Origin of the sequence: Cerasicoccus arenae, from assembly GCF_014651635.1 — a bacterium.
GTDB classification, from domain to species: domain Bacteria; phylum Verrucomicrobiota; class Verrucomicrobiia; order Opitutales; family Cerasicoccaceae; genus Cerasicoccus; species Cerasicoccus arenae.
Window position 1 is genome coordinate 230,517 of sequence record NZ_BMXG01000001.1, and the last position, 115,343, is coordinate 345,859.

The 115,343-nt window shown below is 51.9% G+C and carries 87 protein-coding genes and 4 tRNA genes (1 of these 91 only partly in view); 31 read left to right on the forward strand and 60 right to left on the reverse strand.

The genetic code is table 11. The annotated features are described in order from the left end of the window. Positions 1 to 497, reverse strand: a 497-nt coding sequence (locus IE065_RS01040; protein ID WP_189510953.1) for a 5-formyltetrahydrofolate cyclo-ligase, incomplete at its 3' end; no start/stop codon positions are given. Between the two features lie 51 nt (positions 498 to 548). Between IE065_RS01040 and IE065_RS01045 the strand changes: the two genes are divergently transcribed. Both IE065_RS01045 and orn read left to right on the forward strand, forming a co-directional pair. Then, on the forward strand, positions 549 to 1,088 hold the full coding sequence (locus IE065_RS01045) for an adenine phosphoribosyltransferase (RefSeq protein WP_189510955.1): 540 nt from the start codon (positions 549 to 551) through the stop codon (positions 1,086 to 1,088). 51 nt (positions 1,089 to 1,139) lie between these two features. Further along, on the forward strand, positions 1,140 to 1,685 hold the full coding sequence (gene orn / locus IE065_RS01050; RefSeq protein ID WP_189510957.1) for an oligoribonuclease: 546 nt from the start codon (positions 1,140 to 1,142) through the stop codon (positions 1,683 to 1,685). Between the two features lie 23 nt (positions 1,686 to 1,708). Here the strand turns inward: orn and IE065_RS01055 are convergent, their stop codons facing one another. After that, positions 1,709 to 2,578: an SMP-30/gluconolactonase/LRE family protein gene (locus IE065_RS01055; RefSeq protein ID WP_189510959.1), complete on the reverse strand. Its 870-nt coding sequence runs from the start codon at positions 2,576 to 2,578 to the stop codon at positions 1,709 to 1,711. Between the two features lie 65 nt (positions 2,579 to 2,643). On the opposite strand from IE065_RS01055, the gene IE065_RS01060 reads away from it, so the two are divergent. Next, the gene (locus IE065_RS01060; RefSeq protein ID WP_189510961.1) at positions 2,644 to 3,117 is read left to right on the forward strand and encodes a hypothetical protein; all 474 of its coding nucleotides are present in this window, start codon (positions 2,644 to 2,646) and stop codon (positions 3,115 to 3,117) included. An 11-nt stretch (positions 3,118 to 3,128) separates the two neighbouring features. Here IE065_RS01060 and IE065_RS01065 read toward each other — a convergent pair whose 3' ends face one another. Together IE065_RS01065 and IE065_RS01070 are read right to left on the reverse strand one after the other, a co-directional pair. Beyond that, complete coding sequence (locus IE065_RS01065; protein WP_189510963.1) at positions 3,129 to 3,383, reverse strand: hypothetical protein; 255 nt, start codon at positions 3,381 to 3,383, stop codon at positions 3,129 to 3,131. Positions 3,384 to 3,539: 156 nt separating this feature from the next. Next, a complete protein-coding gene (locus tag IE065_RS01070; RefSeq protein ID WP_189510965.1) occupies positions 3,540 to 5,507 on the reverse strand; it encodes a phospho-sugar mutase in 1,968 nt (655 codons plus the stop codon). Positions 5,508 to 5,631: 124 nt separating this feature from the next. Between IE065_RS01070 and IE065_RS01075 the strand changes: the two genes are divergently transcribed. Beyond that, positions 5,632 to 8,826, forward strand: a complete 3,195-nt coding sequence (locus IE065_RS01075; RefSeq protein WP_189510967.1) for a PAS domain S-box protein — start codon at positions 5,632 to 5,634, stop codon at positions 8,824 to 8,826. On the opposite strand, the gene surE is transcribed toward IE065_RS01075, so the two are convergent. The 5 genes from surE to ribB form a co-directional block, all read right to left on the reverse strand. Continuing rightward, a complete protein-coding gene (surE, locus tag IE065_RS01080; protein ID WP_189510969.1) occupies positions 8,823 to 9,599 on the reverse strand; it encodes a 5'/3'-nucleotidase SurE in 777 nt (258 codons plus the stop codon). The genes IE065_RS01075 and surE overlap by 4 nt on opposite strands. 109 nt (positions 9,600 to 9,708) lie before the next feature. Then, complete coding sequence (gene ftsY / locus IE065_RS01085) at positions 9,709 to 10,647, reverse strand: signal recognition particle-docking protein FtsY (protein ID WP_229792032.1); 939 nt, start codon at positions 10,645 to 10,647, stop codon at positions 9,709 to 9,711. 18 nt (positions 10,648 to 10,665) lie between these two features. Further along, complete coding sequence (gene nusB / locus IE065_RS01090; protein ID WP_189510970.1) at positions 10,666 to 11,127, reverse strand: transcription antitermination factor NusB; 462 nt, start codon at positions 11,125 to 11,127, stop codon at positions 10,666 to 10,668. 4 nt (positions 11,128 to 11,131) lie between these two features. Continuing rightward, complete coding sequence (ribH, locus tag IE065_RS01095) at positions 11,132 to 11,704, reverse strand: 6,7-dimethyl-8-ribityllumazine synthase (RefSeq protein WP_189510972.1); 573 nt, start codon at positions 11,702 to 11,704, stop codon at positions 11,132 to 11,134. Between the two features lie 68 nt (positions 11,705 to 11,772). Continuing rightward, positions 11,773 to 12,879 (reverse strand): 3,4-dihydroxy-2-butanone-4-phosphate synthase, encoded by a 1,107-nt coding sequence (gene ribB / locus IE065_RS01100; RefSeq protein WP_200163286.1) that lies wholly within the window; start codon positions 12,877 to 12,879, stop codon positions 11,773 to 11,775. Between the two features lie 106 nt (positions 12,880 to 12,985). On the opposite strand from ribB, the gene IE065_RS01105 reads away from it, so the two are divergent. Then, positions 12,986 to 13,825 carry a class I SAM-dependent methyltransferase gene (locus tag IE065_RS01105; RefSeq protein ID WP_189510974.1) on the forward strand — a complete coding sequence of 280 codons (840 nt, stop codon included), beginning with the start codon at positions 12,986 to 12,988 and terminating at the stop codon, positions 13,823 to 13,825. A gap of 206 nt (positions 13,826 to 14,031) precedes the next feature. Further along, positions 14,032 to 14,766 (forward strand): hypothetical protein, encoded by a 735-nt coding sequence (locus tag IE065_RS01110; RefSeq protein ID WP_189510976.1) that lies wholly within the window; start codon positions 14,032 to 14,034, stop codon positions 14,764 to 14,766. Between the two features lie 59 nt (positions 14,767 to 14,825). Here the strand turns inward: IE065_RS01110 and pyrC are convergent, their stop codons facing one another. After that, complete coding sequence (pyrC, locus tag IE065_RS01115; RefSeq protein ID WP_189510978.1) at positions 14,826 to 15,818, reverse strand: dihydroorotase; 993 nt, start codon at positions 15,816 to 15,818, stop codon at positions 14,826 to 14,828. Between the two features lie 87 nt (positions 15,819 to 15,905). Here pyrC and IE065_RS01120 point away from each other — a divergent pair, with 87 nt between their 5' ends. Then, the gene (locus IE065_RS01120) at positions 15,906 to 17,216 is read left to right on the forward strand and encodes a serine hydrolase (RefSeq protein WP_189510980.1); all 1,311 of its coding nucleotides are present in this window, start codon (positions 15,906 to 15,908) and stop codon (positions 17,214 to 17,216) included. Between the two features lies 1 nt (position 17,217). Here IE065_RS01120 and IE065_RS01125 read toward each other — a convergent pair whose 3' ends face one another. Further along, entirely contained in the window at positions 17,218 to 17,586 is a 369-nt protein-coding gene (locus IE065_RS01125) for a DUF2237 family protein (protein WP_189510982.1), read from the reverse strand. Positions 17,587 to 17,708: 122 nt separating this feature from the next. On the opposite strand from IE065_RS01125, the gene IE065_RS01130 reads away from it, so the two are divergent. After that, a complete protein-coding gene (locus IE065_RS01130; protein ID WP_189510984.1) occupies positions 17,709 to 18,191 on the forward strand; it encodes a hypothetical protein in 483 nt (160 codons plus the stop codon). A 155-nt stretch (positions 18,192 to 18,346) separates the two neighbouring features. Here IE065_RS01130 and IE065_RS01135 read toward each other — a convergent pair whose 3' ends face one another. The 7 genes from IE065_RS01135 to IE065_RS01165 all read right to left on the reverse strand — a co-directional run bounded on the left by IE065_RS01135 (position 18,347) and on the right by IE065_RS01165 (position 25,778). Beyond that, positions 18,347 to 19,546 carry an AIR synthase-related protein gene (locus IE065_RS01135; protein ID WP_189510986.1) on the reverse strand — a complete coding sequence of 400 codons (1,200 nt, stop codon included), beginning with the start codon at positions 19,544 to 19,546 and terminating at the stop codon, positions 18,347 to 18,349. A gap of 177 nt (positions 19,547 to 19,723) precedes the next feature. Beyond that, on the reverse strand, positions 19,724 to 20,377 hold the full coding sequence (gene thrH / locus IE065_RS01140) for a bifunctional phosphoserine phosphatase/homoserine phosphotransferase ThrH (protein WP_229792033.1): 654 nt from the start codon (positions 20,375 to 20,377) through the stop codon (positions 19,724 to 19,726). Positions 20,378 to 20,492: 115 nt separating this feature from the next. Next, a complete protein-coding gene (locus IE065_RS01145) occupies positions 20,493 to 21,017 on the reverse strand; it encodes a J domain-containing protein (protein WP_189510988.1) in 525 nt (174 codons plus the stop codon). 37 nt (positions 21,018 to 21,054) lie between these two features. Continuing rightward, a complete protein-coding gene (locus IE065_RS01150; RefSeq protein ID WP_189510989.1) occupies positions 21,055 to 22,062 on the reverse strand; it encodes an SGNH/GDSL hydrolase family protein in 1,008 nt (335 codons plus the stop codon). A 9-nt stretch (positions 22,063 to 22,071) separates the two neighbouring features. After that, positions 22,072 to 24,495 (reverse strand): alpha-L-rhamnosidase-related protein, encoded by a 2,424-nt coding sequence (locus IE065_RS01155; RefSeq protein WP_189510991.1) that lies wholly within the window; start codon positions 24,493 to 24,495, stop codon positions 22,072 to 22,074. Between the two features lie 212 nt (positions 24,496 to 24,707). Then, complete coding sequence (locus IE065_RS01160) at positions 24,708 to 25,166, reverse strand: heme-binding domain-containing protein (protein ID WP_189510993.1); 459 nt, start codon at positions 25,164 to 25,166, stop codon at positions 24,708 to 24,710. Positions 25,167 to 25,205: 39 nt separating this feature from the next. Then, the gene (locus tag IE065_RS01165; RefSeq protein ID WP_189510995.1) at positions 25,206 to 25,778 is read right to left on the reverse strand and encodes a shikimate kinase; all 573 of its coding nucleotides are present in this window, start codon (positions 25,776 to 25,778) and stop codon (positions 25,206 to 25,208) included. Positions 25,779 to 26,000: 222 nt separating this feature from the next. Between IE065_RS01165 and IE065_RS01170 the strand changes: the two genes are divergently transcribed. From IE065_RS01170 to IE065_RS01200, 7 genes are all read left to right on the forward strand, one after another. Beyond that, the gene (locus IE065_RS01170; RefSeq protein ID WP_189510997.1) at positions 26,001 to 27,161 is read left to right on the forward strand and encodes a polyprenyl synthetase family protein; all 1,161 of its coding nucleotides are present in this window, start codon (positions 26,001 to 26,003) and stop codon (positions 27,159 to 27,161) included. Between the two features lie 82 nt (positions 27,162 to 27,243). Next, on the forward strand, positions 27,244 to 27,687 hold the full coding sequence (locus IE065_RS01175; protein WP_189510999.1) for a bifunctional nuclease family protein: 444 nt from the start codon (positions 27,244 to 27,246) through the stop codon (positions 27,685 to 27,687). Positions 27,688 to 27,838: 151 nt separating this feature from the next. Continuing rightward, entirely contained in the window at positions 27,839 to 28,372 is a 534-nt protein-coding gene (locus tag IE065_RS01180) for a hypothetical protein (protein ID WP_189511001.1), read from the forward strand. Beyond that, positions 28,369 to 29,475: a tRNA dihydrouridine synthase gene (locus tag IE065_RS01185; protein WP_200163425.1), complete on the forward strand. Its 1,107-nt coding sequence runs from the start codon at positions 28,369 to 28,371 to the stop codon at positions 29,473 to 29,475. The genes IE065_RS01180 and IE065_RS01185 overlap by 4 nt, the downstream gene beginning before the upstream one ends. A gap of 36 nt (positions 29,476 to 29,511) precedes the next feature. Next, positions 29,512 to 30,312 (forward strand): alpha/beta hydrolase, encoded by an 801-nt coding sequence (locus tag IE065_RS01190; RefSeq protein WP_189511003.1) that lies wholly within the window; start codon positions 29,512 to 29,514, stop codon positions 30,310 to 30,312. Beyond that, complete coding sequence (locus IE065_RS01195; protein ID WP_189511005.1) at positions 30,305 to 30,862, forward strand: DJ-1 family glyoxalase III; 558 nt, start codon at positions 30,305 to 30,307, stop codon at positions 30,860 to 30,862. Before IE065_RS01190 ends, IE065_RS01195 begins: the two co-directional genes overlap by 8 nt. Positions 30,863 to 30,878: 16 nt before the next feature. Next, a complete protein-coding gene (locus IE065_RS01200; protein ID WP_189511006.1) occupies positions 30,879 to 32,387 on the forward strand; it encodes an O-antigen ligase family protein in 1,509 nt (502 codons plus the stop codon). A gap of 219 nt (positions 32,388 to 32,606) precedes the next feature. Here the strand turns inward: IE065_RS01200 and IE065_RS01205 are convergent, their stop codons facing one another. The 5 genes from IE065_RS01205 to IE065_RS01220 form a co-directional block, all read right to left on the reverse strand. Continuing rightward, on the reverse strand, positions 32,607 to 35,897 hold the full coding sequence (locus IE065_RS01205) for a CBM96 family carbohydrate-binding protein (protein WP_189511008.1): 3,291 nt from the start codon (positions 35,895 to 35,897) through the stop codon (positions 32,607 to 32,609). A 241-nt stretch (positions 35,898 to 36,138) separates the two neighbouring features. Beyond that, on the reverse strand, positions 36,139 to 41,112 hold the full coding sequence (locus tag IE065_RS01210; protein WP_189511010.1) for a PKD domain-containing protein: 4,974 nt from the start codon (positions 41,110 to 41,112) through the stop codon (positions 36,139 to 36,141). 528 nt (positions 41,113 to 41,640) lie between these two features. Beyond that, on the reverse strand, positions 41,641 to 43,095 hold the full coding sequence (priA, locus tag IE065_RS01215) for a replication restart helicase PriA (protein ID WP_229792034.1): 1,455 nt from the start codon (positions 43,093 to 43,095) through the stop codon (positions 41,641 to 41,643). 8 nt (positions 43,096 to 43,103) lie between these two features. Continuing rightward, complete coding sequence (locus IE065_RS17930; protein ID WP_229792035.1) at positions 43,104 to 43,871, reverse strand: primosomal protein N' family DNA-binding protein; 768 nt, start codon at positions 43,869 to 43,871, stop codon at positions 43,104 to 43,106. 190 nt (positions 43,872 to 44,061) lie between these two features. Beyond that, on the reverse strand, positions 44,062 to 45,681 hold the full coding sequence (locus IE065_RS01220; RefSeq protein ID WP_189511012.1) for a DUF7507 domain-containing protein: 1,620 nt from the start codon (positions 45,679 to 45,681) through the stop codon (positions 44,062 to 44,064). A 194-nt stretch (positions 45,682 to 45,875) separates the two neighbouring features. Between IE065_RS01220 and IE065_RS01225 the strand changes: the two genes are divergently transcribed. Together IE065_RS01225 and IE065_RS01230 are read left to right on the forward strand one after the other, a co-directional pair. Beyond that, positions 45,876 to 46,346, forward strand: a complete 471-nt coding sequence (locus IE065_RS01225; RefSeq protein ID WP_189511014.1) for a Fur family transcriptional regulator — start codon at positions 45,876 to 45,878, stop codon at positions 46,344 to 46,346. 13 nt (positions 46,347 to 46,359) lie between these two features. Beyond that, positions 46,360 to 46,731, forward strand: coding sequence for a tetratricopeptide repeat protein (locus IE065_RS01230; protein ID WP_189511016.1), 372 nt, complete (start codon positions 46,360 to 46,362; stop codon positions 46,729 to 46,731). 13 nt (positions 46,732 to 46,744) lie between these two features. Here IE065_RS01230 and der read toward each other — a convergent pair whose 3' ends face one another. The 4 genes from der to IE065_RS01250 form a co-directional block, all read right to left on the reverse strand. Further along, entirely contained in the window at positions 46,745 to 48,229 is a 1,485-nt protein-coding gene (gene der, locus IE065_RS01235; RefSeq protein ID WP_189511018.1) for a ribosome biogenesis GTPase Der, read from the reverse strand. 94 nt (positions 48,230 to 48,323) lie between these two features. Beyond that, positions 48,324 to 48,707, reverse strand: coding sequence for a GxxExxY protein (locus IE065_RS01240; RefSeq protein WP_189511020.1), 384 nt, complete (start codon positions 48,705 to 48,707; stop codon positions 48,324 to 48,326). 95 nt (positions 48,708 to 48,802) lie between these two features. After that, a complete protein-coding gene (locus IE065_RS01245; RefSeq protein ID WP_189511022.1) occupies positions 48,803 to 49,990 on the reverse strand; it encodes an aminotransferase class I/II-fold pyridoxal phosphate-dependent enzyme in 1,188 nt (395 codons plus the stop codon). A 130-nt stretch (positions 49,991 to 50,120) separates the two neighbouring features. Further along, on the reverse strand, positions 50,121 to 50,603 hold the full coding sequence (locus IE065_RS01250; RefSeq protein WP_189511024.1) for an Lrp/AsnC family transcriptional regulator: 483 nt from the start codon (positions 50,601 to 50,603) through the stop codon (positions 50,121 to 50,123). Positions 50,604 to 50,727: 124 nt separating this feature from the next. Here IE065_RS01250 and IE065_RS01255 point away from each other — a divergent pair, with 124 nt between their 5' ends. After that, positions 50,728 to 51,318, forward strand: a complete 591-nt coding sequence (locus tag IE065_RS01255; RefSeq protein WP_189511026.1) for a hypothetical protein — start codon at positions 50,728 to 50,730, stop codon at positions 51,316 to 51,318. A 45-nt stretch (positions 51,319 to 51,363) separates the two neighbouring features. Here IE065_RS01255 and IE065_RS01260 read toward each other — a convergent pair whose 3' ends face one another. The 3 genes from IE065_RS01260 to IE065_RS01270 form a co-directional block, all read right to left on the reverse strand. Then, positions 51,364 to 52,269, reverse strand: coding sequence for a TerB family tellurite resistance protein (locus IE065_RS01260; RefSeq protein ID WP_189511027.1), 906 nt, complete (start codon positions 52,267 to 52,269; stop codon positions 51,364 to 51,366). Between the two features lie 308 nt (positions 52,270 to 52,577). Then, positions 52,578 to 52,653, reverse strand: a tRNA-Lys gene (locus IE065_RS01265). Between the two features lie 240 nt (positions 52,654 to 52,893). Further along, positions 52,894 to 53,940, reverse strand: a complete 1,047-nt coding sequence (locus IE065_RS01270) for a bifunctional UDP-4-keto-pentose/UDP-xylose synthase (protein ID WP_189511030.1) — start codon at positions 53,938 to 53,940, stop codon at positions 52,894 to 52,896. 177 nt (positions 53,941 to 54,117) lie between these two features. On the opposite strand from IE065_RS01270, the gene IE065_RS01275 reads away from it, so the two are divergent. Further along, positions 54,118 to 54,840, forward strand: coding sequence for an NAD(P)-dependent oxidoreductase (locus IE065_RS01275; protein WP_189511031.1), 723 nt, complete (start codon positions 54,118 to 54,120; stop codon positions 54,838 to 54,840). 34 nt (positions 54,841 to 54,874) lie between these two features. Continuing rightward, positions 54,875 to 55,327, forward strand: a complete 453-nt coding sequence (locus IE065_RS01280) for a carbohydrate binding domain-containing protein (protein WP_189511033.1) — start codon at positions 54,875 to 54,877, stop codon at positions 55,325 to 55,327. Between the two features lie 109 nt (positions 55,328 to 55,436). Here the strand turns inward: IE065_RS01280 and IE065_RS01285 are convergent, their stop codons facing one another. After that, the gene (locus IE065_RS01285) at positions 55,437 to 55,955 is read right to left on the reverse strand and encodes a hypothetical protein (protein ID WP_189511195.1); all 519 of its coding nucleotides are present in this window, start codon (positions 55,953 to 55,955) and stop codon (positions 55,437 to 55,439) included. 157 nt (positions 55,956 to 56,112) lie between these two features. Between IE065_RS01285 and leuC the strand changes: the two genes are divergently transcribed. Then, positions 56,113 to 57,540: a 3-isopropylmalate dehydratase large subunit gene (gene leuC, locus IE065_RS01290; protein ID WP_189511035.1), complete on the forward strand. Its 1,428-nt coding sequence runs from the start codon at positions 56,113 to 56,115 to the stop codon at positions 57,538 to 57,540. Between the two features lie 154 nt (positions 57,541 to 57,694). Here leuC and IE065_RS01295 read toward each other — a convergent pair whose 3' ends face one another. The 3 genes from IE065_RS01295 to IE065_RS01305 form a co-directional block, all read right to left on the reverse strand. Further along, positions 57,695 to 58,447 carry a PEP-CTERM sorting domain-containing protein gene (locus IE065_RS01295; RefSeq protein WP_189511037.1) on the reverse strand — a complete coding sequence of 251 codons (753 nt, stop codon included), beginning with the start codon at positions 58,445 to 58,447 and terminating at the stop codon, positions 57,695 to 57,697. A gap of 92 nt (positions 58,448 to 58,539) precedes the next feature. Continuing rightward, positions 58,540 to 58,995, reverse strand: a complete 456-nt coding sequence (dtd, locus tag IE065_RS01300) for a D-aminoacyl-tRNA deacylase (protein WP_189511039.1) — start codon at positions 58,993 to 58,995, stop codon at positions 58,540 to 58,542. Positions 58,996 to 58,997: 2 nt separating this feature from the next. Then, positions 58,998 to 59,546, reverse strand: coding sequence for a flavoprotein (locus tag IE065_RS01305; RefSeq protein ID WP_189511041.1), 549 nt, complete (start codon positions 59,544 to 59,546; stop codon positions 58,998 to 59,000). Positions 59,547 to 59,774: 228 nt separating this feature from the next. Here IE065_RS01305 and IE065_RS01310 point away from each other — a divergent pair, with 228 nt between their 5' ends. Further along, positions 59,775 to 61,310 (forward strand): ATP-binding protein, encoded by a 1,536-nt coding sequence (locus tag IE065_RS01310; protein WP_189511043.1) that lies wholly within the window; start codon positions 59,775 to 59,777, stop codon positions 61,308 to 61,310. Between the two features lie 121 nt (positions 61,311 to 61,431). On the opposite strand, the gene IE065_RS01315 is transcribed toward IE065_RS01310, so the two are convergent. Both IE065_RS01315 and IE065_RS01320 read right to left on the reverse strand, forming a co-directional pair. After that, complete coding sequence (locus IE065_RS01315; protein ID WP_189511045.1) at positions 61,432 to 62,328, reverse strand: LamG-like jellyroll fold domain-containing protein; 897 nt, start codon at positions 62,326 to 62,328, stop codon at positions 61,432 to 61,434. Between the two features lie 5 nt (positions 62,329 to 62,333). Continuing rightward, a complete protein-coding gene (locus IE065_RS01320) occupies positions 62,334 to 64,229 on the reverse strand; it encodes a DUF1565 domain-containing protein (protein WP_194499994.1) in 1,896 nt (631 codons plus the stop codon). A gap of 513 nt (positions 64,230 to 64,742) precedes the next feature. On the opposite strand from IE065_RS01320, the gene IE065_RS01325 reads away from it, so the two are divergent. Beyond that, on the forward strand, positions 64,743 to 65,981 hold the full coding sequence (locus tag IE065_RS01325; RefSeq protein WP_189511049.1) for a Gfo/Idh/MocA family protein: 1,239 nt from the start codon (positions 64,743 to 64,745) through the stop codon (positions 65,979 to 65,981). Between the two features lie 52 nt (positions 65,982 to 66,033). On the opposite strand, the gene IE065_RS01330 is transcribed toward IE065_RS01325, so the two are convergent. The 6 genes from IE065_RS01330 to IE065_RS01355 form a co-directional block, all read right to left on the reverse strand. After that, positions 66,034 to 67,056 carry a LacI family DNA-binding transcriptional regulator gene (locus tag IE065_RS01330; RefSeq protein ID WP_189511051.1) on the reverse strand — a complete coding sequence of 341 codons (1,023 nt, stop codon included), beginning with the start codon at positions 67,054 to 67,056 and terminating at the stop codon, positions 66,034 to 66,036. Between the two features lie 728 nt (positions 67,057 to 67,784). Continuing rightward, a complete protein-coding gene (locus tag IE065_RS01335; RefSeq protein ID WP_189511053.1) occupies positions 67,785 to 68,624 on the reverse strand; it encodes a LamG domain-containing protein in 840 nt (279 codons plus the stop codon). Further along, the gene (locus IE065_RS01340; protein ID WP_189511055.1) at positions 68,621 to 71,155 is read right to left on the reverse strand and encodes a right-handed parallel beta-helix repeat-containing protein; all 2,535 of its coding nucleotides are present in this window, start codon (positions 71,153 to 71,155) and stop codon (positions 68,621 to 68,623) included. The genes IE065_RS01335 and IE065_RS01340 overlap by 4 nt, the downstream gene beginning before the upstream one ends. Before the next feature lie 112 nt (positions 71,156 to 71,267). After that, positions 71,268 to 72,101 (reverse strand): sialate O-acetylesterase, encoded by an 834-nt coding sequence (locus tag IE065_RS01345; RefSeq protein WP_189511056.1) that lies wholly within the window; start codon positions 72,099 to 72,101, stop codon positions 71,268 to 71,270. A gap of 111 nt (positions 72,102 to 72,212) precedes the next feature. After that, positions 72,213 to 72,959 (reverse strand): hypothetical protein, encoded by a 747-nt coding sequence (locus IE065_RS01350; RefSeq protein ID WP_189511059.1) that lies wholly within the window; start codon positions 72,957 to 72,959, stop codon positions 72,213 to 72,215. A 6-nt stretch (positions 72,960 to 72,965) separates the two neighbouring features. Then, on the reverse strand, positions 72,966 to 76,463 hold the full coding sequence (locus tag IE065_RS01355) for a hypothetical protein (protein WP_189511061.1): 3,498 nt from the start codon (positions 76,461 to 76,463) through the stop codon (positions 72,966 to 72,968). 742 nt (positions 76,464 to 77,205) lie between these two features. Between IE065_RS01355 and IE065_RS01360 the strand changes: the two genes are divergently transcribed. Together IE065_RS01360 and IE065_RS01365 are read left to right on the forward strand one after the other, a co-directional pair. Then, positions 77,206 to 78,453, forward strand: a complete 1,248-nt coding sequence (locus IE065_RS01360; RefSeq protein WP_189511063.1) for a hypothetical protein — start codon at positions 77,206 to 77,208, stop codon at positions 78,451 to 78,453. Between the two features lie 33 nt (positions 78,454 to 78,486). After that, on the forward strand, positions 78,487 to 79,455 hold the full coding sequence (locus IE065_RS01365; RefSeq protein ID WP_189511065.1) for a hypothetical protein: 969 nt from the start codon (positions 78,487 to 78,489) through the stop codon (positions 79,453 to 79,455). A 792-nt stretch (positions 79,456 to 80,247) separates the two neighbouring features. Here IE065_RS01365 and IE065_RS01370 read toward each other — a convergent pair. From IE065_RS01370 to IE065_RS01445, 16 genes are all read right to left on the reverse strand, one after another. Beyond that, positions 80,248 to 80,324: transfer RNA gene (locus IE065_RS01370), tRNA-Ile, on the reverse strand. A 43-nt stretch (positions 80,325 to 80,367) separates the two neighbouring features. Then, the gene (locus IE065_RS01375) at positions 80,368 to 81,375 is read right to left on the reverse strand and encodes a tRNA dihydrouridine synthase (protein ID WP_189511067.1); all 1,008 of its coding nucleotides are present in this window, start codon (positions 81,373 to 81,375) and stop codon (positions 80,368 to 80,370) included. 14 nt (positions 81,376 to 81,389) lie between these two features. After that, positions 81,390 to 82,073: a phosphate signaling complex protein PhoU gene (phoU, locus tag IE065_RS01380; protein WP_189511069.1), complete on the reverse strand. Its 684-nt coding sequence runs from the start codon at positions 82,071 to 82,073 to the stop codon at positions 81,390 to 81,392. Between the two features lie 94 nt (positions 82,074 to 82,167). Then, a complete protein-coding gene (pstB, locus tag IE065_RS01385; protein WP_189511071.1) occupies positions 82,168 to 82,974 on the reverse strand; it encodes a phosphate ABC transporter ATP-binding protein PstB in 807 nt (268 codons plus the stop codon). A gap of 12 nt (positions 82,975 to 82,986) precedes the next feature. Then, on the reverse strand, positions 82,987 to 84,972 hold the full coding sequence (locus IE065_RS01390; protein ID WP_200163229.1) for an ABC transporter permease subunit: 1,986 nt from the start codon (positions 84,970 to 84,972) through the stop codon (positions 82,987 to 82,989). Beyond that, positions 84,972 to 87,314: an ABC transporter permease subunit gene (locus IE065_RS01395; RefSeq protein ID WP_189511074.1), complete on the reverse strand. Its 2,343-nt coding sequence runs from the start codon at positions 87,312 to 87,314 to the stop codon at positions 84,972 to 84,974. The genes IE065_RS01390 and IE065_RS01395 overlap by 1 nt, the downstream gene beginning before the upstream one ends. 150 nt (positions 87,315 to 87,464) lie before the next feature. Beyond that, complete coding sequence (locus IE065_RS01400; protein ID WP_189511076.1) at positions 87,465 to 88,433, reverse strand: PstS family phosphate ABC transporter substrate-binding protein; 969 nt, start codon at positions 88,431 to 88,433, stop codon at positions 87,465 to 87,467. A 125-nt stretch (positions 88,434 to 88,558) separates the two neighbouring features. Beyond that, positions 88,559 to 89,833 (reverse strand): serine--tRNA ligase, encoded by a 1,275-nt coding sequence (gene serS, locus IE065_RS01405; RefSeq protein WP_189511078.1) that lies wholly within the window; start codon positions 89,831 to 89,833, stop codon positions 88,559 to 88,561. 126 nt (positions 89,834 to 89,959) lie between these two features. After that, the gene (locus IE065_RS01410) at positions 89,960 to 90,436 is read right to left on the reverse strand and encodes a hypothetical protein (protein ID WP_189511080.1); all 477 of its coding nucleotides are present in this window, start codon (positions 90,434 to 90,436) and stop codon (positions 89,960 to 89,962) included. A 10-nt stretch (positions 90,437 to 90,446) separates the two neighbouring features. Beyond that, positions 90,447 to 90,764, reverse strand: a complete 318-nt coding sequence (locus tag IE065_RS01415; protein WP_189511082.1) for an STAS domain-containing protein — start codon at positions 90,762 to 90,764, stop codon at positions 90,447 to 90,449. Positions 90,765 to 90,881: 117 nt separating this feature from the next. Next, entirely contained in the window at positions 90,882 to 93,248 is a 2,367-nt protein-coding gene (locus IE065_RS01420; RefSeq protein WP_189511084.1) for a carboxy terminal-processing peptidase, read from the reverse strand. 127 nt (positions 93,249 to 93,375) lie between these two features. Then, a complete protein-coding gene (locus tag IE065_RS01425; RefSeq protein WP_189511086.1) occupies positions 93,376 to 96,114 on the reverse strand; it encodes a [protein-PII] uridylyltransferase family protein in 2,739 nt (912 codons plus the stop codon). Positions 96,115 to 96,212: 98 nt separating this feature from the next. Beyond that, positions 96,213 to 97,034, reverse strand: coding sequence for an acetolactate decarboxylase (gene budA / locus IE065_RS01430; protein WP_189511088.1), 822 nt, complete (start codon positions 97,032 to 97,034; stop codon positions 96,213 to 96,215). A gap of 4 nt (positions 97,035 to 97,038) precedes the next feature. Continuing rightward, positions 97,039 to 98,145 carry a hypothetical protein gene (locus IE065_RS01435; protein WP_189511090.1) on the reverse strand — a complete coding sequence of 369 codons (1,107 nt, stop codon included), beginning with the start codon at positions 98,143 to 98,145 and terminating at the stop codon, positions 97,039 to 97,041. Between the two features lie 146 nt (positions 98,146 to 98,291). Beyond that, positions 98,292 to 98,813 carry a response regulator gene (locus IE065_RS01440; RefSeq protein ID WP_189511092.1) on the reverse strand — a complete coding sequence of 174 codons (522 nt, stop codon included), beginning with the start codon at positions 98,811 to 98,813 and terminating at the stop codon, positions 98,292 to 98,294. Between the two features lie 31 nt (positions 98,814 to 98,844). Next, positions 98,845 to 100,005: a type II secretion system F family protein gene (locus tag IE065_RS01445; RefSeq protein ID WP_189511094.1), complete on the reverse strand. Its 1,161-nt coding sequence runs from the start codon at positions 100,003 to 100,005 to the stop codon at positions 98,845 to 98,847. A gap of 118 nt (positions 100,006 to 100,123) precedes the next feature. Between IE065_RS01445 and IE065_RS01450 the strand changes: the two genes are divergently transcribed. After that, a tRNA-Gly gene (locus IE065_RS01450) sits at positions 100,124 to 100,198 on the forward strand. Between the two features lie 472 nt (positions 100,199 to 100,670). Here the strand turns inward: IE065_RS01450 and IE065_RS01455 are convergent. Both IE065_RS01455 and IE065_RS01460 read right to left on the reverse strand, forming a co-directional pair. Next, complete coding sequence (locus IE065_RS01455; protein WP_189511096.1) at positions 100,671 to 100,955, reverse strand: hypothetical protein; 285 nt, start codon at positions 100,953 to 100,955, stop codon at positions 100,671 to 100,673. 140 nt (positions 100,956 to 101,095) lie between these two features. After that, a tRNA-Arg gene (locus tag IE065_RS01460) sits at positions 101,096 to 101,170 on the reverse strand. Between the two features lie 1,309 nt (positions 101,171 to 102,479). Between IE065_RS01460 and IE065_RS01465 the strand changes: the two genes are divergently transcribed. The 5 genes in view from IE065_RS01465 to IE065_RS01485 are tightly spaced (at most 52 nt apart) and all read left to right on the forward strand, a layout consistent with a single transcriptional unit that may run on beyond the window. Continuing rightward, entirely contained in the window at positions 102,480 to 103,142 is a 663-nt protein-coding gene (locus tag IE065_RS01465; RefSeq protein WP_194499995.1) for a hypothetical protein, read from the forward strand. Positions 103,143 to 103,194: 52 nt separating this feature from the next. Further along, the gene (locus IE065_RS01470) at positions 103,195 to 104,190 is read left to right on the forward strand and encodes a hypothetical protein (RefSeq protein ID WP_189511099.1); all 996 of its coding nucleotides are present in this window, start codon (positions 103,195 to 103,197) and stop codon (positions 104,188 to 104,190) included. Between the two features lie 31 nt (positions 104,191 to 104,221). Continuing rightward, positions 104,222 to 108,022 (forward strand): Ig-like domain-containing protein, encoded by a 3,801-nt coding sequence (locus IE065_RS01475; RefSeq protein WP_189511101.1) that lies wholly within the window; start codon positions 104,222 to 104,224, stop codon positions 108,020 to 108,022. A gap of 16 nt (positions 108,023 to 108,038) precedes the next feature. Further along, on the forward strand, positions 108,039 to 115,190 hold the full coding sequence (locus IE065_RS01480) for an RHS repeat domain-containing protein (RefSeq protein WP_189511104.1): 7,152 nt from the start codon (positions 108,039 to 108,041) through the stop codon (positions 115,188 to 115,190). After that, positions 115,190 to 115,343: the beginning of a hypothetical protein gene (locus IE065_RS01485; protein ID WP_189511105.1), read on the forward strand. 503 nt of this gene lie beyond the right edge of the window; the window shows 154 of its 657 coding nt (coding positions 1–154); it begins with the start codon at positions 115,190 to 115,192; the stop codon falls past the right edge of the window. The genes IE065_RS01480 and IE065_RS01485 overlap by 1 nt, the downstream gene beginning before the upstream one ends.

Below are 115,343 nucleotides of genomic sequence, written 5' to 3' on the forward strand. Positions count from 1 at the left end.
GCCTCATCGGGAATGGCTTCGACCATTTGGCGGTCGTAAGCCAAGCCGATTTTAATCGCCGTGACGCCTTTTAACAGACGGTCGTAATAGCCCTTACCATAGCCAATACGGTGGCCGCGCAGATCGAAGGCAGCCCCCGGAACGATAACGACCTGAACGCTAACAGGATCGACCTCACGCAGGCCAGCGATGGGCTCCATTATCCCAAAAGCGCCGGGTTGCAATTCGTCGAGGGTCGTCAGCTCATGCACATGCAGCTCATCACCATTGACCCGCGGAGCCAGGACGGTCTTGCCGCCGAAGCTTCTGTTCATCAAAGCATGGGTATCGACTTCACTGCCATAGGACACATAGAAGAGCACGCGCTGCGCCTGCTGAAAATCAGGCAACGCAAAAAGGCGCTGCATAATCTGTTGGTCGCGCGCTTCGCGCTCCTCAGGATGTAGGGCGCTACGGCGAGCGAGCGCACGGTGGCGGAGAGCGGCTTTAGTCGACATCAGTGTAAAAGAACTTGAGCAGGTGGCAGAATTGAGCGTTGATCCCGTAGTATGAAAGCTGAACGCATCAAAGCAAGCATTCGCACTATCCGGGGTTGGCCTCATGAAGGCATTAATTTCCGCGACGTGACCACGCTCTTCGAAGACCCCGCGGCCTTCCGCTCGGTGCTTAACCGCATCGCTGGATGGGCAGAGGAAGAGGAGTTTGACATCGTCGTCGGCATTGACGCTCGGGGCTTCATTCTCGCTGGTGCCCTAGCCTATCAACAGCACCTCCCACTGGTTCTCGTTCGCAAAAAAGGCAAGCTGCCCTTCACCACGATCAGTGAAGACTACGAGCTGGAATACGGCTCGGCTACTGTTGAGACCCACGACTCCCCCATCATCGAAGGCAAACGTGTGCTGATCGTCGACGACCTTCTGGCCACTGGCGGCACCGCCCTAGCCGCGGCCCGCTTAATCCGTCGGCTCGGGGCCCGCGCTGTCTCATTTGCCGCAATCATTGATTTAGTCGAGCTACCCGGCCGCGAAGCCCTCACAAAAAGCGGCATCGACGTCTACACCGTGATTGATTTCACGGAAGCAGAATAGGCTCCCCCCCCCCCCGCTTGTGTATTAACAACGTTCTGAATTTTCTGACTCATGGCTGAATCCAAACAACCTGCCTGGTGCTGGCTTGACCTCGAAATGACCGGACTGGACTCATTGACGGATCGCATTATTGAGGCCGCGGTTATTGTCACATCGCCCGATTTCAGCGAAACACTGAACGAGTGGGAAACTGCGGTTTTTCAGCCGCCAGAAGTCCTCGCCAGCATGGATGAGTGGTGCCAGAAAACACATGGTGCCAGCGGTCTCACTGAACGCGTGCCACATGGCATCACAGAAGACGCCTTGGACGAAAAGCTCGCCGCGACGGTTGATCAATTCTGGAGTGAAAAGCCTGTCATCCTCTGCGGCAACTCAATTGGCCAGGACCGCAAATTCGTTGATCGCTATTTGCCGCGCTTTGCATCGAAGCTGCACTACCGGATGCTCGACGTGAGCAGCTTCAAGGTTGTCTTTCAGGAACGCTACGACCAAAGCTTTCCCAAACGCGGAACGCACCGTGCACTGGACGACATCCGCGAATCCATTGCCGAATTGCAGTTCTATTTGCAGGCAGTGGACGTGACTCGGCTTTCGTAAACCAGCTCCAGACGAAGCGTTGCCTAACCCCAGGTCGCCGTTGGGAAGCCTACTGCATCAACAGGGCAGACAAACACCTTGCCCGCATGGGGTTGCTCAGCACGTTGTTCGGAAGTCAAATTATAGCATCCCGTGGTAATATAAAGCTCGTTCATCCCCCCCCCTCCAAAGGCGCAACTCGTGACTTGGGCCGCTGGCACATGGATATGCTCCATTTTTTGACCCGTTGCTGGGTTGTAGCGTGCGACCTGCCATCCCCCCCAGTGGGCAATCCATAGATGGTCGTCTTGGTCGATGCACATGCCGTCTGGATGGCCGTCTTCCGCCGGAATTTCGATGCAGACCTTGCGATTGCTGATAGCGCCGGTTTCGGCCGCATAGTCAAAACGCACAATCTGCCTTGTGGGCGTGTCGATGTAGAAAAAATGTTTCTGGTCCTTGCTCCAAGCCAGACCATTTGAACAACCAACCGGAGCCAAAACCTGCTGACAGGACCCGTCCTTACCCAAGGAATATAGCGCCGCGCCCTCGTTATCATCCACCAGCGACATCGTGCCGGCCACAAAACGACCGAAAGGGTCGCATTTTCCATCATTGAAGCGATTATCCGTGCGGCCCGGCTCGGGATCGGTGAGGTAGGTCAGATCATCGCCATCGGCGGAAAGGTGGTAAAAACCCTCCTCGAGTGCACACACAAAGCCCCCCTCCTTCGCTGGAACCACGGCACCAACGCGGCGTGGAAACTCGTATACAACGACTACGTTTTCACCTTCGAGGCGAAGCAGTTGCTTGCCTTCGATGTCAACGTAATGAATTGCCCCATCGTGCCAGAAAGGGCCTTCGCCCAACACGGCGGCATGATCGGTGAGGAGCGTGGCGGTGTAGGTTTTCATATGATGATCACAGAGGGTCCGCTTTGGCTTGGCAAGGACAAGTCGAGTCGCTAAACGATTGTGATATGCTGCTAAAATCTGATGTCATCGCGGCGTTGATCGCCAATCTGGAGGAAGAGCTGGCGGCGGCGGAACATGCCTCACGCGATGCGGCGTCCTACGCTACTGATGAAGAGTCCCGCGCCGAAAGCAAGTGGGACACCCAAGGGCTAGAGGCCTCTTACCTCGCCGCTGGGCAAGCCACCCACGCCAAGGAAGTCTCCAAAGCACTCGGCAATATCATCGGCCAACGCATCGAGCTGGAGCGCGCCTGCACCTCCGTCCAACGTGGAGCCTTGATCCAATGTCAGCTCGGTAAATCCCGCGAATGGTTCTTCTTCGCCCCTAGCGGCGGCGGCGAAACGCTTGCCATTGACGGAACCGAAGTCACGGTCATCACGCCAGATTCACCCATTGCACACCTGCTAGTCGGCCACGGCACGGGCGACGACTTTACTCTGCCCAACGGAGCGCCGGGCAAGGTCTTGGCTGTCTTGTAGACGCAGACGGATTAATACCGCTCGTTTAGTCCAGCTCGACCCGGCTCTTCGCGCTGGAAGGGAGAAACGTATTGTTGCTCATTCTGGCGGGCCTTGTTGCCCTCTTCGACTTTTTCAAGGTAGGACTCGGGATCAGTCGTTTTACCGGTCAAGACCGAGCCTACCGGAGTAGCCTCCACGTCGTTTTCGGGCTGGTCGCCGCACCCCGTGAAGAGGGCGCAGTGAGCGGTGAGGAGCAATAGAGAAACAGTGAGTGACAATCGCATAGCGGAGATAATTCTTCTCCATTACTGCTGAGCGTCAAGCGCGTTGTTGGGGACAAACAAATCGCTTTCCACTGCTGAGTAGCCAGCGATGAGAAAAAGCAGACTGAGCCAGCTTAATCTCATCGCGCTTCCAATTTCGAGGTAACGGAACATTTCCTAGCCCACGGCCCGCTTGCGGGCCTCGGCTTCGATCGCCACTTCCAGAGCCTTAAGTTTTTCCTTGGTGGCGGACTGGACGCTAGCCAGCTCATCAGCGGAACCGACGGACTCGCACGCAAAGCAGTAGAACTTAATCTTGGGCTCGGTGCCGGAGCCGCGGGCTGCAACCTTGTAGCCGTTCTCCAAGGTGAGAAAATAGAAGTCTTCCTTGGGAATATTCTTCCCGTCGGCGTCCTTGAGCTTGTCCTTCCCGAAGTCGATCATCTCCTTGACCGCAATGCCACCGATTTCCTTGGGGGGATCGCTGCGTAGGCTCGCGATGATGTTCTTGATGGCCTGAGCACCGGTTGCACCTTCGAAGTAAAGGTTGACCAAAGACTCCAAGTGATAGCCATACTGTAAGTGAATCGCATCAAGGTATTCCTGGAACGTCTGGTCGGTTTTCTTAAGATAGGCCGCGAGCTCGCAGATCATCAGGCAGGCGGCGTTGGCATCTTTGTCGCGGACACGATCACTGGCGAGATAGCCATAGCTTTCCTCACCGCCGAAGACGTAGAATGTGCTGTATTCGAGCAACAGTTGAACGCGAGTGGAGAGGTCAGTGTGATCGTAATCAAGTGCAATGCCCTCTTCTTCAAACATCTTCTCTTCCAGCTCACTCTGATAGATGCCGAGTTTTTCGCCGATCCATTTAAAGCCGGTCAGCGTGTTGATGCACTTCAGACCGTTGCCCTTGGCAATGGCTTCTTGAAGCGGCGTGGTGACGAAGGTCTTGATCAAAGCCGCGCTTTGCGTGCCGCCTTCCGGCAAAATGCCGATTTCCTGTAGGGCTTTTACTCGGTATTCAGCCAGCATGGAGCCCGTCATATTGCCGGTAAAGAGAGTCCACTCGCCATTACGATCGGGCGCGGCGAGGGCCATTCGGTCGTCATCCGGGTCCGTGGCTAAGACGAGATCAGCACCAACTTCCTTAGCCTTTGCAACGGCCATGCTGAGGGCCTCGGCGTTTTCTGGATTCGGCGACTTGACTGTTGGGAAACGGGGGTCCATCTCCCATTGCTCCGGCACAGCGATCACTTCGACGCCAAACTCCTTGAGCAGTGGTACTGAAGCAACCCCGCCCGTACCGTGAATCGGCGTAAAGACAGCCTTCGGGTGAAATTCTTCTAGCAGGTCGGGGTCGAGGACGTTGTCTTCGAGAACGTCGAGGTAGGCCTCGTCTTGCGACTCTGGCAGCGTGACAACCTTGGAAATATCGACTTCGAGGAACTCGGGGAGTTCGGCCCAATCAACTGCACGAACAAGGTCAATGATACCTTCAGCATGCGGCGAAACGACTTGCGCACCGTCGTTAAAATAGCACTTGAAGCCGTTGTCGTGCGATGGGTTATGGCTAGCGGTGATGACGACGCCTGCCGTTGCACCCAAGTTCCTTACGGCAAAACTAAGTGACGGCGTGGAGCGGGGACCGTCGAAGATCATCGCTAGGCCACCCAGCTTTGTCCAAATGCTGGCCGAGAGCTCGCAGAAGTGTCGCGAGAAGTAGCGGACATCGTGCGCGATAACGAGCTTAGGCGTGTCGTAAATTTCTTCATCGGCCAAGTATTGCGCGCAGTAGCGGTAGAGGCCGATCGTGGCGCGAGCGACGTTGAAGTCATTCAAAACATTCGTGCCAATGGCTGCGTGCTCAGGACTATCCTTGGGCCCGAGAGTCCCGGTTTCTGCCTTAGCAGAAATTTTCCCGATAGTACGCCCACGCATGCCACCAGTGCCAAACTTCATGTGCTGGTAAAAGCGGTCATTGAGTTCTTCCCATTGCGCATCATCAACGAGTTCCTCAATCGAAGCCATCGCCCAGTTTGGTAGGAAGCCGCCGGAAACGAAGGCTTCTAAATTTTCAACGGAGGAGGCCAGCAGCTTGCCATCAGCGCCGGCTTGTTTGATTTTATCCAACACAGTAGCCATAAAAGAAAGACTAGGCAGGATTCGGGCGGACGATAAACAATAAATTTCGCAAGGTTTGCGTTACAAAATTGTCATTTTTCAGTGTGGTAATCTGCATACTTGTTCATTTGAATGCTATCCCCCTATGGACGACATCGTATCGTCTGCCTCACCGGAGGCCCCCAAACCAGAATCTTCGAGCGACGAAATCAAACGCTTGCGGGATGAGCTTTGTACCAGTCAGAAGCGAATCGCAGAGCTGGAACAAAAAAAGAACATACTTACTGAAGCTCATGAGATTGGTGGCATTGGCAGTTGGGAGTTAGATCCGCAAAGCGGTGAATTAATTTTATCCGATGAAATACGGAAGCTATTCAACATAGATCCTGATTATAACCCCAGTGTCGAGGACGTGCTCAATGGCATTGCTCCAGAGCACCAACCTCAGTTTAAGGCAGTGTTGTTTGGAAAGATCGAGGACGGCAAAACAGTGTCTGCTCGCTTGCGACTGCATCGGCAAAATGGTGAAATACGCTGGATTCGATTGATAGGACGCATTCGCCAGACAGAAAGCGAACCCATCCGTTACGGTATCGTGCAAGATATTGAAGAACTGGCGAAGGCCGAGCGCGTGCTGGCTGAGAGCGAGGAACGGTGGCAATTGGCCCTCGAGGGTAGCGAAGACGGCGTCTGGGATTGGGACTTACGCACGAATGACGTTGTCTTTTCTGATCGCTGGAAATCCATGCTCGGATACACCTCGGACGACATTGAGAATGACTACAGCGCGTGGGAGACTCTGCTGCGGCCGGATGACTTGCCATTTGCTGTGGCAGCGATCAACGATTATTTGGAGGGCAGGACTAAACAATACTCAGCAGAATTCCGCATGCTCACCAAAGAAGGTGAATGGTGTTGGATACATTCCCGCGGCAAAGCCGTGTTCGATCACAACGGTAAACCGACCCGAATGCTCGGCACTCACACCGACATCACTGATCGAAAGAAGCAGGAAGAGGCATTTAAGCGACTCTCCCTTGTCGCCAGCAAAACCACCACCGGCGTCGTCATTACCGATGAAAAAGGCCATCTGACTTGGGTAAACAAAGCCTTTGAGCGCATGACCGGGTTTTACATGGAGGATGTCTTGGGCAAATCCCCTGGCTCGCTGCTCCAAGGCCCTGCCACCGAAGCAGCCACCAACGAAACCATGAAGCAGGGCATTCGCATGGGCCAGGGTTTCCATGTCGAGATTCTTAATTACCGTAAATCTGGCGTCCCTTTCTGGGTCGAGGTCGAGGCCACGCCTGTACACGACGTAGATGGGCGACTGATCAATTTCATCGCCATCACAACGGACATCACAACGCGCAAGCTCGATCGTGAACGTATTGAGGAAAGCGAACGCCGTTTCCGGGATATCAGTAATGCGGCCGGAGAATTCATCTGGGAGCACGATATAAACGGGCACTTCACCTATGCATCAGAGCGCGTCAAAGAGGTGACAGGCTTCTCTCCTGGTGAATTCATTGGGCTACATCCAAAGGACATGATCCACCCGGATGCCATGGAGGAATTTAGGGCGAGATACACCGACATCGTTACGAACCAAAAGACCTTCAACAACATGGAGGTACTGACGAAGCACAAAAATGGCAGCCCAATTTGGTTAAACATCAGTGGGGTTCCCATGCATAATCGTGACGGAGTCTATGTTGGCTACCGAGGCGCTGGCATGGACATCAATCAGCGCAAACAGACCGAAGAAGAATTATCCACCCTTTACCAACGATTTCAGTTAGCAACGAACTCCGGGCGAATTGGCATTTGGGAATTCGATTTTTCTGAAAAACTTCTCGTTTGGGACGCCATCATGCACGAGATATTCAGGCTCCCAGCTGAGCGCTTCAGCGGCAGGCTCGACTCGTGGTCCAAAGTCATCGTGCAGGAGGACTACCACAACTTCGAGAGCACGCTGCAAACTGCCATCGAACGTGGCGGCAACTATCGTCTCAATTTTCGCATCATCTGGCCAGAAGGCGACATTCGCTACATCACCGGTAACGCACTGGTGCTGCTTGATTCCAATCGCCAACCCATGCGCATCATTGGCAGTAACTGGGACATTACCGAACAAAAGCACGCGGAGGAGGAAGCGATTCTAGCGAAGGAACAAGCCGAGGAGGCCAATCGAGCAAAAAGCGCCTTCCTCGCAATGATGAGTCACGAAATTCGCACTCCCATGAACGGCGTTCTCGGCATGGTCCAAGCTCTTAGTGAGACTAGGCTCGACGAAGAGCAGAAAGATTTCCTGAATACAATCGAATCCAGTAGTGGCTCATTGATGACCATCATTGACGACATCCTGGATTACTCAAAGGTAGAGGCAGGGCGCTTAGTCCTCGACCTGCGTCCCATTAGCATTGCATCCATCGTGCCCGGTGCGCTTTCCCTCTATTCGACTCACGCGGCCGAAAAGCATTTGGAGCTCGTCCAGCGCATCAATGACAGCGTGCCAAAGGCAATTATTGGGGACGAAACCCGCATCCGCCAAGTCCTCGTCAACCTCATTAATAACGCGATCAAGTTCACTCATCGAGGTCGGGTAACGGTTAAAGTCTCCGCAACCACGTCAATGAACGACAACAGTTGCCAACTTCATTTCTCAGTCGCGGACACTGGCATCGGCATCAAGAACGATCAATTGGAATCGCTCTTCGAGCCGTTTGTCCAAGCTGATGCTTCCATCTCTCGTCGATATGGCGGAACAGGACTTGGTTTGGCAATCAGTCGGCGACTGGTAGAGCTGATGGGCGGAGAAATTTGGTGTGAAAGCTCCCGCCTCCTCGGCACCATTTTTCACTTCACGATCAACGCGACTGTTACCGACCCCAACCAACTCAGTAGCCCGCCGGGCAGTGTTCATTTCGGTCGTCTTCGCAATCCAGGCAGGATTCTTCTGGCTGAAGATAATCCGATCAACCGCAAGGTCGTGCAATTCATCCTCAATCGAATGGGATGCGTTGTCGATAACGCGGCCAATGGGCGCGAAGCATTGGAACTATTTGATGAAGAGCCCTACGACGTCGTTTTGATGGATGTGCAAATGCCGGAAATTGATGGCATCACCGCGACCAAAGAGATCCGGAAGCGAACGGACGATGCGGAAACCCCTTGGATCATTGGCCTCTCAGCAGCTGCCACGAAGGAAGATGAAGAACGCGCCATCGAAGCTGGTATGAACGACTTCATAACCAAGCCACTTAAGCCCCAAGAGCTGGAAGCCGCGCTTCATCGCGCACCTATGCCACGCGAAAACACGCATTCGCCCGATGCCTAGTCCATCTGCCCTACCCGTCCGAAGTCGAGGCGTGTGTAGCTGATATTGCCGCGAACAAGGCAGGCCCAGTCATAGGTGCCGGTTTCCGGCGGTTCGCCGTCATTGTATTGGAAGTCAAAGGAGGATGGGCCGGATTTCTTAAACAGCGTCTTGATTTTAAAAGGCGACAGCGACGTCTGCTCGATCAGTGCCCCGGCGGTCGTCATCGACGGAAAATTGTAATTGTGCACAATGAGGCCATCCTGCCCCTCGGGCAACCGTTGCGATGCAAAATCACGTGCCCAGTCGCTCGCAGCTCTTAAGCTGTCTTCCAGAACGCCTTCTGCCTTGCCGTGGTTCTGCCGCAGCGTCTCGTAGACGGTATCCGGCACTTGATGCGAAAACGCCAACGCCGGTAGTCCCCACGCAGCCCCTTCCAACGCGCCTGCCACTGTGCCCGAAGAAAAAATCAACGGTGCCATGCAATTGAAGCCCAGATTGATGCCCGAGCAAACCGCATCCGGCATGTCGTCCACCAACAAGTGCCCCAACGCAATGTTCACGCAGTCACTCGGCGTGCCATCGAGCGCAAACGCACGACAAGGAAAATTCTCAGACTCAGCTAAATGAACTTCTCCATTGCGACTCATCGCACGCCCGATCCAGCTTTTCTCGCCCATCGGGGCCGCCACCGTCACCCGGAAATCTTTGACGAGCGCGTCCACCAGAACGCGCAGGAAATACGAATCGATGCCGTCATCATTGGTGACGAGAATGTGTTTTTGGTCTGCCATACAAAGTTAATATCTTAAACCACGAAGACCACCAAGCGTTCATACTGGAGTGCTCAATTTACTCCGGACTCAAAGAAGACTTCGTGGAGAATCACTTCCTCCACCCGGCTCACTCCCCCAACCCAAAGATCGCGTTCACGTAGTTGTCGACACTGAAGGGTTGCAGGTCTTCCTTCTGCTCACCGAGGCCGACGAAGTAGATCGGCAACTTGAGCTCGCGATAGATGCCGACCAGAGCGCCGCCACGGCTAGTGCCGTCAAGTTTCGTGATGATCAGGCCCGTCAGACCGAAAGACTCGTGGAATTTACGCGCCTGCTCGATAGAGTTGGAGCCGATAGAGCCGTCGACTACCAGCCAGCTATGATGTGGAGCAGTCGGGTCGTTCTTCTGAAGCACACGGCGAATTTTCTTTAGCTCCTCCATTAGGTTGCCCTTGGTGTGGAGGCGCCCAGCGGTATCGAGGATCAACACTTCGCGGTTGCGGGACTTCGCCGCCTGCCATGCATCAAACGCTACGGCGGCAGAGTCGGCACCATGATGACTGGAAATCAAATCGAGATCGAGACGCTCGGCCCAAGCCTTGATTTGCTCGTTGGCGGCGGCGCGGAAGGTGTCGCAGGCACCGATAGTCACGCCCTTACCGTCATCGGTAAAGCGCCAACCGAGCTTGGCCGTGGTGGTCGTCTTGCCCGAACCGTTGACCCCGATCAGGCAAATCACATCCGGATTAACGCCAGTGAGAAAATCTTCGGGCGGCTCCGCACCATCGAGCACACGGCGGAGAACGGCGGCACCGATCACGGCGGCATCCTGTCCGCGAAGGGACTTATCCTTTTTGTAGGCAGCCTGAATCTCATCCATGATCTCGGTCGCGGTTTCCACACCAAAGTCCGCGCCATAAAGCGCTTCCTCAAGATCGTCGAGACTGCCTTGATCAAGCTTCTTGCCGCTGAATACACCACCGACTTTGCCAAAGGCCTTGTAGAAGGTGGGCGTCGTGCGCTTCAGGCCTTCATTGAAGCGGCTGAGAAAAGATTTCATCGCCATGACTTTAACTCCCCCAATTTACTCTGTCGCCGCCGAGCGTAGTGGGCGGTGCAGGGTTTCCTTAAAACGGTCGAGGATACCATTGATGAAGCGGCGGGCGTCGGGGTCGGAGAAATCTTTGGCCAAATCAATGGCTTCGTTGATCGTAACGATCGGCGGAATATCCAAGCGGAAGTTCAGCTCATAAATAGCCAGACGCAGGATAGCCAAGTCGACCTTGGCAATGCGGTCGAAGCTCCAGTTACGTGCGTATTCACGGATAACCTCATCGACCTTCTCATGTTTTTCCCAAGCTCCGTGGGCGAGTTCTTCACCAAAGGAATAAAAGTCGCGATCCTTCTCCTGATTACCAAAGAACATACGCAGGGCGTCGCCAATGTCTTGCGGGTCGTTGGACTCGCACATGTAAAGGAACTGCATCGCGGCGATGCGGTTTTGTCGGCGCGCACTGGGCGGCTTGCTGGGTGGCGTGTCGTCCATGTTCTTAGTTTTTTCGGAAAAGTCGCTTAAGGTCGTTGTCATCATCATCATCGTCGTCGTCGTCGAAATCTTCCATGAACTCATCCTCTTCCATCTGGTCGAGCGTCTCGATAACTTCCACTTTGTGGCGGGCCATCTCAATGGCGGCGCGGGCAAACTCAGCCCCGCGATCGAGCTCGCCAAGCACACGCTCTTTGGCCTGCTCTTCTGTGTTAGCAGTAATAATGCCGTTAATAATAGGCGTCTCAGTGCTCATCGCCGCTGTGTGCAGGGCATTGGCCGTGGAGTGCGCAATGACTTCGTCATGCGCAGTGCCGCCCTTAATAATAATGCCTAGACCGATGATCGCCTCATACTGGCCCGTTAGGCCATGCATGGCGGCGAGGTAAGGAATTTCATTGGACCCAGGCACCCGGGTGATATCGATATTTTCAATGTTCGCACCATATTCCACCAAGGTGGTGACGGCTCGTTTGATCAGTACATCGATCAGCTCGCCATTATAGCGGGCTGCAATAATCGAAAAATACAGATCACTCGCGTCGAGATCGTCAAACTGTGCTTGGTGCTGGCTCATGGTTCGGATTGAGTCGGAGGGAAGAAAGTGGGAATCAAGGTCGCTCTTGGCGATAAGAAAATCGTTCTCTATATCGGCGCGACTTCCACAATCTCAAGGTCATAACCGTCCAGCGCCACCACGCGAGGTTTCCCACTGGAGGACAACAGGCGGATTTGCCGTAGCCCGAGTTCAGATAGTATCTGCGCCCCAATGCCGTAGTCTCGAAAATCCATACCACGCCGACGAACGGCCAATTTACCTGCGTCTGCCTCGATTTTGACCCCCCCCCCTGGCTGTTCCAGATAAACGACGACTCCATGCCCCTCCTTGGCAATACGCTCCAAGGAACAGCTCAATGCGCCGAAACCGCCCATACCTTTGCCCCGGAAAAGGTCACCCAAAAGGTTTTCACTGTGGACGCGTACCAACGTCGGCTTCGGGCCAAGCTCGCCAAGTGTCAGCGCGATATGCTGGCGATCATCAAGCAGACTACTGAACACATGCAGATCGAAGACGCCATATTCACTCTCGAATTTCGTCTGGGCCACACGCTCTACAAGTTTATCTCGCTGGTGTCGGTAATGGATCAGTTGGGCGATGGAAATCAGCTTGAGGCCGTGCTCTTGCTTGAACTTGATCAAGTCAGGGAGACGCGCCATAGCCCCATCCTCATTCAGAATTTCGCAGATCACACCGCTCGGGTGCAGACCGGCGAGCTGGGCCAAGTCAACCGCCGCCTCGGTATGCCCAGCGCGCTGCAAAACACCGCCCGGACGAGCCTGAAGCGGGAACACGTGCCCTGGCTGAACCAGCATGTCTGACGTCGCCTTGGGGTCCGCCAAAATGCGGATCGTCGCGCTACGGTCGTAGGCGCTGATACCCGTGGTAATGCCCTCGGCGGCGTCAACACTCACCGTAAAATCCGTGCCGTGAGACTCACGATTCTCCGCAACCATGCGCTGGATGCCCAAGCGCCGCAACTGCGGCGCAACAGTCGGCACGCAAATCAGACCGCGAGCATGGCGGATCATCATATTAATGGACTCCGGGGTGGCCTTAGAAGCCGCGAGAACAAGATCACCCTCATTTTCACGGGACTCGTCGTCGGTCACAATCACGGGCACGCCCGCCGCGACATCCGCCAGCGCGCTCTCAATTGAATCAAAATGTGCGTCCTCCACCATGTTTTCCATACCGCACCTTGGCACGGAGATTGGCGGCTGTAAAGTCGCGTCGTAAGCTTGGTTTTACTCAGAAAAACCCCTTGGCACCGGGCAAGGTTTCCACCTTCATAGGCTCATGGACGACTATTCCCTGCTCGACAGTGGCCACGGACGAAAGCTGGAGCGCTTTGGTAAAGTGACGCTCGACCGCCCTTGCGCGCAGGCCGTGTGGAACCCCGCGCACCCAACGCGCTGGAAGCAGGCCGACGCGTTCTTCACGCGGGAAAACGGCTTAGAGTGGCGCGGTCGTGACCGGCTGCCTGAAAGTTGGCTAGCCAGCATTAACGGGGTCCAGATGAAACTTTCGACCACTGACTTTGGCCACTTGGGCGTCTTCCCCGAAACCCGCGCAATGTGGGACTGGATTCGCGCTTCGCTGGAAAAAGAAACGTCCCGTCGCAAAGAACCGCTGAATTTCCTCAATCTCTTTGCCTACTCTGGTGGGGCGACTCTTGCCGCCGCGCAGGGGGGGGGGCATTGCTGCCATGTCGATGCTTCCAAGGGCATGGTTGAGTGGGCGCGGGAAAATGCACGGCTCAACGGCCTGCAAGACCACCCGGTCCGCTGGATCGTTGATGACTGCAACAAATTCCTTCAGCGAGAACAGAGACGTAACCGACGTTACGACGCCATTTTGCTCGATCCACCTTCTTTTGGACGAGGAAAAAGCGGCGAGCTTTACAAGATTGAGCATGCACTGATGGAGACACTAGATCTAGTGAAAAACGTCCTGAGTGATCGCCCCTGCTTTGTTTACCTCACTAGCCACACACCAGGCTTTACCCCTATTGTCCTACAGAATTTACTACGACAATTGCTTGCCAAGGGCAAGGTGGAGGCGGGCGAGATGCTCCTAAGTGGCGAACCAGACGCACTTTGCGTACCTAGTGGGGCCTGGGCAAGGTGGATTATGTAGTGCTATTCAGGGCCATTGGGCCTTGGATTTCGAGTTTTTGTTCCGGTATTTCATTCATACAAATGAAACATACACCCTATTGTTAAAAACCCGTCATAGGGCGATAATCACCCTAGCGAAAACCCCTATCCTCGATTCGCGTAATGTCTAATTATCTCTCCATTTGGCGCACTTTAGCGTCCTGCATATTTATCACCCAAACAGTCATGGCGGCTGATTGGATTGGTGTGGATGATTTTGATTCACACCAAGACGGATCCTCCACCTCCACTAAACGTGCGTGGATGGATATTCGCAATTTCGAACCAGCAACGGTTACCACATTGCCAGACGGCAACCAGGTCGCGCAGATCGCGCCAGGGCAAGCTTTGGCCAGCAGCACGCGAGCCCAGTCACTAATGATCCCTGAAGGGGCGTCGGGCGTAATCTTTCTTAAGTTCCGAACACTCAAGGACTCCCGTTATTGGGGAGGTGTTTTTGGAATGGCCAGCAAAACCATTGTTTCGGAGAGCGATATCGCCGCCGCTTGGACCCTCGGCAATCCCAAGCAAGGCTCTCGACCAAACGCCACTTTGGCAGTCCTTAGCCCCGATGATGACCAAGTGCTGGTCAACAACCGTGGCCGTATGAACAAGGCCTATGAAGTCATGCCCGAGATCAAACCTGATGTCTGGTACAGCCTGTGGGTCACAGTAGACAACTCTCACGACGAAGTCCGCATGTATATACAAGGCGGCGACTTCGAAAAACGCACCGAACTAACTGATTTTCGAGACGATAAAAAAAATGCGTTCCAATTCCAGACCGCCAGCGCGTCTGATCTGACACACTTCGTGGTAATCAACCCCACGGACCCAGAGGACCATAACCCCCGCACAATTCAGATTGACGAGATCAATTTTTACGTCGAAGCAATGCCCTCCGCAGTAGCCGGGCGGTAATTATTCGGGAACGCGACTGAATCGCCGTTGAACGGCGAAACAGCAACAAGCCAGCGACTCTAGCCAACCACGCTCCAGCCAAGCTGCTTCCCAGCCCACATGGGGATAACATCGCCATAAGACGCAGGGATCGTCATTGCGGTGTCGCGCAAAGTAACGATTTTCTCCGGCGGCGTAACGCCGTAAATTTGTTGCGCATTGCCCGAAACAAAAGCCTGGAGCTTGTCCAGCGCGTCGTGCTTCGCGAAAAGATCAGCCATAAGCGCCAACGTGATCGGTGCTGTGAAGACTCCTGCCGCGCAGCCGCAACATTCCTTTTTGTGCTGGGGATGCGGGGCACTGTCTGTGCCCAGACTAAGCTTGGGGTGCGCCCGAAGCGCGGCAGCGAGCAAGGCGTCGCGGTCAGTCGGGCGCTTGGCGATCGGCTTACAGAACAGATGCGGATTCAGCATGCCGCCCGCGACGTCGTCCAGAGTGATGATCAAATGATGCGCCGTGACGGTCGCGTGGAGATTTTCAAAGCGGTCCAGCAAATCAACCGCATGCGCCGTCGTAATGTGCTCCATGACGATTTTGAGGCGCGGAAACTTCGTCGCAATCTGCTCGTAGACAGAGAGAAATTCACGCTCGCGGTCCATGACAAATCCATTGGTTTCACCGTGGACGAGGAGCGGGATTCCCAGTTCTTCCATCAGCGCCAGAGTCGCCTCGGCATCAGCCAGTTCTTTCACACCGCCCTCGCTGTTCGTCGTGATGCCTGCAGGGTAAAGTTTGATCGCCGTAATGTGCTCGCGGGCGGCTTCCAACTCTTCCCGGGTGTAGTTACGGAAAAACAGCGTCATATACGGCTCGAAAACTTCTCCGGCGGTCGCGGCGAGGATTTCTTCCCGATAGGCCAACAGGCGTGGCAGATTATCCACTGGTGGGACGAGATTCGGCATGATAATCGCGCCGGCAAAGGTCTGAGCGGTCAGCGGAGCGACCAATTTCAGCATTTCTCCTTCGCGGAGGTGCAAGTGCATATCGAGTGGCGACTTGAGTTTGATTTTCATCGCCACACAAGCTACAACCTATCCGTGCTATACGAAAAGATAATTTCCATGAGGTCGGTTTTTTCCCTCCTGACTCCCCTGTTAGCCGTGTCCAGCCTATCGGCACAAACCTTCGATGCCAAGCGCGTGCAGGACTACATCGACGCCCGGGTCGACCGTGAGCTGAACCAGTCGATCATTGTCGGCGTCATATCGCTCTCCGGCGAAAAATACTTTACCGCGGGTGAAGTATCAGCGAAAGATCCGCGCCCGCCCAAGCCGGAAGATGTTTTTGAAATTGGCGCGGTGACGGATATTTTCACGGCCACGGCAGCCGCCAGCCTCGTCGTTGACCGGCAAATCACCTGGATGCAGCCCGTCAACGCCTACCTCCCAGAGTATGTCGGCACACCGCATTTCGGGCACTTGCCCTTGCAGTTGGTGCATTTGGTCACACACACCAGCGGCCTGCCCCACAACCCGCCAAACCTCCAGCCCAAGGACGTCAGCGACCCCTTTGCTGACTTCACCAACGACCACACCTACGTCGCGATCAGCGTGATCGGGCTGACAATCCCCCCCGGCTCGGAATACCGCTTTTCCATGCTCGGCTACGGCCTGCTCGGCCACGTGCTGACCCTCCGCACCGGCCAAACCTTTAATGAGCTGATCCAGACGCGCGTCAGCCAGCCTCTAACGCTACAAGACACCACTGCCGTTCTCGATCCTGCTAAAATGGTCCCCGGCCATCAGGGCTTGCAGGAAGTCCCCAACTGGCATTGGGACGGCCTCGCGGGCGGCGGCGGACTCTACTCGTCGGCCCGCGACCTCCTCCGCCTTACCGCCGCCAACATGAGCATGATCAAGCTCGATAAGGACGACGAACGTGCCGTGCGGACCACGCAAAATGTTTTCACCAAAACCTCGATGCCCAACACCATGATTGGCTACGGCTGGCACGTGACCCGTAAAGCCCTCCAAGCTGTCTATTGGCAAAATGGCAAGACCGGCGGCTACGCGGCCTTTGTCGGCTTCAATCCTTCAACCAAAACCGGTTGTGTTGTCCTGACTAACTCCGCACAGGGCTTGGACGATGTGGGCTTCTACATCCTCGACCCGGAACAATATCCGCTGCCCAAACCTCCGCCTAGCGGCCTCCGCCCAGCAAAGCAATTAATGAAATATGAGGGCACTTACCAAGTCGGGCCTGACGCAAAAATCGACATCACACGCGACGGTGAAAAACTCTATGCGCAAATCCCCGGCCAGCCGCGCTACCGTGTCTACCCTGTCGGTAAGAACGAATTCGCCTACGCCACCGGCGACGTGCGCATTATCTTCGACGACAGCAAACGCGGCGTAAACGGCATCACCATGCTCATCGGCCTGAAGAAAATCCAGGGCAAGCGCATCAAGTAGTTCAGCGAATCAGCGCGTGCGCCTGCAGATCTTTCAGATCCACAAACTCCAGCGCTGTATTGTGACAGGCCTCCAAAACAACCAGCGGGGCACAACCGGCTGCCAACGCTTCCGCCCAACGTGTCACGCACAAGCACCAGCGATCACCCGGCTGTAATCCGGGAAAGCCATACTCCAGCATCGGCGTGGACAAGTCATTGCCACTCCGACGTGAAAATTCTAAAAACTCCGCCGTCATCTCCGCGCAAACGGTGTGCAGCCCCTGGTCCCCCGCGCCCGTCCGGCAATAGCCATCGCGATAAAAGCCCGTCATCGGGTCCTGACAGCAGCATTCCAGCTCAGTCCCGAGCACATTGGTTCGTTTAGGCATGGGGCAAAGTTAACGCCTATTGATAGTGGGGCAATCCGGTTTTAACTCGTCCAAACAAATGTGTGATTGCCGCTTCGTTGATTCACGTATATACCCTGTAACCTCACTCATCCCACCTGCCTATGGACAACAATTCGGCCGATTTCCAAGTGAAACTTTCTCCCATCGCCTCCATCGCGGTGATTCTCATCCTCTTATTGGGGACAGGCGGCCTCTATCTGGCGAAGCCAGAGCTGTTTGCTAAAATCACGAAACAGGCCACCAATACCAGCATGAAGACTCTCAGCCAAGAGAGCTACTTGCCGCAGATTGAAAGCAGCCTAAAGACTTTTTTGAAAAGCGCCGTCATTCGTCAGCTAATCGAGAATAAAGCCACCCAAACAGAATTTGATGCGGTGAAAGATATCCAGATCGAGTCCATTAATGCTGATCCGCGTGGTTATTTTAAAAATGAATTGGCGTTCTGGCATTCGACCGACCTTCGAAACGTCGAATTGAAAATAGGGTTCAAAACTGGTGGCAAATCCTATCAGGCTGAAGGTGAATTCACCGTGTCCGGTGCCAGTGATCGCATCAGTATGGACTATGCCAATCTCGTCAAGTGACGGGAATGCCCATCGTTACCGCAACCTTGGCACCTATCGGCGATAACAAGTAAATCAGCAGTCGTGCAGATTCTCCGCACCCTTTTTAACGATGTGCAAATTGCCTCCACGCCATTTTCGCAATGCGAAAATCTATCGGTCCAGCGGGACGCTGGCTAGTGAGCGTATTTGAGTGGCTTTTTGCCGTGCATCAGGGTCAGGTGATTGGCGCTGTCGGACTTTTCGGATTTCACGGTGTGGCCGATTTGCTGGGCATCGAGGCCGAAGCTTTCGATGGCCGCGAGGACCTTCTTTACTTTGCTCTTCGGGACGAATACTTCGAGGCGGTGGCCCATGTTGTAGACCTGATACATTTCCTTCCATGTCGACTTGCTCGCCTTCTGGATCGCCTTGAAAACGGGCGGTAGCGGCATGAGGTTGTCCTTCACGAAATGAACCTTATTGCCGAAGCGCAGGCATTTCGTCTGACCACCTCCAGAGCAGTGGACGAGCCCTCGAATGTCGCCGGGGAAATCTTTTAAGAGCTTCGCCACAACCGGCGCATAGGTGCGTGTGGGCGAAAGCAGTGCCTGGCCGACGGTCATACCGTCGCCGCCGGGCAACGGATCATCGAGCTTATACGGGCCGCAGTAGACGAGCTCCTTGTCGGTCATCGAATCGTAGGTCTCGGGATATTTTTTGCGGTAATAGGGCGCGAGCAGGTCGTGGCGCGCACTGGTCAAGCCGTTGCTGCCGATGCCGCTGTTGGGCGCGGTTTCGTAATCGCATTGCCCCGCCGAGCTGATGCCGATGATCGCCAAACCGGGACGAATTTTGTCACCGGTGATGACCGCATCACGGTCGAGGATCGCCGTCGCGCAGGAGTCGACTGTGACCGTGCCAGTGAGGTCGCCGACGTCGGCCGTTTCGCCGCCGCCGCTCTGGATGCCAAAACCGAAATCCCGCAACGTGCCAAGAAATTCTTCCGTACCCTGAATGAGCTGCGCCAACGCCTCTGCCGGGAAGCGGCGGGCATTGCGGTTGACGGTGCTGGAGAGCAGCACGCCACCAGTCACACCCACGCACAGGAGGTCGTCGACGTTCATCACAATACTGTCCTGCGCAATGCCACGGAAAACGGACACGTCACCCGTTTCGCGATAATGCAGGTAGGCGACGATGGACTTCGTGCCGCTGCCATCGGCGTGGATGACGTTGCACTTCTTCTTGTTCCCAGTCAGGAAATCCTCGGTCATCTTACAGAAGGCACCGGGAAAGAGTCCGCGATCGAGCTTGTCCACGGTGTCGTGAACTTCTTGTTTGCTACTGGAAACGCCGCGTGCGGCGTAGCGACCTTGATCAGTTTTCTTGGGCATTAAATTTCGAGTTCAGACGAGGTTGTTTCTCACAAAGGCACGAAGGCACAAAGATGTCAGCGAATTAAAGCGCGACTGGGTTTTGGCATTCTGTCGATGGATTAAGATAGTTTAAAACAAAAACTTCGCGCCTCTGTGCCTTCGTGAGAAAATACCCACGTCGGGCGGGCAGCGGCCCTACACAGCCAAGTATTTCTCAAGCAGCGCCTTCAGCTCGGCGTGCTCGGTGCAAACGGGAAGGTCGCTATTTTCGGCGGCAAATTGCTCACTCGGGCAGTAGAGGATGCCCTTGTCGGCGGAGCGGAGCATCGTGAGGTCATTGTAGGAATCACCGGCGGCGATGATTTCAAAGTTGAGGCTTTGTAGGGCACGGACAGCTTTTTCTTTCTGGTTGTCCTGACGAAGCTGATAGCCCGTAACACGGCCTTCAGGGTCGATGATCAGCTCGTGACAGAACAGCGTCGGGAAACCGAGCTGGGCCATCAGCGGTTGGGCGAACTGCGCGAAGGTGTCCGAGAGGATGATCACCTGCGAAACGGACATCAGCCATTTCATGAATTCCTGTGCGCCTGGCATGGGCGTCAATCCGCCGATGACTTCTTGGATAAGCGGCAGGCGGATGTCGTGCTGGGCCAGCAGATCGATCCGGTAATTCATGAGCACGTCGTAGTCCGGCTCGTCACGTGTGGTGCGCAAGAGGCCTTCCACCTGCGTACGCTCGGCGACCGCTTTCCAAATTTCGGGAATGAGCACCCCCTCCAGATCCAAACACACCAACTGCATGGTGGGCATCTTCGCGCCCGCGCGCGTGGCGTCAAGGGCAACGTGCATCCAGTCGCCCGTTGAACATATTTATTTTGCCTTCGCGTAATATCGAATTCGAGCGTCTCTGTCCCCCCTATTTCAATTTCGCATTGCGAAAAATTACGATCCAGCGGGGCGCTGGTTACTGGTCGAAATGTTTACGGGCGGCCTGATAGGCGGCGTTGTATTCGCGAGTTTTGCGCTCGGCCAGAGCAACCAGTTCCTCCCCAAGATCTGCCACACGGTCCGGGTGGTAGCGTTTGAGGGCGTCACGGTAGGCTACTTTGATAGCAGTAAAATCCGCGTCTTCGCCCAAGCCAAACACCGCCCGAAAATCGTTCACGGCAGGTGATACGGGAGGTTTTTTTTCAGATTGTGGCGTGGACTGGCGTGTAGCAGGCCCGGCATTCGTCTGAAAGGCGTTATCCCGCTTGTAATGCCGCTTGAGTGTCAGCCGGGCTTGAGGGTAAATCCGTCGCATTTTTTCCATGGCTTCGCGGATAGTGTCCGCAGGCAAGGACTCCATAAACTCGCTGCCATCGGGCTGGACGAGATGAAATTCAAACCACGGCTGTTCGCGCTGAGGAACCATCGCCGCCAGACTGTAGCCAGACCGCAGCGCGTGGCAACTCCAAGGATTCACCAAAAACGCCTTAGTTCCGATCACCGGAAAATATTTGCTGGATCGATGCGGAGAGAACCAATTATGCACGCGCAGCCAGTAGGACAGGCAAAATCTTCTCTGCCGCGCGCTGGCCCATCAGTTGATAGCCTTTGCCATTCGGGTGCAAGTTGTCTGGCAGCAGATCCGCATCGGCCTCCCAAAGGAGGTCGCGCCCTTCAAAAAGGAACAGTTTTTCATCGTTAAATGAAGTCAGCACCTCGTGCACCGAACGCAGTTCTTCGCGATAGTCTTCAAGCGTCATGCCCGCAGCATTATTCGTGGTCTCACGCTCGGCCGCATAGATTGGTGTAATTAACCCAATTGGCGCATCGGGATGCTGGTCGCGAATCGTCTTCACGAAACCAATGATGTTGTGCCGGAAGGTGCGCTTGCCCAGCGTGGAGCCACCATAAATATTGATGCCCAGCTTCAGCGTAATAATGTCCATCGGCTGGTTGGCGATGACACGCGCCACCATCGGTTCCAAATGGCAATTACCGCTGTATCCCAAGCAGGTCAGGTTAAGGTTCAATGCGCGTGCTGCAGTCGCTGGCCAGCTACGAGCCGGGCTCTTACTTCCGCCGCAATGCGTGATTGAGCTGCCGTATGTCAGCCAGCGCACGCGCTCATCGGCAACGATTTCCAGAGACGCGTCATCAGCCACACGCAACGCTTTTACATATGAATAGGCCTGGACTGGCAGGTAAATTTCGTAGACATGCGAAGACGGTTCGAGACCTGCAAAACGGTAAATATCACTGTCGCCAGATGGGCCTTGCGAAACCAGGATTTCATTATCGCACACCAAGTCCATAATGGGGAGTGCGCCCATGTTATTAAGGTGCGCTTCCAACTCAATGACCGGGCTATTCGTTTGAAAGCGCAAACGCACGCCAGCAGAACGACCAGCCTTATCTGGCAGATCACCGTCCGGTGCATGGAGCGCTAATTCATCGAAGGGCAAACGCCATGGTCGAATGTAGTCTTCGCCACGTTCGAAGCTGATCGCGCCTTGAAAAAAAGTTTCGTCAGGAATTATAGTTTTCATGAAATTTGTTTAGCAAAGTGTTTCATCGATTTCGTATTTCACCCCCTCAGGCACGGATACTTTAATGGTCATTTGGCCATCAACGCGTTCCCCGCTAACTGTGATAACGCCCAGTGGATGCGGCATTTCGGCACGGAAGAAACCCAACGGGCCTGGCATCGGCTTGATCCGGATCTGGCGGAAACCGGGGGCCACAGGGCGGACGCCCGCGACCGAGGCATAAGTGTGAAACATTGGATGGGCACCCCAACCATGGCAATCGCTCCGAGCGGGCTCCGGTGCCTCTGGCAATGAAACAAATCCCTGCTCGGGTAATCCACGCCAAAATTTCAAATGCTCAAAGTAAGCCTCACTCTGACCATAACGCGCAAAGACCTCCAACAAGTAATGCGAAAAATAAATGGTGCAGCGCGCATCCAAGTCAGCATTGAGCAATGCATCCAGACAAGCAGCCTCATGTTCCTCGCTCAGCATACAAGTCAACAAGGCAAGCACCTGTGCATGCTCACTGGTGAGTGGCGACATCCGAGAATCAAGCAGCAAATTTCGCTCACTGTCCCAATATAATCGCAGCGTGGCCTCCATGAGATCCTCGGCAAAGGCCATGTAACGCTTCTGCATAATCGGTTCGCCAACCGCTGCTTCAATCTCTGCTGCGCAACGCAATGTTAGGACAAGGTGCAGGTTTAAAATCGACGAGTCGCCCTCGCGCGTACCCGGCCCACAACCTGATTTCCATCCCTTGACCCAGTCGACAAATTGCCAGCCAGCAATTTGCCCCAGCACGCCCTCATTCGTCATCTGCGGAATAAATTTCTCCAGCAAATTGCGGATGCCAGATATACGATCACGCACGAAATCGAGGTCGTCGCGCCACATCATAAAATCATGCACCATCCATACCCACATCATTGCATAGCTCGAGCTTTCTTGCCGGAGGTGACAGGGATAGCGCTCCGAAACCAATTCACCAAGTGATCCGATACGTGACCAGTCAAAGAGGTCAATCGCCCGACGGCTTATACGATCGTCACGATAGCAGGCATAGTTCGACAAACCATGCAGCCGCGTATCGCCCACGTACATCATTTGTTCGTAGTATGGGCAATCCGTCCAAGTTTCATGTGCGCAGTATTCCAGCCCTTTCGCCATGAGGGGCATAATGCTGTCCCACTCAGTGTCGCTTGACTCCCACTGCGCATCAAGGTTGAAGGGATAGCCCGTCGTCACCACACCCAAACGCCGAATCGAAACCGGTTCATTGCCGGATCGAATACGCAGGCGTGCATATCGCCCAGAACGCCACCAAATAATTGGAGCAGTGAGTATTTCAGACGATTTTGGCAGATTGAATGCATCACCAAATCCCAACCAAAACTTGCCGGTAATTTCACCCCGATGCCCCTTGGAGCGCGAAGCAGTGAGCAACTGATCGGCCGCACATTCATAAAGTGATTCCGCCCACTCAAACTCAATATGGCATTCGCCGCCCACGATTTCGATCAACGGATAACCGCAGCGGTATTCTTCAAAATCCCAAAGCACTTCCACGTTTGTATCTGCCGGAATTTCAACAAGCTTCGCATCGCAGAGTAAAGCCTGCCACCCAGCAATGGATTCCGCTTGCCCGCCTTCACGCCATGAATCTTCGGAAATAATCCGAACCGCCCTCACCTTTCCACCTGCCAAACGAACCCGTTTTTGCTCAGGCAAATAGGAACGATCAAGCGCCCAGCCCTGACGCACTACGCCGGTGTGCTGCTTATTCAAAGGTCCACGAAACACAACTGCTTGCTTGCGCTCATCGGAGCCAAACCACTGCGCAACATTTACGGTGAACGACGGCCCGATATCGTGGTATCTCAAGTTATCGACTCGTTTCATACTCACCGCATTGGTCAAATCACGGTATGTCCACGGAGCCAAGCCAGTGTTGAGCAATGCCTCATCGTCAGGCTTTACCGCGCACAATAAAAACCCTCCCCGGTAGGACATCTGTGCCATGGGGGCAATCGGCAGACGATTTCCCTCGGCGTCCATTTCCTCTGGTGATGGCTGGGGACCGCTCGCCAGCGGCAGCGTCCACACCAGCGCAGTCAAGGTATGGCGACCAGCCGACACTGGAATGGTGAGCGATGACACCGCCCAGTGCCCAAGGTCGCTGCGATCCGGGCCAAAAGCCACATCCTGCCCGTCAAGATACAGTTGAAAACGTTGATCTGCCGTTACATGGAGTTCAAGCGGACGATTTCCATCAGCCCAATCAAACTCCAGTGAAAATTCCAAAAAAGCTGTTTCTTGCCCACGCTTGTTTTGAGCCCAAATCCAAGATGCCAGCTCTGCGGGATGCCCCGGAATCAGATTGGCGTCTCCAGGCAGACGATCGATGGGCGCAAGAGTGAAGCGAAAGTCGGGGTGCGTTAGAATGCTCATTACAAAATCAGATCAGTGCTCTTAGTTAGATGGCCGAGCACACGCATGGAATCAACGTGCTGTTGTTCAACAAGAAAAACCAGGGCATTTAGGTCTTCGGGGTGGGTCATTGGTGTGATCTTTGGAGATGCTATAATCGACATCCATCCTAAAATCACAGAAACCGCCCGCTAAATGTTAAAAACCTCCTTCACCACACTAGGAGAAATGATCTAATGTGAATGGCCATGATGATCATCTGAGTGGTATTCACCATCAGCATTAAAGGTCAGTTTAAGACCAGCAGAGAACTCTTCCCGTTGCTCTAAAGTGAGGCGAGCCTTGGGGTGCATCCAAGTATAGCTGCCCAGCGGCATCCAGCCCTCATGAACGGCTTCATAGGCTTCGTGCGCATCGCCCATATCGGGTACGGAAATGTTGAAATGCTCGCGCCCTTCCTCCACGTGATGCGCCAGCCACCAGGACGCCGGAGCCACCTTCGCATACCACGGCCAGACAGTTTCGTTGCTGTGGCAATCGGCGCAAGCACCCATAAAGTATTCCTTGGTCTGGGCGTTAGCCCAATGAACCTCGTGGGTTACGGGGGGATTCACGTCATCAACCGGCACAAACTGGATGCCGATAAAAATGACAATGAGGACGACGAAGATTTGCAACAAGCGCTTTTTCATCTGCGCGAGCTTGGTGATAATTCAGCGAAACGCAATGCCTCAACGAGGCTTTTCTTTAGCTGTTAGACGACGAGATTCACGAAAGTAATATCGCTCGATATGGCGGGCAATTTCAACCATCGGCTGATGATCGGTGTAGAAGCACGCGCCGGCTTGCAGGTAGATCGGCTCACGTTCGGCAAGCAGATCAGCAATGCGCTGGGCAGGGTCGGCCACATTGAGCAGTGGGCGGTTGGCATTGCCCTTCGTCCGGCTCAGAATGGTCTCTGGACTGGCAAAAAGACACGCCACGAGACCGCGGCGCTTGAGTTCCTCAATCATGCCAGGAGCCGTCACCAGACCACCGCCACAGGAAACGACGCAGTTGCTTTCCGGATGCCCGGAGTGGACGAAATCATACTCCAGCTTGCGAAAATAGGCCTCTCCTTCTGCCGCAAAAATGTCTGGAATCGGGCGGCCTTGTGCCTCTTCAATCGCGCGATCAGAGTCTAGATGCTGCATGCCAAGACGACGCGCCAAGGCCCGGCCCACTGTGCTTTTCCCAGTGCCCATGAAACCAACCAAGTAAAGATTGGGGCGCGCTTTCGCCGCCGTCTGTTTCCTGTCTGCCATTGTGCTCAGCTCATTCCCGCTGGTCCTGAGCTCGATAACAATGTGTTCCGCGCATCCTTGGGCGCAAGTTCTAAGCGGAACCGTTTTTTGTACCTACCAACACCAACGTAGTTTTCCAGTAAAGACTGCACCCTCCCCCATCAACGGCCCAAGAGTTTACGTCATGGCACAAAATCCGCTTGTCGCTTGATATATTAGACATTAGCGTCAATCATACTATCTATGCCATTAAGTGCTACTACTGACGATTGGCCGGAGCCCCAACGGATGGACTCTCCCGTGACCCCAGTCGACCCGCTTGAGATGCTTCTTCCACTCGAAGAAGACCTACATGCGTGTATCACCATGGAGCTCAAGGAGTTAGAGGATCGCCTATCGCAGCACCCGTCTCTCGAACCCGCTTGGCGATCGCTCAAAGCCTTTCTCCGCCAACCCGGTAAACGCCTGCGCCCGCTCTTGTTCTTACTCAGCTATCAGCTCTTTGACCGCAAAGATACCCCCCCCCCACGCTCCGCCCTCCGTGTCGCTGGTGCCCTGGAGCTTTTTCACGCCTTTGCCCTCATCCACGATGACTTGATCGACTGCTCGGAGTCCCGCCGCGGCAAGCCCACGCTCCACCGCGCCCTGGACAACGATGTAACCAGCGATCGACGCAACGCACAGAGCCTTGCCCTCGTGTTGGGAGACATCCTCTTCGGCTTTGCGATGGAGTGCTTTCTCGACCCCGAACTCCCCCCCCCCCGCGCCCAGATGGCCATGCGTTACTTCCTCCGCATCGCCCAAGAAACTGGCATGGGACAGGCCGCGGAGATCGCCCATCTGGAAATTCCTCTGGCAGACATCAACGAGTCCGAAATCGAGCAAACCTACCATCTCAAGACCACCCGCTACACCATCGAATGCCCACTGGTCCTTGGCGCATTGCTCGCTGGCGCAGATCAAAATACCCATCTCGCCCTCAGCGCCTTTGCCCGCCCCCTCGGCTTGGCCTTCCAGATCGAGAATGACTTGCACGAAGTCGAACTTCTCCCTGACGCTGCACCAGACCTAGCCTACGACTTTCATTGCGGCGTCAAAACGCTGCTCCTCAAGCGCCTCCACGATTCCCTCCCCCCCACTGACCAGAAACTGCTCCACACCGCCTTGGCCCGTTCGGAAAGCCAGGAAGGACTTTCGCAGATCGCACTCTTATTAGCCAAGTCCGGCGTTCCCTTGCAATTGCGACGCGAAGTACGCCAGCATTTCAACGACGCCCGCCAAGCCCTTCGTGAATCCGCCTTACCGTCAAGCCAAGTTGCCTTTCTCGAAGCCGTGGTAGAGTTCATCCAAAGCAACCGCCGCCATTCAGAATCCACCGCGGCCACTCGCCCACGTACTGCGTAGCGAACCGAGTAACCAATCCACCCCTAGAACTCCCGCGGAATCCGCTTGCGGATACCCACATCATGGTGTTCCTTTTACTTATATGCTGAACGACGTGGTTGAAGTCGATATTAAGGGCGTCATGCCGACGTCCAACGGGTGTGCGGTTTTCCTTGGAAGCGAGGAAAAGACCTTTGTCATATATGTCGATCAGGGTATCGGTAACGCCATTTCGATGACGATTAACCACGTCAAAAAAGAGCGCCCGCTCACCCACGATCTCATCGACAGCATGTTCCAAGGCTTTGGCATCGGCGTAGAGCGCGTGGTGATCAACGATGTCGACGATGGCACTTTTTTTGCCCGTCTGATCCTGAATATGGACAACGAAATCGGCAAAAAAATCGTCGAAATTGACGCCCGGCCAAGCGATTCCATTGTCCTAGCCCTACAAGCTGAAAAGCCCATCTACGTCGCCCAAAAAGTCATCGATTCCGTCGAGGATATGACAGAAATTCTCGAACGCATTCTGAAACAGTCGGACTGATTCGGAGGTTAAAGATTAAAAGTGGAAAGGTTAAAGCAACGACCACTTTGGCCATGTATACTCACGATGAATAAACTCTTCTGGAAATATTCGTCCAAAGCCAATCGTCCGCTGAGCCAATAATCACACGGATTTCGCGTTCCTGAAAACCATGAAAACATACGTTAGCCTCTTCATTGCACTGCTGCTAGCCGGTTGCGTGACTGGACCGGAAATTTTGACGCCACTGCCCTATCAAGGTTACGTGCTCCAGTGCGTGGTATTCAAAACAAGCGAAGCTATAGAATCGCCTACATTCGAAGTGTTGAAACTCGACTCAAACGCCGAATTGATCGTACTTCCGGGCGTAATTCTGCAAGAAAATCAACCGCAAGACATAAACTTATTCATGCCCAACGGTGATGAATTGGCCATTTCGATCGCGGAATTTAACCCCAAATATATCAAGGATAGAGGCACCGCCCTGGTTAGCTTCACCTATGGCCAACGGCTTTTCTCCAATACGCACCCAGCAGAGGGCAATGCAGACGCCACATTCACACAACGCCGCCAAATTCAAAGTTCCTTGATGCTCCAGCCTGACCAATGGAAGTCGGTAGGCAGCGTGAGAAACAAGGATGGCGGGGAATATTACTTCGTGCGCCTGACCTCCCCCATCAAAACGTTGCCGGGAGGCGCAAAATGACCCCCCCCCTGCCCGACACACTGATCCCCAGCCAGCCGCCAACGGCCCTAGCGCCAATGCAGGACGTGACCACACGCGCATTCATGGCGATCGTCAATGAATACGGGCCGCCAGACCTATTCTTCACGGAGTATTTTCGCGTACATGAACATTCGCGACCGGAAGCGCACATCCTTGAGTCCATTGATGACAACCCGAGCGATCGGCCTGTTTTTGCGCAGTTGATCGGCGAGGATATCGAGCACATGCAGCGCACCGTGCGCCTGCTGCTCGAGCACCCAATCGCAGGCATCGATCTCAATATGGGTTGCCCCGCACCCAAGGTTTACAAGAAAAACGTCGGCGGCGGCCTGCTCCGTGATCCGGACAAGATTGACGCCCTGCTGGGCGCACTACGGGAAGTCTGCCCTGGGCGGTTCACCGTCAAGATGCGCATTGGCTTTGCCGATACCGAGCATTACGCCCCGATTCTGAAGCTCATCAACAAGCACGATGTCGACCTGCTCAGTGTACACGGACGCACCGTCAAGGGCATGTATCGGAGCGAAGTCGACTATGATTGTATCAAACAGGCCGTGGACAGCGTGGCCTGCCCGGTGCTCGCCAACGGCGATGTGTCGTCAGTCGCCAAAGGCCAATGGGTGCTCGCACACACCGGTGCCTCAGGTCTAATGATTGGCCGACATGCGATCCGCAACCCGTGGATTTTCCGCCAATTGAGAGAAACTTTCGACGGGCAACCAGTCTTTCAACCGACTCTGGGCGATGTACGCGGCTACGTGGATCTACTTTGGAAGGAAACCCGCAAGGGCCGCCACGAAGACGAGCGCCATGTTGCCTATCTGAAGAAATTCCTGAACTTCGTCGGCCAAAGCGTCGACCCCGAAGGCCATTTTTTACGGACGATGCGCCGAGCGCGTGCGCCAGAGGACTTTTTTGCAATTTGCGACGAATGCCTAGTTAATGGCGGGCGCGACCAAATTCCCTTCGCTGCTGAGCCCTATCCTGGCCTAATCGCCCGTCCTAGCCGTGAGGCACCCACCGGGCCGTCAGCTAGCAACGCAGGCGAGCTTCAGGAATGCAATCTGGACAACGTCACTTAGACTCGACTTCCCTCCGTGCGCCGCAAAAAACGACCCATGCTCTGGCAACTAATCAACGGACTGGCAATTGGGCTTGTCCTCGCATATCTCGGTCTCTGCCTGTTCGCCGTATTCTTCTCCGATCGGATGATTTTTCCAGTGCCGCCTCGCAGCTACAAGGACACCAAGGAAATCATCAGGCTACCGTTACCACGCTCCAACACCGAGATTGCTGCGCTCTACCTGCCCAACCCAGAAGCGAAGTTCACCATCCTCTACAGTCATGGTAATGCCGAGGACTTGGGCAATATCCGGCCGTTTTTGGGAGACCTGCGAGATCAAGGCTTCGCTGTAATGGCATACGACTATCCCGGCTACGGAACCAGCGACGGCCGCCCAAGCGAGCAGGGCTGCAATGAAGCTATTTCTGCCGTCTTCAGTTATCTCGTTGTTTTGCGGGATGTCGACCCCGACAGCATCATCTTATTCGGACGCTCGCTGGGGGGGGGGCCTACGATTGCCCTCGCGTCTAAAAAAGTCGTCGCAGGCGTCATCACCGACGGCACTTACTCCAGCACATTTCGAGTCGTCACCCGTCGAAAATTGGTGCCTTGGGATAAATTCGACAACCTCGCCCTAATCAACCAAATCCAGTGCCCACTGCTGATCATACATGGCACACAGGACCGTACGGTCCCCTTCTCCCACGCCCAAGCACTATTTGACAAGGCCAAGGAGCCGAAAACCGCATTTTTCGTCGATGACGCTGGGCACAACAATTTGATTGAACGGGCAGGCTCCCGCTATTGGGATGCCATCGACACATTCACCAAATCACTCCCCGAACCCCATGAGTAAATCTGCATTAGTCATCCTGCACGAAGGCTTTGAAGAAATGGAAGCCATCGCCCCCATCGACATCCTTCGAAGGGGGGGGGTCTCGGTCACCGTTGCCTCGCTGACCAAGGAGATTCTCATCATAGGCCGCAACAGCATAACGGTGCAGGCTGATGTCGACCTCGATCAAGCGTTGATGCACGACTATGACGCCATCGTTCTGCCCGGTGGCCCAGGGGTTAATAAATCCCTCCGCCACGACCCGCGTGTGCGCCTTGCGATTCAGCGACAACTGGAGTTGGGGAAGCTCGTGGCTGCCATCTGCGCGGCCCCTCTGACCTTACTCGACGCAGGTTTGTTAGAGGGTAAACGTCACACTGCACATTATAGTACAGTCGAGGAATTACCCGAGATGGAATCCGCCCAAACCGTAATTACCGACGGACTGATTATCACTTCCCAAGGGGCAGGTACAGCAACAGCGTTCGCACTGACGGTGCTCGCGCAATTAACCACTGAGATGGTGGCGCGCGAAGTCGCCGAATCCATCTGCCTAAGCACTCCACAATAGGGGATTTGTTTCTACTGTGTGGGAAGAAGAATATCCGCTGCCCGGTTATAAAACCGCGACTGAAAAGTATGTCACGGCCCAGTTCATCGGCATGGGCTTGCTCACAAGCTGGCTTGTGGGGGGGGATTTTGCGGGCGGACCGTCACTGAGCGCCGCCATTGGGGCCCTATCGTTATTTTTCTTCTTTTTCTACCGTCGGGAGGGAGCCATCTCTACGAGCACCAATCGCCGTTATTTTCGACGCTGGTTGCTTGTGCCTATTGCTATGCTCGTCATCTGGTCGATTGGTCAGTTTTCGCCGACAATCTCATACCTACAAATCGGCGACCGAATTTATCTACAATTGGCTAACCCGCCCACCATTGGACCGGTCAATAGTTTCTCCGGTGCCAATTGGCAACTGATGGTATACCCCTGCATGATGATGATGAGCGCGGTTGGGCTTGTGGCCTTCACCCAGAGCCAGCACGCCATGGCCAAGATACTGATCACGCTCACGCGCAGTGCAATGATTCTGGCGGGCATTGGCCTAGTTGGAGAAGTATTTCGCTGGAAGCGTATCCTCACCTTTCTGACGCCTGCACAAGACAATTTCTATTCAGTATTTCCCCATGGACACCAATGGGCGGCATTTGCCCTGTTCTGGATGGTTGTTAGTTTCGGCGTGTTATTCTACCTCCATCATCGGCAATCTTGGAAAAGCCTGTTCTCCCATAATAGCATGTGGCTTGTCTTAGGCTGGGTGGTGCTGGCGTGGTCAGTCTATTGGACGGGCGCACCAGTCCATCATTTCCTGCTTGGATTGGGTATCGGCCTGTTAACACTTAGCACTGGGCTGATGATCGCGGCCAATCGCAAAGGGCATATTGGTAGCATGTTGGGCGGTGGCCTACTCGCCCTAATCGGTTGTGCGTTATCTGGCGGCAGCATCTACTATTTTGCCTCGGAATTCACCTTAGCGCAAAACGATGTCACGCGGGCACCATTTGGGATTCCATGGGAAGTCCAAACCGCTCTCTGGCGCGATGCCTGGGCCTTGTTTGAACAGCGTCCATACTTTGGCTGGGGCATCGATGCGTTTGCCGATGTCCTCCCCTTTCACCAACAGATAGACCTCGGCCAGGAATACTACGGATCGCCCCACTCTGACCTGCTGCAAGGCTTAGTCGAATACGGTCTGGTCGGCATGGCGCTCTGGCTGATTTACCCATTGTCGCTGATGTTTGCCTTTGCGCGGATGAAAACCCACCGCCGTCTAAGCCATTACCTCTGGGGCGGCGCTACGCTGCTTGCGCTGCTATCTTTGGTCAGTCAACCACTCAGCAGCCCGGCAAATTTCGTCTGCTTGTGGATTGGCTTGGCAATGGCCTTCAAGTGGTCGCAAGCTGCCGAGCAGGGTCAACGATCCACTCCTGTCGCCCGAAACTCACCTTTACCTGTGATCAAAGCCAATCCTGAACGGGAAAACGAGGTTGACCGATCTTCAAAGACTCGCCACAAAAACCGCCGCCGCCGTTCCAATTAGTAAAGCGGAGGTCGTATCGTGGTTTCCTGCAACCAAACACAGCGTCTCATTGGCCTTCAGCAAAAAAAATCCCACCATGCATGGAAATTTATCGATGCTGGATGGGATGCAAAATGACTGTAGGCTTTGACCATTTGTCAGCGACAAACGGCCAAAGCAACTACAGTCAAATGATCAAGCGTAACTTACTATGTTCGCTGGAATCGCAGTTGGTGTCGTTTATTCCGCTTCGTAGATACGAATATCAGAGAATATCGCATTGAGGCTGGCATCATCATCATCGTCGCCAACAAAGGTCAGGTAGGACATACTTCCCGTGAAGAATGAGCCAACGGGAATCACAAGGGTTACCGGCCCTGAGCCTGCGACATACAAGGGACTGATCGGCGCGAAGGAGTCGTTAAGCACTTGGCTACCCGCCAACTTAATGTGCGTCAAACCAGTCAAATAGTCATTGTCAGAGTCGAAACCAATGCAGGTCAGCTCACCGACATCGGAAGCATCGAGTGTCACTTCCATCATGGTGTCAGCAGTCACCGTATAGCTGTATGCATACTTCCTCCAGTAGTTGCCTGTTAGTTGAAGCGAGGTATTGCCTGCCCCCAATGTCATACCGCCAGAGGCAGATTGCGAAGCGTAGTCTGAGAAACTTCCTGAATCAAAAACAAGCACGCTAGAAGGCGCAGTTGTCGACTCAACTTCCAGCACTGGCCCTTTGCCTGTATCTTCCCGGCTATTAAATGTAACATACATGGGGGTTGATGAAGGCTGAATCAGGACGAACGAGGCTCCCCCATCATCAATGGCTTCTTGAGCGATATAGGAAGTCACATCAATCTCATGAACCACTCCAGGTGTTCTGGCGTCAATCGTTGCGATTAACGTTCCAGATGAAGGCTCACGAGTATTCCAAGTCATAGTCGACTCATCCCACGCGTCGTTCACAAGTTGACGGATTTCGATGTAACGCGCTCCAGAACCTTCACCACCGATTGAGTTTACCCTTAATTTCAATGTCGCGTTCGTCACGGTTCCAGTAAGCGAGGACAGCGGGAAACGAACGTACGAAATACGATCGTAATCCGGGGAACCATTTTTGACGGCTAAACCCAAATTACTGCCGTAATTTGTGGTTGGGTTCGCATCATGCACATACGCATCCGCCTCGGCATCAATTTCAGAAATCGTTGAGCTTGGGGCCTCGGTTTCAATTTCAAGAACTGGCTCCTTTCCGGTATTCTCACGACTGCCAAATATAACCAACTTGTTGCCACTACCTGGCTGGATAAGAACAAAGGAAGCGCTTCCATCACCGCTCATTTCAGATGAGACGTATGCACTTACATCAATTTCATGAATCACTCCAGGAGTCCGGGCGTCGATGGTTGCAATCAACGTTCCCGTTGATGATTCGCGGGTGTTCCACGTCATCGTCGACTCATCCCATGAGTCATTCGCAAGCTGACGAATCTCGATGTATCGCGCACCGGATCCCTCTCCACCGATTGACTCCACATTCAGCTTAAGCGTCGCCCCCAGAAAACTATTGGTGGTCGATGGCAGAGCAAAACGGAGATAAGCAATACGCTTATACTCCGAGGGGCCTGATTTAGCCAATAATCTGGTATCGCTGCCAAAATTGGTGGTCGCGTTTCCGTCATTCACGAAGGTATCTGCTTCGGGGATAATTTCGAAGAATTCAGTTTCTCCGCTGGGAATGCCTGCGTTTAAGGCCAAGCGAATGGAATCTATTGCCAACGTGTATCCGCTGCTCGATCCGTTTTTGCCGGTCACGGTGAATCGGAAAACGGCGGTGGCATCCGAAGCCAATGTTACCGTTCCTATGGCGACTTCACCATAACCAGCAGTGCTGCTGTATTGATCGACTGGCGCACCAATATCAACGCCATCAACACTTAGCTGATAAATGCCCCGATCTGAAGCCGTCTTATCCGTAACAAAAATCCAATAAGTACCGACTGGCAAATTTGGAACCGAGAATTCGATCCAATCACCGGTGCTATCTGCATCCAAACGCACGAGCTCGCCACCACTAGAAGATACGTCCGCAACAAGCGTTTCACCCTCACCCGAATTGGAGACGAGTAGTGACTCCGCTTCAAAAGGAGTCGATAGAGAATGATACCCAATGGACTGGCCATATTCCTGGCTGTCCAACTCATTACCGATACCGTTCCAAGTGATTGAGGGGCCGAAGAAATCTGGGTCAGTGCCACTGCCGGGACGATAGGTAACCGTGCCGCTGCCGAGTGTGACAGAGCCAGTTTCATATGAACCCGCTGCTCCGCTGAAGGCGATTATGCTATCGGTCACGGTAAGGCTACCGCTGCCATCTTCATCTAATCCACGACCAGTATTACCATAGTAGGTATAGTTTGTAACCGTGGAATGCCCATTTTGGGTCCAGATACCAGAACCATTAGTCGATTCACTCCCAGTTTGGTTCGCGGTTGTGCGACGGAAGGGATAAGCGGCCACGCAGTTGTTCAATGTTTTGGTATTATGCCAAAGCCTGAAGCCACGATAGTTCTTCACCGAAACACAACCCTCAAAATTTGCGACTGGTTTAATGTCGAAGCCGGCATCCTCGTTGTTCACCGCAATACAGCGGATGAACTGACTCGTGCCGCCAGTACTTCCCTCAAGAACAAAGCCATCACCATTGTAATAGCCCTGCGGATCGCCATTGGAGTCAGTCTGGTTATTCCACCGGTTATTCATAGCGATACAGTCTTCAAAGACCAGGTTCGTGTTAGCCGTACCGGAGCCATATCCAACAAAGCCAAATGGCAAAGATTCGCCATGATCCCACCAACTAACATCGCCTCCGGTCATATCGGCCGTGCAACGCCTAAAGGTTACATTGTCGCAACCACGATCTAAGCGGAAACCTTGCTTCGTGTATTCCTGAACGACCACATTTTCAAATAGGGTGTCATCAACATAGTAAAGGTATACGCCATGCCGAACGTCATGGATAAGTATATCCCGAAACGTTAAGCCTACGGACGAATTACCGGACGAATTTTTAATCCCGTGACGCGTGCGACTGATCTCCAAATTTTGCACAATCCAATGGTCGCCCCGCACAAGCAACACCTGAGATTGTCCAGAATTTGGAGAGGTTCGAGTCCAACCAGGGTCTCCGTTAAAATGTGGAATTCCACCACCAGTATCGACCCCCTTAATCGTTTTCGGGAGACTGGCTGTGCCGTCTGAATTGATGAAAATTTGTGTGTCTACGTAATTACCGGAACCGACATAGAGCGTATCACCCGGAACCATCGTCGTATTGAGCGTTGTGGACATGGAACTCTTCGACAATGCATTGGCGAAATCCGCGCCGGTTTGAGCTCCCGCACCACTGGATGTCATGTAGTACTCGACAGCTTGAATATTTGAGGCAGTAACAAACGCGGCTACCATTGGGAGCACGCGGAACAAGGCCGGGCAGGCGAAAGCCCGTCGGCAGGTAAATAAACCTAACATTTTTTAGATTTGAGATTAGGGGTGAGTATACGGGTAGTTTGAAGCAAACAAAAATGCTTCAGGACGACTCTACTCAACAAACTATGGGGAAAACGAATCCTCCGGTAGTTAAGTTATTCAATAGAAGTATGTCCGCCCCATCATTCTCCCAACCAATCGAGCGACAAAAAATGCCCGGTTGCATGCAAGCGCAAGCAACCGGGCACTGTGTTTAAGCCCTTCGGCAAAGCTTTCTGAAGCGTTATTCGATAATCAAGTTGCTGAACTCAGCCGTTGTCAGTGTACCGCCAACTCGACTGTAAACACCCAAACCGATCAGAATTTCATCAGGCATATCAACAGTACTCGTTGTCCCAAGCTGCGTCCACGTAGTACCATCCGGCGAGAGGAAGCTGCTGAATGTATCGCCGACGCGCTGGAGACGAATCCAGTAAGGAGGAACCGGCCCCCACAGTTTATCCCGAGGCCAATTCCCAACATAATCATCAGTCGGCCGATGTGAATTCGTCCCACCATTAACAGCCTCAAGACCGACCGCTGCAAACCGTGAGCCATCGTCCGTCGTTGGGCGCATCATAATCATTGAGGATGATTCGTCGTGCTCTGCGGTAACTGAGTCGACACGGGTAGTAACAGTGACATCTCCTGTATAGGAAATATAGGCGAAATGCAACAAGTCGGATGATTGCCATGGGCCCATGCCGCCAGCTCCCTCAATAATAAAGCCGGTCGCTGTAGCCGTCGCGCTGCCCGCGGCAGTCACTGAACCGATGTCTTCCGAAGTCCAGAGCTCAACTGCACCATTTTCCTCAATCAGCTCAATGACGCCAAGGTAGCCATAGCCCACCCCATCATCTGTTTCAACATCGAGCCAGATAGAGCCGTCCAGCTCAGGCATCACTTCGGTAAACTCAATGACCGTGGTGATATTATCCGTCACATCCAATAGCTGAGATTCTACACCAATCGTGTAGAGAGTACCCCGATTACCGGCACCCGCACGCGAACCAAATAGCCGGATCGTGTACGTCTTGCTGATATCCAAGCCATCCAGCACAACTGTCGCCAATTGAGTATTTTCAACATAGAATGAGTCTCGAGCAGCGGTGTTCGGATAAATCACTCCGCTGTCCACACCCATACCGTTAGTTGATGTGAAACCGCTGTCGATCGAGAGACTGATACCCGTCAACAACCCGTCGGAATCAATCGCATCAGTGATAAACGAGCCAGCCCAGCTAGTCGTGAGGTTATTCCAATTACCTGCCGTAGTGTATGCCGCATCTCCGAAGTCGAAGAGCACTGGCGCACTAATAGGCGAAGCCTCCGGATTCACTGTAATCGTAACATCGTCCGATGCACTCAGCGCGGTATCGCTCCCGGTCAGGCGCAATACATAGGTGCCTTCCACGGTGAAAGTCGCTGTTGTCGCCAACAGAGAATCGTCCGCAAAAGTGACCGTTCCGGGGCCACTGAACGTTGTCCATTGCGTCGTCAACGAGCTGCCTTGTGGCAAACCGTCATCGCTGGCGGAACCACTAATGGCCAAGGCGGCGGTACCACTGCTCAAGGTAACGGAATCGTCGGTGCCGGCATTAACAACGGGCGACTGATTCGTCGGTGCAGTAACCGTTATCGTGACGTCGTCCGATGCACTCAGCGCGGTATCGCTCCCGGTCAGGCGCAATACATAGGTGCCTTCCACGGTGAAAGTCGCTGTTGTCGCCAACAGAGAATCGTCCGCAAAAGTTACCGTTCCGGGACCACTGAACGTTGTCCATTGCGTCGTCAACGAGCTGCCTTGTGGCAAACCGTCATCGCTGGCGGAACCACTAATCGCCAAGGCGGCGGTACCACCACTCAAGGCAACGGAATCGTCGGTGCCGGCATTAACAACGGGCGACTGATTCGTTGGTGCCGATGATGAAGTGACGGTAATGACATCCGTTCCTACGTTGCTAGCGGCATCCAAAGCAGTAATGGTAATGACATTGTCACCCGTTTGCAGTGGGATGTCATTCACCTGCCAAGACGTCCCAACCGTGATACTACCACTGCCGCCCTGATTGTTGGCCCAGGAAAGGCTGCTCACGCCCACATTGTCCGAAGCCGAACCCGCAAGGGTAACCGTGGAGGCTGTTGTTGCGTAAGTGCCATTGCTCGCTGGCGAAGTAATCGAAACAACTGGCAGCGTTACATCACCACCACTCAAAGCGTTCACATCAATGAAGTCATTCGTTATCGTTTTTCCATTACCTGGAGCTCCATACGCAATGGTTTCAGCTTCGAGGTAAATCTCGTTGATGGTACCTTCGGTCGATAATCGTAGTGGCGTGACTGTGACATTCCAACTGCTCGTTCCATTCACAGCGGGCGTAGGTTCATTAAAGAACTGGCTATTTCGATACCATATATTCGTGGTATCGGCATCTGCCACCCCACTCAACGGAAGGCTACCACCCGATACCGTCGTGCTACCGCTTGTTGTAGGTGAGGTCACCTTGATGTAGGGGCCGACCAAGGATGCGGGTTCCTGATTGCGGCGCTGCGACATTACCCAAGCCACCAAAGGTGTCTGCGAGCCGTATGCGCGTGTCCAGGCAGCAGAATGTCCTCCGGTATCATACCTTGTATAGATGGGCTTGCCTCCTGCCGCACGCATTTGACCTGCAATCTGATCGGAGCCATTGATTCCTATGGTTGCATCATCGACACAATGAAACGCCCAGAGCGGGATATGTGCATAATTATCGGCATAAGACGATGGAACCGATCCCGCATTGGGGTTGGCTGCAGCATAACGACTGGGATAACTGTCGATTTGCTTGACCACGCCTTCTCCTCCCATACCCATTCCCGTGATGTAAATGCGATCGGGGTCGATATGGTAGTTGGCGATCAAGTCGTCTAACATCCCTTGGATTTGCCCAGGCAAGTAGCTATCACCCCAATTATTCAACTGGCACTGAGGTGCCACCCAGAAGCAGGGAAATGCTTCCCTATTGTCAGGATTAGCCGTTGAGATGAAGATCATTGAGCCATTGGCATTATTCACCAGCTGCGAACTATTATCGGTTCCTCGTTCGTCTGCTCGGTGCAGCGACAGAACCAGAGGATAGAGTGTTCCGGCATCGTTTGAGTCATAGTTCTCAGGAATCATATACCGGTAATGCAGAGATGTCGCGTTACCATTATCATAGCTGCCGGACGGAAAGTTCGTCGAATTGACAGTCGGATAAGTAATTGGAGGGGGCGTACCTTCTGGGTTCACCGTTATCGTAACGTCGTCCGAGGCACTCAGCTCAGTATCGCTTCCAGTCAGGCGCAATACATAGGTGCCTGACACAGTGAAAGTCGCCGTGGTTGCCAACAACGAATCATCCGCAAAGGTTGCCGTTCCGGGGCCACTGAAGGTTGTCCATTGCGTCGTCAACGAGCTACCTTGTGGCAAACCGTCATCACTGGCAGAACCACTAATGGCCAAAGCGGCCGTGCCACTAACCAAAGTAATATAATCGTCGGTACCGGCATTGACGACCGGTGATTGATTCGTTGGTACAGAAACCGTTATCGTAACGTCATCCGATGCACTCAGCTCGGTATCACTTCCAGTCAGGCGCAATACATAAGTGCCTTCCACGGTGAAAGTCGCCGTGGTTGCCAACTGGGAATCGTCCGCAAAAGTGACCGTTCCGGGGCCACTGAACTTTGTCCACTGCGTCGTCAACGAGCTGCCCTGCGGCAAACCGTCATCACTGGCAGAACCACTCAGAGCCAACGCGCCCGTACCACTAATCAAAGTAACCGAATCATCCGTACCAGCATTAACTGTCGGTGATTGATTCGCCGGCGTCGGTGATGAAGTCACGGTGATGACGTCCGTTCCAACGTTGTTGGCGGCATCCAGCGCAGTAATGGTAATGACATTGGCACCCGATTGCAGTGGAATGTTGTTGTACTGCCAAGTAGCTCCAATAGTTATGCTACCGCTACCGCCCAGATTATTGGACCAGGACAAACTGGTAACGCCAACATTATCCGAAACAGTTCCGCCGATGTCTACTGTGGTGGCAGCGGTCGCGTAGGTAGCACTGCTCGTGGGCGAAGTAATCGTAACGACTGGCTGAGTCGAATCACCCGTCACATGATTAATGATGACATGGGCATTGGTTGTCGTTTTTCCACCATAATTCGCTGACACTGGTGTAGCAATGGTTTCCGCCTCTAAATATATTGGGTTAACTGAGTCTCCCCGAAGCGGGCTGGCGGTGACACTCCAGCTGGTCGTTCCACTGACAGTTGGAGGTGTTTCGTTGAAGAACTGATTATTACGATACCAAATATGTGTGGTATCCGCATCGGCCACACCGCTCAAGACAACGCTGCTATCCGAAGTCGATATATTTCCGGAACTCGTGGGAGAGGTCACCTTGAGATGTGGCCCGACTATGGATACGGGCTCCTGGCCACGACGTTGAGACATCATCCACGGAACCAAAGGTGTGTCCGGACTATATGCACCAAGCCAACCAGCATGATGACCGCCTGTATTATAGCGAGTATAAATGGGAGTGCCACCGGCTGCACGCATACCACTGATGATTACATCTGAGCCATTAACGCCCTGAACCCCATCATCGGCAGCGTGAAATGCCCAAAGTGGGACGTGGGCATATACGCTCTCCATCCCACTGGCAGTTCCACAGTTCGGATTGGCAGCTGCGTAGCGATTCGGATAAAGGCTAAGCTGAGTGGTTAGACCGTTAGCCCCCAGAGAGAGACCAGTAATGTATATACGGTCAGGATCAATATGGTAGTTGGCGATCAAGTCATCCAGCAGTCCTTGGATTTGAGCGGGTAAATAATCATCGCCCCAGTCATCTAACTGGCATTGCGGAGCAACCCAAAAGCAGGGAAAATCGGTCTGATTGTCAGGATTAGCGCTGGAGACGAATATCATCGAACTGTTGGCATTAGAACCCAATTGCTTATTGTTATCATCACCTTTTTCAGTTGATCCGTGTAGAAACAAAACGAGCGGATAAAGCGTCTGGCTATCATTCGCATCATAGTTCACCGGAACGAAGTACCGGTATTCGAGTTCTGTTGCGTTTCCATCGTTATAGCTACCTTCCGGGAAATTCGTGTAATTAGTGGCCGGATACGTAACCGCACGTGCACTCGGCACGGAGAATATTAGGGCTGAAAAAGCCATAAAAGCCAGCAACTGGCGCCGACTGCATGACCTGCAGAAGGAGAGTAAACGCGGAGGTATTTTCATTTTATCAATGGGGTTTGTCATTCGAGAATGAGACGAGAGATTAACGAACACCAATAAGGTGATAAGTTATCGATTATATCATTATAAAATCCAATACAAGCTCCATTTTAATATTCTGGCAAAAACAAATCTCATAGCTTCAAGTCGGACCATACATGAGTTTCAGTCATTCGACTGGCATTCAATGGCTTATAAAAAACGCCTAAAATACCCCAAGTCATCGATATTTACTGCAATATGAGGCAAAAACCAATCGTTTGATTATGCCCACGCCACTATGCAAACACCTTACACCCTGCTAATATAAGTGCACGTTTCGTAAACCCGTAACCCCCACAATCTTAGACTCGATTCGGCAACTGAATAGATGATAAATCATCAGCTATATACCCTATGGCAGTTTTTGACTAATCGATAATCGTGCGCAATAATCCGCACAGCCCGATTCCCCCCCCCCCCCCCCTAAGTCATATCGACAGGATCAACGTCAAAAACATCGATAACGTCTTCGTCCATGGGAAAGGTCTTACGGAGAGCGAGAATGTCTGGGAGGACCTTGCTCACGTTGTTGAGGAAATACCAAATATGGAAACGGTAGGTATCCTTCATCTTCTCCAAGGGAGCAGGCGCAGGGCCACGAATTTCGACCGCATGCTCGAGCTTCTCCTCAATGAGCTCGGCCCATTTTTCCGCGTAGAAAATGACCTTGTCTGGGTTACGCCCCCGAAAGAGATGGCGAACGATGTGGCGGAACGGTGGATAGTGAAACTCGCGGCGCTGCTCTAACTCGACCTCCAGATAACCATCAAAATCACCGCGGCGTGCAAACTGGATCGGCTCGTGGTGCGGCATGAAGGTCTGCACGATGACCTCCCCCGCCTTATCCCCCCGCCCTGCTCGACCTGAGACCTGCACAAGTAGCTGGAAACAGCGCTCACCAGCGCGGAAATCGGGAATGTGGAGCGAAATATCTGCATCAATCATCCCGACCAGCGTGACATTGGGAAAGTCGAGGCCCTTCGCGATCATTTGAGTGCCGACCAGGATATCGATTTTTCCCTTCCGGAAATCACCAAGTATCTGACGGAAGAGGTTCTTCTTCGTCATCGTATCGGTGTCCATCCGTACGATTTTGGCGCGGGGGACAATCTTCTGGACAACCTCCTCAATGCGCTGGGTACCAGAGCCGCGTTTGCGAATTTCCACCGAACCGCACTTACCACAGCGCTGTGGAGCGCGCTCAAAATAACCGCAGATATGGCAACGGATGCGCTCGTCTGTCTTGTGGTAAGTCAGCGTGACGGCGCAATGCGGGCACTCGGGCGTGAAACCGCAATCAGGGCACAGAATACTATTGGAGTAGCCCCGACGGTTCAGGAAAAGAATGGCCTGCTCTCTTTTCTCGAAGCGGTCGACAAGTTTCTCCGCCAACGTTTGTGAGATCGATGAAAGGCCATCGGCGCGGAGTTTTTCGCGGCGCATGTCGACAATATGCACCGTTGGCAACTGGCGGTCATCAACGCGTTTATTCAGGCGATTGAGCTGATAGCGCTTCTGCTGGACGTTGTAAAGCGACTCCAGAGACGGCGTCGCCGAGCCTAGGATACACGTTGCCCGGGCCAGCATTGCACGATAAACAGCGACATCACGGCCATGATAGCGCGGCGTCTCCCCCTGCTTATAGGCCGGCTCGTGCTCTTCGTCGACCACGACGAGGCGCAAGTTTCGCACCGGCGCAAAAATTGCTGATCGCGCCCCAACGACCACCTGAGCTGCGCCTTTGGCCAACTCAAACCAAGCATCGAACCGCTCTCCCACCGAAAGGTGGCTGTGCCAAACTACGATCTTCGCACCATCCCGCTCTAATCGCGCACGCAGCCGCCCTACCGTCTGCGGGGTCAGCGCGACCTCGGGCACGAGAAAAATCACCCCCCCCCCACCGCAAGCGTGGCCCGCATAGTATCGAGGTAAACCTCAGTCTTCCCAGAGCCAGTGACTCCGTGCAAGAGATGCGGACGAAACTCATTGGACGCTAAACTCACTCGAAAATCGTCCGCCGCCGCCTGTTGCTCATCATTAAGGACGACATCATGCGCCGCGACAGTTTCCGCCCCAGCGAGGTCGTCGGTATATACAGTTCGCTCCTCCCGCTCAGCGAACTCACGCACCAAGCCTTTTTTGACAAGCGTGGTGCAACTGGCAGCGTTAACCTTGAGGCGTTGAAGCACCATTCCCTTCGGCAGTGGCTTGATTTGCTGCTGGAGAAACCGGTACAGTTCCGCCTGCTTGGGAGCACGTTTTTCGAGGGCGGCCATCTCCTCATCGGGTAGGATTTGGCCGATTTCAATCAACGAACGAAGCTTCGGCGCAGTCTGCTGACGCACCGCACCAGGAATCATCGTTTCAAAGACAGCATCCAGTGTCGCAGCATAATAACGCTGCATCCATCGCCCGAGCTGGATCAGCTGACCGTCAAGGACCGGCGTATTATAAAGGACCTCGAAGATGAACTTTAATTTACCTGCCGGAACCTCTTCCTTAGAATCCATTTGCGCGACGACACCCAATTCCGTTCGGTTGAGCAGCGGGATGCGCACAAGTGAGCCAACGAAGACCTGGCCCTGCATCACCTCGGGCACAGCGTAGGCCAAGGAACGATCAAGGCCGGTCAGTGGCAGGACGTCGATGAGCATGGAAAAGATTAAAGAGAAAGAATCAAAGATTAACGGGCGCGAAACTGGGTGACAACCAACACGTCTATGGAACGATGAGCACCGCCCGCACACCACTTTAATCTTCAATTTTTTCCTCTAATCTCCCAAACAAAAAAAAGCCCGCGGTAATTACCGCGGGCTCTCGAAAGTTTAACTTAACCGATTTAGCTTAGTAAATCGTGGTGGATTCTTGGTCCACGATTGGCACCGTGCGGAAGTTGGTCATCGTTTCCATCGGAATGGTAACTGTGCCGCCGCTTACACCAGTTGCAGTAACTGTGCGGGTAACTTCCTTACCAGGAGCCAGATCAACCGCACCGAAGGTAACTACTTGACCAGAAACCGTGCCACCAGCGCTGACGCTGTTGATCTTCAGATTAGCTGGGAAGGTAAGAACCTGCGAAGTAATCGTGATGCCTTCATAAGGCGACTGATTAAGTGCACGGATGGTGTAGACCGTCTGCTGACCGATTTGAATTGGGTCAATCGAGTCTGCCAATGTGGTGTGAACACCAGGAACAGCCTTCCAGAGGGTCTTAGCCGAAGCGCTTTCACTCAGGCCACGGTCAGTGCTGACAGTAGCAACGTTGGTGAGGGTGCCGGGCTTAGCCGAAGTGTAGGTGAGTGTCCAAGTGTGGGACTCGCCAGCAGCCAAGGAAGGTAGCTTCCAAACCACTTGGTCGGCAGTGTCGTCGACTTGTGGATTCGGGTGACCAGGCAGCCAGTAACCGTAGATGTTACGGCGAGGATCATGCATTGGCTGAAGGAAGATTGTCTGACCAGAGGACTTCACGTCATAGACTTCGCCGCCCTTTTCAACCTTACCATGCAGCACTGCGCCGTCTGGAATGTTGTCAGTGACAACGAGGTTGGTGAGAGTGGTGCTACCCTTGTTGGTAATCGTGATTTTGTAGTCAGCTGGAACGAAGATGTATTGCTCAGCAGGACCTGTCTTGGTGATAGAGACTGCGGAGTTGACGACTTCGATTGGAGCGGTAGCCGAAACTGGTGTGCCGCCGTCGAAGTTGGCGGTCGCTTCGTTAACAAACTTACCAACCTTGGTGGACTTACCAGCAACCTGGAAGGTCGCGGTGTCACCCGGCATAAGCGTACCAGCGTTCTTGCTGAGTGCACCTGCTGGCGTGAATTCCTTAGGCATTGTGTCCGTGATCGTGGTCATGTCAGCGGCAGCATTGCCAACGTTCTTGACTGCGATGTTCCAAGTGGCGGATTCACCCAACTCGACCATTGCTGGACCAGTCTTGGTGATGGAGAGCTTAGGCTCGCCAACGAAGAGCGGGAGGCAAACGAGCGGATCTGCGCGAATAACCGAACAAACGTCAAAGGTGCCAGTGGTGCTAGGGATAACCATGACCTTGATGTTCTTGGTTTCACCTGCCTTGATGGCTTCCAGATCCCAGCTTGGCATACCAAACTGATTCATTGCAGCCTTCGGGTCAGAATCCTTGAACTTAACGGAGCTCGGCAGGAACTCGTCAATCTCGACGTTGGTGACGGCCTGCTTGGCAGTCACATCGATGTCATAAGTATAGGTTTGGCCAACGGTCGAACCGGAGCCATAACGCTTTACTACTTTGACCAGATGATCTTCGTATACAACGTATCCATCGCCAGATTGACGTTGGACGGTTGGAACGGATGCGGGAGCCGCAGTCTGTGGTTGTGGGGCAGGAGCCTTACCGCCTGTCGTGCCACAGCCCGAAAGCAGTGCGGCAATCGCCAGACCCGGAACCAAGACGGTTTTAATGAGGGACTTAGTGCGCTTCATAGTGTTAGATGAGTGTTCAAGTATTTGCATAACATCGGCTACAACCGATCTGTAATGTAGCATCTTGTCAGTTAAATATGCTCCGTCAACCTTCAAACGCATTTCACTGATGGTTGAATAGCCCCCATTTTTTAAGTGATTCCGGATTGACCTGAAGCCCAGAAGTCTCAAATTAGTCTCAATAAAAATAAGCCATGACCGAAAACGAGACGACCGAAATTGACCTGGAAAATCCACGCGAGACTTTCCAGCAGTTCCTGACCAGCAAGGGTTTACGCGTCACCAATCAACGTATTGCCATCTTTGATGCCGCTTACGGCGCGGATGACCATTACACGGCTGAAGATCTGCTGGATCGTTCCCGCCGCATTGATGCATCCGTCTCACGCGCTACGGTTTATCGCTCACTACCTATACTAGTAGAAAGTAGCTTGATACGAGAAGTCGATGTAGGCTTGGATAACAAATATTATTTGGCTAATCGCGAAAGCCGCACCTTTCAGGCACAGGTTATTGACGCCGATAATGACAAAATTTATGAGGTCGATGCGCCGTTCATGGAATGGTATGGTAAGACCGTGTGCGAACGTCTTGGCATGGAACCCATTGCCATGCGCCTACAAGTGACTGCCCGTAAGAGCATCGCCAAGAGCGAAAAAGTATAGCCCCCCTGCCGCCATGGCCCAAGACGATCATCGTTTCGAGATAGAATTTTTCGAAGGCGTCCATCGGAGAGACCCGAACGACCCAGAAGTCATCGAAATCCTCGGCGGCCTCTACTCAGATCTTGGTCAAGTAGACAACAGTCTGCGTATGGACACCTGCCTCGTTGATCTACAGCCGAAAAATCCCACTGCGCATTACAATCTTGCCTGCTCCCTCGCCCTTAAACGCCGAAACGAAGAAGCGCTGCACTCACTGCGTCAAGCCGTGGAATTAGGTTATCGCGATGTGAGCTGGCTTCTCGACGACCCCGACCTCAAGGAATTGCGCGAGCATCCGTCTTTCCGCACCATTGTGGCTGAGCTTGAAAACATGCCACAGGGCTAATTGCGAAAGGCTATTATTTTTTCCGGCTACGGCGCATGGGCCTGCGAGGCGTTCCCTTGCCGTGTTTGTTGAGCGCGTTGTTGCCTTTATTTTGGGACGTGTTTGGCGTGTAATAAGGATTCTCCGCAGACTTGCCGCGCAGGTCAAATTTCACCGGGCAACCATCCAAACGGAAATTCTTGTGAAAGCCGTTTTCGAGGTAGCGCAAGTAACTATCTTCCAGCTTCTCCTCACGGTTACAAAATAGTCGAATCTTGAACGGGCGCTGCGCTACTTGCAGGCCGTAGTAGACCTTGAACCGGCGACCGCCAACGATCTTTGGCTTCTGACGCTCCAGCATATCGCCCAAGACTTTGTTGACCTGCGCAGTCGGTAGCTCCATTCCAAGCGTCGTATCGACCATCACTGCCGACTTCAGGATTTCATCGACCTGAAAGCCCGTTAGGGCAGACGTGAAAATGATTGGCGAGTTCGGCAGGAAAAACAGCTCTTCGCGGATGGCATCGATGAAAGCTTTACGGAACTCTTTTTCGCTCGTAAATCCATCCACCTTGGATTGGCGGAAACTGTCCAACGCGAGGTCCCATTTGTTAACCACGACAACGAGACCAACGCCAGCATCGGCGATTTCGCCCGCAATTTTCTTATCGTGTTTAGCCACGCCCGACAACGCGTCCAAAATGAGAAAAGCGACGTCGGCCCGCTCAATCGCGCCCGAGGAACGTAGATTGGAAAAGTAATCCAGTGATGAACCCAGCTTGCGGTTAGGCTTCATACCAGCAGTGTCGATCAGGCGAAATTTCCATTCCTCGCCCGTCTTGGCCGTATAGTCCAGTTCATGCTCAATGGCGTCGCGGGTCGTTCCCGCAATGTCACTCACGATCAGGCGTGGAGCCCGAATCAGCGCGTTCCCCAAAGAGGACTTGCCCACATTCGGACGGCCACACAGGCAGATATTGATCCGGCGATCCTCGTCAACCTCCGGTGCCTCTGGCTTGGGGCCGAGAAATTCCGTGATCGCGTCAAAGAGCTCACGCGAGCCTTGCCCATGCTCAGCAGAAACAGCCAGCACATCGCGAAAGCCCATTCGATGGAATTCAGCGAGGTTGAGCGCGCCGCTTTGGCGGTCGATTTTGTTGACGACTGTCAGCACTTCTTTGCCGGAGCGGCGAAGCATGTCGGCAACGTCAAGGTCCACTGGAGTCACTCCCTCAGGTCCCTCCACGACAAAGAGCACGAGATTCGCAGCCTGGATCGCCAATTCAACCTGTTCCTCGGTGGCTTCGTGGATCGCAGCGGGGGTCATCTCGGGCTTAATGCCGATGCCGCCAGTGTCCATGATCAGAAAATCTTCGTCGACGACCGCCATGGCCAAGTCACGTGTGACTCCGGGCATATCGTGAACGATGGCCACGCGCTTACCGAGCAGACGGTTAAATAACCGGCTCTTGCCGACGTTAGGCCGGCCTACGAGGGCCACGGTGCGGTTGGAAATCATGATGAAAGTGTTTGATTGAATTTTTTAGCCACGGATTGGCGCGGATGAAACGCGGATGCCAGCGGGATGTGAATATGTCGAAAATGCGAATGAGTTAGGAGCTTTTCTCTGAGCGGACGAAGCGCTTGAACTCGACCTTAGTCTTCCCAAAATTAACTAAAAGGCCAACACGAATGCCAGTAGCTTTCATTTCATTGAGTAATTGAGCTTCATCATTAGGATTATAATTCAAGGCGACCTTGAGTTCGACAACGACTTTTGATTCGACGAGGAGGTCGGCGAAATAATCTCCGACTATTTGATTCTTGTAAATGACTTGGATCCCTTTTTCAGACTCTGCTGCAATGCCCCGAGAGTCCAGTTCAACGACCATCGCCCGCTGATAAACCTTTTCTAAGAATCCATAACCCAGCTCAGTGTGAACATCGAACGCGGCACCAATGACCTCTTTTGTTATCTCCTCAAATTCCAGTCCCATTTCATGCTTTTAAAATTATAACATCCGAACGCATCTGCTGGCATCCGCGTTTCATCCGCGCCAATCCGCGGCTAAAAAAACGAATCCAACATTATCTACTTCGCCACTGGCTCCTTCACCAGTGTATCCACAAATCGCTCGATGGCGTCGGTGGCGCGCATCAGTTGGTCGTAGCTGTTCGAGAAACTGGCGCGGAAGAAGCCTTCCCCGCTTGGGCCAAACGCAGTGCCCGGCACGACGGCGACCTTCTCAGCTTGCAGGACGCGTTGGCAGAATTCCATCGACGTCAGACCAGTGTCTCTGATCGACGGGAATGCGTAAAACGTAGCGGCGGGCACGTGACACTTGAGGCCGATTTCGTTGAAGCGGCGGCAGATGAAGTCGCGTCGCTGCTGATACTTATCTTTCATGTCCAGCACGGCTTCTTCGCCGTTGCGGAGAGCCTCGATCGCGGCTTCCTGCGAGAGGATCGGCGCGCACATCATGGCATATTGATGGACCTTCATCATGGCCTCGACCAACTCTGGCGTAGAGCAGGCGTAGCCGATGCGGAAACCCGTCATCGCAAATGCCTTAGAGAAACCGTGCAGGAAAATAGTCCGCTCCTTCATCCCAGGGAAGCTGGCAATGGAGACGTGTTCACCGTCAAAGGTCAGCTCGGCGTAAATTTCGTCTGCAAGGACGACGATGTCCTTCTCCTTGGCAAACTTGGCAATGCGCTCCAGCTTGGAGCGCTCGGTGACGCCGCCCGTAGGGTTCGTCGGAAAATTGAGCAAGATCGCTTTAACGCCTGGCTCCCAAGCTGCAATGAGCTTGTCCGGATCGATGGCGAAATCGTCCTCTGCACTAGTGGCCACGGGGATCGCCGTCGCGTGGCAAAGCGTGATGCTCGGGCTGTAGCTCACGTAGCAAGGCTCGTGATAGATGACTTTGTCACCGGGGTTCAAGATCGCGCGCAGAGCAATATCCAGCGCTTCACTGACGCCCACCGAGACGAGCACTTCGTTGTCTGGATTGTAATTAACGTGGAAGAACCGCTCGACGTATTTCGAGATTTCGCGGCGAAGCGTGATGAGCCCTTTGTTGTCGGTATAGCTCGTTTTACCCTTTTCCAACGCGTAAATTGCCGCCTCCCGGATATGCCAGGGGGTCACAAAATCCGGCTCGCCAATCCCAAGGGAAATGGCGTCCTTCATCTGTGACACAATCGCAAAAAAGTCACGGATGCCAGACTTCGGAAGCCCGGCGACGTGATCGGCGACGAATCGTTGAGAGGAGGACATGATAGTATTACGTTAAAGACAGTTGGTATTAAAGAGGGTGAAAATGCTAAGATGAAAAAACAGATGCCATCGGAGGTGAAAGCATCCAGGAACTTTAATCTTTAACCTTTCAACTTTAACCTCCCAGTGGTCAGGGACTGACCGCTGGCTTCGCGTCGACTTCTTCGGGGCGGGCGATGTAGTGGCCCTGCTCCTTATAGGCGCGCAGCATGAAGTGCGTCGCAGTTGAGTTGACGCCCGCTACAGTGGCCAACTTTTCGAATACAAAAGACGCCACACGCTGCAAATTCTGGGCCTTGATGACGACCAATAGGTCGTAGGCACCGGACATCAAGTAACAGCTTTCCACGCGGTCAAACTTGCTAATACGCTCGGCAATGCGGTCAAAGCCGCCTTCGCGCTCGGGGCTGATTTTCACTTCGATCACGGCGCGCACTTCGTCTGGCCCGGAGTAGTCCGGGTTGAGGATCGGGCGCCAGCCCAGCAGGATACCTTCGGCGCGGAGCTTTTCCAGCTCGGCGTCGATTTGCTCTCGGGACATGTCCAGCACTTTGCCCATCTGTGCGGTGGTCAGCGGCTCGCCATCGAGGATCAATTTGAGTACGGGATTCATGGAAAACAAAGCACGGTAGCAGCCGCGCAGCTAATGTCCATCGCAATTATGGCCAATGAATAGCGTGCATTTGCCCCCGCAAGATTCCATTGCCAGCCGATAAAATCCTACCTAGCGTCACGACATGAAACGACATTTCCGCTACTTGTGTGCATTAACCGGTGCCACACTCTGCCTCGCCAACCCGCTTTTTGCCGATAAACCCGCCAACAACGGCAAGCCCGAAAACCCGGGTAATTCAGCCAATGCCGGCCAGTCTTCAAGTGAGGCGTCCAGCTATCAGGCCATCGAGGCCTCGATTGCCAAGGATCAGAAAAACCTTCAGGCCGAAGCCATGGATGAAAAGGCCAAACTCAACGCCAGCCTACTCGCGGAAGTACGCCAACGCGACGGCTTTAATGCACAATCCCGCCAAGCGCTCGACAAATATCTCAAGGCCAACGGCAACAGCTGGAAGAACGTAGCCCCCCTCCCCCCTGGCCTCCAGCGTAAGGCCGAGAGCGGCGCAGCCCTCCCCTCCGGTTGGCAAAAAAAACTGGTCTTGGGCTCCGTCATCCCGAACGACATTTACGACCACGCCCGCAAGCTTCCAAAGGATGTCTATGACAGTATTCAGCACCCCGAGGGCACCGAAGACGTCCTGATCGAAGACCAGCTCTACCGCATTGCTAAAAAGAATCGCGAAATCATCGACATTTTCAACCATGCACCCTAGCACAGCCTTTCACTACGAGACCCGTCTTCCGGAGCGCCTAAGGCCTCAGCCCGCCATTTCGCTGACGCGCTCGTAGTGACGTTGGAAGTCGAGATGATCAAGGCGCAAGTTTGCGCAAATCTGCATAATTTCGTCGACCTCACTGTCCAGTAATTCACCATCAATGATGGCTATCTCGAACAATAGTTCCAAGAAACGCCGCCGTTCGCGGAGATTGGTCTCCTCAAAGAGCCAGCGACTAACCCTCAGAACGTCTAGCTCATTGAATGCGTCCGACAGCGAAACGATCATGATGAATTCCGCTTGCTCGCGCTCGAGCTTCCAGTTGGACATGAGAAAATCAATCGCAACGGCTAACTCACGCTCGTCAATATAGTCGTCGGCGTGGATGACGCGGGCTAGGAGTATGCCCGCCAAGCAGAGACGACGCAGTTCCGTCTTCGTCCGGTCTTCCAGACCAAATTCACCCTGCATCCAATCGTCAATACGCTCAGCAATGACTTCGTCCACTGGCGCAAATTCGCGCTCCGTGCGATTAGCAGCCTTTATCCGACGCTCCATTGGCTGTTCAAGGACCTGAAGTAGAAGGTTAAGCGCATCCAGAGGAAAAGCGCCGACTTTATCGATAAACTCGGCGATCATTCCCCGCTCACTGTCGGCAATAACACCATCAGCTTCCACCATTCGCTCCAAGGCGTACAAGGCGAAAATCTTGGCATTATCGTCTTTGACCTGCTCCACAAGCTGTTTCATGTAACGTGAACGAGAAGCGGGGCTAACTGGGCGATCCAATAATTTTTGCACTCTGCGCCAGTCCTTCAGGCTCAACCCTGGCAGTTGATAAAGCAAATCCATCAGACAATCTCGCTCTTCGGGAGCGACTTCGCCGTCGGCCCAAGCTGCTACGGCAACCACTTTTGCCAAAGCCAAGGATAGAGATGAATCTTGCATGAACAGGGGTGGTGGAGGTGAATCCAGACCCTCATCCTAAGAAGCCCTGCGACAAGGTGAAGGAAAAAACGTCACCTATGCGATGAACCCTAGATTTTCACAGTGACCAATGACCTTCCCTAAATGGATTGCCCCATCAGGATAAGTGCACAAGCCCTGTAGCTTCCTGTTCATAAATGGCTCCCTTGTTGAAGCCTCGCAGAAATTAAGACTAAGCTCGCCGAAGTAACGGTTAGGAAAAACCGTTCCCCGATCGCTAAGCGGGGGGGGGGGAGATGTCATTACTATGATCTCTCTGCTCAGAAAAATGGTGGGTCGAGTGGGACTTGAACCCACAACCAATTGCTTAAAAGGCAACTGCTCTACCGATTGAGCTATCGACCCATTTTATTGATTATCAATAACTTATAACACTGACTCCATTCAATCTTAACCGAACCGCATCACATTAATACAATGCAGTCATCATTTTTCAAAAATGAGCGCACCTAGCGTGAAGTGTCAAACAGCTAAAACCGCCTAAAATCTATATAAGAACAAGAGAAGCGGGCGATACTACGCCAGGCTTTACTTCAGTCAAGAGGGAAAAGCCCAAATTGGCTTTCAAAATGCCGAGGCCTGATTCTACCGCACATTCATCGCGTTCAGTTCGTAGTCCTGATTGCGTAAATGGTAGTCTAGGGTGAGCTTTAGTGCGGTGCGGAGGTCGGTCTTGGGCTCCCAGCCAAGGTGGATTTTCGCTTCTTCGACCTTGGGTACGCGGTGGACAACGTCCTGGTAAGCTTCCCCGTAATAGGCACCGCTGGAGACTTCCTCGATCACAACCTTTTTGACGAGGTCGGCATATTCTGGATATTCGCCGATGAGTTCCACAAGCATGTAAGCCAGCTCTTTGATCGAAAATTCCTCGCCAGGGTTGCCAACGTTGAAAATTCGGCCCGAGGCGCAACCGTTCTCATTGCGGATAATGCGCATGATGCAGTCCACACCATCGTCGATGAACGTGAAACAGCGCTTTTGCTGCCCACCGTCAACCAGCTTGATTGGCTTGCCCGTAATGATGTTGTGGATGAATTGCGTGACTACGCGCGAGGAGCCTTCCTTCGGGTCGTTGACATCGTCAAGCTTGGGGCCGACGAAATTGAACGGGCGGAAAAGCGAAAAATCGAGCCCCTCGGTTTCGCCGTAGGCCCAAATGACACGGTCGAGGAGTTGCTTGATCGTGGCGTAAATCCAGCGCTGTTTGGGGATCGGGCCATAGACCATGTTCGTCGTGTATTCGTCGAACTCATTGTCCTGCACTAGGCCGTAAACTTCACTCGTGGACGGAAACACCAGGCGTTTCTTGTATTGCACGGCCTTCTTGACCACGGAGACGTTGGCCTCGAAATCCAGCTCATAGACGCGGATTGGGTCTTTCACATAAAGGGCTGGTGTGGCAATGGCGACCAGTGGGACGACGACGTCGCATTTCTTCACGTGATATTCGATCCATTCCTTGTTGATGGTCATGTCCCCCTCAAAGAAGTGAAAACGTGGGTTGCTGATGGACGCGCCGAGCTTGTTGTCGGCCATGTCCATGCCCCAGACTTCCCAGTCCGTTTCGGTGAGAATCTTCCAGACCAAACTGCTGCCAATGAATCCATTGACGCCAAGGATCAAAACTTTCATGGGCGGCATTTAAACGGCCCAGTGCGCTTAGGGAAACAACGAAAAGCACCGACACGGCATTTCAATCATCAAAGAAAATCGACGATGCGGCATACTGAAATTTGAAGGAAGGAGCGAACCATTGACTCAGCCCTCCTCCTGAACCACCGTCGGGTCCCTCAACATGACACCAAAGAAATGACCACACTTGTAGTAGGCGCAAGCGGAGCAACTGGTCGACTACTCGTCGGGCAATTACTGAAACGAGGGCAGCAAGTGAAGGCGATCGTGCGATCATCAGAGAGCTTGCCTAAACAAATGAAGGACAACCCGCGGTTGTCTGTGATCCAAGCCAGCCTACTCGACCTCAGTGATTCAGAAATAGCTGCGCATGTCCGCGGCTGCAATGCAATCGCTTCATGCCTTGGCCATAATCTGACTTTTAAAGGACTTTTCAGCCACCCCCGCAGGCTCGTAACCGATGCCACCCGCCGAATATGCAACGCCATTGAATCAACCGGCGCAACAGATTCGATCAAATTTGTGCTCATGAACACAACTGGGAACCAAAATCGCGACCTCAATGAGCCAATCTCCTCTCCCCAAAAGTGTGTGATCGGGCTGCTCCGCTTATTACTCCCTCCCCATGTCGACAACGAGGAGGCGGCAGACTACTTGCGGGCCGAAATTGGGCAGGACAATAGCGTCATCCAATGGGTCACCGTTCGCCCAGACGGCCTGATCGACCAAGACGAGGTTACACCGTACACGCTGCACGCATCGCCAACGCGGAGTGCAATCTTCAACGCGGGCAAGACGAGCCGAATCAACGTTGCCCACTTTATGGCTGATCTCATCACCAACCCCAAACTCTGGAACCAGTGGCAGGGGCAAATGCCCGTTATTTATAACGAGGAATGATCCTAAGAATAGGCTAAAAACTTCCCCAAAACCAATGAACGAAGTCATCACCGACCCGCAATTCGGCACTCTGGACACAGTTGACTCCCTGTGGCAGATCATCTGTCACGAGGGCATCACTATAACACCTTCTGTGCTGGATTCCGTTTTAAAGCTCGATGTGTTGAATACCAAAGGCGCGAACTGGCATGGCGAGCTGCGTTATGCGCCGTTTGAGGTCAACCCGCCCCAGACCTATATAGTAACCTTTTCTGCCAAAGCAAAAGTCTCGTTTTTGTTCAGCGTGTGGTTGGGGCAAATGAATCACCCGTGGGCATCGCTAACGCCAGATAGCAATCACTTCGGAGAACAAATGATGACACCTGAGTGGCAGACGTTCACGCACACCTGGACTCCAAATAAGCAAGAAACACAGGCCCGCTTGAACTTCGTATTAGGACCAATAGATAACACGATCGAAATCAAGAACGTGAGCCTCAAACATTAGCCGACTGCGTCAAAAACGAAGCCGATTATCGCAACACGATGAAACTGCGCCCAGGGACGCGCCTTGCGCTACCCCTAGGAATGCTGATCGGTCTTAACCGACCGTAAAATCACTCCATTAGACCGATCTCAGGCTTGATATTTTCGCTGGAACCACCGCCGCTAGAACCGCCACCACTGGAGTTTTCGGGAATTTCTTCGCTCGGTCCACGATAGTAAGGCGTAGCTTGTTGGCTGCTGCCACCGCCACCACTCGAACCGCCACCATACTGACTGCCACCGCCACTCGAGCCGCCACCATATTGGCTACCGCCTCCGCCAGTATTTGGATGACGATTGGGCTTCATGGGATTGCTCCCGCCGCCAATTTGGCTACCGCCACCGCCTGTCCGTTGATTGGGGTTGTAATACGGATCGTTGTAAGGTGTGCCTTGGACCGTGTCGCCGCCGCTTGAGCCACCGCCATCAATCTGGCTGCCGCCACCGCCGCTCGGATGACTCGGGTCGTAATACGGGTCGTTATAGGGGGTCCCCATCACGGTACCGCCAGTATTTCCGGGGTAATTTTCCTCTTCAACAGTGCAGCCTGAAAAGACCGCAATAACAGATAAAATCAGTAGATACTTCATTGGTAATAGTAGATTGACGCAAATGCTTCGAGTGGTGTCAGTTAATTCTCCTGTGATAATCAAGGCAATTCCGAATGATAACTAATTGTGGCCATTTCTGCCGTTGACGCCATCTGGTCAGGCGCTCTAATTTGGAATGCTTCTAAATTTAACGATCATGGGCAAAACGCTATTTCATAAAGTCTGGGAAGACCACGCCGTTCGGAAGTTGCCGAACGGGCAAACGCAGCTGTTTATTGGCACACACCTCATCCACGAGGTGACCTCACCACAGGCTTTCGGCATGCTCGGTGACCTCGGCCTCTCCGTTAAATACCCACAGCGCACATTTGCGACCGTGGACCACATTGTGCCGACCAATGAAACCCTTGAGCCATACAGCGACCCTCTCGCCCAGGCCATGATCGAGGAATTGCGCAAAAATTGCGCGGACAACGACATCACATTTTTTGACACCAACACCGGCATGCAGGGCGTCGTCCACATCGTTGGCCCCGAGCAGGGGATCACCCAACCAGGCACTACGATTGCTTGTGGAGACAGCCATACCGCCACACACGGCGCATTCGGCGCGATTGCCTTTGGCATCGGCACCAGCCAAGTCCGTGACGTGCTGGCCACCCAGAGTCTTGCTTTAAGCGAACTGAAGGTACGCCGCATCAACGTGAGCGGCAAGCTCGGACCAGGTGTCTATGCCAAGGACGTCATCCTGCACATTATTCGCGTACTCGGCGTCAACGGCGGACTCGGCTACGCCTATGAATACGGCGGCGAAGTCTTTGATCGTTTCACGATGGAAGAGCGTATGACGGTGTGCAATATGTCCATCGAGGGCGGTGCTCGCTGTGGTTACGTCAACCCCGACCAGACCACCTTCGATTATCTCAAAGGCCGCCCATACTCACCGAAAGGCGCGGAGTGGGACACTGCCGTTGAGCGCTGGGCTTCCTTTGCCAGTGATGCAGACGCCCAGTATGACGACGTTTACAACATTGATGCCGCGGACATCAAGCCGACCGTCACTTGGGGCATCAATCCAGCCCAGGCAATTTTCATCGACGAAAAAATGCCGCTACTGGACGAGCTGGACTCACATGACCGCGCCACCGCTCAGGAAGCCTACGAATACATGAGCCTCACCGAGGGTGCTCCGATTCGTGGCCAAAAAATCGATGTCGCCTTCATTGGCTCCTGCACCAACGGCCGTCTGAGCGATCTGGAAGAAGTCGCCCAATATGTGAAGGGCAAAAAAGTTTCTGCCCACGTCAAGGCAATCGTCGTTCCCGGTTCACAAGTCGTTGCCAAAATCGCCATCGAAAAGGGCCTCGATAAAATATTCTCCGAAGCTGGCTTTGAATGGCGCGCCGCCGGTTGCTCCATGTGTCTGGCCATGAACCCGGACAAGCTAATCGGCAACCAACTCTGTGCCAGCTCATCGAATCGCAATTTCAAGGGCCGCCAAGGCAGCCCCACTGGTCGCACGCTCCTTATGAGTCCAGTCATGGTCGCCGCCGCCGCAATCACCGGCGAAGTCACCGACGCTCGCGAGCTGTTCAACCAAACCGCCACCATAGCAGCGGTTTGAGGATTAAAGTTTAACGATTAAAGTAGGCGTCGGCGCGTAATGTGCCGGCGCTTTTTTTGGGATTACTCGCGAGCAACGGTTTGTTACTGCCAAGACAGACATCAGCGGCAATTCAGACGATTCCGCTGCTCTGCGCAGTCGACAACGATCAGACTTAGCTCAAACGGCGGCGAAGCAAAACCGAGCCAGCCATCAGCCCTGCCATAATCATCGCATAGGTGCTCGGTTCGGGAACGACACGGACATCGCCAGATATAACCAAGTCCTGCCCAATTCGATTAATTGCGTTGGTATTATTGGCGTTCGAACCTGTATCACCAAAGTAGATACTAAATTCGATATCGGTGCCGTTTGTGAGACCGGTGAATGCCGTGCCAGCAACAGAATTAGACGAGGTCAAATCGATCACCTGTGCTGTATCAAGCGTACTGCCGCTTAAAGTCTGAGTGCCCAAGCGATCAGGATCAGCAAACCCAACTGCATCCGAGAAAAAGCTCATGGTAAATGTAGTGCTCGAAGTCGATCCAGTCGCATAATAGCGGAAACTGACACTGGTAAGGTCGAGCACTTCGTCAACGGCTAGCCCAGCGATTGATATGGCAAAAGTGTGATAGGCATTCGTTCCAGAACTTGGCAAGCTGCTTACGGTTGTTCCGGTGGCCCTCATATAAGTGTTGGTGCTCTGGGTCGAAAACCCGCTAATAGTGCTACCGCTACCATCCGTGCCAAGTGCAGAAGTCCGCGGGTCATATTCACCAGCAGAAACAACACTGGAAAAGCTAGGAGCAACGATCCCATTGCCATTATCAGCTAACTTGTACGTGACAATTGTCGACGCGGGTAACGAGGAACAGAACGAAATAAAGAGGGCTCCGATTACAAGACGAAAGGGCTGAAGCTTAATCATTAATCGTTTGATACAAAATTTTGTGATTTTGTCAATCTCCCACGCCTTTTGCCGCATAGAGACCCAGCATTCTAAAGCCAATCCGGCACCGACTATAAATCTCGCTGGCGGGTGTCGATGACCAGCGTGACGGGGCCGTCGTTGTGCGCCTCTATCTGCATATCCGCCGCAAAGACGCCGCTGGGGACCGCGTGGCCAAGTAGCGTTGCGAGCTGTTGCTTGAAATGTTCGTACAAAGCCGTCGCTTCCGCGGGCGGAGCCGAGCGATTGAACGACGGACGGGCACCCTTCTTGACGTTACCATAGAGCGTGAACTGACTGATAACAAGCACGCCGCCCCCAGAGTCCACAAGCGAACGATTCATTCGGCCCTCGTCATCCTCGAAAATACGGAGTGCGGCAATTTTGCGCACGAGCCAACCCGCATCGTCGGCGTCATCACCCTGCCCTACACCGAGGAAGACCAGCATGCCAGCGCCGATTTCTCCCGTTATTTCACCATCTACACGACAAATCGCGCTCGTCACGCGTTGAACCACGGCCCGCATGCTCAGCCAAAGAAGGTGTCGACGCGGGCGACAATGTCATCAACTGGCGCAAGTTTGCCCGCACCTTCGTAACCACAAGCGAGCATGCCGTTTTCCTGAGGTTCGATGAAATGATGACCACGGGCACGCAGGGTTTCGATGTTGGTCTGGGTGGCAGGATGCATCAGCATTTTACCGTTCATCGCGGGAGCAATCATGACCGGAGCCGGAGTTGCCAAATAAATACTGGTCAACAAATCAGGGGCAAGGCCATGGGCAAAGCATGCCAAGATGTTGGCCGTGGCCGGAGCGACGAGTAGAAGGTCTGCTTTGTCGGCCAACTCAATATGCCCAGGCTGCCAGCCCTCACCCTCTTTCCACAAATCGACGCCAACGGGGTTCCGCGAGAGTGTCTGTAGCGTGATTGGCCCGATGATACGCGCGGCCTCAGCCGTCATCACCGCAAAAACCTGCGCCCCGCCCTGCGTCAACTGCGAGGTGATGTCGGCCGCTTTATAAGCTGCAATGGAGCCCGTAACACCGAGGATGATCGTTTTGCCGGAAAAGGACATGCAAGAACCATAATTTTTGCGGTTAATGATTACACGCCAAAAATGAAGGCCCGGAACTTGCTAAACCGAGGATGGTTGCACAAATGCAATAATCCGGGGGAAATCGTTACCTTTTGGGCGCTTCCAAATGTTGCGATTGGATTATCATGTCTTTGAATACAGCTTTTTAAACAGAAAACTAAGGTATCTTTGAATTTTTCGCGAGGACTGCACCGTCTTACTCCCACCATGCTTGGCGTGGTGGCGGGGTCACTGGCATTTATCGTCGTAGCGCTTTGCATCGGCCTGTTCTACTTCATGGCGGCGACGACATGCGAAGAGCGCATACGCAATCAAGTACTTGATCTGGCAACCCTCGCGTCAACCGTCGTTGACGCTGAGGAGCATCATCAGCTCCAAAACGCTGATCTTCAAGGAAGCCCCCAACACTTACAGGCCCTGAAACCCCTAGTGGCGATTCACAAGAAAATCCCCGAAGTCCACTACATCTACACAATGGTCTATAATGGGGATCGACAGTTCTTTGTCCTCGATACCGCGCAGAACCCCATCATTGCACAGCGCAAGGACACCGAACCTTCCTCGGTCATGTCGGAGTATTTCCCGGAGAATCCGTATGAGGCGCTAGCCAAGACTCAACTAGTGGATGGTCAGCCTTATATCTTTCCAGAAATCTACGAAGATTCCTACGGTCGCTTCATTTCGGCGGTTGCTCCGCTAATGGACGATAATGGCCGTTTAGAGGGTTTTTTGGGCGTCGATTACCGGGTGAGCGTTTACGAAAACGAAATCGCACAAATTCGCAACATGGCCATCTTCGCCCTGATGGTGGGTGCGTTTGGCTCCATCCTGCTTGGTATGCTTTCCAGTAACCAAAGAGCGCAGAGCCTCATTCAGGTGCAGGAACGCATCCGGGCCGAAAACGAAATGCGAGCAGCCAAGGAACGCGCTGAAAGCGCTTTGGACACCAAGCAGGAACTGCTTACCATTGCTGCCCACGACCTAAAAAACCCCCTCGCGGCCATCATCGGCGTGGCTGATATGATGGCGATCTATCTCAGAGATGTCCCCCCCCGTTACCTGCCAGAAGGCACCCGCAACCTCTTCTTCAAAATCCCCAAATACGCTAACAACATGCTGCGCATCATCGAAGATGTGCTCAAGGCCGAGACCGCGGAGCGAATTGGAATCCAGTTGGCCGATAAGCCATTCAGTGTGACCGAGGCCGCCAACGAAGTGGTCGAATTCAACCGCTTTGCCTCGAAGAAAAAGAAGATCACCATCCACTACGTCTGCGAGCGTGCGTTTTATATGATCGGCGACCGTGACCGCATGATGGAGGCACTGGATAACCTCGTAAGCAACGCAGTAAAATACTCTCCGCCCAACTCCCGAGTCGATGTTGCTCTTGGCTGTGATCTAGCCAGAACCATGTTACGCTTTTCCGTGACCGACGAAGGCCCCGGACTTAACGAGAAAGACCAACAACGCTTGTTTCAAAAATTCCAAAAACTCAGTGCTAAACCAACAGCAGGCGAGAGTTCCTCCGGCCTTGGCCTGTCAATCGTTAAGCACGTCGTCGAAGCGCATGGTGGCCAAGTCTTCTGCGAAAGTGAAAAGGGATTCGGCGCGACATTTATCATCGAAATGCCCATTGTCGAAGCCAGGTCACTTTATGAGGAATACAATGAAAATGAAACACCTGCCGAGGTGCCCGTTTCTCATCTTTCATCGCAGCGAATTGCCGCCTTCCACAAACGATGATGTCATTGGAGGCCGCTGGCACTGCAGCGCACCCGAAGCATTAGTAATGCAACCAGAAAACAGGGCATGCCGAAACACGATTCGGTATACCCTGCAAAAATGGCTCTATAGATATGTTTGGCTACTTGGTCACAGAGCGACGACGACGCGCGAACACCATCAAGAGCACACCCAATCCGGAGAGCATCGCGGTCGTGCCCGGCTCTGGAATAACAGCGCTCGAACGAACGACTTCCAACTGCGCAAGGCTCAGAGCGCCAGATGCGTCGTTTAGGCCGCCATCAGTGTAGGTCCTGATATCATCAAGTAGACCATCGAACGGACGATTGAAGCTGCTACTATTACCGATAACGATCGATTCAGAATTGGTAAATACAGTATTAACCCCAACATTATCCGTCGCTAAAAGACTTACTGAAGTGGAAGTATTACCACCGTATATACTCGTGGCACCCGTTGTGCCATCGTAAGTCAATGCAATGAAAACCCATTCAGTTGTTGCATCGAGCATCGCGTTAGTGGCGGCGTAGCTCTGCGTTCCTGAAGAACCGTCACCTACCCGAAATGCACCGGTCAAGGCATCAGCCCCCGAAAAATATATCGTATCATAGGAACCGATTTGAAAGACTCGAGCAAAGCCACCTATAGCGGTATCCGCCTTGTACCATCCCGTGAACGTGAAAGATGTCGATCCATTAAATCCACTGGCTCCACTGGCGGATGAAGCACTGCCCGCAATGTCAATATTGGTCGTTGAGTTGTTACCCATACCATCGGTGGCGCTCAAATCGAATGCATAGTCGCCGGTAAGACCAGAAACACCAGAACCATCCGAACCACGTGTGGCTGCACCATTGAATAAGGCTGGAGTAGTATTACTGCCAGTAGACACTGCACTGGTGGCATTCGCCACATCGTTAAAGTCATAATTATAAAGCAGACTTTGGGCGCTGAGTCCACTGCCACAAAGACCAGCTGAGAGAATTATTAAATGTCCTTTAATAATATATTTTATCATATCAATTACTTTTGTTTTGTATATTTTTGGGTTCCGAGGTAAATTGAATCACGGGCTTGTGGTCCGTAATGTACCGCTTTCAGCATCGCTCCTGAAATCTCGTGCAGGGGCACGCAGTCAGGAATCGCTTTGCTAAAGCTATTAGTATGGGAATTATTATCTTGGTGCCAGCCAGCTTCGCTTGATGCCAAACCCTGAAACACTTCAGCAATGCCAGCAGGCGATCCTCGACGAGCAGTAAGCATTGAAAAATCGGCACCATGCACTATCGACTCCGCTTGAGCGTCGCCTTGGACAAACGATACAGCATTGCCATAATAAACGATGCCCTCTGGCCCACTCGGGAGGCGGCTCTGAGCGAACTCCCACGTCATGATGATATTGTTTATGAAGTAGAAATTCTCAAACTTTCTACCTGCTGGGTTCAGCGAGGTAAACATGCGCTTGTATGGCGAAATCAACGTGTTATTCACGACCCAGAAGCCACCCGGAGCCGGCGTCCGATCACGGGGAACGTCAGCCATCTTGCCAGAATCCCAAAAGCGATCATGCTTTATACCGATTTTAAAGACCCCCCCCCGGCTGTAGCCCAGTTTCCATAATTCGATATCTGCTGCGGTCTGTTCAAAAATATTGTCGTAAATATAGATTGGCCCCGGCAAAGGCGCTCCATTGAGAGGCTGCCAGGTGAATGGCTCAAACACATCGATCACCAGATTACCGCGAATGGTTAATGCTTTAGCGTGTTCTTCGGTTTCAAAGGCATTGTCACATATTCGTTCGATCCGATTATTCTCAATGATGGAATCATTACTATTGGAAACGGAACCGCTCGAAAATGCCTCGAAAGCCTCGAAAATCCAGTTTGCCCTCACAGTCCATTCACGCCCAATACGGCGAATAAGCCCAGTTTCATAACTATATGGTGCCTGTAGCCCACCAGTAACTGGTAGGAAGCCAGCTTTCCGCTGCCAATGGATCGGCATACGCATGTTAACGCTGGTGGTCGACTTCGCGTACTCGGCCCGAATAACCTCTTCGATATCCGTGTAGGCTGGGAACTGTGTGTAAAAACAATTTTCCACCACTACCCGAGCAGTATCCCCATCTTCCCGCCCAGCCACACCATACCGACAGCCAAAGAACCAACTGTTCCGGACAGTGAGGTCGTCGGGATTGGAAAAGACACCCGCCATGCCAGGTGTCTCAAAAGTGAATCCATCGATAACGACATGTGCTTCACCGGAAAAATTTAACGCGATGAGAAAGTTATCCGTGCGATTGGGCGTAGCCCCCCAACGGCCACCGGCAGTGCGGGGGCCAACCGCCATGACTGCCTGGTTAGGATCCGTCACGCCATATTTTCCGTCTGCACGCAAGCGGACGTAGAGCGACTTGGTGTCTGCATCCCAAGCAAATCCATGCGAATTGCCAGGGTATTCATCTGCCAACCGACGAAAAGCGATGAGGTCATCCAGTTGCTCATATGGAAGGAGGTCCACTCGATCCGCCAAAACTCGAACCGGTCGATACTCAAATGGGATGCGATATAGTCCTCTTGTTTGGTCCACTAATTCCCATTCCAGATCACCGCTTCGTACGGAAGGCACCGCACCTGAAAGCACTGTTTGATAGCAACCTCCGTCTAGCGCAATGATCTCCAGCGGCTCATCCGAGGTTCCACCCCGCATGAGAAGAACATTCTCATGATAAACACCAGGACTAACGAGAATTTGATCGCCCGGTTGGGCTACGTTCACTGCTGCTTGAATAGTCTTAAGGGGCGTTTCCTGCAATTTCCCACTAGAAGAATCGTCCCCAGTTTTCACGTCGACAAACAACGTGACTGCCTCAAGCAAGCCGCTCCATAGTAACATCAACGTAATTAGAGTTTGCCGCATCAGAAGTTTATAATACTGCGCTCAGCAATTCGTATTGCATACACATTCACATTTCGATGCGACAATGCCTTAGCGTGGCGTCGAGGGGGGGATACTAATATATAAATGCTAGGCGTATGGGGCAGCATGAGAATTAGCATGTTCGGTGGTAGTAAGATAGCAACAAACGCGTAATTTAACTCGTTAAACCCAAGACGAAATCGGGAAATCATAAAAAACCACCTCGAAAACGCTCACATGAAAACTGGCCGTTAATCGAAGTCACCTTAACTTCATCCCTAGTGTCAGATTAACACGTAGAGCCATCGGCGCTACTATTATATTTAACTCGTTCAAATCGAGCCTTTCCGGGTGCAATTAGTTTTGCATGAACACGAATCATTTAGATCGTTAAATCCATGGAGAAGCCAGGAGGACATCCTCCTCATTCGTTATCCAGCGCTCGGACCTCAATCACCACAAATCATTAAAAACTAGCTTCAGTCAAAATAATTTAAATCTACTGAAATACGTATGAACAACCCACCGAAAGCTACCCATCCACCGATTAAAATTCTCCTAATTGGTATTGGTGGTTATGGAAATCGCTACGTTGAAGAGATTCAGGAGCTTGAAGCTTTGGGTGAGGCATGCCTATCTGCGATCGTTGAACCTTCCCTTCAAGCTGCGCCTAGTTGGCCTGTGCTTGAGCAGCGCGGCATACCCACCTTCGCATCACTGGACGAATTCATCCAGAATCCAGTCAAAGTCGATCTTGCCATAGTCGTATCACCCATTTCCTACCACGCCGATCAAACATGCACCTTACTTGACGCCAACATTCACGTACTATGCGAGAAGCCAATCGCTGCTACGGTAAGCGATGCCCTTCGCATGCAGGAGACCAGAGATCGTAGTGGCTGCATTCTTGAAATTGGCTATCAATGGTCATTTAGCGATACCATCCAAAATCTGAAGAAGGACATACTTTCCGGAGACCTTGGAACAGCAGAAAAGCTGCTTACACGAGTTTGTTGGCCTAGAGGCAGTCGCTACTTTGGGCGTAATAACTGGGCAGGCAAGAATTACAACTTACAGGGGGAGCCTGTCTACGATAGTCCGGTTAACAACGCCACCGCACATTACCTCCACAACATGCTCTTCGTACTTGGCTCCGAGCAAAATCTATCAGCAACGCCTTTCGCGGTCACAGCGGAGTGCTATCGTGCAAACCAAATCGAAAACTATGACACAGCCTGCTGCCGATTCGAGACACAGGAAGGTACAGACGTTTACTTTTACACCACACATGCATGCGAAAACGCAGATGGCCCATGCTTCATGTATCTCTTTGAGAATGCCAAAGTGGAATACCGTTCCGGCGGAAACATCATTGCCACTTTCAAAAACGGCGTCACTAGAGACTACGGCAACCCCGACCACAACAGCTTGCAAAAAATCAACCACTGCATCCGAAGAATCCAAAATCCAGCATTGCTTCCATGCTGCAGTGTTGAGCCTTCTATAGCACATACCAAATGCGTTCAGGCGCTACAAAACATACAGGTAGAAAACATCGACCCGTTGTACATTCGAAAAAAACGAAATAGCCCCGTAGACACGTTGACCTATGTCACTGATATGGAATTACTCATAAAGCGAGCATTTGAAGCCCACGAACTCTTTAGTGAACAACAAGTTGAATGGGCTAAACCAGCTCAGCGCATAGACATCTCAGTAACCGATGCAACGATGGGCACATCTATTCTCTAGTTGTTCCATTATTCGATAACAATATGGGCAATCGGCTCAGAGGACGCGATGGCTATATCTGTCCAGCTTCAACACCCATACTGGCTTTAATCGTTGTGCCGGGGCGAAAATCACTATTGAGCATCAATATTCGAGGTTTCTCATCCACGTAGAGAATGTTGTCCTCAACCAAACTCGCCAGCATTTCTACTGCAGCACCGCCTAGAGCGAATGTGTTTTGGCACATTCCACTCATCGTGCCATCACTGTGGCAGTCAAGGTGGAAAAAGCCCAACTCATCGGGTATGGAGACACCCAGTTCATTGACCCAGTTCCAAACCTCCCAATTGACACCCACAATGACCTCCGGCTTTTCTCGCTGATACCACTGCTCAAAGGCCGCTTGGGTCCAAACCTGTGAATCAAAAACACTGTATTTAAGTTGAGGAAAACGGCTGCGGGAAACATGTAGTCCCGCAACCCACATATAATTCACCTGTCGTATCTCATTTTCACTAAATACAAAACCAATATGTTTGTATCCGAGCCGACATAACCGCTCTACGCCCTCTTGAACGGTTTGAATATGATGATTGCTCACCCTCGGTACCTTTGAGTCCGCTAGGGAATAACCAAACGTCACTGCAGTGAATGAACTTAAGTCCAATGGAAACACCCGATTCCGGTAAGGAAGCGGAGCAATCAATATACCGGGAATACCCCTAGCCTTTAAGATTTCGGCAAATCGAGCTGGACGGCTTTGATGCTCTCCCAACCAGAAATGTTCAACTTTATAGCCCAATGCTCGCCCCCTTTCAACAGCACCACGAAAATACTCCGGATAAGTATGCAGACCCTGCCAGTAATCTGGAGTGGAATGATTGGTAACGAACGCAAGCGTCGCCCGGTAGGTGCCAGTATACCCCTTGCGCACTCCAGACATAAGGGCACGCACCATTGGATTAGGCTTATAGCCCAGTTCAGCGGCTAGATGTTGGATTTTTTCTCGAGTCGCGTTAGCGACTTTTGGCGAATTGCGCAGCGCCATCGACACCAATGCACGTGTAACCCCGGCGCGATCAGCAATTACCTGCATCGTGACGGGTTTATCAGATGAAGATAAGCTCGGATCAGAAGACAATGGCTAGGTCTCCGATTAAAAGGGGTTCTATGCAATTAGAAAGAGAATATGGCATCAGAGAATCCATGCGTGGCCGAAGTGCTTATAAGCCTCAACACGTTTCTATTTAAATAGCAGTCGTAAAAATGAGCAAGCATTGAAGCCTTTTTGCTATTTCTCTGCAATGAGTTGAATAGGCTCATTCTCTGACGCGTATGAAAAGCTGCCCACACCCAGCCAATCCAAAAGACGATCAGATTCCAGAAATATCTAGACTGACTTTCGTCTAGGCACGGATTAAGCCATAGACCGCTGGGGTGGTTCCGGAGCGATCTCAATCGCCTCACTGTTTCCGTTCGCAAAGCTACGATGATAAGGCCACGGAAAATTTGGAACCGTGTGTGCTTTCTGCTTGATTTCAACCCCTGTGTTCGGGAGACATGCTACGAACTCTATTTGCGATTTCTCATTGTACCCGATGGCAATGCTGTGGAGGCAAAAACTTTAGATTCTGTTCGAGATTATCGACCACGAGATTTCCCATCTGCGCCAGTTTTCAGAAATATTTCCGCCACAATGAGCCTGCACGAGCGTCCTGGGCGTAACGCGGGCACGATACTACCCCCTCTTCGATGTCGCCTTAATCATTTGGTGATGATAGATTGAAGACTTAATAGCATTAAAGACTCCCTTTAGTTCGCCGCTCATCTCAACGTTCGGTTCTTCAAGTCATTGGCCATAACTGACTGTACCTCCTTCATATTCAACGCAGCCGAACTGTCATCGGAGGAGCCCCAAACGCGAATGTTATCGAGATAACCTTCGAAGGGCCGCTGGTTGTCATGATACGAGGAGTTGCCTATCGAGAAGCGTTGCCCTTCGCCCGAGACCACTTTTCCCTTGGCGAATATGGCTACCGCCATCGACTCAACTCTTAAGGTCTCACTACCCACATAGATATTGGCTTCGCCGGAGGATCCATCATAGGTGACGGCAAAAAACACCCATTCGCCCTTAATACCGTGATCAAGGTTGGTAGAGACCCTTTCCGGGTCACTACTCATGTCATTGATCCGGGTGCTAAACTCGATACGCTGTGTAGAAGCGCCTTCCATCTCACTAAAAAACAGTGCTGTTTTGCCTATCTCGATGATGCGGGAGTAACTCCCGGGCCCAGTGCTTTTAAACCAACCGCTGAGCGTGAAGAACTTCAGGTCGTTAACTGGATTCGATGCGTCTCGCGCCTGCGCCATACAGCCGAGACTCGGGCTATTGGTATTATCGTAGGCAAGGTCATCGGACTTTCCCGATACGCCACTGCCACGAGCCCCATAAAGGTCGGTCGCGATGCGTTCATCACTATTCGCGTTGACAAACGAAGTAAAATTCAGCGTTAAGCTTTCATCACCAGACGATTGGGTCAGCTCATTCTGAGAATTATCGTTGAAAGTAAACTCATAGAGCAAGGTCTCTGCCGCCAAGGCACCGCTTGTCAGCAAAATCACATTGGCGAGTGAGACGAATTGGGATATTTTATTTTTCATTGAATCGAGGTGTTGATGGGTTCAAAGGAGACCGGTGTGCGCAATGCATGCGTACGTTGCCATTCAAAGATAGACTTCACTACTGGATCAGGGCGTGGTGCGCCTATGCCGCCTTCCTGTGGCATAGGAAAAATCTGATTGTCTGCGAGCAGGAAAAACTCTCCGACCCCCTGTCTAAACTCCGCAACAGTAGACACTGGTCCGTAGATACGATTGTCGAATATCTCAAGGCCTGTACAGTTGGCGGCTCCGATCAGAATAGCAGCACCGCGACAGTTCGGAAGGACAAATACATTATGCGAGATAATGTGATCAAAGCTCTTTTCTTTAGCATACACGCCACGTTCTTCTTCAACAAGAAAGCGGTTATAAACAATGATCCACGCCTCGTTTCCTCCGAGCATCGTGATGCCCGATTTGGGCGCGATTACATCATTATAGTAAACAACATTCCTTGGTCCTTGCGGTCCGTGAGCCGTGCTACTGGGACCCGAAGCGAAGAAGCCGTGGCCATAAGTCCCCTGCCCTAAATCCTTTACGCTCTGTTCTATTCTATTGTTTTCGTAAAGATTCTCATGCGTCCAACCCGCATGCCATTGGCCATCGCTGCCCATAAATCGGCTGTCCCGAATGACATTACCCGCAGAGCCCCACTGCAAGTTTGGTGCATGACGCATCCCCCAGGTCGCGATGTTCTCAACAAGACAATCATATGAGCGCTCCAATCCCACATAGCCCGTGCCACCACCGCCTTTAAACAGCGCCCCACGCACCTCCACATCTCGTAACTCGCAGAATTTTGATCGAGTTAGGTAAAGCGGATTACGGCCCGAGTTGATAATATTAACGTCACTAACCCAACTGTTCCAAACGTAGCAAAAGGTAACCCCGTCTGTCCATAAATCCTCAATCGGATACCAGAGCGTTTCCGGTATGCGTGGACCAACCAACTCTTGTGTGAACACCTTCTGCTCAATCGTCAGATTTTCAACTCCGGAGTATTCGATTACGCGAATCGGCTGAACGAAGGAAGCATCCTCAAAAGGAAAATCAATGCGTAGCGGTTGCTCCACATTCACAACGTCGCCATCGACAGCAATGACTTTCAATTGATTACTGCGGAAGGTACCCCAAGGACTAACATTGCCGGTCAGTTCATTCCACCGCTTCGTTGTAGGTGCCTCGATGTAGAGATGGTCGCCGACTTGGACTCCGTGTCCGCTGGCTAACTTAAGTTGCTGGCTTCCGCGAACTGCAGTTTGCGTGAGCAGGATCGGCTCTCCAATCGGGCCACCACCAAGGATCATGATCGCGGCATGTTGATCCAACCAACGATCACCTGGCTGTTCTTCTTCCGAGACGATGACCGGAAATTTGCCTCTGTGGGTATCACCATTTGCGTAGCCGATTTCCACTTCTAGCTCATGTCTACCCGGTCCAAGCTTCTCCAAAATGACATCTCCCTTTAAGCGCAGAAAGAAACGGTTTCCCCAGTGATCTTTGAGTTTTCTCAGCGCCACTTGCTTTCCCTCACTCGTTGCGCTTAGCAGTACCAAGTTTTTTGGATTTGCCTGAATTTCAAAAAAACCATTTGGGCCAATGACGTCATCAAGAGACCAAGTTCGACTGCGTATTTCCCCTAAAGGTATATGATCTTGGAAAATCAATCGCGTCTTCCCTGAACCAGCGCCACGCACAACGACTCGTGAGTTATAAATAACGACAGGTGCACTGAGCAAGAATTCTCCAGACGGCAGTTGAACCACGCCGCCACCGACACTTGCTTCCGCCACCGCCTCTCTCAGCAACTCCGCAATGTCCTTACCCTCATAGCCCGCAAAACGCTCTGGCCCGACGGCTACAGGTAGTTGTGGGATGCCACCCGAGACACCCGCCTGGCTCCAATCCGGATAAACCAATCCGTCCGGACCAGGTACATCAGCGTTGGTCAGTCGAGGATCATCGGGCGTAAGCTTATAGGTGGGCTCCCACGGCGGCACAATATCGGGCTTATATGCTTCGAAACGAATGGAATCGAAATCAGTCGTGCTTATGTCTTTGCTGAAAGAGTGAATCCACGCTTCGGCCTCAGCCGCGCCTTCAGGGGCGGCTGCAATAACCACGTAATCACGCCAAGTCCGGCGGCTAATAGCGGAGAGGTACTCACTGCCATCGGACGACGAAATGCGGTTGCCAGCGCCATCGTAGAAGCGAATGTACGCCGCCGCACCTTTACCAGAGACGTTTCTAGCCAGAAAGCGTAGCCGAAACACCTCGCCTGGTGACGTCGAGAGACGGGGAGACGCCACCGATGAGCCCTTCTCCAAAGATTCATCAACGACGCGCAAGCCCCAATCGCCATTGTGGGCAGCTTCGGCATGTACGAAGCTCATAGCTTCGTTTTCTTCGACAATCCAAGCCGACATGCCATCTTCGAAGCCGTCCTCAAATGAAGCACCACCCGCATGTACAGCACAATGCCCTGAAACGATTGTAGCAAGGATACGAATAAGTCTTTTAAAATTGCTCATACCAACTGGAGGGAAAAAATCATCGCTGAGCCATGCTATTTAGGAGGAACCAACGAAGGTAATACCCGTCGATGGTTGAAGGTGGGCTCGGAATATGGCCTTGCTGATGAATTTAATTCGTGGCCTGCCTTGGGTTCGTGACTTCTCGGTAGACTTCGGCATATCGGCGACCAAACTCACGTTGAGATTCCGCATTAAAGTGCGTGTTGTCCGACTTGCAGGTTAATCCATCGCTGGAAACGAACCCTGCATTTTCCGTTTCACTCGCAAATTCCTGCTGAGCGTCATCGACTTTATGTGTACCTGATTTCCAAGGTTTCTGAGGGAACTGCCCAAGCTGGCCAATGATGATTGGTAAATTTGGATCATCGAATTCAGTTCTAAATCTATCGACGAGCACGATTAGACAGGCTTTGTAGTTTTCGGCGCGCTCACCTTGCACGTCCGCCTCTCCCTGGTGCCACAACACGCCTTTCAGTACGCCGTCCTCCATCGCACGCTTCGTCCGGACAATCGCATCATCATAAGGTTGACTTTCGGTTTGGCCATGATGCGCTCCCGGAACCCATTTTGTAATGGAAGAACCACCACAAGCCGTTGGGATAAGCCCGATAACAACGTTCTCATTGTCATCGGCCATTTCGATTCCGAATGTCTTGCCCGGCCCTACGCCCGCAATGGATTTATCAAAGTGTAGCGGGTCAACTGCCGGAGCCCACTCTCCTTCCCTAGTCAACATCATGACGCGCGGGTGCGGAATTTTGTCCTGTTCACTTACTTGACCACGTCCAGCCATATTGGATTGCCCCGCCAATAAGTAGAGATGGAAATTTTCTTTGGCAGGCAACTCGATCTCCTCGGCACAGCTAAGATGTTCAAAGCCAATCAGTGAAACGAACAGGCAAAAAAACAGTGTCGTTCTCGGGATATATTTTAGTGTTTTCATTTTAATAAAATGGAATGGTTTGAATAAATTTCTGAACAGTTGGCATCTTCCCATTAATTCCAGATTGAACCCCTGTAATCAGTCATTGGAATAGCGAATCGAATGACACTCTCAACTCGCTGTTGGTCGGTCGTAGATCACACGCAGTTCAATTGGTGCCCCTGTAGCTACCACCGGTCCGCTGGATGTTTCAGCGGGAGGGATACCCGGTAATATGAAAACTAACAAACGACGATCCGATGGAATATTAATGCGTGTACTCATTACCAGCTCCCACTTCTCTTCATCTACAGAGCGTGCAATCTGAATATTGAGATGCTCGTCTGAACTGGTGGGCCAGTATAGCTTCTGCGATTCGCCTGAATTGATGACCCCCATATCCTCGCCCATGCGCAACGCAAGATTCCACTCAGTGAAGTTAAGCGCAATTGTTTGCCCGGAACTGAAGGTCTGGTCGCTGAAAGGTGCCGCAAAAACAACAAAATTGCGCTGACCGTCCAATTTCGTGGCGGATATGAGCACGAGATACTCGGTTACATTCGGCTGCGCTTGAAAACGCGCCACTGGAGGCATTGGCAAGCCCTCAGCCGTTTTTGTATCCGGGTAAGCGTAGAAATCGACATACCCATTCACAACCAATGCATCAATTGGCGCACTTAGTGAGCTTGAGCGTGCAACGATGCGCGTTTTATCATTACTAGGTGCCTTCACGGAAATATCCGTCACGAAGGAATTGATCGAGATAACTCGCAGCGTAACAGGATAAGAGGTCTGACTAGGTGTGGACTGAGCTGTCCCTTCAAAGGGAAGCATCGCTACGATCATCAGGAAAAGAGTCTTAAGGTAAATTAGGCGCATATCGGACTAAATTTCGTCTGCCTGCAACCAGCGGAATGATACGATTTCAAACCGTCGGCCAAAATTCTGGTTGATGGTTGTCAGGTTAACACTTCCACCAGTGACTGGCAGCGTTTCAGGAGAATTCCCATTAGCATCCACGTACTCGGGCATACGCTGCACGACTGCCTCACACCATGCGCGGCCCACTACATAGTCACTACTGCTCGGGCTAGAATACGGATTAACCGTCTCCCCATAGGCACGGATCACAAAGGTATCTGATCGAGCAGCCATCCCAGGGCCGAGCACCTGCAAGATATCAGCCTGTGTCAGGAATCCAGGTGCCATCGCGGACTTAGCCCTACCGGTATATTGAAAAGCGCGTCGTGGTGCCTTTATGTTTTGAAGATAATAAGAAATGCCACTATTTTCCCAGATTTCCTCATCGCCATCAGGAATGGAATTGGATGGCGGACGATCTGCCTCAAGTATTTTCTGGTTGATATTCGACACTGCATCAATCGCCGCTTGCAGCGCACCACTTAATCCAGATTCATCAGGATACGATTCTAGGCTGCGGTTAACAAAATCGCCCATGGATAGAAATGGCCCACGTGCCTTTACCTCCTCCACGATCCGCGCAGCCATTTGGCGCACTTCCGTGTCGCTCAAGGTGCGATAGCCACCCCACCGGCTGACACGGGAGAATGTGCTGGATCCACCAGAAACGTAGGGCGTGCGGACGAATGGCGAACCACTCACTGCAGGGCCTTCCGAGCCCGTTTCTGGATCGACCTCAACGTTGCGCAAACTACCGAGCAACGCCGCCCAAGCTTCCAATGAAGTTGAATTCACATTAAAGGCACCGTCAAGCATGAGGCTGGAAGCAGCTCGATTAAAATCCTCTACATCCACCGCCGATGCTCCACTGAGGTATGAGAGCGGAGCAAAAGGCAATGGTTCGTCAAGATTAAGCCACTGCTGAAGCTGATCCGTCGGCAAATCTGGACGCCCGGAAAAAAAGAAACGGTCCCAGAGCCTACGATTCAATAGGTAGGAAACATCGGTCAGATGCGTTCCACTGCCAGAGGTATTACCCGAGTTCGCCTTCGTATTTGGACGCAATAAGCGGTCTTGCGGAATGCGCATGTCTGCGTAGGAATTACCAAATGGATACGAAGGCTCTACCCCGGATGGAGTGAGAGTCATTTGAGCATGCTGTAGTTGTCCTAGGGCAATGACTGGTGTATCCCTGCGTGGAAGGTTAAACAAGATGGCCTCTTGCACACCAGTCGCTGGAAATCGACTCGGCCCATTGTAGGCTCTGGCCGGGGAATTTGAAACGAGATCGATTGTCCAGGTTGAGTCACCAGCTTGCACTTTAGCGGTAGACCAGTTGGGCGTGCTGCTGAACCCTTGGCTCCACTCAAACCACGACCGTCCAATTGATGCCGAGCGCTGGTTGATATTCGACATCCAATTGTAGCGTCCGTCCGTATCCTGAAGCGAATTCATAACCGATAGACCAACTTGATTTCGTGCATTAACCGGTCCCAACGCTAAGTTTCTAAAAGCATTGAAGCCGCTGGCGGAAACATCAGTTACTATGGTTGCGTTTTTCGCGTCATCTACTTCGGCGAAAGCCGCTAAGCCAACTGCGTCAATGAATTGCATGGACTCACCACCTGCATCCATGAGGTGACAAGAAATCGTGCCACCAGCTCCACCTTGATTATTGGCTAAAACGATCGCTGAAAACTCAACTTCATCAGGCGAAAAAATATGATTGATACTGCGGGTAAACGAAGAAGTCGTGTCGTACCCATTCACCAAGAGATTATTCCCCGAGTTGCTGTATGGTCGCGTCGTTTCCGGCGTAAAGACATAGGCTTGGCCGGGCGGAATATCGATAGAGTCAATTTTAAACTCGAGCTTGCGGTTACTGTATTTTCCGGAACTTGCATCCTCCGGAGCAATGAATTCCTGATGGTATACATTGTAAGGCGGGGCACCAATCGGTGTCACCCCATCACTCTCGATCCTCGGAGTGATAAAGTAGAGATACTTGGCCGTCGTATTGTTGTTTTGTTCGTCGGCAAATTCCATACGTATGCTATAGGAACCCCGAAGTGTGGCATTATACGGATTCCATAAAATGACATGTGGAAATAGATGAAGCTTCCCGAGGGTACCGTCCGCCGCACACTGCACGTCGAATGAGACTCCCCAGCGTAAAAGAATCGGCGAGAGTCCCATTTCATCATCATTTCGCAATTGAGTATTTACCGTGCCGCTGTTCGTCGACTGGTAATCAAAGAAACTATCAAGCTGCTCCCAAGTCGCCGCAGATGGCGAACGAGAATCTGGACTGACGCTACTGCTCGTAGTCAATGTACTGTCTGCGTAAATGGCATCATCCTGAAACGCGGCGATATGCCGTGAGCCATCTTGATCAAAGGCGCTAACCTCATCAAGGCTGACCTTCAATTGACCACTCCAATCCGACGGCTCGAGATAAAACAAGGCAGTCAGATCTCGCTTCAGCCCCCCCCGTAAGGAATCGGCCAAAACACCTTTGGAGTAGATACTGAAATCCGGAGAACGACGCCGCAACGCCTCCTTCATATCTTCAGTCTCAAAGCCAGCGAGGAGAGGTACCTGCCCTTCATCAGTTAGCCGATTCAGGCCCTCGCGGAAGTCCACTGCATCCGAATCGGTCCCCTCCACATTATATACGACATCAAACAACTTGCTTCCATCAGACGTCATCATCTCAATGCCGTGACGCTGAGCAGTAAGTAACCGATTGAAGCGCTCCTGATTCGTAGAAGCACTTGAAGCCTTGGGATCGACCAAATTTAAACGGGCTTTGACGCCTTCGTCCTCAATCCACCAGCCATAACGCCCAGCCGCTCCTCCACCTCCACCCTGCACATCCTCAATATTTAGCAGAGGCGCAACTACGTAATCCTCAAGGTGTCCCACACTGTTGGGGCCCACCAGCAGACAGGCCGGCTGTCCGTTTATCGTGATGTCATTGCTCAGAGCTCCACGATCTTCTGCAGATCCTAATGATATCGAATCAGAGGGCGCGATAGTCGGATCGTCCGCAGTGATAACTTGCCCAAAACTTTCGGCATCGGTGCTGACCGTATAGTTAACGACCCCATTACCGCTAACCAACCAATTGAGCAACTGGGGCTTACTCGTGTAGGCTGCCGAGGGATTACGATTACCCCAAACGCCCGTCCAGTTATGGCTACCATCCTGAGTACTTGCCAAAAGATCAGCCGTTGCGGTCGTACGTTGATCGGGACCGGCGACCTTCTGCAATTGCCCCAACGCTTCATTTAAGGCAAAAATTGCGTTTTGCTGGGCAATGGTATTAGTGCGATTATTGGCTACTGCATGAATTTCAACTTGAACTAAAGCCGACATGCTAACCAACAGCAACATGATGAAGCCCATTAAAACAATTGCAGTAACCAGAGCAAAGCCATCATCTGTATTATGTGTTTTCATTGGGCATGAGCCGATTTCTTGAAGATACTTAAGAAATACAAAAGCTTCAAGAAATGGGGGGGGACTAAATTCAAATCGAAGCTTGCGACAATATCGGATGCATCACAATAGTGGCCCTATTTAACTCGTTAAATTAAAGAGTTCGCCTGCTGCTGTAAAATAGTCTCCCCTTAAGAGGGGCAATATTTCGTCAGGCTTGATTTTGATTTACTTAAGCTGCTGTTTGTCGCCCTGTAAATTGGCAACAGTATGCTCATAATGATAGGCCAAAGAACCTCGTTAATCTAGATTTTGAGGTTCCACTCGCTACGGCGAGGGGGAGGTTGATGGCGGCACCTTTTTGCTCCTTTGAGGAAGTAGCGTGCCATACGGAAGTCGCTCTTGAGATGACCGATGACTGGCTCGATGGCGGCTCGTCGGGCGAAGCTGGCCGAGCTTACGTAATTGAGAGCACATGTGAAATATACTTACATCTAGACCATTGATTATATAACACGCCATTAACTCTTGACATCGTGCTTGGTCTAATGATTTTTTAAACCTCATTAAAAGTTCAATAATGTCGTTTTCATTTAAGTTGATACCATTCAGGCACGCTGCGAAGGACTATTGTCAAGATTATCCTTGTCTTGCAGCGACGTCACGAAAGTAACAGTTCGATCAAACAAGACAACTGTAACTCCTGATCGTTTCAAAAACACGCAATTCGCAAGATTGATTTACTTTAGTCAGGTTTATTTCGATGAACATAGCAAAAATATTATTTCAGTTATGCTTTTTGGTTCTTCCGTTAGTTGATGCGTATTGCTTGGTAGACGCAGACTCACCTCTGTCATTTGAGCCGGGTAAAGGTGTTGTTGGCGATATGACACGAGAAGGTTATTTCGAAGATTATTTGAAGGTTGGGACATTATCCTTGAATGACTATGAAATACCACTTTACCAAATTTTCAGCACTAATCCTCAAAATGCACCTGGCATACTTGGTGTTTTTTGGTATCTTCCACTCTTTCGAAGCCGCATAACTTTCGTTGATGGGCAGGTTTTGTCCTGGATTAGGATTGATGGCAAGCAATCGTCGTTTAAATTAGCCGTGGATAAGAAGAGAGCGAATGATAAATATTACTCCACATGCGGCAGCTGGGTGGCCGAAGTGAAGGGGGGAGAGCGAATTGAGGTAACTCATAAAACTCTGGACTATAAGTTTTGGTATGCTTTTGGACAATTGAAAGGGTTTCGGTTTGGATACCATTCACCTGTATATGTCTTTCAGATTACCGATCGTGAAATGATATTGCGGGAGAATGGTAGGATATTACTTTCGGTTAGTCGACACGATCATCCATACTATTCTGATGTCCTAATTGAAACCAATGGTGAGGTAACTCGACTTAAACTCACTAGCTTTCTACTAAACGAGAAACCCTGTGGTGATATTAAACGGGAAAAATCACTGCTAACAAACGCTGATTTAGACGACATTCCAATTGAGTTTACGTATAAGCAATTATCCGAGGGCACCTTATTGATGAGTAAGCGTATCGCCTTTCAGGATGTTAAAAAGTTTCAGTGGGATATCTGCACTGGATTTGCAATGGCAGATAAGTTTAACACAATTCAAGTGGAGCGCAGTGAAACTAAAGATTCCGCCATAAAGGTGCCTTGGTTGCGGGATTCTGCACTTATCAAGCGGATTAATCCAATGGGAATTGATACTTCTTTTTTTGACAGCCCTTCAAACGGTTATCAAGAACGAAAAGTAGGAGAAAAACGCTGGATAGAGCATTACTTCACTAGTGCCCCTGCTCTTCGTAAAATACGTAAGATCGAAGAGTATGATGGCAATGAACTTATTTCCATTGTGAAATACTCCTATGATCCTCAAGGAAGACTGATACGCAAAATAACTGGCAACGAGTTGAAACAATACGCATACGATTCTCATGGCCAAGTTTTCTTGCTCGGTGAGAAAAACATAAGCTTAGAATAGAATATTAATTCTAAGAAAAAAGAAGGCTAATGTATGGATAGTTTAAAAAAAACAATCATTTCCTTAGGGATATATCTTATTTCAGGAGTATTGTTGTCTGCGGTTCCCGAAGATAAGGAATTGTTGGACACTGTCTGGCACAAATTACTCTTGCAGGAAGAGGCTTTCGTAGTGGGACGATTAGTCTGGCGACAGGAAATGCTCGCTACAAACAACCCACGAATGATGTCGGTAGGCCCTGAAGGAGGCTCTACTTCATTTGAAAATGAATTCTATTTTTCAGATGAAGGGTTTTACCTGAAACGGTCCTTTAGCGCAAACGATGTCGAGCATGTGACCCATTATTACCGAGATTCATTAGAGCAAATACTGTTTCAGGAGCCGCATACGCTTCGCATTGGCTTGTCAGTAGTGGCGGAGCAGGATTCATATCCAGTTATTGATGCTAGAGTAGTTGCGGCAAGTGGAAGAGAGTGGATGTCGGAGGTTTCTATGGATGATGTTAGCGAGATTATCGAAATGGCAGGAGGCGACATCCAGATAAAGGCAGAAAGCGATGAGCTTGTTTACAATATAATTTTAGATCCTGAGATTGGTTATTTGGCCAAGTCCTGGGAGGCGACCAATAAGGAAAATGGGAATAAAAAGATCATTAGTAACAATTACAACTATCTAGAAGGACTTACTGAAGGCATTCATTTCCCAAGTAAGGTGACTTATAGGTTTCAGAATGGAGATGTCTTCACTGAAATTTCCTACAACATAGACAGTATAGATTTTGGAGTCCAGCTTGATGAGGCGGAGGTGAGATCACGACTTCTACATGTTCTAGCTAATGTTTACGATACGAGAATTCCAGATGAACCAAGGTCATACAATGCGCAGTGGCCGGACTTCCCAGTTCCAAGCTATAATGAATTCCTTGAACTGTGTAGTAGCCGACGGGTTTGGGATGAATTCAGATGGGAGAGAAGGCATCTGAGTGGAAAAATTGCTAAGTAGTGAATAATAATAATAATATGAAAATTAAAATTATAATAAAGCTATTATCTATAGTCGCTCTGTCACAAGGATTGGCGATTCAATTACTGGGAGGAGTGCAGTGTAATCACTGGTATTCTGAATTGGAGACAGTGCCAAATTACTGTCAGAATTGGAATGTGATTTATGATCTCTATGTTATTAAGTATCCGACTTGTAATTCTAGCAGATGTGAGAATACTGAATGCATTACAGATCAGCAATTATCTCAACTCGACACTACCATGCATTACTTGGCTGAAGTGGTCGAAAATTGTGGTGGTAGGATTGCTAGCTCCCACAGTAAGACTTTCTTATATCATAATACCTGGAATGACCCTTTTTCGACATGTATGGTGCCTGATGATTGTGACCAGAGTGGTCCGGGTGGCGACTAATTGCGGGACTTAAGATTTTCGCTGCGGCACCCTCTCTGGGGTGTTTGTTGTGTTCTATGAATCGCAATCATGTTGGCTGAGTCCCATGGTTCGGCAGGTGCTCGCTGGACTGATCGCAGAACATAACCACCGAAGTCCATCCCTCGACCACATGAGGTAGGCCAGTAATTTTGATTTTTTTGAGATCGTTTTGAAAAACACCATTTTCTAGCAGTGCCCTTGATGGCAGATATTGCCTCAAACATTTACCGCTCAGCCTCAAATTGAATTGAGATAGCATTTTTGCGGGACCTTTAACTGCACTGACACTGCACAATAAAATTAAAGCGCTAGTATTTTGCTGACCATAAATCGCATAAGTGCTTGATTACTAAAATGGTGGGCCCACTCGGACTTGAACCGAGGACCAAGGGATTATGAGTCCCCTGCTCTAACCAACTGAGCTACAGGCCCGCAAAGCACTCATACAAAAGCGGTCAAAGGCAGCTTGGCAAGCCTATCTTGGCACAAGCTCCACTGCGCACTCAGCCAAGTGGGTGGCGGCAATCTCACGCAATCCATCAACGTGCATAACACCGTCGATCAATGGACGCAGCTTGCGGCTATGTGGCATGTCTTTCGTCAGGGCTTTGACCTTCGCGCGAAGCCAGCCGACATCGTCCAGTGCCTTGTCGGCGTAGGGACCTGCGTAGAGCAGCTCGACGAATCGAAAGATCGTGCGCCAGCGTTCTTCGGGAGTTGGCGGCGGTGGAATCTCACCCGTCGCTAGGAAGTGCTTAATCTCACCAAACAGCCAAGGATAACCCAACGCAGCTCGGCCAATCATCACACCGCTAACGGGAGAATTTTCGCGAAGTGCGGCCACATCAGCGCAAGTTTGGACACCGCCGTTCCCAACGACGGGAATCGTAAGCGCCGCGGCCACCTGATTAATTAAATCCCAATCTGCTTCGCCACGATAGCCCTGCTCCTTGGTCCGCCCATGGATAGCCAGAAGCGCGGCACCGGCATCCTGTGCGCGTTGACCGACCTCCAGCGCAACAATTTGATCGTGATCCCACCCCGCGCGTATCTTCACTGTGATTGGGATTTCTGGCACAGCAGCCACGCAGGCGCGGATAATTTGAGCCAGAAGCGCTGGGTCCTTGAGCAGCGATGAACCGGCGTTAATATCCGTCACCCGACTAGCTGGGCAGCCGCAATTGATATCGATAAAATCCGGGCGCACGCGATCAGCGATTGCCCGAGCGGCAGCAGCCATACGATTGGGCAAAGAGCCAAAAATCTGGACGCCCATTGGGCGCTGCTCTTCGGTAAAATCAACGTTGCGCCACGATTTCTCGTTGCGCAGCAAACTCTCGGCCATCACGAATTCCGTGGTCATCACGTCGGCACCCTGCTCTTTGCAAAGCTGACGGAATGCACTGTCTGTGAAGCGGGCCATCGGCGCAAGAAACAGCGGCATCTTGCCTGGACCGATCCAAGGGAGTTGCGGCGTATCCATGGGCGGGCGTCCGCTCAGTAAGTCTCGGGCGAGCGGCGAACAGCGGCGGTGTGACGCACGTCCTTGGCCTTGATCAAATAGGCGACTTCTTCGCCAACATTAACAGCGTGGTCGCCAATGCGCTCCAGGCTTTTGGAAATGAAAATCAGCTCAATACCGATTGCAACGTAAGTCGGGTCATCAGTTGAGCGGGACATGAGCACATCGAAATTGGCGCGGTTCAAGTCGTCAACTTTCCGATCACTCTCTGGCAAGGACATGGCCTTCTCGTAGCTCTCGTCGATAAAGCTATCCAGTGCGTTACGGAGTTGAGTGATCACCATTTCAGTCATCTCTGGAATTCCCGCCAAATTACCAATAGCACGTCCTTGCCGGGAAAGACGGCGGATGCGCTTGGCAATCGAGGAAGCTTCGTCACCCACGCGTTCAAGGTCATGGCAACCCTTCATGCACAGAGTCAGCAAGCGCACATCGGTTGCTACTGGCGCACGAAGGCTTAAATAGCGCACGCACTCGCCATCTATTTGAAGCTCAAGCTCGTCAATCTCGTCATCCATGCCAAGCACACGCTGAGCGGTGCCAAGGTCATTTTCCTCCAGCGCTTGGATAGACAGACGTACGATGTCTATGCACTTCTCGCCCATGAGGACGAGCTTTCGCCGGATATCTTCGAGTTCGCTTTCGTAAAAATGATGCATTTGGGTATGTCTCTTGAATCGCTGAATTACTTGTAGCCTATGCTACATCCAACGTTCTTTCAACAATTTTCCTAAAATATATTCTTCTTACGAATCAACCAAAGCGCCCGGAAACATAATCTTCGGTCTGTGACTTCTCAGGGTTCATAAAGATCTTTTGCGTCTCGTCGTATTCAATCAATTTACCCAAATAGAAGAACGCGGTGCGGTCACTGACACGGGCAGCCTGTTGCATGTTGTGCGTCACGATAACAATGGTAAATTGACGCTTGAGCGAATGGATAAGCTCTTCGATTTTGCCCGTGGCTACAGGGTCGAGAGCCGAGCAAGGTTCGTCCATCAACAGGATTTCCGGTTGGTTAGCAATCGCACGAGCGATGCAAAGACGCTGCATTTGACCACCAGAAAGACCCAGCGCGCTGTCCTGCAAGCGATCTTTAACTTCATCCCACAGAGCCGATGAACGCAGGCTCCGCTCGACAACTTCATCCAACTCACTCTTCTTACTGCGTCCAGCAACACGTAGGCTGTAAACAATGTTTTCGTAGATCGATTTAGGGAATGGGTTGTATTTTTGGAAAACCATCCCTACCCGCTTGCGTAGTGAGATGACTTCAAGCATGGGATCAAAAATGCTCTCCCCCCCCACCTGCACGTCACCCGTATGATGAATGCCGTCGATGAGGTCATTCATGCGGTTGAAGCAGCGCAACAGAGTCGACTTACCACAACCAGAGGGGCCAATAAACGCCGTAACCTTCTGCTTGGGCATGTCAAAGGTCTGGTCGAAAATGACTTGAGATGAGCCATACCAGAACGAAAAATCCTTAACCTGAATGTATTGTTCATCAGGCGATGATATGGTTTGCGCAGGAGACTCGGACGGTGCGGCAGTGGTCATGGGATCAAAAATTTAAAAAGTGCCAGAGGCGTATTTGCGGCGAAGGTGATCACGGATCAGGATTGCGCCTAGGTTCAGGATGATTACCAACACGATCAGCAGAAAGGTGGTGGCGAAAACCATGGGCTTCGCCGCTTCAGAATCGGGTGACTGAAAGCCTAGATCGTAAATATGGAAGCCCAGGTGCATGAACTTGCGCTCAAAATGGAAGAACGGTGCCGTGGTGTCCAGCGGCAACTCGGGCACGTATTTAATGACTCCCACTAACATCAGCGGGGCCACCTCACCAGCACCACGAGCCATGGCGAGGATCAAGCCAGTAAGCACGCCTGAGGCCGAAGCCGGCATCACAATTCGCTGAATGGTCTGCCATTTCGAGGCACCGCAGGCCAGCGAGGCCTCTCGCACACCACGAGGCACAGCGGCCAACGCTTCCTCTGTCGCCACCACGACCACCGGCACTGTCATGAGCGCAAGAGTCAATGATGCCCAGAGCACGCCGCCGGTTCCAAAGGTTGGCTCATTGAGCAGCAAACGATCAGAGAAAAATCCATGGAAAAACGGGCTCTCGTAAATTAAAAAGCCCAACAAGATCAAGGCAATGACCGACAACGTCGACACCGTCTGCCGACGAATGTTATCCTTAAGCCAACGACGGTGCTTCCAATAATCCTCTTGGGCCAAAAGCACGGTCGCAACGATCAGCACTGCCAATACGACGAGCCAGAGGCTCCATGAAGCCACCGCCATTGGGTCATCTGCCCCACCATCGATCCAACTGCCCATGCCATAGACAAAGAAGCCCAGGCCAAAGACACCATAAACGATTGATGGCACGCCCGCGAGATTGTTCACCGCGACCCGAACGGCCTGCGTAAAGAGGCCTTGAGAAGCATATTCACGCAGATAAATGGCTGCCAGCACGCCAAAGGGCATCACCGCGATCGACATCAAAAGCGTCATCACGAAGGTACCAAAAATTGCGGGAAAAATGCCTCCCTCTGTATTTGCCTCGCGTGGATCTTCCGAGAGGAACATCCAAAAATGCCCAATGAAAAACAAAACCTTGTCGATCGCAGTAAGCTGATTGGGCTGATAGGTGAGGAGTATTTTCCCGGCGGCGTATTCACGTTCGGTTCCGTCGATCAGCCGATAGCGTAGCGTATTTTTATTGATTGAGTCTTTGAGCGCTTGGCTCTGGACCAGCAACGGAGCAAATTCCTCGTTGAGCAAGCGTTCGCGCTCGTTGAGAACTGCCATTTCGGCGAAAATGCCCCCCCGGTCATTCAGTGCCTGATATTGCGCCATCAACTCGCTTTTCTGTTCGGTTTCATCCGATGAAAGCTTCGTGATTTGGATGAAGAGTGCGTCCATGGCTTGGAGGTCCTTATCTTCGTCGGGATTGCGCTTTTGCAGCAGGCGCTTTTCGAGATAGATTTTCTTGAGCTTCGCTGAGTAGCCTCCAATCGGCCCTCGGTCGATATGTCGGGCCTTGGCGCGTGCGTCGGCTGCCTCGTCAATCAATCTCTGGAAGGTGGCGTCAAAGTCCGGGCTATCGGCAGCAACGGTTTTGCCATCGGCCAAGATTAGTTCAATCGGATAAAAAATGGCCTGTCCGCTACCTTCGCGCTCGCCGACAATGATGTCTGCCGGCTCATTCATGCTCACGATCTCATTCTGATCGACGTAGCGAAACTGGCGCCCATAGGCGTCTTTGTTACCGGTGAAAAGCTTATATTCACGCGCGAACTGCCCTCCCTCTTCCGCAACTTTCTTTTCGCGATCTTCCACGATGGACGCCGCGATCACCGAACCGTCCTTGAGCGTGACCTCGTAGACTGGGCGCGGCCAGAAAACTTGGACACCGTTGGCCACAATAACCCACAAGAGTCCGATCACCATGATGATGCCTGCCGCCAAACCCATTGCGCACAACCAGACATACATCTCACCGGCTGGGCGCATGCGTTTGTCAAAGCCTTTGGGTTCTTTAGTCATCAACCGACTGTTTTGTATTTATTGCGCAAGCGCACGCGGGCGACTTCCGCCACGGTATTGACGACAAAGGTCATCACAAAGAGCAAGAGTGCCCCAAAAAAGAGAATGCGGAAATGCGTTGAATCTTTCGGTGCCTCGGGCAGTTCCACCGCGATATTGGCCGATTGCGTACGCATGCCGCTGAAGATATTCCAGTCCATTATCGGCGTATTACCAGTGGCCATAACGACGATCATCGTCTCACCCACTGCACGACCAAAACCAATCATAATCGCCGAAAACATGCCAGGAGAAGCCGTTGGCAGAACCACGCGTTTGGCCGTTTGCCAACGACTCGCGCCCAACGCCAACGAGGCTGACGTGAGGAATTGTGGCACGTTGGACATCGCATCCTCCGCAATGGTGAAGATGATCGGAATCACCGCAAACCCCATCATGAAACCAACCACGAGCGAGTTACGTTGGTCATAGGAAACACCAGTGTGCTCCGGCCACCAAAGGCGGAAATCTCCGGTCGCCACGCCCGTATCAGGATTGGTGTAAACGAAGGCCCAGCTCTCCACCCAAGGCCCAAGATTCCAGCCAATCAGCGCGATGCCGATCAGTAGCGGAATGAAGATCAGGAATTCCTGCCCCGGTCTTAAATAGAGACGGTAGCGCTGTGGAAGCTTACCCCAACCATAACCAACGATGAGCGCTGTGAGTGGTAGGAAAAACATGATCAGCATTATCGACGGGAAACGTGTGTCGATAATCGGTGCCAACCACAGCGCCCCCAAGAAGCCCAAAACCACCGACGGCAGCGACGCCATGATTTCCATCATTGGCTTGACCACCTTCTTATACTCCGGCTTCAGAAACTGTGAGGTGTAGAGCGCAGCTAACAGCGCGATCGGAATCGCAAAAATCATCGCATAAAGCGTGCCCTTCAAGGTACCAAAAATAAGCGGCACCATCGAAAACTTAGGCTCTGTCTCGGCGTCGGCAGCGGAGGACTGATAAATCCACTTGGGTTCGTTTTGCCCTTCATACCAAATCTTACTGAAAAACGCCTTGAAGCCACCCTCCGGATGTGGGTCATGGATCGAATAAAAGTGCAAGCGGCCCGTATCGTCGGCCAGCAGCATCGTCTCGTAACGTGAGCCAAGGATGCCCGCCTTTGGCGTAAAATCGAGGGACTTCTCCCAACGCACAACACCAGTCGTGCCATAGCGAATAGAGGCCTCAGGACCACTGCCAAGCAAGAATGCGCGATTACGCATGCTGTGCGAATACAGATCAGCGGGGCCGTCCAGCTTGGGTAATTGATTAATCTCGGTGAATTGCCGTTTCCGCTCAACACCCGCCTTCTCTTCTTCAGGCGTGAGCTCTGGCAGATATTGGGCAAAGATTACGTTATCACCAACAGCCGAAGTAAAAACGAGCGATTCATTGCCCAAGAGCCAATCCATCGAACCAATTTCCGGGTTTTCCAGTCCCTCAAAAGGTTGAAAGACTTGCTCCAGACTGATCTCGCCTTGGTTGATAAGAAATGAATAAACCGAGCCTTCTCGAGTGGAAACCAGCACGCCGTTCCCCTGTCCCGTAACGAGTACTTTGATCGGATGGCCTTCAATCTGGCTGGTCAAATCATACTCTTTCGCGGGCTTCCAAGGCCCAACGCCAAAGGGAGTTTTCTTGCGCTGAAAGGTAGTGGCGCGTGTTTCCAGCCCCGAATCCCCCTCCACAAGGGCAGCAACCAAGCGGTCTTTGTCTGCGTCGTAATAATCAATCACGCGCACAGCGCCTAAGCCTTTGCCGAGCGGGTAAAACTTGTCAGCCTTGAGCTTTGCCTCAATCTTCCGCTCACCTCGGTCGTCGAACACGGGCTTGTATTCTACCTTGACGAGTGTGTAACGCCCATCCGACGCGCCAAAAATCACCTCTTCGCTTTTCGAGTGGTAATTGGCAGCCGTAAACGTGACCTCATCGGCAAATTTCGGCGTAACTTTATAAACCCCGAGAGGCCCCAAGACGAGCGTTTCGCCATCCACCCGCTTGATATCCACAAAGGTGAAATCACCTGCGATATCCACCATAAACGGGAGTTCGCCCCATTCATCCACCCCAACTAACTGAAAATCAGCGACTCCGGTTTCGATGACAGCCTCTTCCTGCACCTTGGCAGATTCAAAAAGCGGTAGGACCTGCCAAGTAATGAAGAGGAAAATCGCGAATACCGCCAGAATGATGCCCACACCCCCCACCTTGATGAAGTGAGTCATGAAGTTGTCCAGCCGCAGCGTGCCCTTCGAGACGTCGAAGCGCTTAGGATCAGCAGTTGGATCAGATTGGGACGCCATAGCGCTAACTTATAGTGCCAGACAAATCAGGCGTGGAAGGTGTAAATAGTCGAGTCTCAATCACTTTAACGCTCAACTGCCACATTCTCCAAGGTTCCAAAAACAGGCGAAGCGTTGCAGAACTTCGACTCCTTTGTGTCTGGCTCAAGATTAGTTTTCCAATTCGGACATAAAGCTATCCACCGCCATCGCAGGTAACGGGTAGTAGCCGTCTTTAGCCACAACCTCCTGGCCTTGGCGCGAATGAACAAATTTAATGAACTCAAGCGTCAATGGATCAAACGGCTGGTTGGGTGCCTTGTTCACATAAACATAAAGCAAACGAGCCAGCGGATAATCACCGCTCAGGCAGTTCTCAAAGGAAGGCTCAAACAGTGCGCCACCATCGTCGGAAAGTGCAATGGCTTTAACGCCAGAGGTCTTGTAACCAATGCCGGAGTAGCCGATGCCATACAAATCGCTGGCCACACCCTGCACAACAGCAGACGAACCTGGCTGCTCCTTAACGGTCGAGCGGAAGTCTCCCTTGCTCAGGGCCACGTTTTTGAAAAAGCCATAGGTGCCAGAGGCGCTATTGCGACCGTAGAGGCTCAGTGCACGGTCTGCCCACTCACCCTTCAAATCAAGTTCGCCCCAAGTATTGATTGGGCTGCCCCCGTGCTTATTAGTACTGGAAAAGATCGAATCGACTTCCTCCAACGTCAAACCGTCGATGGGGTTGTCCTTATTCACAAAGACCGCCAAAGCATCAAGGGCGACGGGCACTGCAGTGGGCTTATAGCCGAACTTGGCCTCAAACTTGTCAATTTCTTCCGCCTTCATCATGCGGGACATCGGGCCGAGCTGGGCGGCACCTTCAATCAACGCTGGCGGTGCCGTCGAGGAGCCCTTGCCCTCCACTTGGATATTAACGTTCGGGTAGAGCGCCTTGAATTCCTGCGCCCAGAGCGCCATCATGTTGTTTAAGGTGTCGGAGCCGACAGAGTTCAAGTTACCGGAGACGCCCGAGACCTTCTCATAGTTGGTCAAGTCTGGATCGAGCAAATCCGATGCGTGAGCGGCAATTGGAGCGACTACTGCAAACAGGGCCGCGACGGTATTACGAAGAAAGCGATTCATGGAGCAGAGATTTCCAAGATATTCCGCAACCGGGGCAAGTATTAAACCCAGTTTGACAGGTAACGATTAGGTGAAGAAAAGTTATGTGACGTAGTTTTTCCCGTCCAGAGAGCCATTTGGATGCCTTAAAATGGGCCTAAACGATCCGATCCGAACCACTTTTGCAGGCATTCAGGCACAAGAACCGAGCCATCGGCCTGCAAATTATTTTCCAGCAATGCAGCGAGCACACGAGGCACCGCCAAGCCTGAGCCGTTGAGCGTATGCACGATCTCGGCCTTGCCACCAACCGCTGGACGGTAGCGAATACCAGCGCGGCGAGCCTGGAAATCCGTAAAGTTCGAGCAGGACGACACTTCGAGCCAACGTTTTTGACCGCCAGCCCAGACCTCCAGATCGTATTGCTTGGCGTGCGGGAACCCGATGTCGCCTGCGCACATCAACAGCACGCGATAAGGCAAGCCGAGCTTTTGCAAAATGCGCTCGGCGTCCTCACGAAGCTTCTCCAGCTCGATGAATGAGGTGTCAGGGTGAACCCACTTGACCATCTCCACCTTGTCAAACTGATGCAGACGGTTGAGGCCACGAACGTGCGCTCCCCAACTCCCGGCCTCACGACGGAAACAAGGCGTGTAGCCGCAACGATAAACCGGCAAATCCTTTTCATCGAAAGTCTCGTCACGGAAAAAGTTCGTTACCGGCACCTCAGCTGTCGGGATGAGATACAGGTCGTCCTTGGTCGCATGATACATCTGGCCTTCCTTATCGGGCAGTTGACCAGTAGCCGTCGCGCTCGCAGAGTTCACCATGAGAGGGGGCAGCACCTCGGTGTAGCCGTTGTCCCGCGCTTCATCCAGGAAGAACGTGATCAGCGTGCGAACAAAGCGCGCCATGTCTCCAACGTAAAATGGAAAACCCGCACCCGTGGCCTTAACGCCCCGCTCGAAATCGATCGCCGATGAGAACCAAGGGATGTCCCAGTGGGCAACGGCCTCTGAGGAAACATCCGACGGGCTGCCAAACTCAGCCGCAACAATGTTATCTTCCTCATTTCCGCCTTCTGGCACGCTTTCATGCGGCATGTTGGGAATCTGCAAAAAGAGAGCCTTCCACTCTGCTTCAACGGCAGCAGCGGCTTCTTCCAACGTCTTAACCTCGTCGGACATGGCTTTCATCGCCTTGACGCGTTCTTGAAATTCGGCCGATTTTTTATCCTTCATCTGGCCGACTTCCTTGCTCGCGGCGCGTTGCTCAGCACGGCGGCTTTCTGCCGTTGCGATGGCGGCGCGGCGCTGGTCATCGAGTGCGTAAATGGCGTCCCAATCCACCGTAAATTTCTTTCGGGCGATGGCTTCGCGGAGTGCGGCGGGATTGTCGCGGAGAAGTTTGAGGTCAATCATGAGTTATCCGGGTCGTGGTTTGCGAAACACCGTTCATAGGGAGATGCGGGCAAATGAACAGCGAATTTTTCAAGAACCCGTATGCACGCACGGAAAAATGAAGGTTTTCGCCCCTCCCTGACGGGCTTATCCGATGGTCATCGACAGTATAAAAATCTCCCGTCCACAGAGGATGGTACGCTCTTTGCGCTCCCAACTACGTCCTTCGAAATTATAATTTCCGTCCGAAACGCGGCACATTGTGTAAACGTGGCGATGTCCAAAATGCTTGGCCGTCTCCAACACTTGTCGCACCAGCATCGCCTTCACATCTTGGCTCCGGGCCTGATCTGCAAAGAGCGCGGTCATCCAAAGACCGTCGAACTGGTTAAGCTCAGGAACGAAAATAAAGGGGTCGAGCCCCACCGCGCCTAGTAGATCGCCATTCTGATGGGCCACAAATGCGATTGGCAGCGAGCTGTAATTGGCGTGTTCACAAGAAACATCCCACCAGCCACTAAAGGTCTTGGGCTCCCAAACATTTTCCCATTCCTGTTGGTACCAATGACCAACAGCTGCAATCCATTCCGGATGATCCGCTAGGTAGCTGATCTGAATCGGCATTAGCGCGGATTCAGTTTGTCTTGGACATCCCTAATGCGTCCCACAGCCCCGCCATTTTGAACACCTTCTTCACTTCAGGCTGCACATTGATGATGGCAAACCCAGCATCACGCGCCTTCGCTCGGTTGACGGTTAGGACAGTCCGGAGAAAGGAAGAAGCAACAAATGAAACACCGCCCAGATCAAAAGTCACTGGACCATCTGTTTCTTCACAAACCGCCAACAGGTCGTCATTCATTGAGCCACATGCTGCTGCATGGAGCTGGCCTTGGAGGAGGATTAAGCGACCATTCTCAAGGTCTTGGACAGTAAAGTGTTCAGTAGACATAAGCTATGGCCAACGAATTAGAAGTGCGCACCGCATTTGGCAACGGAAAACAGTTAACGAACCACTTAAAAGTCATTAATGTAACGCATCCCATTCACAGTTGACCAAGCTGGACAATTAGCTGCGCGGCTCGCCAGCAGGTGCGGCGGCTAGTGCTTGGCTCTCCCCCGCTTCTTGCGCGATCGCGATCCAGTCCGCCATAATTCGGAGGCCTTCCCGCAGTTGGATGTCGAATGCAGCCTTCTTGGCGTCTTCTTCAATCTCAATTTCACCAACAGGAATGTCGGCGGCATCGGCAGGTTGAGCCTGTGCGGCCACGAGCGCATCGTGCTCCCGGTTCTGCTCTTCGGTTACGTTGAGCAAAATTTCGTCGGATGTGTAATTTAACGCGGCCAAGGTGTCGTAGCGCCCTTCCATCAACTCACGAAAATCGTTATCCGAAGCACGGCGTGAACGACGCTCTTCCAAGTTAAGGGAAAACTCCTTTTGCTCCTGACGGGCTTTGAACCAATCGATGTTTTCGCGCAAATAACCAAACTCTTCCAAGGAACCTTGGCGATCCTGACTCTGGGACTGGAGCTGCTCAACGATAGATTGATTGACCAAAAAGTCTTCAACATGTGAGTTGTCGTAGTCCCACTCCAGCGAATCAATGGAATCCCAAGCGAGCGCATGCGGGAATTCACCTTCGCCAACAGCCAGATATTCATTGATCGACGGCAGGACGATGTCCGACTTGACGCCCTCAATCTGAGTCGAAGAACCATCGGGCAAGTAATATTTCTGCACTGTAACCTTGGCAGCACCCTTGCGCGGACGGAGTGAGGTAAACCAGTTGCCGCCGCGGTTCATATCAAACACGGCTTGAACGGTGCCTTTGCCGTGGGTCAGCTTGTCACCAACAATAAGCGCGCGCTGGTGGTTCTTCAGCGCACCGGCGGTGATCTCAGAAGCCGAGGCGCTAAAGCGGGACACGAGCACCATCAGCGGGCCGTCCCAAGCCACTTTGGGATCGTCGTCGAGGAATTCCTGAACTTGGCCCACATAATCGCGCACTTGCACCACAGGACCAACCGGGATGAATAAACCGGTCAGGCGAATCGCCTCCGAAAGCAGACCCCCGCCATTGGCACGTAGGTCCAGCACAATGCCTTCCACGCCGATTTCCTTGAGCTTGTTGATCAGCTCTTCGACATCTTCGGTGGTGCTGTTGTAGCCGGAACCCGGTTCACCCGAGCCGTAAAACGCGGGCAAATCAATCACGCCGATTGCAATGGTTTTATCTCCAGCGGGGACTTCAAATACCTCGGCCTTAGCCAGCTTGGCGGTCAGTTTGATCTCATCGCGTGTGAGTGTAATGGTTTTGCGCACGGAAGGATCACCATCACCGGGACGGATTTTCAGGCGCACGGTAGTGCCCTTCTTGCCTCGGATCATTTTTACGATCTTGCTCAGCTTCATACCGATTACGTCGACCATTTCACCGTCGTTGTCTTGTGCCACGCCGACAATCTGGTCTTCGGGCTTCAGTTTACCACTACGCTCAGCGGGACCTCCGGGAAGCAATTCGCGGATCGTGCAATAGCCGTCGGTATCCGACAACACAGCACCGATGCCAACAAGTGAGTTGCGCATCGCAATGGAAAACTCTTCCAGCGTATCCGCCGACATAAAGGTTGAATGCGGGTCGTACTGGTGTGTCAGGGCAGTCAGGAATGTTTCCTGCACATCGATCGGCTCAATCTCCTGCACCCAACGAAGCAGACGATCATAGCGCTTGCCAATGTTTTCGCGGGCCTCGACAAGAGCCTCATCCAGCGTTTTCTGGGTTGCTCCATCCTCGATCTCAACCGTGGTTTCAACACCATCCGGAGTGACTTTGGCAATCTCCGGGCTCAGTTCGCGCAGATCGTTCAGGTCGGTGCCCGGCTCCAACAAAGAGAGCAACTCATTGAGCATTTCAAACTGCAAGCGACGCTCCCAGAGCACGTTGGCTTCGGCAATGCTCACTGGCCATTCGGCTTCTGAGCGATCGGGCGCATAGGTAGTGACACCAGAAAAATCAAAAGGCTCATTGAGACGTTTTTGTACCCAACTCACGCGACTCTCCACGTTTTGACGAAACTCCAGAAAAATTTCAAATGCTGGCATCAGGTGGCCGCGGCTCAGCATTTTATCAAGACTCGGGCTAAAACGACGCTGAAAATCGGCAAGCTCGGTTTCCAGAAAAAACATCCGCTGGGTATCCCAATCGGTCATGTAATCAGCGATGAACTCGTTTTGGTCTAGATCGGCAATCGTCTGCCCAAGATAGTGGCTACTTTCCAATCGGCCAACGACTTCCTTGGTTTCGTCCCGCATGGTGGACGTGGTTTGAAAAGCGGATACATCGACCGCCTCAGCGTGGGCGACGTTAATCCAGAGAAACGCGGCACAGGCAAGCATCAGTGCCTGGCGTAAAGTGGAATGGTGTTTGTAAATCACGATGGATAAAAAAGAGACTATATAAGCGACCTCTGAGACGTAGGAATGTTTCACTATAACCAGATCATTTTCTCTGTCGAACACGAACTTATATAACCTTGCCAGAAAGTGGCGCATCTGCACGCGATTAAAAAGACGTCTCTTTCGCCAATGAATCCTTCAGCCAATAAGTGAGCGTACGGCGATTTTCCGCCAGTATTTGGAGGTAGCGCCGCCAGAATTCTGAAAGCTCCGACGGACCAATCCAAAGCGCAAGTGTCCGTGCAATCGCATCATCGTCTGGTAATTCCGTGACAGGCTGAAAATTTTGTCGGCGCAGGTTGAACTCAATCAATCGCAAGGCATTCCAGTTTTCAATTAACTGATCGGCGATCTCATTGCCCATAAGCCCCTTAGACGCAGCAACAAGGAAGCAGGTCCGGGCGTGGGGCTGCCGTAATTCGGGCTCGTGTGCGCCATACATCAGGGCCAACAATTCAGCCAAAAACTCTAAATCAAGTAGACCGCCAGGACCCGTTTTAAACGCGCGCTGAGGCGGGGATAGCTCCGCGGGCTTATCCCTTTCGATCTTAAGGCGCATGCGCCATAAATCACCTGCCTCCTCTGCGGGCAATACCGTCCGGTAGAGCAATTCATCCCGCCACTCGTTAAATGACGCTTGGTGAACCGCAGAGCCCGCGATCGTCCGCGCCCGCACCAAAATTTGCTTTTCCCAACGCTTCGCTTGCCCCGAGGCGTGATACTTGATCAGCCCTGACAGTGTCATCGCCAACGGGCCGACATCGCCATAAGGCCTTAACCTTAGATCAATCTCAAACATTGGCCCTAGCCCGGCATTGTACGTGAGCAGTGCCAGCCATGCCCGCAGCTTCGCTTGTTCTTTGGGGCTCAAGGGCTCCTCTGCCAGCAAAAGCAGGTCAAGATCAGATCCCAAAGACAACTCCTCAGCACCAAACTTCCCCAACGAAACAACCATAACCGACTCAATTCCAACGCTTTGCATCGAATCCAAAACCACCGCCTCGGCCAACTGGCTCAGCGCCCAGCCGACCGACTCTAGTGTCACTCCATGAAGTAATTCCGCCATCGCCAAGCGCACCTGCTCGGCCTTTACGTAAAGCCAGAGCCGGTCAGCCCCCCCCCCCTTCTCGCCTTGCAGTAGTTCGATTTCCGCCCGACATTCATCACGCGACTTCAGCCGCCGAGGTGCCTCGTGGAGCAGTTCCTCCATCATTCCAGGATAGCGGCAAAGCAATTCATAAATGAAAGTGCTCCGGTCGAACAACAAACTCAGCGATTCAAAAAGTGCCGGATTACTGGAATCACGGAAAAAATGGCGCCGCGCGCCGTAGCTCTCCGCAAAACGGCCAATGCGCTCCAAGGTTTGCATCGGACGGGCAAGCCGAGGTAAAATACGATCAAAGTGCGCCGCCAAATCAAGGAAACGCAGCACCGAATCCCGCGTGATCAACCCTGGAGAATCTCCCAAAACAAAGCGCCGTAAACGTTGCTCAGTATCCTCAGAGTTCGGAAACCAGCCGCTCAGTAAATCGCTGATCCCCCCCCCTGGTGCCTGCCCCGCCAAAAACGACGTCCAAGCCTGCACCACGGTTTCCTGTGGGTCAGCCGCGAAACGCTCCATATAGCGTTGTCGCACGCCCGAACGCCAATGGTCCAGCTCGGCGACAAACTCATCCCAACTAGGCACGCCCATGGTTTCAATCAGCCAAAGCTTGTCTTCCACCGAAGTCGGTAGGCTATGACGAGGCCTTTCACCACGCATTTGCAGACGGTTTTCCAGCAAACGCAGCCGGCGATATGCGTGATCGAGGAAGCAGGCGTCATCGGCCGTGAGCACGCCATAACGAGCCAGCTTCTCCAGCCCCTCAATCGTGGAGCAGGTTTGTAGGAATGGATTACGGCCACCATGCACCAATTGAAGCGCCTGCACAATGAACTCGATCTCCCGAATGCCACCAGGCCCAGTCTTGATGTCCAACGCAATCTTATCAGCTGGGACCTCAGCCTCAGTGCGGATTTTTACCCCGGCCACCTCGTTCATCACCTTGTGCGGCGGAAAGCGCGGGTATCGGAACGGGTTGATCTCCTCCAGTACGCCGTGACCAAGGGCGAGGTCCCCCGCAACAGGCCGGGCGCGCAGCCAAGCAAGTCGCTCCCAAGTCTGCCCCGCATCCCAATAGTAGTTAATCAGGCTGTCGGCAGTACGGACCAGCGCCCCCCCCTCCCCATCTGGACGCAGGCGAAGGTCCAAATAGTAGAGCTGCCCATCGGGCGAATTCGCCGTCAGGTCCACGGCTAGTTGACGAAAAAAGCGGTCATAGAATTCCCGGGATGTCACCGATGTGGTGCGCCCGTGCTTCCGGCAGAAGCCATTACCATCGATACTGAAAATGAGATCGATATCAGAACAGAAATTCAGCTCGCCCGCCCCCAGCTTACCCAGTGCAAAAATACAGTAGCGCGTGGGCTGACCAGTCTCCTCACAATAAGGCTCTCCATAGCGCTCACGCCACTCCTCAAGCCGCCAATCACACAAGCGACGCAAAATGAATTCTGCGAGCATCGAAAGCTCTCGCCAACTTGTCGCCACATCCGCCAGTCCATTGACCTCTCGATAGGCAATGCGCATCGACATGCGCCGACGAAACTGTCGTAACGCGTCCAAGCTAAAGTCCCCCTCACAAAACCGCCGTCTCCAGAGATCTTCCAGCGAGCTGTAGCGGTACTCAAACTCTCGGTTCTTCGGCTTGTCGAGCCAGTCAATCCAGTCTGGATGCAGTCTTAATTGCTGCGCATAGAAAGGTGACGCAGCCTGCAGGCGCTGGATGCGATTCTCTACGGACATAAGCCCGCAAGTCTATCCAGACCTTTAGACGTGGAAAGACGAAACTCCCGTCATGAGGAAAATTAATCCAAGGCGTAGTGCTGGGGCAGCAAGATGAGCTAATCCTCCGTGCGCAGACGTTCGACCTTATCCAAGTCCTCTTGCCGATCAGGTGTCAGGTCGACATTCGCAAAGACGGCGTCGCCGGGCAGTCGAAGCGACAGCTTATCCAGCATCTGCCAGGCAACCGTAACGCCCGGCAGCCCCGTACTACTGAAATCCAACACATGGCCACCAAACTGGCGGTCCTGGCTTATGAAATGAAAATGCCAGCCCGGCACATTCACCCCGCGCGTATATGGCGGGCAGTAAAAGCCGACCATTGTGCCCTCAATTTCGGCAAAATTGAAAATATTCTGATCGGCGACAACCTCCCCCAGTGGCCGATAGGGGGGGGACTGGCGCGGCACACTGCGGGCCTTAATCGTGGTGAACTTGCCCTCCAATTTCACCGCGTAAAACTGGTTTTCGCTCAATGGATCAGGAGGGTAAAGATAGTCGGCATCCGTTGCCGCAGAGAGTGTTGTCCAACGACCCTCGAACGCGTGAAAGGAGTCAACGGGCCAGAGCGGGAACACCATCTCCGGCATGAAGTCACAGACAACTGCAAACGGCGTATGAGCATCGTCCGGCATCACGTGGACCTCTCCTTCGTGCGCGATCTGATAAACCACGCCATCCAGCATGACGAGCTCGCCATCCAGCGCGTTAAATGTGCCCAAACCGGTGTCGCCAGCCGCCTTCAGTTCACCAATATTGGTCGGTCCATCATAGATGCCAGCCAGCAATGCATCAATTACCGAAAACTGAGCCAACGTTCCCTTTGCCAAAAGCAGCGAAGAGAGCGTTAAGCCAATTAATGTCAGTCCAATGCAACGCATTGGATTACATGCCGCTATTGTCTGGGACAATAACTTCTTCCTCTTCTACTTCCATCTCCATACCACCCTGCATCTGCTGCATCATAAGCATTGGCAGCATCATAAGCATTTGCTGAGACTCGACGGCGGACATTTCTGTATCGAGCGAAATCGTGTCGCCATTTTCAGCAACCTGCAAACGGGTGATGAACGGCATGAGCATCATCATCGGGCCTTGCTCCATCGGCATCGCCTTCAGTTCGGTCACGGTTTCGTTCAAATTCGTGTAAGCACTTTTCGCCGTATCGGCGCTCTGGAATTTCATTCCGCTGAGGATCTTAATACCATCAGAAATGTTGAGCCCAAAGGTGAATTGCTCGGCGTCTTTAATGTAAGCTGCTTCGCCTTCATCTTCCATGTTTTCCTCGGCTTGCTTGATCAAATCAGCCTTCCAAGCCTCCGAAGGAGAAGCAAGCAGCGCGATGTTTGGCATACTTGGGACGAGTGATTGCGCTACTGCAATTGACTTCGGGAGCGTGCCCTTTTCATCGGTGAGCGCCTTGGTCACAGCAACATCGCCACCTACAAAAATCATCGTCTGTCCAGTGGAAGGCAGAAAGCCAACCGTCATACCATTCGCATCAGGCGACTGATAAACCACACCATTGCCAACTGCCTTCTTCTCGGTTTTGGCCATTTCGTCAGGCGCGGTAATGCTCTCAACCCAAGCCTGAAATTGCTCCTTCGAGATACCCTTGTTTAACTGGAAGGCCATAATCATGCCCGACTGATTGATCTGTTCCTTGCTCATCTCCTCTGCACCATTCATCTGCTGAAGCAGAGCGACATCACTTGTGGAAACCACAAATCTGCCAAGATCGTCAGTCGTCGCGCCCGTAAATTCCGTCAATCCCATAGCAAGCGCCTTTGGGTTCTCGGAAGGTGAAAATTGCTGCATCATCTGCTGCACTGCCATGACCAGCGGAGAAGCCAGCAAGGACTCTAGATCCGCAATGAAGACCATCTCTGCGTCAGGGTTGACACCTGCATAGTAAGACTCAGCAACATCGGCGCGAGCCGCGCTAAAGAGCATCGTGACAGCAAAAATGGATGAGAAGAAACGGTTACGCATAGCGGCGAACCATAGCATAAAAATCGAACTCGACGAGCGAATAATTCGTTGACTCCGCAATCCTCGCATTTCTTGGCAAACTAGACCATCGTGCTTATAAATGAATCACCATTGTTGGTGCTGATCGACTGCTTGCAATTTTGGTTTCAGGTAATCTCCACTCCGAGGATTCCCTCTGCTTTTTCCCTATCCCCACCGCAAACATCGAGCACAAAGCCGACATAGTTTTCTTCCGCCAGTTGGAGGTGTTCCGCGAGCGAGGGCAAACCTTCAATATCAGCTTCCTTCAGTTGAGGACGGCGAACCTTTGACTCTTCATACGCCTTTTCGACCGCTACCATTAACGAATCGATCTGGATCGGTTTTTCAATCACCAGATAGATGCCAACATCGAGCGCATCATGGGCCAGATCTTCGCTCGTAAAACCTGACATGAGTATAATGACCACATTGGGGTCTGTGTTCAGTAACCGCCTGCTAAGCTCCAGCCCATCCATGGGCTCCATTGCGTAATCAATTAGAACAACGTCAAACCGACTTTGCCGATAGCGCATGAGTGCTTCTTCGCCGGAGGAAGCCCCGGCGCAAAGATAGCCAGTAGCACCCATAAGCCCGGTAAGCATTTCATGGATAGCGGGCAAATCATCGACAATTAGCAAGCTTGGCATAAGTTCACAAAGGGTATGGAGCTACATTTCATTATCCACCGACCACGCTGGAAAGCTGGAAGATCGGCAAGAACATCGCCATAACGATACCACCAATTACCACACCCAACACACAGATCAAGATTGGTTCCATCAAAGATGTCAATGACTCCACAATATTGTTCACCTCTACATCGTAGAAGTCGGCAATCTTGTTCATCATACCGTCAACGTTACCCGTTTGCTCACCAGCCTTGGCCATATGCTTGACCATGGAAGGGAAATACGGTGTATCCGCAATGACTTCCGATAACTGGCCCCCTTGACTGATGTGACGGCTAAAGCTAAGGCAGGCCGCCTCAATGAAGGTGTTGTTCGATGCGCTGGAACAAATTTCAAGGGTGCGGAGGATCGGCACGCCGCTTCGTAGCAGAATTGCATAAGTGCGGCAAAAACGAGAGATATTCACCTTTTGAGATAAGTTTCCGATAATCGGCAACCTACTAAAAAAGACATCCTTGGACCGTCGACCACGCGGAGTCGCCGTCACCCGTTTGAGCGTCCACACCAATGCGACGCCACCGAGGATGATCCAGTGGATATTGTATTTCATGAAGTCCGAAATATCAATCAACAACTGTGTCGGCTTGGGTAACTCGGCACCGAAATCAGCAAACATTTCCGCGAAAACGGGGATAACAAAAATCAACAGCACGTTAACCAAAATCACTGCCAAGCTGATAACCGCGATCGGATAAGTCATTGCACTCTTGACCTTCTTCACCAACGCCAATGATTCCTCAAAATACATCGCCACCTTGGCCATAATGTCCGCCAAGGCACCCGACGCTTCACCAGCCTCGACCATGGAAACGAACAAGTTGGGAAAAGCACGTGGAAATTTGCGAACCGCATCCGAGAACGCTGTGCCGCCCGCGATGTCGTTACGAACATCTCGAATGATGATCTTAAAAACGGGATTTTCCGTCTGGTCCTGCAAAGCTTCCAGCGCACTCACCAAAGGCAAACCGGCCTCCAACATGGATGAAATCTGCTGGGTAAAAACAGCTAATTCATCGAGTTTGATCTTCTTGCGGTGGGCTTGTTTTTCGTAAGCTTTTTGTTTGGCCAGTCGCTGCGATTCGGCAAACGAAACTTTTTTCTTGGAGCCAGCGGACGAAGAACTCGCCGCACTTTGACTTAACATCGCCATAATTTTGCAGGATCAAAGGTTCAGTAAATGCAATAGCAGTAAAAAACAGCAAGATCGCTATTTTATTAAATATACTTGACCCACTTAGGTAACAAGGTCAAGCCTTCGCCTCTTACTTGCGGGTGTAGTACAACGGCTAGTATATGAGTTTTCCAAACTTGGGATGAGGGTTCGATTCCCTCCACCCGCACCAAGTTTCACTTTGGTCAAGTCGTGGCAATCGGCGTCAAGCCACGAAATATCAACGGTTTGCGAAATTTCCTTGCCGTCGCTTAAATTGCTAAACTGTGACAGCAAACGCCCCTGAAAGTCTATATTTTGTGGGGCTATTTGTGGGGCATGTGCTTTAACCCTCTCTTTACAATCAACCGGTTCACCAAGCCAAGGCAGGGTCCCAACCGCATTAAATGTCGGAAGCTGAGAAGCGTCTGTATAGACTTGCTTGGGCCCCACCTTTCGGTCCATGTTCAATGACTATAATCTGACTGACCGTATCCACTTAAACAGAGCCGCTTGCCAAGTTAGTCTGGGCCTTTAGAAAGGACACAAGCTATGAGAGGCAAACCATGCAACCGCTCCGTTCGCCCGGGCAACAGAGGCAAGTTGCCCCTGGCACCTCGATAAAGGCGTTCTGCAGACTCCAGACATTGCGCGACGCAAAGGCCTTATGGCTCGCTGCCGCCGGTTCGACCAGTGGCTTCGGTAGAGCCTGTTGATTGAATTCCCGTCTGACGGATTTCGATTGCCCTTTGACACAGGCAATTGAGCGAGAAGAAGATTCTGAAGCAAACGAAAACCAAGAACAGTCTTAGGATCGCAAAGGTTCTTTCACCTAAGCCAATTTCTAACGCGGTGCCGTTCAGCAGAATATTCCGTTCCTCATGGATACGAGGAGCATAGAAAGATAATGCCTCGCCACTGAATAATTGGAAACGAACGAGATTAGTCACCGACTTTGCTCCTTTAGACAAATCCGTTGCATTTTATTAGCACGAAATCGATGCATTTACGCGTTTTCATACTCTATTATAGAGCAATTTTAAAAATGACAAAGTTAGAACTAAATAGCTTAAAATCAACATCTTACAGATGGTGCCCCCAGTGAGACTCGAACTCACATTAACGGTTTAGGAAACCGCGGTTCTATCCATTGAACTATGGGGACCCTTGGTTATCAATTGTTTATGAACTATAGCTGTGGAATTCTTGTAAAGTTCTACCAAAAATTCTACTTTGTGTCTTGGCATCCACTTATGTTCTTCAAAACGCCTTGAACGCTTAAAGATGAGTAGTTGGATGGCAAGTGCATACGTTTTTGAATTGTCGTAAAAATCCCTTGGCAAATTTTTTAAAGTATGATCCGCTGGATGGGGATTGCTTTTGTTAACCTTGGCTTTACGTGACATTTTATGAAAAAGTCGACAACGAGTAAGTAAGGTCAATCCCCAAAGCAAACTCGGATCGAGGCAATGCATTGTGTCGACCCCCACCTTGCACTGGTTTTTGATTTGGAAAGCACACTCAAGTGGGAAGCTAAGGTTCTTGTGCAGCATATAGAGGCTTTCAATATCCCAGGGAGGATGAAGGGTGAAGGTAAGGATTGCTTTTGGATCAAAAACGTTGAGGCCATAGGAAATTCCAATTTCTTTGGTGGACAGATCGAGGAGGTCATTCGTTCGCTTCGTTAAATGGCTCTATCCCTTTGATTTTCAGTCGACTGACATCGCAAGCGTCAGCTTCGACGATCGCCTGCTAGTTCCGAAAGTGTCCAGTAAGCATGCACGGTCATGCTTTCTATACAGGGAGTTTGAGGAACCATATAACCTATTCGTAAATGGTCCATGTTCGGCCTTTGTTGATCATTGCCTCCAAACCTCTGACGGAAGCTTGAGGGTGACCAAAACTCTCTACAGTGAAAAAAAGGCTGACACGATAGATGAGAAGAAATACCTCATGCTCGCTTGTATGAGGATTTCAGAGAGGGATTTGGACTCTGAGGATTGGCTGAGCATAACAGAGTATCCATCGAGCGATTCGACGAGTCCACGTATGTAGGCATTAGTTTACTCCTTGGTTAATGTTCATAGTCCAAAAAGCATTCTGCCGCATTCGATTATCTTATGCGCTATGGACAATCAGAGCTGAAGGATGGTTGGATGAAATTGAATGTATTGTATTAATTTACTGTCACATTACTGTGGAACAAGCGAATTTTATTGCTGACATGTAGTATTGGCTTTTTCTTAAGGAGTTTCCAATACACATCATTGGTGGATTTTGGAAGTTGGGGCTGAAATGCGCTGCGAGTGGGAGTGAATATTAACGAATTTAGCGATAAATTAATTAAGGCTATATGAAATGATGGGTTACAAATTCCATCGAACATTACTAAAATGACATAACAACACATGCGCCAGACCTCTAAGCATTTTTTAACACAAGTATTCGCATATTTTTTCTTATTGATGGTCCAGGTGGCCAATGTAAATGGGGATACGTATTCGGAGTTTGAGGCGGCAAAGGCAGAGCTGAAGGCTGCTCAAGACGCCTCCGAAGAGGCGCATATACAGCTTCGTGAGCAAACCAAGGAGCTGTCGCCTGAGGCGCGCCGTGAAGCAGTCAAAGAGTGGGAGCAGGAACGTGGTCCTGACCGGGTGGAGCTGTTACGGCTAAAGGCTCAGGTGAAATCGTTGAGCCTGGAAACATCGAGTAGAACTTTCATGCCGGAAGCGGTTGTTGCCGACGCTACGGATGAGGAGCGTGATTTAATTGTGGCCCGCAATGCTTTCGAACAAGCCAGATTCAATCAAAGGGAAGCCCTCCGCAATGCCAGCCCGGAGGAGCGTCGAGCGGCTTGGAAAGCATTTGATCGTGCGCATCAGATTGAGATTGTTGAGTTGCGCGCAATGATTACGATGGCAAAGGGCCAGCGCAAAAGTGCTCAATCAGCGCCAGCTTTTTCTATTCTGGACCTGCCTGCTGGGCTGTCTGTTGCCCAGACAGATCGCCGCGTAGCTGAATACAACTCGGACAAGGCTTTCTTTGAGTGGCGTGAACAAATTAAAGACTTTTCCCCGGAATCACGCCGCAATGCGGTGAAGACGTTCGAGGCGGCTCAAGCCCCTCAAGCCGAATAATTTAAAATGAAGCCCGTTTAATCTTACCAACCAAATGAAAATTTTATCTACAATGAAAATATCATCCGTCACCCTCGCCGCCCTGCTTTTGCCCGTTGTCACCTTAACTGCTGGAAATTATGGCGACGTGATTGAAGAGCTGCTCAGCGATCCCAATGATGCGGGTCCATCCCTTCTGGTGGATGGTGATTTGGTGGTTGGGGATGAGACGGCTCCATCTCACAGCATCGACACCGTCCTGTATGGCGGATTGTCAGTCATTGGAAATCCCACCCTCAATGTCGTTGTGTTTGGCGAGTATACGAGCGAGGCAAGCAATGGCATGCCTGAGGGAGATGGTCGGCGTTTGGTTTGGCACACGGGAAAATCGGCTTTTCGCGTCGGTAAAGTGTTCGACGGTAGCTGGGATAATTCTGAAATAGGCGACTTTTCCATCGGCATGGGCCGCAATGTCAAGGCGACCGCTTACAATACGTTTGCGGTGGGCGAGGATGCCCGGGCGACCGATTTGCGCGCGATTGCGATAGGCAACGCAGCATGGGCAACGGGAGATCGGTCCATCGCTTTGGGCACGTTGGCTAAAGCCGAGGGGCCCAAAGCGTTCGCGCTGTTTGGCTCAGAAGCCAACGCGCCTGGTGATGGTCAAACTACTGGTTATTCTATCGCCATGGGGCTCAATTCGGAGGCCAGGAATTCGCATGTGATCGCGCTTGGTCATAACAACTATGCTGGCGGTCTGGCTTCATTCGCAATCAACGAAGACACAATCGCCACTGGCAGTTACTTATTTGCGAGTGGGTCTGGTACCAATGCGAATGCTTACGCCTCGTTTGCGATCGGCCAATATAATGTCGGTGGCTTTAGCTCCACCAGTGGAGATACTGCGTGGGACGATGCTGATCCGCTCTTTGAAATCGGCATCGGCGACGATGATCAAAATCGCGCTAACGCCCTGACCATTTACAAAGATGGAAAAGCTGAGTTCAGTGGTGCAGTTATGATGACTCAAGCCCAAGGCGACATCGATATGGGTACATACGGCAATTAGCAGCGCCGATACGCAATCCTTTAGAAAAATCATGAGACTATTCCCTTTCCTCTTCTTATTGCTTTGCGCAGCATCTGTGTTGAATGCTGGGCCTACTTATCCAGCGTGGTGGCTTAGTGAGGGAGTCGTGGCTAGTCAACCGCCTCCCGCACCTGGAGAGGCCGGTTATGATCAGGCAACTTACGATGCCTGGATGGCGAGCAACTATGGGGTCGCGAACCTTGGGCAGGCGAAGAATTTGGCGCATGCTGCTTATGATGCGATGGAGGCCGCCGAAACCGGTTCGGCAGGAACTACAATCTCAACGATGGTGGGTAATTTCTCTACCGATCCAGACGACAACTACGTCGCTCTAAACCTCGGTCAACTGAAGGCAATTGCTGCCCCCTTTTACGAAAGAATGCATGCAGTCGGTTTTTTGGTAACCCTGACCGATGGCACCGTGATTACTAGTGGCGATGAATACCCGTGGAATCCAACGACCCCAGTTTCTGAAAACTATGCTCTAGCGAATCTGGGGCAGCTTAAGCATGTGTTTTCCTTTACTTTAGATGGCTGGCCGCCTAGTGCAGGAGCGGATATCTCGATCATTTCCCCAACCAGCGGCACCTCAATATTAGAGGGTGAATCAATCAGCATAAAAGCATGGGCGACTAACGTAGGTGCTGAAATTGATCGGGTTGAGTTTTACGTAGACGATGTGCTTCAGTATGAAACAGGTTATGCGATTGATGATGTCTATACGTGGACATGGTATAACGCGTCGTTAATTAATGATTCAGATACTGCTCACGCGTTAAAAGTGATCATGGTGGATGTTAATAGCTATCAAGTCGAGTCGGATACGAGCACTTTGAATGTGTATTTAGACTCAGATAACGACCATTTACCGGATTGGTGGGAGATGTCCAACTTTGCAAATCTGGATGAATTCCCGGATGGTGATCCCGATCAAGATGAAGCAACCAATTTATTTGAGTATGTGAGTGGTACCGATCCTAACAACGAACTGGATGACCCAGCCAATGCTGATTCAGTTGTTGCTTTGGTCGCGCCACTGGATGGCGACTCAATTTTAGATAAGCAATCAATGATAATTAGCGCAATGGCGACTGATAACGATACAACAATCGAGCATGTAGAATTCTACTATGATGCAACTTTGATTGCTAGCGTCTATACGCCGACGTCTGAGGACGTCTACACGTGGAATTGGCATAATTTACCGATGATTGGCACTGACGCAACTTATTCACTAACTGCTGTTGCGGTTGATATTTATGGCCACCGGGCAACTTCCTCTGCGATCAATTTAAGTATAGAAGTAGATTCGGATGAGGATGGCCTTCCGGATTTTTGGGAATTGGCCAAATGGTCTAATTTGGATCAGGACGGCTCGGGAGACCCGGATAATGACCAAGCCAATAATTTATTTGAGTTCACACATGGCACAGAACCGCATGTTGCCGATACCCCCTACCTTAATGCGCTCTCCCTCGTGAGCGTTGACTCTCCACAGGATGGAGACAAGTATTTTGTCGGTGAGTCTCTGGAGCTGACAGCCACGGCAACCGATTCTGATACTTCCATTGAGCGCGTCGAGTTTTACGCCAATGCACAACTAATCGGAACGGATTACTCGCCCAATCCAAACAGCGGGTATTCGTTTAATTGGGCTGATCTCCCTCTGGAGAGTGATGCGGATACTACCTACACGTTTTTTGCGCGAGTTATTGACGAATATGGCCATCTGGTTGATTCGGCCAACGTGAGTATCACCGTCTGGAAGGACACCGACACAGACGGCCTACCGGACACTTGGGAAATTCAATATTTCACGAACTTGGATGCCGACCCCACGGGCCATTCGGATGCGGATAAGGCCAATAACCTCTTCGAATTCCTCAACGGGACAAATCCCGTGATCGAAGATATCCCCTCGCCCAACGCAGAATCTGTCATCACACTGATTTTGCCTTCACCCACCGGCTCGCAAGTCTGGCAGGACGAATCCGTGGAATTGGCCGCTACAGCAATGGATGCCGATACCGAGATTGATCGCGTGGAGTTTTATTACGATGACAATTTCATCGGTGCGGTTACTAGTCCAATTCAGGGAGATCTATATTACATGCTTTGGAATGATCTGCCGAACCTTGGGAATGGGCTGGTGACAACGTATATTACCGCGAAAGTCATCGATGTTTACGGACACAGGGTAGATGCCTTGCAGGAGGCCCCATTAGACATCCGCGGTGACGCCGATGGAGATCGCTTACAGGATGATTGGGAGATCACTCATTTTGGTGTCATCGATCATGATCGACAGGGAGATTTCGATGGTGACGGTTATCTGAACGGCTTTGAGCATGATAACAGTACGGACCCGACCGATAACAACGATTACCCCTTGGATAATCCATCGGTAATCGCCCTCGTTTCCCCGCTGGACGGCTCTACTGTATGGGAGGGTGAGGCCGTATCGCTGAAAGCTTCGGCCACCGATAGCGATTCCATTTTGGATCGGGTTGAGTTCTATGCAGACGGGACGTTGCTTGGCATCGACTTCTTGGCGGCCAACGACGTTTACGCCTACAACTGGAAAAAGCCGACTGCTGATCTCAATGACGGCATTACAGCGCGCATCATCATCGCCAGAGTTTACGATAGCTTTGGCCATTCAGTGGATTCGGGCGCCATCACACTGAACGTCATCGAGGACAAGGATGGGGACCACATGCGCGATGATGACGAGCGATATTACTTCGGTGGATTGTCCCAGGAGCCGAATGGTGACTTTGATGGTGATGACGCCTCGAACCGATTGGAGTTGGATGCAGGTAGCGATCCAACCAATATTAATGACACGCCCGGCGGCTCGCCTACGGTTATTGCCTGGAATTCTCCGATTGACGGCGATATTGTCTGGCAAGGCGATGCGCTCAACTTGGTGGTTGCCGCCAGTGATGCCGACACGGCCATCGCTAGAGTCGAATTTTACGACGGTGCTACGCTATTGGGCATCGATGTTGTTCCGGAGAATTCGTCTAACTATTCCATTACCTGGAGCCCTCTGCCTGCGCAGACTTCTAGCTTGAACTCACATACATTGACTGCGCAAGTGGTTGATGCCTACGGCAGCGTCACCGTTTCCAGCTTGATTTCGATCTCCATTCAAGGTGATTTAGACCTCGATGGCCTAGGTGATGATTGGGAGCTGCTGCATTTTAGCGACCTCAATGAGACTCCTGAGGGAGATGCGGACTCCGACAACGTGTCGAACCTAGCAGAGTATCTGCTGGGCTTTAACCCGAATGATACGGATAGCGACGATGATACGATCTTGGACGATGCCGAAGACCGAGACGGCGATGGCGCCCCCGATGGTTGGGAACTATTCTACGGCGATTTCGCTGATTATGAAACCGCTGACAGCGGTCGTGACCCCGATGGCGACACCCTCACCAATCTCCTAGAGTATCAATACAATCGCCATCCCGGCGTTTTTGACTCAGACCTGATTGACCTCGACGATGATGGCCTGCTCGATCGCTGGGAGCAAAAAATTATCGATGCTGGCCTGACGGATCAGGATAATGACGGAGATGTCGACTTTTATGATGTCCTCGGGATGGACGACTTCGACGGCGACGGCGACACCAACGCTCAAGAATACGCCAATGGAACCGATCCCACAGATAGCACCAACAGCATAACGGACGACCCGGACGCTGATGGCCTGGGCTCGGACGCTGAACTCCTGCTGCTGACGCATTCCCTTAAACCAGACAACCCAAGTGTTCAATTATCAGCAGCACCTGTACAAAATTAATTCATCTTTTCGAGACATGAAATCAGCCATTCGGACCTTCATCTTCATTGCGGGGATTCTTTGTACAATCACTAGCATTACCCAAGCTCAGACAATCGAATCTGTTATGTGCGCTTTGCAGGAGCGACATATGTGCCTAGAGCAGCGGAAATACGCAGAGTCCAAATGTCGGAATTACAATGAAGATCCAGAAGATCCAGAAGATCCAGAGGATCCAGAGGAAGAGTATGAACCGAGTCCAATAGAGTGGGGTTATGGCATATCTAATTATCCTGCGGATTATAGCCTGAATTCAGTGCCCTTATCTGATATGCTTGATGTCCTCAAGGTGATTCGAATCAATTATAACTTGTTAATTGATGAGTATGTGTTTCCGGCAAACTCACCAGGTTTGGGTCTACTCAAGGGGGGGCGGGTTCAAAATGTTTCATTAAATCATATCGGGGTTATCAATGAGAGTAATTTGGTGCCTGCATTACGCCAGCTTGCTAGTGGCATCAATCAAATGAAATATCTAAAGTGGCCATATGTCCTTCAGCATGGAGGTACTAGAGCAGACAAATGGTGGCCTATAGATGACATTAACGTGACAAGTTATGAAACCAACAATTCGAGGAAGGGACTGGCGACGTCCTATACCGCTGTTGGTGGCCCTATCTATGATTATGAATCCATTTCGGAATGGCTTATTAATGAAGGCTATTATGAATTCGATCTTCAAGAAAATGGAGCTGAAGACATAGGCGAGTATCAACCAGGTGATAGTTATCATGATTTAGGATTTACTATATATTCCGGTCAAAAAGATGGCCTTGATGGATCTTTCTATCTCCTTGGTCGAAACATGCCAATTTACTCGTCTGAGGCTGTTGTTGTTGAGTTTGGAACATGGCCGGAGGCTTATGAGGAATTTAAAGGTTATCGAGCATACAAGAAATTTAGCGGCAAAAATGAATATAAATGTGCATGGTATGATTATGATGAAGATGCTGAATCGTATTCTTCACCAGAGGGGAGGAATTTGGCTACAGGTTATGCATCTGCAACCATTAATGGCATGTGGTATTCTTATCTTGAATACTTGATAAATGAAGAAGTATGGAATCAAAAAACAACATTTTTATTTGAGCCTGATGTTGGGGGTTGGGAATATATTGATTCTGAACTTCGAGTGCGTGAACTTGAATGGAATAATAGCTATATCTATAATTGGACTGATGGTTTTTTGGTTTTTGAACCAAACTTCAAGTATGAAGTATATCTTAGTGATTCGATTAAGGTTGCTGCCGCTGGTCGAAATGTGGGGGAGGTGCGTGTCGATTTTCGTCAGCAAACCGCGTATATTGATCTTGGTCGAGGAGTAGATGGAGTCGCGCCTGGATATCTTGGGTTCAGTGTTTTGACTGAACGAGATCCTGCATTTGATGGATTTGGTTCTGTAATTGATTTGGATATGCTTATAAACGCCCGTGCATTTGAAGTGTATTATGAATTAGATGAAAATGAAATCCCAGGGGTGAAACCAGGGGAATTAACAAGTCCAGATAATTATAATTATAATTATGGGTATGAGAAAATGGAGTGGTATCAAACGCCTCGCATTAAACAGGTTGTTGGCATCGATGTCATTGCGAACGTAGAGCCTGTAGGCACAGGTCGCGGCATCGATCCGGATAGATATACGGTCAAGTTGTATAGGGCTGATCAAAAAGGTGCTTTTCAAAATGGATCGTACCGGATCAATGGCCCTCCATTTGACGTGATTGAAATTTCCGACTCTGGTGATGCGGTCAAGCTCTCCGGGAATCACAAGGAGATTAAAATTTCTTACTCGAAGCAACCGAATCCCAATGGCTTCTTTGATTTTGTAAATTTCACAGGCATTAAAACGATTTTCAAAGGCCACCGTAACACGGCTCAAGTGGAATCGTTTGACCCGTATGCGGCCGAATATGAAGTGCATGTAGACAATAAGCTAGTATACAGTCGCAATTTTGCTAATGCGTCGTTTTTCTTCGGCGATTCGACTTTCACAATTCCCTCGGTGGCGAAGCATGAGGCACCGACCGGACACTTTGAGCTACTCTATGAACCTGACGGCGCTATTAGCCATGGGGAATCCTCGCGCAATCTGACCTATAGAAATATTTGGGAGGTGGTCGACAACAGCACGAGCGATCCACCACTTTCGCGCAATATTGGGAGTTATGTCACTTCAGTTGATGGTCCCAATGCCTTCAGTCAGACTTTTGACGATTACGGTCGGCTGACTTCTCGCACGGAGCAGTATCGAGGCTCAACGCTTGAGACGACCGTTATTCCCTCTGGCAGCACTGTCACAACTACAGTCAAATGGGATGGCTCAGTCATCTCTCAGAGTCAGCAGGTATGGAATAACGGACTTACTGGCTACACCATCACCGATGGCGTTGGGCTGGAAACGACGGTCGAATATTATGGAGGCAATGAAGGAGACCTTCCCTGGGCGATCAAGTCGGTAGCCTATCCAGACGGACGAACCACCGACTTTTCTTATAGCTACAGTGGGGGAGGCCTGACGACTACTGTGACAACTGGCCCCGAGGTAATAGAGAGCGTCACCAATCAGCAAGGCCATCTCGTTTCGAGCGTCACCACCGAAAATGGCGTTACGGTGACGAGCGCCACCGGTAGTGATTATGATGGCTGGGGGCGACCGCAGAAAGTTACTTTCTTGGATGGCACCAAAATCAGCAGAACTTACGCCGCAGACTTCCGTAATCTGGTGCTCAAAGAAACGGATCGCAATGGTATCGAGCACACCTTTTCCTATGATGGCTTGGAGCGAGTTATTAGCGTGGATAGCAGTGAAGTCGATGTCGACATCGACTACGATCGCTTCACTACCACGACCACATACTCAGCCGGAGGTGAGAGCTATAAGGTCGGCAGTAAGACAAATGGCTTTGGCGAGTTGCTGTCAGCATACAATGAGTTTGAGCCCGCTACATCCACTGCAATGAGCGGTTTCGTTTACACGACCAAAAACCATGAGACCAATGAAACCACGGTGGTTTCTACGCATCCTGACGGTTCGATTATTTCCCTAGGAGGCAGTAGTGTGGAGCCGGTCAGCTTCGACTATGGCGTGGCTGGCGGCGAAACCTACGTGAAACGAAGTCTAGACGCGTCGTCAAAAAACATCTACGAGACCACCTACTACGATGCGATAGGTCGAGTTTCCAAGGTCGAGTCCCCCTCGGCCTCTGGTAGCGGTACTGCGGTCACAAAGTTTGAATATTATCCCTCAGAGGGCCAGCTTGAGAAAATTGAATCGCCTGATGGCATTGCCACGACGTTCGACTATGACCCATCCACAGGTCGCATGAACACCCTGACTCAAGGTGACCGGATACTTAATGTCGACACTGCTTACGCCGGTAGTGAGCGCACTGTGACAACAAAGCTTAATGAGCACGAGATTCGTAAAGTGGTCACCAATCTTTCTACTCTGAAGAGCACCATCACTCCTCTTGGTCAAACGAGCCTCAATACCGTCATTACGCCTAATCTGGGAGCACGCAATATTAGCATGACCAACCCCTACGGTTCGGTTACACTGGATTACACCAACGACTGGGCGCTCGAAACGATATCAACGGTTCTCGATGGAGCGAGTGGCACAACGAACTATACACTTGATGGCTTTAATCGTATCACTGGTCTGAGTAGTAGCTGGGGCGGTATCGCCTCTTCGGCTGCTTTCCGCAAAAACGGCATGATTAGTTCTCTAACCAGTCAGGGCCACACGACGAATTACAATTACTCGAACGGCTTTAAGAATGTCTCTGGAAACGCTCTTCGCGGTGATTTTGCCGTAGAGACGGATAGTAAGGGTTATCTGACCGCTCTCAGCGCTCCAGGAATGCCGTCCCTGACTCTGGATACAAATATCAATGCTTCTGGAGTGGATCAGCAGTTGACCACGACCAGCAGTGGCGCGACCACCGAATGGAAGATCAATACTGGAGGAGCGTTTGAAGATAAAAGTTATGCTAATAGCCTGGGACCAACGTTGCAAAGTTCGGAGGGAGGGCGCCCGGAAAACTTAACGACTGCCCGAGGCATTGGTATTAGCTTTGAATACAAGGCGGGCTCTAATGAGCTTACCGACGTCATTTATTCAGATGGAACGCCCAATGTTTCAATCAGTGTGCGTAATGATTTGGGATTGCCTTCCACATTCACGGATGGTTCCGGCGTCCGAACTCTGACTTACAAGGATTCACTGCTGGAGGATGAGGTATGGACTTCCGGTGCACTGGGTGGCGTCACGGTCGATCGCACTTACGACAGTCTGTATCGTCTCACTGATCTATCTGTCACGCACGGCGGCGAGCAGCTCACTGCAGTCACCTATGATTACAGTGGCAATGACACCATGTTGCAAAGCTTGTCCTATAACGGCAACACGGTCACCTATGGCTACACTGGCGCGCGTCAAATCGATACCACCAGTTACAGCAGCGGTGTGTTGAGTGTTGACCGCGACTGGGATGGATCACGCCTAGATTGGATCAATAGCACCGCTGATACCACATACTATTTTGATCCCAGTTACAATTCGAAGGGCGAAATCGTCGACATAGACATGGGCTCGGGCAATTCATGGACCTTTGACTACAGCAACGCCCAGCTGTCGGGGGGAGAACTGAAGCATGGGAACGCGCTCTTTTGCGGATCAGAGTTTGATTACACTCTCAACGAGCTTGGCCAGCGAACGGGAGCGAACTGGGGAGGCTCGGTTCGAGGGTATGGCTACAGCAATGACTTGAATCAGCCCACCAGTCAGACTTATAACGGTCAATTGGATGTGGTGGTGAAGGCGGCAGACGGCGCAACGATTTCTGTGCTGAGCCGGGATAACCTCAGTTCCGTGGCCTATGCCGGAAGCTGGACGAGCGCAGATGCGCCCGTCGGATTCCAGGGTGACGACTATCTGCATGATGGCAACGTGAACAAGGGCCGGCAATGGGTCGACTACTTCGTCAAACTGCTGCCCGGCGAATATTACCTAGACATGCAATGGCCCGCAGACGCCTCGCATGCCAGCAATGTACCTGTAATTGTGGCGGTAGGCAATGAACGCACACTACACACGGTCAACCAGAAGATCAACGGAAGCGCTTGGAATACGCTGCAGAGTATCACTGTGGGGCGTCCGACGGAGGTGAGCGTGCGTATCGGTACCGTAGACACTAACGGCACCGTAGTAGCCGACGCTGTGCGCTTCGTTGACCAAGGGATCAATCCCGCGCCCGACATCACACTCGATGTGTCCGTTGGTGACGCCTACATCGTACATCCAACTACTTCCAGTGGAGGCTACACCTGCGCAGTCGTTTCGGCGGACAACTCCAGCGGCCCAGTCCTGCTCAATGTCATTATTCAGGGCGCACTGGCGGAAGCTAATGCGGTCTCCGAATACAACTGGCAGAGGGTGCTGCCTCCGGCCAGCAGCGCGATCGCTTACGATGCTGACGGCCACCGAGAAACCGATTGGCGCTGGAGCTACCAATGGGATGGGGCCGGACGACTCACGACTATGGAGGCGACCATTGCTTCCGTCGCCGCCGGTCTACCCAACTACCGTCTGGAATTCGCCTACGACGCACAGGGGCGACGCTACCGCAAGAGCGTTTACGAGCACGACCAGCATCTCTACACGCGCTACTTCGTGTATGACGGATGGAATCTGGCAGCCGAGCTCGACGAAAATTACGAGCCGATCAACAGCTACGCCTGGGGGCCGGACATATCCGGCGGCTACGGGGCGGGCGGCATCGGCGGCCTAGCAGCGATCACCTCTCACGAATTCAACACAACCGTCTTTCCCGTCTACAATCACCGCGGCGACGTGATCGCGCTGGTGGATTCAGACACGGGCTCCACGGTGGCCACTTACGAATATGGCCCCTTCGGTGAGCCCATGCATACGCCCGATGCGGTTAGTAGCTCCGTAGCCGACGCCAACCATTTCCGCTACTCAACTAAATATACCGACGCGGAAACCGGATTGGTCTACTTCGGCTACCGCTACTACGACTCCATCATGGGTGTTTGGCTATCTCGTGAACCCCTCGGTGAAGGCGTGTCGCCAAACCTGTACGCATACTGCCACAATGATCCCGTGAACCACGTGGATTACTTAGGCTTAGAAGGTATCGATATAGATTTTTTTATTTTGGGACCCAGTAACAGATCTGCAAACTTGGTTTCTGTAATCACCCCAGCAATAGTGGAAGTATCTGAGCCATACATCGAGTTGGCGCAATTTGCCGGATCTCATCCTGAAGTTCGAGGCGCGTTTGGAATGGGATTTGCGTGCCTAGAAATAGGTGGAGGAATTGCTTTAGCACCAGAATCATTTGGGACTAGTCTAATACTGACTGGAATTGGAATTGATAATCTACAAGCAAGCTGGAGGACCGTTCTTTCGGGAAGGGATGTTAGAAGTAGTTTGTCCAGTGGTATTACTGGCTCGTTAGTATATTTGGGGGTGGATTCAGACCTCTCTTATTTATTGGGTGATGTAGGGCCAGGCGCTGTGGATTTGTTTAGTTTGGGGAGAGTAGCTACGCGATCAGGAATTAAGCATTCCGGTGAACTCCTAGAATTTTCCTTCAAAAGTCGTGAGGTGTACTTTAAGCCACCATCGGGATTTCTAGATGAAATGAGGTTGCTTGAAGCGAACTGGGGCCCACAAATCAATACCTTAAAAGCAAGGCAAGCGAATGATCCCCTCTTTTTACTCGCAATGGATGAGCGGACTGCTGGATCAATGGACGATCTACTCGCGGATTATTTAAAGGCGATAAGCTCACCGTCACCTCAGAACCATCACCTAATATCAAATCCGATTGTTGATGCTCTTGAGCAAAATGGTATGGACAGGGCAACTGCCCTTGCATTAAGAAATAATCCGAGATTACAGTTCATGTCGTCTCCGGGTGGCCATATCGGATATCAAGAGTGGCATATCAACTACGACGACTATATGATTGATTACATTAATAGCAAGGGAAGCGATTTCAACTTGATTGATTTTTCCGACGAAATAGAGAAATACTACAATGATGGTGAAGCCGCTATAAGAATACCCGGGGTAATTCTGGGGCCAATTCAGTAATGAGATATTTTTTTTTAGACACTTGGGACGTTCGGAAACGAGCGGGGCAGACTGATGGCTTTGCCTATGCTCAAATTGTAGGTGATAGGACGCTTAGCGATCTAGAAAGATGTCCAATGTGCCGTAAACAAATTTCCGCAAAAAGAGTCCTTG

Bases quoted from the DNA above. Each gene is read 5' to 3' on its own strand.
- ribH (WP_189510972.1), bottom strand. From the start codon at position 11,704: ATGAGCCAGCACCAAGCACAGTTTGACGATCTCGACGCGAGTGATCTG.
- IE065_RS01165 (WP_189510995.1), bottom strand. From the start codon at position 25,778: ATGGCAGACAGGAAACAGACGGCGGCGAAAGCGCGCCCCAATCTTTAC.
- IE065_RS01400 (WP_189511076.1), bottom strand. From the start codon at position 88,433: ATGAATCGCTTTCTTCGTAATACCGTCGCGGCCCTGTTTGCAGTAGTC.
- IE065_RS01155 (WP_189510991.1), bottom strand. From the start codon at position 24,495: ATGAGCATTCTAACGCACCCCGACTTTCGCTTCACTCTTGCGCCCATC.
- IE065_RS01065 (WP_189510963.1), bottom strand. From the start codon at position 3,383: ATGCGATTGTCACTCACTGTTTCTCTATTGCTCCTCACCGCTCACTGC.
- IE065_RS01445 (WP_189511094.1), bottom strand. From the start codon at position 100,005: ATGGCGATGTTAAGTCAAAGTGCGGCGAGTTCTTCGTCCGCTGGCTCC.
- IE065_RS01295 (WP_189511037.1), bottom strand. From the start codon at position 58,447: ATGATTAAGCTTCAGCCCTTTCGTCTTGTAATCGGAGCCCTCTTTATT.
- IE065_RS01135 (WP_189510986.1), bottom strand. From the start codon at position 19,546: ATGCCCAAGAAAACTGATCAAGGTCGCTACGCCGCACGCGGCGTTTCC.
- IE065_RS01250 (WP_189511024.1), bottom strand. From the start codon at position 50,603: ATGAATCCCGTACTCAAATTGATCCTCGATGGCGAGCCGCTGACCACC.
- IE065_RS01355 (WP_189511061.1), bottom strand. From the start codon at position 76,463: ATGAAAACACATAATACAGATGATGGCTTTGCTCTGGTTACTGCAATT.
- IE065_RS01305 (WP_189511041.1), bottom strand. From the start codon at position 59,546: ATGTCCTTTTCCGGCAAAACGATCATCCTCGGTGTTACGGGCTCCATT.
- IE065_RS01055 (WP_189510959.1), bottom strand. From the start codon at position 2,578: ATGAAAACCTACACCGCCACGCTCCTCACCGATCATGCCGCCGTGTTG.
- IE065_RS01230 (WP_189511016.1), top strand. From the start codon at position 46,360: ATGGCCCAAGACGATCATCGTTTCGAGATAGAATTTTTCGAAGGCGTC.
- IE065_RS01130 (WP_189510984.1), top strand. From the start codon at position 17,709: ATGGACAACAATTCGGCCGATTTCCAAGTGAAACTTTCTCCCATCGCC.
- IE065_RS01270 (WP_189511030.1), bottom strand. From the start codon at position 53,940: ATGAAAGTTTTGATCCTTGGCGTCAATGGATTCATTGGCAGCAGTTTG.
- IE065_RS01480 (WP_189511104.1), top strand. From the start codon at position 108,039: ATGAAATCAGCCATTCGGACCTTCATCTTCATTGCGGGGATTCTTTGT.
- IE065_RS01350 (WP_189511059.1), bottom strand. From the start codon at position 72,959: ATGCGCCTAATTTACCTTAAGACTCTTTTCCTGATGATCGTAGCGATG.
- IE065_RS01340 (WP_189511055.1), bottom strand. From the start codon at position 71,155: ATGAGCAATTTTAAAAGACTTATTCGTATCCTTGCTACAATCGTTTCA.
- orn (WP_189510957.1), top strand. From the start codon at position 1,140: ATGGCTGAATCCAAACAACCTGCCTGGTGCTGGCTTGACCTCGAAATG.
- IE065_RS01325 (WP_189511049.1), top strand. From the start codon at position 64,743: ATGAACAACCCACCGAAAGCTACCCATCCACCGATTAAAATTCTCCTA.
- phoU (WP_189511069.1), bottom strand. From the start codon at position 82,073: ATGCATCATTTTTACGAAAGCGAACTCGAAGATATCCGGCGAAAGCTC.
- IE065_RS01240 (WP_189511020.1), bottom strand. From the start codon at position 48,707: ATGGGACTGGAATTTGAGGAGATAACAAAAGAGGTCATTGGTGCCGCG.
- surE (WP_189510969.1), bottom strand. From the start codon at position 9,599: ATGGCAGACCAAAAACACATTCTCGTCACCAATGATGACGGCATCGAT.
- IE065_RS01060 (WP_189510961.1), top strand. From the start codon at position 2,644: ATGCTGCTAAAATCTGATGTCATCGCGGCGTTGATCGCCAATCTGGAG.
- IE065_RS01470 (WP_189511099.1), top strand. From the start codon at position 103,195: ATGAAAATATCATCCGTCACCCTCGCCGCCCTGCTTTTGCCCGTTGTC.
- IE065_RS01070 (WP_189510965.1), bottom strand. From the start codon at position 5,507: ATGGCTACTGTGTTGGATAAAATCAAACAAGCCGGCGCTGATGGCAAG.
- pyrC (WP_189510978.1), bottom strand. From the start codon at position 15,818: ATGAAAATCAAACTCAAGTCGCCACTCGATATGCACTTGCACCTCCGC.
- IE065_RS01105 (WP_189510974.1), top strand. From the start codon at position 12,986: ATGGACGACTATTCCCTGCTCGACAGTGGCCACGGACGAAAGCTGGAG.
- IE065_RS01395 (WP_189511074.1), bottom strand. From the start codon at position 87,314: ATGGCGTCCCAATCTGATCCAACTGCTGATCCTAAGCGCTTCGACGTC.
- dtd (WP_189511039.1), bottom strand. From the start codon at position 58,995: ATGCGGGCCGTGGTTCAACGCGTGACGAGCGCGATTTGTCGTGTAGAT.
- IE065_RS01440 (WP_189511092.1), bottom strand. From the start codon at position 98,813: ATGCCAAGCTTGCTAATTGTCGATGATTTGCCCGCTATCCATGAAATG.
- ribB (WP_200163286.1), bottom strand. From the start codon at position 12,879: ATGGAAAACATGGTGGAGGACGCACATTTTGATTCAATTGAGAGCGCG.
- nusB (WP_189510970.1), bottom strand. From the start codon at position 11,127: ATGGACGACACGCCACCCAGCAAGCCGCCCAGTGCGCGCCGACAAAAC.
- IE065_RS01280 (WP_189511033.1), top strand. From the start codon at position 54,875: ATGAACGAAGTCATCACCGACCCGCAATTCGGCACTCTGGACACAGTT.
- IE065_RS01365 (WP_189511065.1), top strand. From the start codon at position 78,487: ATGGATAGTTTAAAAAAAACAATCATTTCCTTAGGGATATATCTTATT.
- IE065_RS01160 (WP_189510993.1), bottom strand. From the start codon at position 25,166: ATGAAAAAGCGCTTGTTGCAAATCTTCGTCGTCCTCATTGTCATTTTT.
- IE065_RS01410 (WP_189511080.1), bottom strand. From the start codon at position 90,436: ATGCCGATTCAGATCAGCTACCTAGCGGATCATCCGGAATGGATTGCA.
- IE065_RS01125 (WP_189510982.1), bottom strand. From the start codon at position 17,586: ATGCCTAAACGAACCAATGTGCTCGGGACTGAGCTGGAATGCTGCTGT.
- IE065_RS01220 (WP_189511012.1), bottom strand. From the start codon at position 45,681: ATGAAGCGCACTAAGTCCCTCATTAAAACCGTCTTGGTTCCGGGTCTG.
- IE065_RS01390 (WP_200163229.1), bottom strand. From the start codon at position 84,972: ATGACTAAAGAACCCAAAGGCTTTGACAAACGCATGCGCCCAGCCGGT.
- IE065_RS01045 (WP_189510955.1), top strand. From the start codon at position 549: ATGAAAGCTGAACGCATCAAAGCAAGCATTCGCACTATCCGGGGTTGG.
- IE065_RS01285 (WP_189511195.1), bottom strand. From the start codon at position 55,955: ATGAAGTATCTACTGATTTTATCTGTTATTGCGGTCTTTTCAGGCTGC.
- ftsY (WP_229792032.1), bottom strand. From the start codon at position 10,647: ATGGCGATGAAATCTTTTCTCAGCCGCTTCAATGAAGGCCTGAAGCGC.
- IE065_RS01175 (WP_189510999.1), top strand. From the start codon at position 27,244: ATGCTGAACGACGTGGTTGAAGTCGATATTAAGGGCGTCATGCCGACG.
- IE065_RS01315 (WP_189511045.1), bottom strand. From the start codon at position 62,328: ATGATAAAATATATTATTAAAGGACATTTAATAATTCTCTCAGCTGGT.
- pstB (WP_189511071.1), bottom strand. From the start codon at position 82,974: ATGACCACTGCCGCACCGTCCGAGTCTCCTGCGCAAACCATATCATCG.
- IE065_RS01110 (WP_189510976.1), top strand. From the start codon at position 14,032: ATGGCGGCTGATTGGATTGGTGTGGATGATTTTGATTCACACCAAGAC.
- IE065_RS01255 (WP_189511026.1), top strand. From the start codon at position 50,728: ATGAAACGACATTTCCGCTACTTGTGTGCATTAACCGGTGCCACACTC.
- serS (WP_189511078.1), bottom strand. From the start codon at position 89,833: ATGATTGACCTCAAACTTCTCCGCGACAATCCCGCCGCACTCCGCGAA.
- leuC (WP_189511035.1), top strand. From the start codon at position 56,113: ATGGGCAAAACGCTATTTCATAAAGTCTGGGAAGACCACGCCGTTCGG.
- IE065_RS01260 (WP_189511027.1), bottom strand. From the start codon at position 52,269: ATGCAAGATTCATCTCTATCCTTGGCTTTGGCAAAAGTGGTTGCCGTA.
- IE065_RS01190 (WP_189511003.1), top strand. From the start codon at position 29,512: ATGCTCTGGCAACTAATCAACGGACTGGCAATTGGGCTTGTCCTCGCA.
- IE065_RS01205 (WP_189511008.1), bottom strand. From the start codon at position 35,897: ATGTTAGGTTTATTTACCTGCCGACGGGCTTTCGCCTGCCCGGCCTTG.
- IE065_RS01320 (WP_194499994.1), bottom strand. From the start codon at position 64,229: ATGCGGCAAACTCTAATTACGTTGATGTTACTATGGAGCGGCTTGCTT.
- IE065_RS01425 (WP_189511086.1), bottom strand. From the start codon at position 96,114: ATGTCCGTAGAGAATCGCATCCAGCGCCTGCAGGCTGCGTCACCTTTC.
- IE065_RS01335 (WP_189511053.1), bottom strand. From the start codon at position 68,624: ATGAAAAATAAAATATCCCAATTCGTCTCACTCGCCAATGTGATTTTG.
- IE065_RS01210 (WP_189511010.1), bottom strand. From the start codon at position 41,112: ATGGCTTTTTCAGCCCTAATATTCTCCGTGCCGAGTGCACGTGCGGTT.
- IE065_RS17930 (WP_229792035.1), bottom strand. From the start codon at position 43,871: ATGCTCATCGACGTCCTGCCACTGACCGGCCTTGATCGTTCCTTGGCC.
- IE065_RS01185 (WP_200163425.1), top strand. From the start codon at position 28,369: ATGACCCCCCCCCTGCCCGACACACTGATCCCCAGCCAGCCGCCAACG.
- IE065_RS01360 (WP_189511063.1), top strand. From the start codon at position 77,206: ATGAACATAGCAAAAATATTATTTCAGTTATGCTTTTTGGTTCTTCCG.
- IE065_RS01375 (WP_189511067.1), bottom strand. From the start codon at position 81,375: ATGGATACGCCGCAACTCCCTTGGATCGGTCCAGGCAAGATGCCGCTG.
- IE065_RS01195 (WP_189511005.1), top strand. From the start codon at position 30,305: ATGAGTAAATCTGCATTAGTCATCCTGCACGAAGGCTTTGAAGAAATG.
- IE065_RS01415 (WP_189511082.1), bottom strand. From the start codon at position 90,764: ATGTCTACTGAACACTTTACTGTCCAAGACCTTGAGAATGGTCGCTTA.
- IE065_RS01435 (WP_189511090.1), bottom strand. From the start codon at position 98,145: ATGCGTAACCGTTTCTTCTCATCCATTTTTGCTGTCACGATGCTCTTT.
- thrH (WP_229792033.1), bottom strand. From the start codon at position 20,377: ATGCACGTTGCCCTTGACGCCACGCGCGCGGGCGCGAAGATGCCCACC.
- IE065_RS01180 (WP_189511001.1), top strand. From the start codon at position 27,839: ATGAAAACATACGTTAGCCTCTTCATTGCACTGCTGCTAGCCGGTTGC.
- IE065_RS01310 (WP_189511043.1), top strand. From the start codon at position 59,775: ATGCTTGGCGTGGTGGCGGGGTCACTGGCATTTATCGTCGTAGCGCTT.
- IE065_RS01345 (WP_189511056.1), bottom strand. From the start codon at position 72,101: ATGAAAACACTAAAATATATCCCGAGAACGACACTGTTTTTTTGCCTG.
- IE065_RS01330 (WP_189511051.1), bottom strand. From the start codon at position 67,056: ATGCAGGTAATTGCTGATCGCGCCGGGGTTACACGTGCATTGGTGTCG.
- IE065_RS01245 (WP_189511022.1), bottom strand. From the start codon at position 49,990: ATGTCCTCCTCTCAACGATTCGTCGCCGATCACGTCGCCGGGCTTCCG.
- IE065_RS01170 (WP_189510997.1), top strand. From the start codon at position 26,001: ATGCCATTAAGTGCTACTACTGACGATTGGCCGGAGCCCCAACGGATG.
- der (WP_189511018.1), bottom strand. From the start codon at position 48,229: ATGATTTCCAACCGCACCGTGGCCCTCGTAGGCCGGCCTAACGTCGGC.
- budA (WP_189511088.1), bottom strand. From the start codon at position 97,034: ATGCGTTGCATTGGACTGACATTAATTGGCTTAACGCTCTCTTCGCTG.
- IE065_RS01275 (WP_189511031.1), top strand. From the start codon at position 54,118: ATGACCACACTTGTAGTAGGCGCAAGCGGAGCAACTGGTCGACTACTC.
- IE065_RS01150 (WP_189510989.1), bottom strand. From the start codon at position 22,062: ATGAAAACTATAATTCCTGACGAAACTTTTTTTCAAGGCGCGATCAGC.
- IE065_RS01075 (WP_189510967.1), top strand. From the start codon at position 5,632: ATGGACGACATCGTATCGTCTGCCTCACCGGAGGCCCCCAAACCAGAA.
- IE065_RS01475 (WP_189511101.1), top strand. From the start codon at position 104,222: ATGAGACTATTCCCTTTCCTCTTCTTATTGCTTTGCGCAGCATCTGTG.
- IE065_RS01225 (WP_189511014.1), top strand. From the start codon at position 45,876: ATGACCGAAAACGAGACGACCGAAATTGACCTGGAAAATCCACGCGAG.